85 protein-coding genes, 4 tRNA genes and 1 pseudogene (1 of these 90 running past the window's edge) are annotated in these 115,343 nt (G+C 37.6%); 28 read left to right on the top strand and 62 right to left on the bottom strand.

The window, feature by feature from the left end:
- A protein-coding gene (locus H4J70_RS13140) for a DUF2947 domain-containing protein (protein ID WP_182214246.1) crosses the window boundary here: on the top strand, positions 1-151 show its end. 323 nt of this gene lie to the left of the window's left edge; the window shows 151 of its 474 coding nt (coding positions 324-474); its start codon lies beyond the left edge, outside the window; it ends in the stop codon at positions 149-151.
- Between the two features lie 28 nt (positions 152-179).
- Here the strand turns inward: H4J70_RS13140 and H4J70_RS13135 are convergent, their stop codons facing one another.
- The 3 genes from H4J70_RS13135 to H4J70_RS13125 form a co-directional block, all read right to left on the bottom strand.
- The gene (locus tag H4J70_RS13135) at positions 180-1,229 is read right to left on the bottom strand and encodes an AI-2E family transporter (protein WP_070377248.1); all 1,050 of its coding nucleotides are present in this window, start codon (positions 1,227-1,229) and stop codon (positions 180-182) included.
- A 105-nt stretch (positions 1,230-1,334) separates the two neighbouring features.
- Positions 1,335-3,908, bottom strand: coding sequence for an ABC transporter permease (locus tag H4J70_RS13130; protein ID WP_182221723.1), 2,574 nt, complete (start codon positions 3,906-3,908; stop codon positions 1,335-1,337).
- Between the two features lie 2 nt (positions 3,909-3,910).
- The gene (locus H4J70_RS13125; RefSeq protein WP_182230382.1) at positions 3,911-4,645 is read right to left on the bottom strand and encodes an ABC transporter ATP-binding protein; all 735 of its coding nucleotides are present in this window, start codon (positions 4,643-4,645) and stop codon (positions 3,911-3,913) included.
- On the opposite strand from H4J70_RS13125, the gene H4J70_RS13120 reads away from it, so the two are divergent.
- Positions 4,644-5,282 (top strand): arylesterase, encoded by a 639-nt coding sequence (locus H4J70_RS13120; protein WP_182214241.1) that lies wholly within the window; start codon positions 4,644-4,646, stop codon positions 5,280-5,282. The two genes, H4J70_RS13125 and H4J70_RS13120, sit on opposite strands and share 2 nt — an antisense overlap.
- Position 5,283: 1 nt before the next feature.
- Positions 5,284-6,858, top strand: coding sequence for a cation:proton antiporter family protein (locus H4J70_RS13115; protein WP_182214239.1), 1,575 nt, complete (start codon positions 5,284-5,286; stop codon positions 6,856-6,858).
- A 423-nt stretch (positions 6,859-7,281) separates the two neighbouring features.
- Here H4J70_RS13115 and H4J70_RS13110 read toward each other — a convergent pair.
- The 4 genes from H4J70_RS13110 to H4J70_RS13095 form a co-directional block, all read right to left on the bottom strand.
- Positions 7,282-7,357: transfer RNA gene (locus H4J70_RS13110), tRNA-Glu, on the bottom strand.
- A 185-nt stretch (positions 7,358-7,542) separates the two neighbouring features.
- Positions 7,543-7,618 (bottom strand) — tRNA-Glu (locus tag H4J70_RS13105).
- A gap of 186 nt (positions 7,619-7,804) precedes the next feature.
- A tRNA-Glu gene (locus H4J70_RS13100) sits at positions 7,805-7,880 on the bottom strand.
- A gap of 105 nt (positions 7,881-7,985) precedes the next feature.
- Positions 7,986-8,061: transfer RNA gene (locus tag H4J70_RS13095), tRNA-Ala, on the bottom strand.
- A gap of 411 nt (positions 8,062-8,472) precedes the next feature.
- Here H4J70_RS13095 and yvcK point away from each other — a divergent pair.
- The gene (gene yvcK, locus H4J70_RS13090) at positions 8,473-9,381 is read left to right on the top strand and encodes a uridine diphosphate-N-acetylglucosamine-binding protein YvcK (RefSeq protein ID WP_182214237.1); all 909 of its coding nucleotides are present in this window, start codon (positions 8,473-8,475) and stop codon (positions 9,379-9,381) included.
- A 73-nt stretch (positions 9,382-9,454) separates the two neighbouring features.
- On the opposite strand, the gene dcd is transcribed toward yvcK, so the two are convergent.
- Together dcd and apbC are read right to left on the bottom strand one after the other, a co-directional pair.
- The gene (gene dcd, locus H4J70_RS13085; protein WP_070376602.1) at positions 9,455-10,051 is read right to left on the bottom strand and encodes a dCTP deaminase; all 597 of its coding nucleotides are present in this window, start codon (positions 10,049-10,051) and stop codon (positions 9,455-9,457) included.
- A gap of 51 nt (positions 10,052-10,102) precedes the next feature.
- The gene (gene apbC / locus H4J70_RS13080) at positions 10,103-11,200 is read right to left on the bottom strand and encodes an iron-sulfur cluster carrier protein ApbC (protein ID WP_182214235.1); all 1,098 of its coding nucleotides are present in this window, start codon (positions 11,198-11,200) and stop codon (positions 10,103-10,105) included.
- Between the two features lie 105 nt (positions 11,201-11,305).
- On the opposite strand from apbC, the gene metG reads away from it, so the two are divergent.
- The 4 genes from metG to tsaA all read left to right on the top strand — a co-directional run bounded on the left by metG (position 11,306) and on the right by tsaA (position 16,835).
- Complete coding sequence (gene metG, locus H4J70_RS13075; RefSeq protein ID WP_182214233.1) at positions 11,306-13,423, top strand: methionine--tRNA ligase; 2,118 nt, start codon at positions 11,306-11,308, stop codon at positions 13,421-13,423.
- A gap of 127 nt (positions 13,424-13,550) precedes the next feature.
- On the top strand, positions 13,551-15,677 hold the full coding sequence (locus H4J70_RS13070) for a cation:dicarboxylate symporter family transporter (RefSeq protein ID WP_182214231.1): 2,127 nt from the start codon (positions 13,551-13,553) through the stop codon (positions 15,675-15,677).
- Positions 15,678-15,690: 13 nt separating this feature from the next.
- The gene (gene rcsF / locus H4J70_RS13065) at positions 15,691-16,107 is read left to right on the top strand and encodes an Rcs stress response system protein RcsF (protein ID WP_182214230.1); all 417 of its coding nucleotides are present in this window, start codon (positions 15,691-15,693) and stop codon (positions 16,105-16,107) included.
- On the top strand, positions 16,107-16,835 hold the full coding sequence (tsaA, locus tag H4J70_RS13060) for a tRNA (N6-threonylcarbamoyladenosine(37)-N6)-methyltransferase TrmO (protein ID WP_182251252.1): 729 nt from the start codon (positions 16,107-16,109) through the stop codon (positions 16,833-16,835). The genes rcsF and tsaA overlap by 1 nt, the downstream gene beginning before the upstream one ends.
- Before the next feature lie 91 nt (positions 16,836-16,926).
- Here the strand turns inward: tsaA and H4J70_RS13055 are convergent, their stop codons facing one another.
- Both H4J70_RS13055 and H4J70_RS13050 read right to left on the bottom strand, forming a co-directional pair.
- Complete coding sequence (locus tag H4J70_RS13055; RefSeq protein WP_182170177.1) at positions 16,927-17,418, bottom strand: peptidylprolyl isomerase; 492 nt, start codon at positions 17,416-17,418, stop codon at positions 16,927-16,929.
- Between the two features lie 66 nt (positions 17,419-17,484).
- Positions 17,485-18,393 (bottom strand): DMT family transporter, encoded by a 909-nt coding sequence (locus tag H4J70_RS13050; RefSeq protein ID WP_259364617.1) that lies wholly within the window; start codon positions 18,391-18,393, stop codon positions 17,485-17,487.
- 130 nt (positions 18,394-18,523) lie between these two features.
- On the opposite strand from H4J70_RS13050, the gene H4J70_RS13045 reads away from it, so the two are divergent.
- Positions 18,524-18,937: a hypothetical protein gene (locus tag H4J70_RS13045; RefSeq protein WP_182241868.1), complete on the top strand. Its 414-nt coding sequence runs from the start codon at positions 18,524-18,526 to the stop codon at positions 18,935-18,937.
- Positions 18,938-18,977: 40 nt separating this feature from the next.
- Here H4J70_RS13045 and pyrD read toward each other — a convergent pair whose 3' ends face one another.
- From pyrD to H4J70_RS12945, 20 genes are all read right to left on the bottom strand, one after another.
- Positions 18,978-19,988, bottom strand: coding sequence for a quinone-dependent dihydroorotate dehydrogenase (gene pyrD / locus H4J70_RS13040; RefSeq protein ID WP_182214225.1), 1,011 nt, complete (start codon positions 19,986-19,988; stop codon positions 18,978-18,980).
- Between the two features lie 135 nt (positions 19,989-20,123).
- On the bottom strand, positions 20,124-24,974 hold the full coding sequence (locus H4J70_RS13035; RefSeq protein WP_182221719.1) for an NAD-glutamate dehydrogenase: 4,851 nt from the start codon (positions 24,972-24,974) through the stop codon (positions 20,124-20,126).
- 310 nt (positions 24,975-25,284) lie between these two features.
- Positions 25,285-27,594, bottom strand: coding sequence for an RND family transporter (locus H4J70_RS13030; RefSeq protein WP_182214221.1), 2,310 nt, complete (start codon positions 27,592-27,594; stop codon positions 25,285-25,287).
- Positions 27,595-27,652: 58 nt separating this feature from the next.
- Positions 27,653-28,663 carry a YCF48-related protein gene (locus H4J70_RS13025; protein ID WP_182214219.1) on the bottom strand — a complete coding sequence of 337 codons (1,011 nt, stop codon included), beginning with the start codon at positions 28,661-28,663 and terminating at the stop codon, positions 27,653-27,655.
- Between the two features lie 134 nt (positions 28,664-28,797).
- Complete coding sequence (locus H4J70_RS13020) at positions 28,798-30,174, bottom strand: DUF1329 domain-containing protein (protein ID WP_182214217.1); 1,377 nt, start codon at positions 30,172-30,174, stop codon at positions 28,798-28,800.
- 23 nt (positions 30,175-30,197) lie between these two features.
- Entirely contained in the window at positions 30,198-32,246 is a 2,049-nt protein-coding gene (locus H4J70_RS13015) for a DUF1302 domain-containing protein (RefSeq protein ID WP_182214216.1), read from the bottom strand.
- A 323-nt stretch (positions 32,247-32,569) separates the two neighbouring features.
- Positions 32,570-32,785, bottom strand: coding sequence for a DUF2835 family protein (locus H4J70_RS13010; protein ID WP_182170154.1), 216 nt, complete (start codon positions 32,783-32,785; stop codon positions 32,570-32,572).
- 7 nt (positions 32,786-32,792) lie between these two features.
- Positions 32,793-35,357, bottom strand: coding sequence for an aminopeptidase N (pepN, locus tag H4J70_RS13005; RefSeq protein ID WP_182214214.1), 2,565 nt, complete (start codon positions 35,355-35,357; stop codon positions 32,793-32,795).
- A gap of 112 nt (positions 35,358-35,469) precedes the next feature.
- A complete protein-coding gene (gene nhaC, locus H4J70_RS13000; protein ID WP_182214212.1) occupies positions 35,470-36,972 on the bottom strand; it encodes a Na+/H+ antiporter NhaC in 1,503 nt (500 codons plus the stop codon).
- Positions 36,973-37,209: 237 nt separating this feature from the next.
- Complete coding sequence (gene prc / locus H4J70_RS12995; RefSeq protein WP_182214210.1) at positions 37,210-39,246, bottom strand: carboxy terminal-processing peptidase; 2,037 nt, start codon at positions 39,244-39,246, stop codon at positions 37,210-37,212.
- 17 nt (positions 39,247-39,263) lie between these two features.
- Positions 39,264-40,067 (bottom strand): RNA chaperone ProQ, encoded by an 804-nt coding sequence (gene proQ, locus H4J70_RS12990; protein WP_259368053.1) that lies wholly within the window; start codon positions 40,065-40,067, stop codon positions 39,264-39,266.
- Positions 40,068-40,095: 28 nt separating this feature from the next.
- The gene (locus H4J70_RS12985) at positions 40,096-40,386 is read right to left on the bottom strand and encodes a hypothetical protein (RefSeq protein WP_070376584.1); all 291 of its coding nucleotides are present in this window, start codon (positions 40,384-40,386) and stop codon (positions 40,096-40,098) included.
- Positions 40,386-40,862 carry a GAF domain-containing protein gene (locus H4J70_RS12980; RefSeq protein WP_070376583.1) on the bottom strand — a complete coding sequence of 159 codons (477 nt, stop codon included), beginning with the start codon at positions 40,860-40,862 and terminating at the stop codon, positions 40,386-40,388. The genes H4J70_RS12985 and H4J70_RS12980 overlap by 1 nt, the downstream gene beginning before the upstream one ends.
- Positions 40,863-41,007: 145 nt before the next feature.
- Positions 41,008-41,796, bottom strand: a complete 789-nt coding sequence (locus tag H4J70_RS12975; protein WP_182251251.1) for an SIMPL domain-containing protein — start codon at positions 41,794-41,796, stop codon at positions 41,008-41,010.
- A 46-nt stretch (positions 41,797-41,842) separates the two neighbouring features.
- Positions 41,843-42,472: a DUF2057 family protein gene (locus tag H4J70_RS12970; protein ID WP_182251250.1), complete on the bottom strand. Its 630-nt coding sequence runs from the start codon at positions 42,470-42,472 to the stop codon at positions 41,843-41,845.
- A 111-nt stretch (positions 42,473-42,583) separates the two neighbouring features.
- On the bottom strand, positions 42,584-43,480 hold the full coding sequence (locus tag H4J70_RS12965) for an FAD:protein FMN transferase (RefSeq protein WP_259368052.1): 897 nt from the start codon (positions 43,478-43,480) through the stop codon (positions 42,584-42,586).
- A gap of 79 nt (positions 43,481-43,559) precedes the next feature.
- Entirely contained in the window at positions 43,560-44,885 is a 1,326-nt protein-coding gene (locus H4J70_RS12960; RefSeq protein ID WP_182214203.1) for a DUF3570 domain-containing protein, read from the bottom strand.
- Positions 44,876-45,100 carry a DUF4266 domain-containing protein gene (locus tag H4J70_RS12955; RefSeq protein ID WP_070376578.1) on the bottom strand — a complete coding sequence of 75 codons (225 nt, stop codon included), beginning with the start codon at positions 45,098-45,100 and terminating at the stop codon, positions 44,876-44,878. Before H4J70_RS12955 ends, H4J70_RS12960 begins: the two co-directional genes overlap by 10 nt.
- Before the next feature lie 32 nt (positions 45,101-45,132).
- Positions 45,133-45,660, bottom strand: a complete 528-nt coding sequence (locus tag H4J70_RS12950; protein ID WP_310740345.1) for a TlpA disulfide reductase family protein — start codon at positions 45,658-45,660, stop codon at positions 45,133-45,135.
- A 93-nt stretch (positions 45,661-45,753) separates the two neighbouring features.
- Positions 45,754-46,434 (bottom strand): glutathione S-transferase, encoded by a 681-nt coding sequence (locus tag H4J70_RS12945; RefSeq protein ID WP_182221712.1) that lies wholly within the window; start codon positions 46,432-46,434, stop codon positions 45,754-45,756.
- Positions 46,435-46,545: 111 nt separating this feature from the next.
- On the opposite strand from H4J70_RS12945, the gene H4J70_RS12940 reads away from it, so the two are divergent.
- A complete protein-coding gene (locus H4J70_RS12940; RefSeq protein ID WP_182251249.1) occupies positions 46,546-48,858 on the top strand; it encodes a peptidase U32 family protein in 2,313 nt (770 codons plus the stop codon).
- Between the two features lie 102 nt (positions 48,859-48,960).
- On the opposite strand, the gene H4J70_RS12935 is transcribed toward H4J70_RS12940, so the two are convergent.
- The 9 genes from H4J70_RS12935 to H4J70_RS12895 all read right to left on the bottom strand — a co-directional run bounded on the left by H4J70_RS12935 (position 48,961) and on the right by H4J70_RS12895 (position 58,483).
- The gene (locus H4J70_RS12935; protein WP_182251248.1) at positions 48,961-49,602 is read right to left on the bottom strand and encodes an RDD family protein; all 642 of its coding nucleotides are present in this window, start codon (positions 49,600-49,602) and stop codon (positions 48,961-48,963) included.
- Positions 49,603-49,620: 18 nt separating this feature from the next.
- Positions 49,621-50,160 carry a DUF924 family protein gene (locus H4J70_RS12930; RefSeq protein ID WP_182251247.1) on the bottom strand — a complete coding sequence of 180 codons (540 nt, stop codon included), beginning with the start codon at positions 50,158-50,160 and terminating at the stop codon, positions 49,621-49,623.
- A 45-nt stretch (positions 50,161-50,205) separates the two neighbouring features.
- Positions 50,206-50,457, bottom strand: a complete 252-nt coding sequence (locus tag H4J70_RS12925) for a hypothetical protein (RefSeq protein ID WP_182251246.1) — start codon at positions 50,455-50,457, stop codon at positions 50,206-50,208.
- A gap of 20 nt (positions 50,458-50,477) precedes the next feature.
- The gene (locus tag H4J70_RS12920) at positions 50,478-50,735 is read right to left on the bottom strand and encodes a DUF2999 family protein (RefSeq protein ID WP_182170121.1); all 258 of its coding nucleotides are present in this window, start codon (positions 50,733-50,735) and stop codon (positions 50,478-50,480) included.
- Positions 50,736-50,902: 167 nt separating this feature from the next.
- Entirely contained in the window at positions 50,903-51,817 is a 915-nt protein-coding gene (locus tag H4J70_RS12915) for a hypothetical protein (protein WP_182214193.1), read from the bottom strand.
- Between the two features lie 242 nt (positions 51,818-52,059).
- Entirely contained in the window at positions 52,060-52,521 is a 462-nt protein-coding gene (locus tag H4J70_RS12910) for a nuclear transport factor 2 family protein (RefSeq protein ID WP_182221707.1), read from the bottom strand.
- A gap of 180 nt (positions 52,522-52,701) precedes the next feature.
- Positions 52,702-55,257: an EAL domain-containing protein gene (locus tag H4J70_RS12905; RefSeq protein ID WP_182251245.1), complete on the bottom strand. Its 2,556-nt coding sequence runs from the start codon at positions 55,255-55,257 to the stop codon at positions 52,702-52,704.
- Between the two features lie 460 nt (positions 55,258-55,717).
- A complete protein-coding gene (locus H4J70_RS12900; protein ID WP_182251244.1) occupies positions 55,718-57,037 on the bottom strand; it encodes a DEAD/DEAH box helicase in 1,320 nt (439 codons plus the stop codon).
- Between the two features lie 171 nt (positions 57,038-57,208).
- Positions 57,209-58,483, bottom strand: coding sequence for a S8 family serine peptidase (locus tag H4J70_RS12895; protein WP_182214186.1), 1,275 nt, complete (start codon positions 58,481-58,483; stop codon positions 57,209-57,211).
- Between the two features lie 544 nt (positions 58,484-59,027).
- On the opposite strand from H4J70_RS12895, the gene H4J70_RS12890 reads away from it, so the two are divergent.
- From H4J70_RS12890 to H4J70_RS12875, 4 genes are all read left to right on the top strand, one after another.
- On the top strand, positions 59,028-59,894 hold the full coding sequence (locus H4J70_RS12890; protein WP_182251243.1) for a putative selenate ABC transporter substrate-binding protein: 867 nt from the start codon (positions 59,028-59,030) through the stop codon (positions 59,892-59,894).
- Complete coding sequence (locus H4J70_RS12885; RefSeq protein WP_182251242.1) at positions 59,894-60,592, top strand: ATP-binding cassette domain-containing protein; 699 nt, start codon at positions 59,894-59,896, stop codon at positions 60,590-60,592. The genes H4J70_RS12890 and H4J70_RS12885 overlap by 1 nt, the downstream gene beginning before the upstream one ends.
- 9 nt (positions 60,593-60,601) lie before the next feature.
- Complete coding sequence (locus tag H4J70_RS12880; protein WP_182251241.1) at positions 60,602-62,101, top strand: ABC transporter permease; 1,500 nt, start codon at positions 60,602-60,604, stop codon at positions 62,099-62,101.
- 350 nt (positions 62,102-62,451) lie between these two features.
- Positions 62,452-65,769, top strand: a complete 3,318-nt coding sequence (locus H4J70_RS12875) for a DEAD/DEAH box helicase (RefSeq protein ID WP_182251240.1) — start codon at positions 62,452-62,454, stop codon at positions 65,767-65,769.
- Between the two features lie 201 nt (positions 65,770-65,970).
- Here the strand turns inward: H4J70_RS12875 and H4J70_RS12870 are convergent, their stop codons facing one another.
- Together H4J70_RS12870 and H4J70_RS12865 are read right to left on the bottom strand one after the other, a co-directional pair.
- A complete protein-coding gene (locus H4J70_RS12870) occupies positions 65,971-67,101 on the bottom strand; it encodes a GGDEF domain-containing protein (protein WP_259368051.1) in 1,131 nt (376 codons plus the stop codon).
- A gap of 133 nt (positions 67,102-67,234) precedes the next feature.
- Complete coding sequence (locus tag H4J70_RS12865; RefSeq protein ID WP_182251239.1) at positions 67,235-68,644, bottom strand: CorA family divalent cation transporter; 1,410 nt, start codon at positions 68,642-68,644, stop codon at positions 67,235-67,237.
- A gap of 402 nt (positions 68,645-69,046) precedes the next feature.
- On the opposite strand from H4J70_RS12865, the gene H4J70_RS12860 reads away from it, so the two are divergent.
- Positions 69,047-73,417 carry a PAS domain S-box protein gene (locus H4J70_RS12860; protein ID WP_182251238.1) on the top strand — a complete coding sequence of 1,457 codons (4,371 nt, stop codon included), beginning with the start codon at positions 69,047-69,049 and terminating at the stop codon, positions 73,415-73,417.
- A gap of 174 nt (positions 73,418-73,591) precedes the next feature.
- Here the strand turns inward: H4J70_RS12860 and H4J70_RS12855 are convergent, their stop codons facing one another.
- The gene (locus H4J70_RS12855; RefSeq protein WP_182214172.1) at positions 73,592-74,830 is read right to left on the bottom strand and encodes a response regulator; all 1,239 of its coding nucleotides are present in this window, start codon (positions 74,828-74,830) and stop codon (positions 73,592-73,594) included.
- 248 nt (positions 74,831-75,078) lie between these two features.
- Positions 75,079-75,735 (bottom strand): PilZ domain-containing protein, encoded by a 657-nt coding sequence (locus H4J70_RS12850; protein WP_182251237.1) that lies wholly within the window; start codon positions 75,733-75,735, stop codon positions 75,079-75,081.
- 423 nt (positions 75,736-76,158) lie between these two features.
- Between H4J70_RS12850 and H4J70_RS12845 the strand changes: the two genes are divergently transcribed.
- The gene (locus H4J70_RS12845) at positions 76,159-77,739 is read left to right on the top strand and encodes an MCP four helix bundle domain-containing protein (protein ID WP_182251236.1); all 1,581 of its coding nucleotides are present in this window, start codon (positions 76,159-76,161) and stop codon (positions 77,737-77,739) included.
- 98 nt (positions 77,740-77,837) lie between these two features.
- Here the strand turns inward: H4J70_RS12845 and H4J70_RS12840 are convergent, their stop codons facing one another.
- From H4J70_RS12840 to H4J70_RS12815, 6 genes are all read right to left on the bottom strand, one after another.
- Positions 77,838-79,439, bottom strand: a complete 1,602-nt coding sequence (locus tag H4J70_RS12840; RefSeq protein ID WP_182214167.1) for a diguanylate cyclase domain-containing protein — start codon at positions 79,437-79,439, stop codon at positions 77,838-77,840.
- Complete coding sequence (locus H4J70_RS12835) at positions 79,429-79,860, bottom strand: hypothetical protein (RefSeq protein ID WP_259364614.1); 432 nt, start codon at positions 79,858-79,860, stop codon at positions 79,429-79,431. The genes H4J70_RS12840 and H4J70_RS12835 overlap by 11 nt, the downstream gene beginning before the upstream one ends.
- On the bottom strand, positions 79,860-81,119 hold the full coding sequence (locus tag H4J70_RS12830; RefSeq protein WP_220465255.1) for a hypothetical protein: 1,260 nt from the start codon (positions 81,117-81,119) through the stop codon (positions 79,860-79,862). The genes H4J70_RS12835 and H4J70_RS12830 overlap by 1 nt, the downstream gene beginning before the upstream one ends.
- Before the next feature lie 367 nt (positions 81,120-81,486).
- A complete protein-coding gene (fghA, locus tag H4J70_RS12825) occupies positions 81,487-82,338 on the bottom strand; it encodes an S-formylglutathione hydrolase (RefSeq protein ID WP_220467906.1) in 852 nt (283 codons plus the stop codon).
- Between the two features lie 110 nt (positions 82,339-82,448).
- A complete protein-coding gene (locus H4J70_RS12820; protein ID WP_220465253.1) occupies positions 82,449-83,579 on the bottom strand; it encodes an S-(hydroxymethyl)glutathione dehydrogenase/class III alcohol dehydrogenase in 1,131 nt (376 codons plus the stop codon).
- A 209-nt stretch (positions 83,580-83,788) separates the two neighbouring features.
- Positions 83,789-84,115 (bottom strand): multidrug efflux SMR transporter, encoded by a 327-nt coding sequence (locus H4J70_RS12815; protein ID WP_146797193.1) that lies wholly within the window; start codon positions 84,113-84,115, stop codon positions 83,789-83,791.
- Positions 84,116-84,286: 171 nt separating this feature from the next.
- Between H4J70_RS12815 and H4J70_RS12810 the strand changes: the two genes are divergently transcribed.
- Positions 84,287-85,153, top strand: coding sequence for a LysR family transcriptional regulator (locus tag H4J70_RS12810; RefSeq protein ID WP_182214163.1), 867 nt, complete (start codon positions 84,287-84,289; stop codon positions 85,151-85,153).
- Positions 85,154-85,335: 182 nt separating this feature from the next.
- Here H4J70_RS12810 and H4J70_RS12805 read toward each other — a convergent pair whose 3' ends face one another.
- Together H4J70_RS12805 and H4J70_RS12800 are read right to left on the bottom strand one after the other, a co-directional pair.
- Entirely contained in the window at positions 85,336-86,388 is a 1,053-nt protein-coding gene (locus H4J70_RS12805; RefSeq protein ID WP_182251235.1) for an NAD(P)/FAD-dependent oxidoreductase, read from the bottom strand.
- A gap of 221 nt (positions 86,389-86,609) precedes the next feature.
- Complete coding sequence (locus tag H4J70_RS12800; RefSeq protein WP_182251234.1) at positions 86,610-88,565, bottom strand: FTR1 family protein; 1,956 nt, start codon at positions 88,563-88,565, stop codon at positions 86,610-86,612.
- Between the two features lie 391 nt (positions 88,566-88,956).
- Between H4J70_RS12800 and H4J70_RS12795 the strand changes: the two genes are divergently transcribed.
- The gene (locus H4J70_RS12795) at positions 88,957-89,466 is read left to right on the top strand and encodes a regulatory protein RecX (RefSeq protein ID WP_182214158.1); all 510 of its coding nucleotides are present in this window, start codon (positions 88,957-88,959) and stop codon (positions 89,464-89,466) included.
- 121 nt (positions 89,467-89,587) lie between these two features.
- On the opposite strand, the gene H4J70_RS12790 is transcribed toward H4J70_RS12795, so the two are convergent.
- On the bottom strand, positions 89,588-90,355 hold the full coding sequence (locus H4J70_RS12790; RefSeq protein WP_182251233.1) for an ABC transporter substrate-binding protein: 768 nt from the start codon (positions 90,353-90,355) through the stop codon (positions 89,588-89,590).
- A 484-nt stretch (positions 90,356-90,839) separates the two neighbouring features.
- The gene (locus tag H4J70_RS12785) at positions 90,840-91,733 is read right to left on the bottom strand and encodes a LysR substrate-binding domain-containing protein (protein WP_310740343.1); all 894 of its coding nucleotides are present in this window, start codon (positions 91,731-91,733) and stop codon (positions 90,840-90,842) included.
- A gap of 236 nt (positions 91,734-91,969) precedes the next feature.
- Between H4J70_RS12785 and H4J70_RS12780 the strand changes: the two genes are divergently transcribed.
- Both H4J70_RS12780 and H4J70_RS12775 read left to right on the top strand, forming a co-directional pair.
- Complete coding sequence (locus tag H4J70_RS12780) at positions 91,970-92,665, top strand: SDR family oxidoreductase (protein ID WP_182214154.1); 696 nt, start codon at positions 91,970-91,972, stop codon at positions 92,663-92,665.
- Positions 92,666-92,812: 147 nt separating this feature from the next.
- Positions 92,813-93,796, top strand: a complete 984-nt coding sequence (locus H4J70_RS12775) for a Gfo/Idh/MocA family protein (RefSeq protein WP_182251232.1) — start codon at positions 92,813-92,815, stop codon at positions 93,794-93,796.
- Between the two features lie 157 nt (positions 93,797-93,953).
- Here H4J70_RS12775 and H4J70_RS12770 read toward each other — a convergent pair whose 3' ends face one another.
- Positions 93,954-94,622: an OmpA family protein gene (locus tag H4J70_RS12770; RefSeq protein ID WP_070376549.1), complete on the bottom strand. Its 669-nt coding sequence runs from the start codon at positions 94,620-94,622 to the stop codon at positions 93,954-93,956.
- 309 nt (positions 94,623-94,931) lie between these two features.
- On the opposite strand from H4J70_RS12770, the gene H4J70_RS12765 reads away from it, so the two are divergent.
- Positions 94,932-95,249, top strand: coding sequence for a hypothetical protein (locus tag H4J70_RS12765; RefSeq protein ID WP_182251231.1), 318 nt, complete (start codon positions 94,932-94,934; stop codon positions 95,247-95,249).
- A gap of 127 nt (positions 95,250-95,376) precedes the next feature.
- Here H4J70_RS12765 and H4J70_RS12760 read toward each other — a convergent pair whose 3' ends face one another.
- The 3 genes from H4J70_RS12760 to H4J70_RS12750 form a co-directional block, all read right to left on the bottom strand.
- A complete protein-coding gene (locus tag H4J70_RS12760) occupies positions 95,377-96,084 on the bottom strand; it encodes a pirin-like bicupin family protein (RefSeq protein ID WP_182221691.1) in 708 nt (235 codons plus the stop codon).
- Positions 96,085-96,148: 64 nt separating this feature from the next.
- Positions 96,149-97,099 (bottom strand): glutathione S-transferase family protein, encoded by a 951-nt coding sequence (locus H4J70_RS12755; protein WP_182251230.1) that lies wholly within the window; start codon positions 97,097-97,099, stop codon positions 96,149-96,151.
- Between the two features lie 71 nt (positions 97,100-97,170).
- The gene (locus H4J70_RS12750) at positions 97,171-97,629 is read right to left on the bottom strand and encodes a DoxX family protein (RefSeq protein ID WP_182251229.1); all 459 of its coding nucleotides are present in this window, start codon (positions 97,627-97,629) and stop codon (positions 97,171-97,173) included.
- Between the two features lie 129 nt (positions 97,630-97,758).
- Between H4J70_RS12750 and H4J70_RS12745 the strand changes: the two genes are divergently transcribed.
- On the top strand, positions 97,759-98,646 hold the full coding sequence (locus H4J70_RS12745; RefSeq protein WP_182251228.1) for a LysR substrate-binding domain-containing protein: 888 nt from the start codon (positions 97,759-97,761) through the stop codon (positions 98,644-98,646).
- 173 nt (positions 98,647-98,819) lie between these two features.
- Complete coding sequence (locus H4J70_RS12740) at positions 98,820-99,026, top strand: hypothetical protein (protein WP_182251227.1); 207 nt, start codon at positions 98,820-98,822, stop codon at positions 99,024-99,026.
- Between the two features lie 109 nt (positions 99,027-99,135).
- Here H4J70_RS12740 and H4J70_RS12735 read toward each other — a convergent pair whose 3' ends face one another.
- From H4J70_RS12735 to H4J70_RS12725, 3 genes are all read right to left on the bottom strand, one after another.
- The gene (locus H4J70_RS12735; RefSeq protein ID WP_182251226.1) at positions 99,136-100,005 is read right to left on the bottom strand and encodes a toll/interleukin-1 receptor domain-containing protein; all 870 of its coding nucleotides are present in this window, start codon (positions 100,003-100,005) and stop codon (positions 99,136-99,138) included.
- A gap of 66 nt (positions 100,006-100,071) precedes the next feature.
- Positions 100,072-102,444 carry a hypothetical protein gene (locus H4J70_RS12730; RefSeq protein WP_182244957.1) on the bottom strand — a complete coding sequence of 791 codons (2,373 nt, stop codon included), beginning with the start codon at positions 102,442-102,444 and terminating at the stop codon, positions 100,072-100,074.
- A gap of 39 nt (positions 102,445-102,483) precedes the next feature.
- Entirely contained in the window at positions 102,484-104,418 is a 1,935-nt protein-coding gene (locus H4J70_RS12725; RefSeq protein WP_182251225.1) for a hypothetical protein, read from the bottom strand.
- A gap of 482 nt (positions 104,419-104,900) precedes the next feature.
- Between H4J70_RS12725 and radA the strand changes: the two genes are divergently transcribed.
- Positions 104,901-106,277 carry a DNA repair protein RadA gene (gene radA, locus H4J70_RS12720; protein WP_070376542.1) on the top strand — a complete coding sequence of 459 codons (1,377 nt, stop codon included), beginning with the start codon at positions 104,901-104,903 and terminating at the stop codon, positions 106,275-106,277.
- Between the two features lie 347 nt (positions 106,278-106,624).
- On the opposite strand, the gene H4J70_RS12715 is transcribed toward radA, so the two are convergent.
- Positions 106,625-109,540 (bottom strand): UvrD-helicase domain-containing protein, encoded by a 2,916-nt coding sequence (locus H4J70_RS12715; protein ID WP_182251224.1) that lies wholly within the window; start codon positions 109,538-109,540, stop codon positions 106,625-106,627.
- A gap of 776 nt (positions 109,541-110,316) precedes the next feature.
- On the opposite strand from H4J70_RS12715, the gene H4J70_RS12710 reads away from it, so the two are divergent.
- The 4 genes and pseudogenes from H4J70_RS12710 to H4J70_RS20715 all read left to right on the top strand — a co-directional run.
- Positions 110,317-110,877, top strand: a complete 561-nt coding sequence (locus H4J70_RS12710; protein WP_182216409.1) for an RNA polymerase sigma factor — start codon at positions 110,317-110,319, stop codon at positions 110,875-110,877.
- A gap of 25 nt (positions 110,878-110,902) precedes the next feature.
- Complete coding sequence (locus H4J70_RS12705) at positions 110,903-111,964, top strand: FecR family protein (RefSeq protein ID WP_182216407.1); 1,062 nt, start codon at positions 110,903-110,905, stop codon at positions 111,962-111,964.
- 453 nt (positions 111,965-112,417) lie between these two features.
- On the top strand, positions 112,418-114,976 hold the full coding sequence (locus H4J70_RS12700) for a TonB-dependent siderophore receptor (RefSeq protein ID WP_259364999.1): 2,559 nt from the start codon (positions 112,418-112,420) through the stop codon (positions 114,974-114,976).
- 263 nt (positions 114,977-115,239) lie between these two features.
- A pseudogene (locus tag H4J70_RS20715) lies at positions 115,240-115,343 on the top strand (Type I secretion system protein TolC); the annotation flags it as partial.

The raw sequence follows: 115,343 nt of genomic DNA, 5'->3' as shown, positions 1-115,343 counted from the left end.
CAATGTTATTGAAACAACTTGGGCTGTTTTCCAGCGTTGTTGGAAGAACTTTCTTTTTATGGATGATGGACCACTTCTTATCGGCAAAAAGCGTAAAGAAGCGGTGCAATTTTTATCTAATGGTCAATGTAAGCTTGGTTTAAAAAAGTAAAGACAGATACAGCCAATTAAATTTAGGCTTAGCGCTTAACATGTTCAAGTTCGTTAATATCGTCTTCACCTGACAATAGCACAGCAAACCAACGACCTTCTTCTGCGTTCTCTAAGCCTATTTTAATGATCATGGTTAATGGCACCGAAAGTAACATCCCTACTGAGCCGAGTAACCATCCCCAAAAGATTAATGACAGAAAAATCACTAAGGTTGACAACCCTAAGCCTTTTCCTAAATAACGAGGTTCAACAATATTTCCCATCACCATATTAATAGTGATATAGCCTAAACCGATAAGACCGGCCTCAGGCAAACTCAATTGTAATACGGCCAGTGACATCGCCGGAACCGCTGCGATAATAGAGCCAATATTAGGAATATAATTAAGCAGAAAAGCAAGCACACCCCAAAGCAAGTAAAAGTCTAAACCAAACGCCCAGAGCATTATTGACACTATAATACCGGTAGCAATACTCACTAAGGTTTTAATCGCTAAATAGTTATTTACCGAGGTAAGAAAACGGTCTATTTGCTTTAAGCGCATTTCGGGATCCGCTAAAGCAAAATGTAACTTTTTAGGTAAAGACGAGGCTTCAAAAAGCATAAATATAACCGTGATGATAATAAGAAATAAATTGGCCATCACACTGCCTAATCCGCTAAGCATATCGGCTGCTAAGCCCATGGCTGCAGCGGGGTCAAAATATTCCATTAATAACGCTGACGATATAATAATATTTTTATCGGCTAACTGCTCAGTTATCCAAATAAACTGTACTCTTAATTGCTCGCGATATTCAGGTAATTTAAGGGATAGTTCGGTGAGTGATTTTCCAACTAACCCCGCAAGAGATAAAGCAACAATAACGAACAAGGCTATGACTAAAAGTACCGCTATTACTTTTGGTATTTTATAACGGCTAGCGCGGGCAATAAGCGGGTTACAAATAATAGCGATGAAAACAGAAAGTAAAAAAGGTACTAAAATATTAGCAGCCGTTTTTATCCCTGCAAAAACAATAAACAGTGCTGCGGTTACTACTAGCATTTTTACTGCACCGCCTGATTTTTCCATTAATCCCATAGTGTTAACTTTATCATTTAAAAAACCTTACTATACCCGAAACTTAAATCTAGTGTTAATAAACTTAAATTTCGATTGTTAACAAGCAAGCGCGGTTTACATTGTTCGACGGATCAAGGTCAAACTTGACATATTCAATAATCGCCAACAACTTAGCATGCCCATGATACCAACAAATCCAGCGCCAGCAGCGATACCCACTAACCAGTAATTGAAATGAAAGCTCGCCGACATTTCAAAGACTTGCGTTTGCAAGAAAAACACCGCTATTTCCATCGCAATACTCGCCATTAACCCCGCAACAGCGCCAAGTGCAACAAACTCAAACAATACGCTATTTCGCAGTAGTGAACCTTTCGCGCCTAAGGTACGCAATATCGCTAACTCTCGCTCACGCTCTTCCATACTTGCTTGCACTTGTGCAACCAACACTAAACTACCCGCTAAAATAACTAACACTAAAATAAGTTCAATCGCGATTGAAACTTGCTCTATCATGCTGGTCAGTTGTTTCATAATTGCACCAAAATCCATAATTGAGATGGTAGGATATTGGCTTAAAAAGCGATAAACTTCATTTTTTTGTTGATCTGATATCATCCACGCCGAAATAGAAGTGGACTCTATATCGATAACGGCAGCTTCATTGAAAATCATAATAAAATTTAACTGTCGACTCTTCCAGTTAACGTCGCGAATACTAGTAACCGGCACAGTGAATTCGTCAGTACCAATAGTAAAAGTGAGCTCATCGCCAAGTTTAACATCTAAACGTTCAGCCATACCTTTTTCCATAGAGACTTGTGGTAAAGTATCCTCTATTTGCCACCATTGCCCTTCGATAACTTCATTGGTCAAAGGTAATTGCTCTTGCCATGTTAAGCTTAATTCACGGCCAGCACCTTTTCGCTCTTTTGGCTTTTCTTTATCCTCTACCTTGGGTTTGTCTGTGTCGGTCGTTGCTGAATCTTTATTCTCATCCTCGTCAATTTTGACTGTTTTTTCACCATTAATCGCTGATAAACGTCCTCGAAAAATAGGATAAAACCCCTGATTATCGAGATTGAGCTGCTCGGTAAAAGCTTGCAGTGGTGCAACTTCTTCATTGGCAATATTAAGTAAATAATGATTAGGCGTGTTTTCCGGGAACTGTGCTTGCCACTCATCAATAATTGAACTTTTCATTACCGTTATTAGTAGTAATAACTGAATAGCGATAGTAAAACTGACTAATTGCACACTATTTTCATTGGCGCGGCGCTTTAAGTTTGCTAAAGCCAGATGCCAAGCTTTACCGGCTTTAGCACCAGCACTTCGCCCTGCCCCCATGATTAATCGCCCTAAAAGCAATAAAACACCAGAAACTAATATACCACCTAACAACAATGACAAACTCATAACGAGATCGCGACTAAATAACATCAGTAGCGCAAAGAGTGCCAGTAGTGGGATCACTTGATGCCAACCAAACCTTGGTAATTCATTTTTACTAAAACCGCGAATAACATCGAGTGGTTTCGTTGAAATTAATTCAGTAATAGGATGAATGGCAAAGGCAACCGCACAAAGCACTCCCGTTATTACAGCAGTGATAAATGGTTTAAACGTTAGTTGGCTTTCATCTAATGACAAGTAGCTTTCTATAGCACTCACACCGGCGAGCATCAGCATATAACCAACAACAAGCCCTACTATGATACTTATTAAGCTAAGTAAGCCCCAGTGCAGCATATACAATTTTTTTACATGAGACGTTGAAGCGCCTAACGCTTTAAATACTGCAACCATAGGTTGATGACGTTGCCCATACCGTCGACTGGCAACCGCAACAGCAACAGCAGCAAGCACAATACCTAACATACTGGCTAACGATAAAAACTTCTCTGAGCTGTCTAAGACCTTTGATAGACGGTTTTTTGCTGATTTAGCATCGTACCAATTTTGAGTTTCATTGAGTTGTGGCTTTATCCAGGTTTCAAATGTTTCAATATCGTCACGCTCCCCCGCAAACATATATTGATAATAAACGCGACTGCCGGGCTTTATCAACTGGGTTTTCTCAATATCTTTAATATTAAGAAATATAGTGGGTCCGGCAACAAACATACGGTATGAACGGTCAGGAATTTCTACAATAACACCGGCAACAGTCAGCGGGAGAACACCGACTTCTATTGTGCCACCGATTTTAACATCAAGACGGCTAAGAATACTTTCTTCTACATAAGCCGTTCCTTGTTGTGGCGCGCCAACCGAGCTGGGTATTTCTTGATCTAGCGACGTTTTAACAAGAAGCTCGCCGCGCAAAGGATATTTTTCTGAAACAACATCAAGTTCAGATAACAGCATGTTATCACCTGAAAAAACCATAGAATCGAGTAATATTTTCGAGGCGACATTGAGCGATAAACTATCACTTTTATCAAGGTATTCGGTCGGTATTACTCGGTTAGAGCCCAGCACCCGATCGGCTGCTATGGTGTTAGCGCTGTTGGTGATGATAGCTTGCTTAATTTGCTCTGAAAAACCCGTTAATGAAAATACTGTGCCGACTGCGAGAACAATCGCTAAAAATATAATGGTTAAGTCACCGCGGCGAAACTCATGATGTAACAGTCGTAATGATTGTTTAACCCAAGTCTTTGATGGTTTTACCCTTAATTCAGTCATCGTTAACCTACTTTCATATGAGCAGGAAGTTCATCTTGATTGGCGTTGTTGAGATTAACCTCTTGTAAAACGCCGCTGTCCATTTCAACTTGACGTTGACAGCGCTGGGCTAATTTTGGATCGTGAGTGACCAATATTAAGGTGGTGCCATGTTTTTCATTTAATTGAAAAAGTAAATCGGCGATATGAACGCCTGTTTTGGTATCTAAATTGCCGGTAGGTTCATCGGCGAATAATACGTCGGGCTTGGTAATAAAAGCGCGAGCAATAGCGACCCGTTGTTGTTCACCACCCGATAATTGTGACGGATAGTGTTCAGCACGTTCACCAAGGCCTACAGCATCAAGTAACGCCAGTCCTTGTTGTTTTGCATCAGGTAAATTTGCTAATTCAGCCGGCAACATAACATTTTCAAGTGCAGTTAAACTGCTAATTAATAAAAATTGCTGGAAGATAAATCCAACGTGATCTGCTCGTACTTGACTACGTTGCTCTTCATTAAACTGGTGCAATGGGTGGTTTTTAAGATAAACTTCACCTGACGTAGGTAAATCTAAGCCCGCTAAAATAGCTAACAAGGTTGTTTTTCCTGAGCCTGATGAACCTACTATTGCTAATGTTTCACCTGTATTGACCGTTAGGTCAACAGGTTGAAGTAGATCAAGAGTTTTCTCTTCTAACTGCACAGACTTAGTTAACGCACTTACTTTTAATATGGCTTCGGAATTTGACTTCATGAATAAACATCCCATTTATATTTTGTTTTTAAGCTTAATAGCTTTAATTTCTATATCTTTTTCGACATTGGCTAACCCTTCAGCCAAGCATTCTATTTTACTACTAGGTGATAGTGTTAGTGCAAGCTATGGAATGAAAGAAAACCAAGGCTGGGTTCACCTGCTAAATACACAATTAACTACGCAAAAAAGTCCTTATAAGATCACTAATGCTAGCATTAGTGGTGAGACTACAACAGGCGGTTTATCAAGGTTACCTGGGATATTAGCCAAAGAAAAAGTTGACCATTTAGTGATAGAACTTGGTGGCAATGATGGTCTTAGAGGCTACTCACCAAAGAAAATTAAAAATAATTTGTTACAAATGATAAAGCTCGCTCAAGATAAAAACATTCCAGTGTCACTCTATCAAATCAAAATCACCCCAAATTATGGGCCTCGTTATAATAAAATGTTCGAACAAGTATTTATTGATGTTGCCGCTGAAACTAACATTAACTTGTTACCTTTTTTTGTTGAGCCATTAGTCACCGACGCCAGTTTAATGCAAAAAGATGGCATTCACCCAAATGTTAAAGCTCAGCCAATTATTGCTGAATTTGTTGCTAGTCAGTTTACAGAAATCATGGAAGAATAATATGGATTTTATTTGGATTCTATTTGCCTTTGGTTGTGGGATGGCAGCAAAGTCATTTTCATTACCACCATCAATTGGTTATCTCTTTGCAGGGTTTTTACTAAATTTTCTCGGTTTTCAAGCCGACGACAGTATCAATACATTAGCAAACCTAGGCATCACCTTAATGTTATTTACTATTGGTTTAAAACTCAATGTTAAAGACTTATTAAAAAAAGAAGTTTGGTTAGGTAGTTTGTCTCATAGTGTCACTTGGGTGTTAATAGGTGCTTTGCTGCTAAAATTACTTGCCCTTGCTGCTATTAGTTACTTTGCTGACTTGTCTTTTTACACCTTAGGGTTAATTATTTTTGCCTTGAGCTTTAGTAGTACGGTTTGTGTCGTTAAGCTGATGGAAGATCACGGCGAAATGCGCACGCGCCACGGTAAATTAGCCGTGGGAATTTTAGTGATACAAGATATTGTCGCGGTAATATTTTTAGTGGTGGCGACCGGTAAGTCTCCAACATTATGGGCTTTACTGTTGTTGAGTGCCTTTTTTATAAAGCCGTTAATCAATAAACTTATTGACCAAGTAGGTCACGGTGAACTTATTCCGCTAACCGGATTTTTCTTAGCCTTTGGTGCCTATGAACTTTTCGAGTTAGTGAGCATTAAAGGTGATTTAGGCGCCCTGCTCGTCGGGATGTATTTGGCTTCGCACAGTAAAGCCAGTGAAATTAATAAATCATTGATGGGCTTTAAAGATCTCTTTTTAATTGGTTTTTTCTTATCTATTGGTTTTACCGCATTACCCACAGTAGAAATGCTTGCGATGGCAGGTCTACTAACTTTACTTATCCCTGTAAAATTTTTCTTATTCTTTTTCTTATTCACACAATTTAAATTACGTGGCAGAACCTCTTATTTAACAGCACTAGCATTAAGCAATTTTAGTGAGTTTGGTTTGATCATCGCTTCGCTATCAACAAAAAATGGCTGGTTAACAAATGATTGGTTGGTCATTTTGTCCTTGGCTGTTTCCTTATCGTTTATTATTACTAATATCACTTATAACTTTGCTCATCGGATTTTCACCCGACATAAATTGTTTATTTGTAAATACGAAAGAAAAAGTAAACTCAGTGAAGATAACTTTATACAACCTTGTGATGCACCGATTGTTGTAATTGGTATGGGTCGCGTTGGTATGGGCGCTTATAAAGCTTTAGACAGCCAGGCTACGGGTCAAGTATGGGGATTAGATGCCGACCAAGGTAAGATCGCTTGGTTGAATGATAATGACGTGCAAGCATTTTGTGGTGACGCGGAAAATATTGATTTTTGGGAAAATATAGAAATAGAGAAACTAGAGTTAATCTTGCTCGCCCTGCCAAAAATTCAAGATATTAAAAATATAACCTTACAATTAAGACATGCAAATTATCAAGGTCAAATAGCGGCTATTGCTCGGTTTGATGATGAGCGCCAAGAAATTGAAACCTTTGGCGTAGATAAAGTGTTTAACTTCTATACTGAGGCTGGCGTTGGTTTTGCTGAGGAAAGCTTAGCGATGATCAAACCGAATAAGCAGTAATATAATGACTTCAACCAGTACTCTGGCCACTAAAGATTGATTGCTAATAAGTAACAGATCATCCTGTTACTTTGCTTTTACTATCGCCTTTAGGCTGCTCAGTAAACTCATAAGACTGTCAGATGGTGAACCCAGCGACTAAAGATCACTGGGTTTGATCGACGATGTTCGATAAAATAGTGGTACCACGACGTAAAAGCTAAAGCATCTTAGCAGACAAACTCGAAAAAGGTGATCCTACGTCACTTTGTATGTTACAAGCTTAGCAATGTAACACAGGATTGCTTAAATGCTTAAAATAGACTTAAGGTAATATTCTTATTGAAACATCAAATTTCAGGCATAAAAAAACCGACAATAAGTCGGTTTTTTTATATCACTTATAGCACTGACTCTTTAGTAACTGGTTACATAAAAAATAAGTGGCATCCCTAAGGGGATTCGAACCCCTGTTACCGCCGTGAAAGGGCGGTGTCCTAGGCCTCTAGACGATAGGGACACTAAAACTATTGAGTAAGTAAACATTGAATAAACAAGGTTTAGCTACTTAGAAAAGCATCAAACAAGATTTTCATCTCGCTTTTATGATTGAAACATTCTTCAATCAAAGGAAACAACAAGACCTAGTTTGTTATACCCTTTTTACCTATTCATTAACTTCCAATAAAGGAAATAAAAAATAAGTGGCATCCCTAAGGGGATTCGAACCCCTGTTACCGCCGTGAAAGGGCGGTGTCCTAGGCCTCTAGACGATAGGGACACTAAAACTATTGAGTAACTGAATATTGAATAAACAATTTTCAATTACTTAGAAAAGCATCGGACAAGATTTACATCTTGTTTTTATCATTGAAAACATTCTTCAATCAAAGGAGATAACAAGACCTAGTTTGTTATACCCTGTTTACTTATTTAATTACGGCCAATATGGCGATAAAAAAATAAGTGGCATCCCTAAGGGGATTCGAACCCCTGTTACCGCCGTGAAAGGGCGGTGTCCTAGGCCTCTAGACGATAGGGACACAAATACTATCGTGAAAAGTAAACTTTTCTATTTTAAGTGATAAAAAACACTTAAAACCAATATTATTTAAATAAAGATTAACTTAATTAAATAACTTAAAACTTGGTGGAGCTATGCGGGATCGAACCGCAGACCTCTTCGCTGCCAGCGAAGCGCTCTCCCAGCTGAGCTATAGCCCCGCTACAAATTAATAACATGGCCTAATATGCTATAAATTCATTGCCTAACAAATGATTAATCACTCGTTGAAAGCGAGGCGCATTCTAAGCACCCGTCCTAAAACTGTCAACTATTATTTTAGATAAAAAGGTGTTTTTTGCAAAGTTTTTAGTTAAGTGTTTACTTAAACATCAACTTGACTATTTTTTGTTTAATCAGTGATTTATCAATATCAACTTTTCGAAAGCGCTTTTATTTATCTGCAATTAAGCGATGTCACTAATGTTAAACGATTATTTATCTACAAGGTGCTATTTTTTCCCAATTTCAAAAAATACATCTAGGCAAGCTCAATGAAATAAGGGTTTATAGTTTCTTTATGACAAAATTGGGGTTAAAGTTGTACTAAGATATAATAATAAGAATTTTTCATGCAGCTAGAAAAGCTAAATGTTGTCGCTATTGGTGGCGGACACGGTTTAGGTCGTGTGTTATCTACTCTCTCTTTTTTAAAAAAGCAGTTAACGGGTATAGTAACCACAACCGATAATGGAGGCTCTACTGGCCGTTTACGCAGGCGCAGTAGTTCTATTGCTTGGGGTGATTTACGTAATTGCTTAACATTGCTTGTTGATGAGGACTCTGTTGGCAGCCAGTTATTTGACTTTAGATTTGATGGGCAAGATGAACTCGGTGGTCACAATCTAGGTAATCTTATTTTATATGCCTTGGGGAAATTGCAATCTCGGCCACTTGATTCGATAAAACTTGTCAGACGTTTATTAGGGGTTAGAACGCCTTTATATCCGATGTCAGAGACACCAACCGATCTAATGGCCTTCTACCCTAAGGGACGTTGTAAAATAGGTGAACTCTCGGTTGATAAAATGCCGATAATGCCAGAAAAATTATTATTGGCCCCGTTGGTTAAAACCTTGCCTTTGTGTATTGAGTCAATAAGGTCTGCTGATTTGATTATTTTAGGCCCTGGGAGCTTTCTTACCAGCGTTATTCCACCCTTGTTAGTGCGAGATATTACTAAAGCGATTCAGGCAAGCTCAGCTCATTGTGTGTTTATTGAGAACTTAGCTCCAGAAGACAGTCCTGCCGCAGCATTATCATTAGATGAGAAACTTAATTGGATCAAAGAAAATATTGGCTGCTTACCTATTGATAGTGTTATTTGTCAAAATGAAACGGTTACATCTACCATTTTGCCCGTTATTCATTGCGACCTTTCTAATGGTTCAGACAGTCATAACCATGATAAAGAGAAACTGTTACAGGCATTAAAACTTTGCATAAGTGGTATTGATAAACAAAATAGTATTTCTGCCTAGTTTCTAGACTGCTGATAAAAAGCCGTAAAATGATCATTCATTTTACGGCTTTTTAGTTTTTAGTTTTTAGTTTTTAGTTTTTAGAAGCTTCGTCTTGACTAATACGGCTAGCAACAGCACCTGTTTGATTTTTATATTTTGCATCTTCACGTTTATTATAAGGACGTGCAGCGCTTGAAGACATAGTTTCAAAGTTTAGTGCCGCTATCTTCATTTTAGGGCGAAGTGCCAAGGGAAGCTTACCACTATTATAAAACTCTAAAACAATCTGCCCAGACCAACCAGGATCGATGCGATGTGCGGTAACATGGACCATTAAGCCCAAGCGCGCTAATGATGAACGACCATCCAACCAACCAACGATATTATCAGGTAGAGTGACCGACTCATAGGTAACCGCTAGCGCTAATTCACCTGGATGTAAAAAGAAAGCCTCACCATCAGCGATAACAATTTCATCACTCATCACTGAGTCCATCGCTTTTTGCATTTCAGCTTTGGGGCCACTTAAGTCGATATAAGGTGCGGTATGATCTTGAAAAACGCGAAATTCGTTACCTAAACGAATATCAACACTTACCCCTGAAATCATACTGCTATCGGGTGCAGGGGTAATAATAATTTCACCTCTTTCAAGCGATGTTTCTATGTCTTTGTCGGACAATCTCATGTTAGTTCTTCTTACGTTATTACTTTAAGGTTAGGGAATTAGCTATAAAGGCTAATCTTCAATCAATAGTTTTGCGGTATTTGGACTGCGTGAATCCAACTGCAGATATAACTGTGCAGCGATAGTTCGCGCTATCTTACGGTATTGCTCACTGATGTTACTAGTGTTATCTGTTAATAATGGCGAAACCCCTTGGTCTGCATCGCGACGAATACTGACATCAAGCGGCAGTTGTCCTAAAAGTTGCGTATCATATTTATTAGCAACCCGTTGACCTCCACCTTCACCAAACAAGTGTGATTGATGACCACAATTTTCGCATTGGTGATAACTCATATTTTCAATAATACCGAGCACAGGTACTTTTACTTGTTCAAACATCGCAATACCCTTTATCGCATCAGCCAGTGCTATATCTTGTGGTGTGGTAATAACCACAGAAGCTGCCACGGGTACTTGTTGTGATAACGTTAATTGAATATCACCGGTGCCTGGGGGCATATCAACAATTAAATAATCTATACCTTGCCAATCAGTTTCGTTAAGTAATTGACTAAAAGCTCTGCTTGCCATTGGACCTCGCCAAACAGTTGCATCATCTTCATCGACTAAAAAACCCAGCGACATTGCGCTTAAACCATTAGCATTTATTGGCGTGAGTAACTTACCATCATCAGAGCTAGGCTTTGCTCCTTTTAAACCCAGTAATGTAGGAACTGATGGGCCATAAATGTCAGCGTCTAAAATGCCAACCGAGGCTCCTTCTGCGATTAACGCATAGGCAAGATTAACAGCTGTCGTCGACTTCCCTACTCCACCTTTTCCTGAGGCAATAGCAATAATATTCTTTATACCTAAGAGTTCATGGCGGCGAACCGGCTTAACATTGTACTTAACATCAAAACGAACGGTCTGCTTAACTTCTTTAGTAAGCATTTCAGTTAATAATTGTATTTCACTATTGCAAGGGAAAGGTAAAGACAATTTAATGACAATATCATTACCTTTTTCTAAGGTAATTTCAGGGTCAATATCAGGATATAGAATTCCTTGAGGAAAATTTTCACTTCGATAACGATTTAAGCTATCAACAAGCGTTTGTTTAGCGTCACTGGGGAGTGTTTTTGACGAAAATATCTTTGAGAACATTTTAAAAGGCACTTTATCGCGTTTAGGCAATAATTATTAATGAAAAGTAATTACAAATTCTGTACCATTCCCCTCATAATTACCACCAATAAATGTAAACTTTATATGTCGTTATCAGAGTCATCATCAACTGCTAAAAATAAACGTAAAATTCTTGTAACTTGTGCGCTGCCTTATGCCAATGGCTCTATTCATTTAGGTCATTTACTCGAACATATTCAGACCGATATTTGGGTGCGTTTTCAACGTATGCGCGGCCATGAAACTTATTTTGTTTGTGCTGATGATGCCCATGGCACGCCTATTATGCTTAAAGCGCATGAGTTAGGGGTAACACCTGAAGAAATGATCAATGGTGTCCGTGAAGAGCATATGAGCGACTTTGCAGACTTTCATATTAGTTTCGATAACTATCATTCAACGCATAGTCCAGAGAATGAAGCGTTTGCTCACGAAATTTATAATCGTTTGCATGCTAAAGGTCATATTAAAACTAGAGTCATCTCTCAACTATACGATCCAGAAAAAGGGATGTTCTTACCTGACCGCTTTGTAAAGGGCACTTGTCCTAAGTGTCAGGCAGCCGATCAAAACGGCGATAGCTGTGACGAGTGTGGCGCGACGTATTCGCCCACTGAAGTGCTAAACCCGCGTTCAGTTGTTTCTGGCGCAACACCAGTATTAAAAGATTCAGAGCACTACTTCTTTGACTTGCCTGCTTTTAGTGAGATGTTGCAAGATTGGACACGAAGTGGCGCATTGCAAGATGAAATGGCTAATAAGTTAGCTGAATGGTTTGAGTCTGGTTTACAACAATGGGATATTAGCCGCGACGCTCCTTATTTTGGCTTTGAAATACCCAATGCTCCGGGCAAATACTTTTATGTCTGGCTAGACGCTCCTATTGGTTACATGGGCAGTTTCAAAAACTTATGTGATAAAACCGGTATCGATTTTGATGCATTTTGGGCGCTTGACTCGGAAGCTGAGCTCTACCATTTTATTGGTAAAGACATTATATATTTTCATAGTTTATTCTGGCCAGCTATGCTCGAAGGTGCAGGTTTTAGAAAACCAACGGCAGTGCATGCTCATGGTTTTGTTACTGTTAATGGCGCAAAAATGTCTAAGTCTAAAGGTACCTTTATTAAAGGTCGTACTTATTTAGATCATTTAAACCCTGAATATTTACGTTATTACTATGCCGCTAAATTAACCCATAAAATTGATGATTTAGACTTAAATCTTGAAGATTTTGCGCAACGAGTCAATTCAGACTTAGTGGGTAAAGTGGTTAATATTGCCTCACGTTGTGCCAGTTTTATCACTAAACGCTTTGATGGTATGTTGTCAGAAAACATTGACAACCCAGCTCTCGCTGAAGAGGTCATGGCGGCAGGTGACTCTATTGCCGCTCACTATGAAGCGCGTGATTTTGCCCGTGGTATGCGTGAAATAATGGCATTGGCCGACAAAGTTAACGAATATATAGCCGTAAAAGAACCATGGCAGTTAGTGAAAGATGAAACTAAGCAGCAAGAAGTGCAAGACATCTGTTCGCTAGGTATCAATATGTTTCGTACCTTAATGATTTATTTAAAGCCGGTATTACCCGTATTAGCTGATAGCACAGCGACGTTTTTAAATGATGAATTAACCTGGGAAGGACATAAAAAATTATTGACGAGCCACAAGATCAATAAATTTAAAGCCTTACTACAGCGTGTCGACATGGATAAAGTTAACGCAATGACAGATGCATCGAAAGACAATTTACTTGTTAAAGATGACGCTGAAAAACCGGTAAAAAAAGCGAAAAAAGAAAAAATCGTCGATAATAGTGCGGCTCTTAATGATCCATTAGGGTGTGATCCTATTAGCGAAGAAATTCAATTTGACGATTTTGCTAAAATTGATTTGCGTATAGTAAAAATCATTAATGCCGAGCATGTAGAAAAAGCTGATAAACTGTTACGTTTGACCCTTGCTCTTGATTCAAAAGAAGAAGGTGGTGAAACACGCCAAGTGTTTGCCGGTATTAAGTCAGCGTATCAACCAGAAGATTTAATTGGTAAACATACCGTGATGGTTGCTAATTTGGCGCCAAGAAAAATGCGTTTTGGTATGTCTGAAGGCATGGTGCTTGCGGCAGGCCCTGGTGGTAAAGATTTATGGATATTAAATCCTGACGACGGTGCACAACCGGGTATGCGGGTGAAATAACAACCCTCAGTCAGCTGTTAATACCAAAGAAATAAAAGCAGTGAACGTTCACTGCTTTTTTGTATTATAATTTTCAAATAGTTCGTTACTATCATTATGGCAAAATACTTATGAGTACAATATTTTAATGTTGTTTGTTAAACCACCGTTATTAGTACAAATTATCTTAGCGATGTTTCTTGGGTTGTTGATGGGGTATTACTTTTCAACCGAATATTCAGTGATTGATAACACCGCCAATGCTTTTGTTACTGCCCTGCAAATGACCGTACTGCCTTATATTGTGCTATCACTGGTTGTTGGTATAGGTGGGCTTACCCCGAGTAAAGCCAAAAAGGTCTCTAAACAAAGTTTATTGATTATCTTAATGATGATAGCGGTCGTACTATTTTTTATTTTTAGCACCCCTTTGTCCTTTCCTCAATGGCAACATGCCGAGTTTTATTCTAATAACACTATACAATCTGTGCCAGAATTTAGCTTGGTTGACTTATTTATCTCGGCAAACCCTTTTAATGCCTTAGCAAATACTTTAATCCCTGCGGTAGTTTTTTTTAGTATCTGCATGGGGCTTGGTTTAATGAAGATAAAATCTAAAAGACAAACCTTGTTAATGCTTTCAAACTTACAACAAGCAACCGCAAACATTAATGGTTTTATTATGAAATTTGCCCCCTTGGGTATATTTTGTATCGGTTGGCGTGCCGCTGTTACTCTTGATGCAAGCCAACTCGATGGTTTAGTTGTTTACATGCTTAGTGCAATAGTTTTGGTAACTCTGCTTTGTTTTGTGGTATTCCCCGCCATTGTTGCAACGGTCACCCCTTTTGGTTATCGAGAAATAGTTAGTGTCTCTCGCGAGCCAATGATCACTGCTTTCGCTACGGGCAGCTTCTTTTCAGTATTGCCCGTGATTGTTGAAAACACTAAAAAATTACTTAAGCAAAAATATCCTCAAGATAGCGATCTTGAAAAAATATCAGAGATTATTGTGCCAATATCTTTTAGTTTACCCGTCGGTGGTAAGCTACTTGCTTTACTTTTTGTGCTCTTTGCCGCTTGGTTCTCTGGTGCCCATATTTCTTTTACTGATCATATCAATCTAGTCGTTGCTGGCTTGCCACAGTTATTTGGTAGCACAACATTAGCGATGCAAAATTTACTAGAATTGTTTAATGTTTCCGGTGCTATGTTCGACTTTTATTTAGTGGCAGAGAACCTTATTGGTGCTCGGTTAAGTGCTATTTTTTCAGTGGTATTTTCTAGCTGTTTACCGCTATTAATTGCCACGGCAATGTTAAAGCGCTTTACTATAAAATGGCGTGTACTGCTGCGTAACTTAGCGATAATTCCGCTTGTTTCTGTATTGGCATTTATCTCCTTACGTTTCAGTTTTGACACTATAAGTCACCAGTATCAAGGCTATACCAAATTTATAGAGCGAGACTTTTTGTTCACTGGTGTTGAAAGCAACTACCTCGAAAACAGCCCTGCGAATGTTGTTACCAAACCTACATTTTCTCCTGTGCTAAAACGAATTCAACAACGTGGTTTTATTAGGGTTGGCTATTTCAGAGATGACTTACCTTACGCCTTTCATAACAATAACGGTAAGTTGGTCGGTTTTGATATTGAAATAATGAATCAACTCGCCATTGACCTCAACGTAAATGTTGAATTTGTAAAAATATTTCATCATCAAGCAGAAGCACTCTTACAATCAGGCTATTTGGATATCACGACAGGTATTCCAGTTATCCCAGATAATATGACTAAATTCACCCTTACGGTGCCTTATTCTCAGCAATCACTAGCCTTTATTGTAAAAGATGAAAGACGTGTAGAGTTTAAGCAATGGTCTAAAATTATTGAAAATAAAGCGCTGATTATCGGTATACCTGAAACTTTCTTTTACCAAACAGCTGTTGAACGCAACTTTATTCATAATAAGGCCTGGAAAATATCAACACCCAGATTATTCTTTAAAGAAAAGCACCAACATTTTGATGGTATGCTATTTGGTGCTGCAGCAGCTTCTGCCTGGACATTATTATATCCTGAGTACACAGTTATTGTGCCTAAACCTGTCTTAGCACCTATATCTATGGCATTCCCTATTAATCATAACGATCAAGCTTTTGAACTGTTTATGCGTAATTGGATAAATATGAAACAACAAAGTAACGTTATTGATAAATTATTTAATTATTGGATCAGTAATAAAGCCCCTGTTAAAGCAAATATAAGTAAGTAACCTAGTGATAAAAATGAAGACAATAAGTAAAACCAACAATAAATTAATACTAATGCTGACGTTAATCGGATTATCAGCATGCTCATCTCAATATACTGTTTCAACAAATTTGGACAAAGAAAATTTTCAAACATACTTTAGCCATGCACAGGTAAAAGTTTTTCAAGATGAAAGTGAATTTCCTGGCCGCTACAAACTTATTGGCTTAGTTGAGGGTGAAGATTGCCAGGCAAAAAGTCATCATGCCTTACCAGATAAAATAGCGGCAAGAACTGAAGCACGTAGACAAGCAGCTCAACAACAAGCGAATGCAATAATTTTTAGTGGTTGTGCGTTGATTGATGACGACCAAGCAAATAAGCAATGTATTGCAACGCTTGTCTGCTATGGTATGTCTTATCAAGTTGAACCGCTTAAAAAGATTAACTAATGACTGTATCACCTGAAAACCAGGTAACCTTCAACTATATTGGTCGCGTTAATTCTCCCTACAAAGAAAAATTCGCTATTCCTCGTCAACCGGGTCTAGTGAGTGCAGCACAAGGCTCAATTTTATTACTTGATGATGCCAATAACCAAGAGTTGCTTCGTGGCATTGAGCAATTTAGTCATCTGTGGGTATTGTTTATATTTCATGGGACGCAGCGCCAAGGTTGGAAACCGCTCGTGAGACCACCTCGCTTGGGAGGAAATAAAAAACTGGGGGTATTAGCCACTCGCTCTACATTCAGACCTAATCCGATTGGTATGTCGGTAGTAAAGTTAGAGGGGATTACGCAAAACAACAAACAAACTGTTATTAATATTTCTGGACTAGACCTGCTTGATCAAACGCCCGTTGTTGATATTAAACCTTATATTCCCTACTCTGATAGTATTGATGGTGCACAGGCCGGCTTTGCACAACAACCCTTGCACGCAGTAACCACCAAGTTTTCTCAGCAAGCACAAGATGATATGCAAAAGTATCAACGAGAGTATCCAGAGCTAGCACTTTTTATTGAACAAGTCTTAGCGCAGGACCCTAGGCCCGCTTATAAAAAGCGACAAGGCGATGATAAAATCTATGGCATGAAACTCTATAATTTAAATATATGCTGGCAAGCAAATTTAAATAATGAGATGTATGTGCTTTCAATAAATAAAGTTGATCATTAACTTTAAAGCACACTCAGCAACTCAATATAAAAAAGGTCAGCAGAGCTGACCTTTAACATTCAAAATAAATGACCACTTTAACTAAAAAAATTTAGTGGTGATGCCCGCCAGCGCCATGTGCGTGACCATGTTCAATTTCTTCATCTGTAGCAGCACGTACATCAATGACGTCTAAGTCAAAGGTTAATACCATACCAGCAAGGGGTGGGTTAATATCAACAGTGACCATAAACTTACCCGCTTTAACAATAGTCACTTGACGTTGACCTTGCTCGGTTTCAACAGAAGCTGTCATGCCAGCTTGCCATTTAGTGGTCCCTTGACCGTCTTGTAGATGTTTTGCTGGAACACGTTGGATCATATCTTCTTTACGCTCACCGTAAGTATCTTCTGGTTGTAGCGTGACTGAAAATTTGTTGCCTACTTCTTTACCCACTAAGGCATTTTCAACACCGACTAACATATTTTTATAGCCATGAAGATAGGCTAAAGGATCACCCGCGTATGATGATTCAATTTCATTGCCAGCTTCATCTTTTAAGGTGTAGTGAAATTGAACAACGGTTTTATCTGCAATTTTCATTTTAAATCCAATTTAATTAATACAATAATAATTTTCTGCGAGTGTAGCAAAAACAGACGCTAGCCACTATGCCCAAAGTAATAAAATAACCACACTAACAATAATTAATAACATACCTAGGTATTCAATTCGACTAATACGTTCCTTAAAAATTCGGTAAGTTAATAATAAAGTAATAAAAAACTCTACTTGTCCTAGTGCCTTCACATGGGCTGCATTTTGAAAACTAGCGGCAGTAAACCAACCAATTGAACCAATAACGCTGGTTATGCCAACAAATAAACACATACGCCAATGTTTTGCCATTAAGGTAAGTTGCTTTCTATCTTTTAAACTAAGATAAATAATTGATATGACGGACTGTACGCCAACCATAAACAACAAAGTAACAGCGGCACTAACCATTAAATCTGTGTTTAGGGCCAAGCTTGATTCTCTAATTAATAAGGTCGTAATAGCTAAGGCTAAGCCTGAAGATAAGCCAAAACCAGCGCCAGGGTTTTTAAAAATATCAGTAACCGTAAATTTTACTTTTGAGACAATTAACACGCCTATCACACCAATAAAAACAGATAACCACGCTAGCAATGATAAAGAAACTGAAAAGAACAAGGCTCCCACGACAGCAACTTGAATAGCTTCAGTTTTAGCTAAACTTGTCGCTACCGCAAAATTACGATATTTAAAGGCCGCAACCAAACAAAAAGTCCCAATAATCTGCATCAGACAAGCGATAAGCGCGTACATAAGAAAATGACTGTTAAGCACAGGTAAAGTCACTGCTCGCTGTTCGGTAATAAAGAGCAAATATATAAAAGCAAAAGGCAGTGCATAGATATAGCGCACACCTGTCGTCGCCATCGCACTTAAATGTCCCGATAGCTTCTTTTGTCCAGCGGTGCGAATAGCCTGCATAACAGCGGCAAGTAAAGTGAAATAAACCCAGAGGTCTAAAGAAAAGAAAGAAAAGTCCAAAATCAATCCTAATGATGAAAACGACCAGCAAAATAATGTTAGGCAAAGGCAATAAAAAGCCTTTTATGCTTTATGTTACTAATTAATATTGATAATGTTTAAATTTGAAATTCAAAGCAACCTTAAAACTATGACAGAACAGCTACCGATCGCTATTATGCCGGGTAACGATTTAATAGAAAAGTTTACTCAGATAAAGTCAGTGTGTAATAAGCTTGAAGCACAATTTAATTTTCAAACATTGACCGCAAATTGGTATGGTGATGAAAAAAATATTTTATTAATCAATCTCTATCTAGAAACTCAGCAATTTGTTGATGAAGAGATAACTAAAGATCATCAGGGAGAGATTAGCTATTTTGCTGATGATGTTTTCAGTGTTTACCAAAAAGAACATCAGCAGGTAAAATGTTTTATTGCGATAACGCCAGCTGAGTTAACTCTGTTAGCGCAAGAGAAAAAATTATTACCTCGCTATATTCAAGTAAAACTGCACAAGGTACTGAATTTAATTGCCAGTGAGTTAACGCTACCCCATATATAAACAAGTGTAATAAATAGCGTTAAACCATTGAAGTCGTCAGTTAAAGGCTATTCACTATGTCTTTAACCAGTTCAGGACCTTGGTATATAAAGCCAGTATAAACTTGTACTAATTTAGCACCCGCCGCTATTTTCTCTTGTGCATCACGGCCACTCGAAATACCGCCAACACCGATTATAGGTAATTTATTATCTAGGGCTATTGCCAATAAACGAATAACCTCGGTACTTTTGTCTTTTACTGGCTCACCACTGAGACCACCCTGCTCTTCTCCATGCTCTAAGCCAACCACACCTTCACGTGAAAGTGTGGTGTTAGTGGCAATAACGCCATCAATATTATTGCTGATCAAACATTGGGCAATCGATTCAATCTCTTCTTTGCTTAAATCTGGTGCTATTTTTACGGCTAACGGTACATATTTACTATGCAGTTCGGTCAGTACTTTTTGTTCCGCTTTAAGCGCGGCTAATAGCTCATTTAATGCATCACCATATTGTAATGAACGTAAACCTGGCGTATTTGGTGATGAGATATTTATGGTGATGTAGGTTGCGTAGTTATAAACTTTACGCATACAAATAAGATAATCGTCTTTAGCTTGATCATCTGGGGTATCTTTATTTTTACCAATATTAATGCCCAGCACGCCTTTAAAATTTGCTTTACGTACTTGATCAATTAAGTAATCAACGCCTTTGTTATTAAAGCCCATACGGTTTATAACTGCATTTGCTGTCGGTAAACGGAAAATACGCGGTTTTGGGTTACCCGGTTGTGGCTTAGGTGTCACAGTTCCTATCTCAACAAAGCCAAATCCCATGGCATCAAACGCGTTAATGCATTCGCCATTTTTGTCTAATCCAGCCGCTAACCCAACCGGATTAGGAAAGGTAATACCCATGGCTTCGACTGGTTTATCAGTAATGTTTTGTTTATAAAGTAAATTTAATGGTGTTGAACCCGAGGCTTTAAAGCCTTTTATTGTCAGCTCATGAATAGCTTCAGGATCAAACTTGAATAATACTTTACGAATTGCGGAATAAAACATATTGCCTCTGGACGGATAAGTTAACGCGAAAAAACTTTAATCAAAATCGACAACGACCTAAAAAAAATCCCCACTTAGTAGTGAGGATTTTATCAGTTAAATCAATCTCGTTAAAGCTTGATTAATGGCTTTGACTTATTTTGCTGGATCGCAATTTAAACTCAGTAACATTAACTCTCTTAGTGCAACAGAGAACTTTGCAAACTCATGCGTGCGACCAATTCTAAAGTCAGCTAAGATTTGGTTCCAACGTTCAAGTGGTTGAGCATTCGTCTCAATCCAGTTATTAAGTAAGGCTTCGACTTCAGGTTGTTCAACACCACAATCGCAGCGTAAAACGACTTGTGCTAATGAACGTTGCTGCCAATCAAGTTCCTCTCTAAATGAAGCTCTAGCAAGCGCTTGCCAGTGATTAGATACCGGTTGGCTAGTGATCTGATCTAAGAACCAATGCAAGTCTAAACGAACACCTAGCTTGAAGTATAAGTCAGCAACTAATTCAATTGGACGATTATCCGCTATTGAAATATCAGCAATATCCATTACTGGAAATAATGAACTTAACTGTGAAATACGTTTTGCGATTTTCACTGGAACGCCTGTTCCAACTAGATCTGTTTCAACACGTTGTAGTTGTTCAACTTCTGCGGTTACCAATAACTTATCTAAATTGTTGGCTAAATTTTCAAACGTTGGGCGATACATAGCGATTGTTTCAGCAATACCTAACGCTTTATTACGATGGCGTAAGAACCAACGTGTTGCTCGTCGTACCGTACGACGCATTTGAAATAACATTTCAGTTTGAATAGAAGTCGAAATTTTATTATCTAATTCGGTAATTTCGTTCCAAATGGTTGATAACTCAAAAACTTCACTGGCCATAACATAACAATTGGCGATTTCAGCAACCGTTGCACCTGTTTCTTCATGCATGCGATTAACAAAATTGAAACCCATATCGTTACCAATATCATTGGCTAATTTTGTCGCTATAATTTCAGCACGCAGTGGATGCAGTTGCATTTGTTCTTGATACTTAACCTGTAATTGTGGAGGGAAAGCTTCAAGTAATAAACGATTGTGATAAGGGTTGTCCGTGATACCTGGACAAACCAAATCTTCTTTTAAGACCATTTTACCATAGGCAAGTAGCACTGAAAGTTCTGGGCGAGTTAAGCCTTGACCTTTAGATAAACGCTCAGAAATTTCATCATCCGTTGGAATAAATTCTAAAGCACGATCTAATTTACCCGCTTTTTCTAAGCCATGGATAAAACGCTCTTGCTCTTTTAATTGTTTAACGCCACGCATTGCCGTAATAGACAATGAATGGGTTTGGCGATAACAATCTTCTATAACAATTTTACCGACATCATCAGTCATATCATAAAGTAACTGATTACGTTGTTTAACGGTTAAGTCACCATTTTGTACTAAACTGTTTAATAATATTTTAATGTTGACTTCATTATCAGAACAATCAACACCGCCGGCATTATCAACAGCATCAGTATTAATTCGTCCACCACGTAAACCAAACTCAACACGACCCAGTTGGGTGAAACCTAAGTTACCACCCTCGCCAACAACTTTGGCTTGTAATTCTTTGCCATTGATACGCAATGAGTCGTTCGCTCTGTCGCCAACGTCAAGATGGCTTTCTTTTGAACTTTTAACATACGTGCCAATACCGCCATTCCACAATAAATCCACTTTCATTTTCAAAATGGCTTGCATTAAATCAATCGGTGACATGGTTTGTTTTTGCGTACCGAGCATTCTCTTAATTTGTGGTGTTAACTTGATAGATTTCACATGACGGCTGAAAATCGCACCACCTTCAGAAATTAATTCTTTGTTGTAATCTTCCCAAGTACAGCCCGGCATATTAAATAAACGTTCACGCTCTACATAAGAGCTTGCTGCGTCGGGATTAGGGTCAATAAAAATATGCATATGGTTAAATGCAGCTTGTAAACGGATGTGCTTTGACAACAACATACCATTACCAAATACATCACCCGCCATATCACCAATAGCAATACAGGTGAAATCAGTTGTTTGACAATCAATATCCATTTCGCGGAAATGACGTTTAACAGACTCCCAAGCGCCTTTAGCCGTAATTCCCATCGCTTTATGGTCATAGCCAACACTACCACCAGAAGCGAACGCATCGCCCATCCAGAAGTTATATTCGTCGGAAATCGCATTAGCAGTATCTGAGAAGGTTGCTGTGCCTTTATCGGCAGCAACAACCAAATAAGCGTCATCGTCATCAAGACGAACAACATTCAGTGGTGGCACAATTACGCCATCAATAATGTTGTCGGTAAGATCTAACAAACCACGAATGAAGGTACGGTAACATTCTTTACCTGCTTCAAATATTTCTTGTCTAGTGCCGCCTACTGGGAGTTGTTTACAAACAAACCCCCCTTTAGCGCCAACAGGAACAATAACCGTATTTTTAACTTGTTGAGCTTTTACTAAGCCTAAAACCTCAGTACGGAAATCTTCTTGTCTGTCTGACCAACGTAAACCACCACGGGCGACTTTGCCACCGCGTAAATGAACACCTTCAAGTTGTGGTGAATAAACAAATATTTCAAATTCAGGAAGCGGTAGTGGTACGTCACTTATCTGGCGAGGTAAAATCTTAAATGAAATGTAAGATTTTTGACCTGTTATCGGATGAGGTTGAAAATAGTTAGTACGAATGGTGGCACTGATCATTTCAACAAAACGGCGGATAATACGGTCATCATCTAAGTTAGCGACATTATCGAGAGATTTTTCAATATCAGCACTGACTTTATTCAACGCTTTTTCTGAAATTTTCGTTGTTGGATCAAAGCGGAAAATAAAGAATTTAATCAATAACTCTGCAATATTAGGGTAACGAGCAAAAGTATCTTCGATATAACTTTGGCTAAAGGTACCACCGATTTGACGCTCATATCGTGCATAAGCACGGATAATAGAAACTTCGCGACCACCAAGCTCGGCACCTAAAATTAAACGGTTAAAACCATCATCTTCTAAATCACCCGCCCAAACTTTTGCAAAGGCGTCTTGGAACAAGTTTTGTACTATTTCAAGGGTGAACTTACCTTGTCCGGTCAGTAACATCGAAAAGTCTAAGATCCAACAATGTTCACCCGTTAATGTTTTAACTAAATAAGGGCTTTCACCAATAACACGTAAACCGAAGTTTTCAAGGATAGGTAAAATATCTGACAAGTGGATGGGATCGCCCGTATGGAACAATTTTAATTTTACGTGACGGCTGTTAGCACTTTCTTCTTGTGGTTGATAAAACAACATTTCCAGTGGGTTTTCTGCTGATAACGACTCAAGTTTTTCAATATCAACGATTGCCGTACCCGGTAACACTTCATCTTTGTAAGATTGTGGAAAACTACAGTATTTACGACTTAATGTTTTACCTTTAGCTTCACCTTTGTGAGAGTTCAGAGATGCTGCGAGTTTATCATCCCAGCTTCTTGCTGCTTCATTTAAGTTCTTTTCAATTTGTTTCACGTTGATATCTGCTTTAGTTGATTTAACACGAACAATATAGTGGGTACGCGCTTGTGCTGATTCAGAAAAGTAAGTGGTAAACTCGACTTCTTGACCGCTACCAAATGCTTCTTTGAGTAACTTTTGAGTATTAACACGTAATTCAGTGTTATAACGTTCTCTGGGTACATAGACCATACAAGAGTAGAAACGATCAAAGGCATCACGGCGAACAAAGAGTCCAGAGTAATCACGCTCTTGCATTTGGAAAATGCCTAAAACATTTTTTAATAATTCATCTGTGCTACTTTGTAATATTTCGTCACGTGGGTAGGTTTCTAAAATATTAATCATCGCTTTATATGCGTGAGTACCACGAGCAAAACCAGAGCTTTCACAAACGGTGGTTACTCTAGACTTTATTAACGGTAAATCTAAGGCACTATTGGTATAATAAGCAGAGCCAAATAAACCAACAAAGCGTTCCTCACCAATAACATTACCTTTAGCATCGAAACGTTTTACGCCAATATAATCTAGGTGGGCAGGACGATGTACGCGTGACCGAGAATTGGTTTTGGTCAAAATTAACGGGTTAACCCCTAAAGCAAGCTCACGAGCAGAACTAGATAATGTTGAAATTAAGCGTTCTACTGTGCCATCAGAGCGCTTCATTAATCCTAAACTTGATTCAACATTGGCCGAGAGTGCCATATCACCTGTTAACGTTTTAACATTGTATGAACGATAGCCTAATAAAGTGAAATTATCGTTTAACATCCACTTTAAGAACTCTAATGCGTCATCATGATCATTGATTGAACAAGGTAATTTTGCTTCGGCTGTTTCGGTGATCACTTCACCAAGACGTGCACGCATTGCTTGCCAATCGTCAACCGTTATCGCAATGTCATTAACCACTGAATGAAGCTCTTTGGTTATTTTATCAAGGACTTTTTGATCGGTTTGACGGTCAACTTCAATAAAGAAAACAGCGACAGCCGTTGCCGATTTTAACGATTTATTAGCGGCTGCCGATAAACGTGTAATTTGATTTTTGTCATCACGAATAATATTAATAGGACTATTTAACATTAAATGCGGTGATAAGCCTAAACGGTTAAGGGCAATTCGCAATGAATCAACAAGAAATGGCATATCGGCGATAATGACTTCGATAATAGTATGACTTGATTTCCAGCCATGCTTAGAAACTTGAGGATTAAAAACTTTAATCACCGGTGCATTATTTTGGTGACCATTTAACGAATTCCACAGACTTAACGTCGCACCGTACATATCACTATCGTTACGATGCTCTAAATCAAGCGTAGAAATATTGCTATAAAGGAGCTCTGCAAACTGCTCAACGAGCGGAGCTGTCTTAGCGGGAACTTTTTGCTGAATTAACTGTGCTACATTCGAGAGTATCACTGAGGGTAAACCGTCTACTAACGCCATGCCGTTTTCCTTTTTGGATAAAACGCTGTTGTACTGAATCATTTCAAAATTGATTATTTAAAACAATTAACAGGGTAATTTGTATAATTTTTTATATAAATATTTATTATTGTCTAAAAGAATAGACTATATATGCGATTTTATTAAGAATTTTAGGCTATTGCGAGGAATATTTTACTATTTATGGTGATTAATTATTTACAGCGGCTTGTCAAAATTACTGAGAGTAATTGTTTATTCACTTGTTATAAATAGAAAATGACCTTTCGGTCATTTTCTTGTTTATTTATGCAGGTTTAACGTATTAACCTTATTTCTTATTAGGCCATAAAAAAGCAGCAATAGCAGGTAGGACCAGTACTGCAGCGATCATATTCACCAAAAACATGAAGGTTAAGAGTATTCCCATATCGACTTGAAATTTCAAATCTGACCAAAACCAGGTTGAAACGCCAATCGCTAAAGTAACACCCGTTATTAAGACTGCACTGCCTCGCTCTTTCAAAGCGAGTAAATAAGCTTCTTGAACTTGGTAACCCTCACGTAATTTTATACTCATCGTTGATAAGATATAAATACCGTAATCAACACCAATACCAACACCTAAAGCAATAACCGGAAGTGTAGAAACCGTTAGGCCAATATCAAGTGCGGTCATTAACCATTGCGCTAACGTTGACACGACATAAAGCGGCACGATAACGACAATCGTGGCACGCACACTTCTAAAGCTAATGAAACACAATAAAGTTACCGCGCCGTAAACGTAAAGCATCATCGGCGTTTGTGCTTCAGCAACAGCTTCATTAGTCGCTGCCATAACACCAACAGGGCCAGAGGCAAGTTTAAACTTAACCTCGTCTGTTTCTAATGCCTGAGTAACAACTTTTACTTTATCAACAACTCGATTAATAGTTTCAGCTTTGTGATCTTCTAAGAAAAGAATCACGGGCATAACGCTACAATCACTGTTCAATAGACCACTTGTTGAAGGTATTCGGGCAATTGATTGCACTAATGTTTGTTGGTTGCGAGATAGAACACGCCATCTAGCATTACCTTCGTTATAACCAGCATTAACAATTTTAGCTACTGACGCTAAACTGATTGCTGATTGCACACCAACCGTATTTTCCATCTGCCATTGAAAGGTATCTATTAAATCCATTGTCTCGTAAAAAGTACATGAATCAGCAGGGCTTTCAACGATCACTGACATATAATCAACACTGATGGCATAACGGTCAGTAATTAAAAAAGTGTCTTGATTATAACGTGATGTCTCATGCAAAGATGGAGCGCCCGCATGAAGCTCTCCTATTTTCATGTCTTGTGAGTAATAGTATCCAGCAGCATATAAAACAGCGGTTATAACAAGTATAACTGTTGCAATTCGCTTGGTAGCAAACGAAGACATTACATCCCAAACAGTGACTTTGTTCTTATCTGCAATTTCAGGCTCAACTTTAGGGACATGAATAAAAGAAACCAATAAAGGGAGTAAAATTAAATTGGTTAAAATAATCATAGCAACACCCAGAGATGCAGTAATAGCCAATTCACGAATAATACCGATATCAATAGAAAGTAACGTTAAGAAACCGACCGTATCAGACAGCAAGGCGATACCGCCTGGTATCAACAACAAGCGAAAGCTCATTTGTGCGGCTTCTTTGGATGTTGCTCCCTTACTAACCAGTTTGGAGACCGAGTTAATCATTTGTACACCATGGCTGACACCAATGGCAAACACTAAAAACGGCACTAGAATCGACATCGGATCGAGTCCAAACCCTAAGGTAGATAACATACCTAACTGCCAAACAACGGCAACCAGCGAACATGCTATCGGTAAAAGGGTTAGAGAAATAGAACGACAAAACCAAAAAACCATCAGCGTGGTAATAACAATCGCAATGGCAAAGAAAGCAACAACGCCTTTCGCGCCCTCAGCAACATCGCCAACCATCTTACTAAAACCAATAATATGGATGCTGATATTATCTTTTTCGAATTTTCCTCTAATTTGTTGCTCAAGTTGCTCAGCAATAACAAGTGTATCTAAGCGTGCCCCTGTTTGTGGGTCTGTATCCATTAAGGACGCTTTAACCATGGCACAACTGTAATCGTCGGCAACAATACTACCAACGATACCTGCTTTCTCAATATTGGCTTTAACAACAGCTAAACCTTGTGAATCAGGCTGAAAATTTGCCGGGATAACCGGACCACCAGCAAAACCGTCTTCAACAATTTCAACAAAACGGGTGCTCGGTGAATATAATGATTTAACTTGAATACGGTCAACACCAGGAATGAAAAATAACTGATCATGAACACCTTTTAGCGCGCCAAAGAAAGATTCATTAAAAATATCTCCTTCTGTGTCACAAACTGAGATAAGCACGTTATTAGCGCCACCAAAGTTTTCTCGATATTCAAGATAGGTTTTCATGTAGGTATGATTAAGGGGAATGTGCTTTTCAAAAGCCGCATCAAGCTTTATTTGGCTCGCTTGAAAAACAAGAAAAATACTGGCTAGTACGAAAGCAACAAGCACCATGACTCTTTTACGGAACATAGTGGCTTCGATAACATTAATAAGGGATTCTATTTTCATTTAATTTACTTCATCTGCTTCAGTGGAATTGGCGGTAAGCGTATTTATCGATTTACTTTTATTTTAACTTAGTCAGTGCAATGACTTTAAGACCAACTTCAGAAACGATGACTAACTGGTTATTAAACCAAACACCGCTAATTAACGCTTTGCCGTCAGCTTGAATATTCAAAGAGAAGCTAGCGCCATCATCGTCACTTTTTAAAATAACACCATTATTTCCTAAGACAAAAATACTACCGTTATCACCGAGCACTATCGAATTTAATAAGGCTTGGGTATTGGAATTAATATGTTGCCAAGGCGTGCCACTTTTTAAACTGCGAAAAATATTACCGCGCAAACCAACAACTAATAAATTTCCTTGTTGAGTGCGAGCAATATCATTAAATGAACCTTGATATATTTTGTCAAACGGCAACCATTTTTCGGCAAAATCATTGCTTTTAGCAATTAAACCTACTTCACCCACCATATAAAGCGTACGACCGTCTTTAAAGATGCTATTGAAGTGAGCAAGTATACTGCCTTGTTCATCTAAATAAGCCTCTTCATCTTGTTCTTTTAATTCTTCTAAGTAAGCGAGGTCTTCAGGGAATAGAAACTCACCATGAAATTCAAATGTCCAATTTTCACCGCCATCACTGGTGCGGTATTGCTGACCGTATGCGCCTATCGCTATGCCTTCATTTTTATCTTTGAAAATAATATCGAGTAAAGGTTTTTGCTTAACGGGTAAGTATTGTTGTACTTGCCAATTTTCGCCGCCATCACTAGAAAACAATATAGTGGCGTCATGTCCAACAGCCCAACCATGAGTAGCATCAATAAAATATACTGCCGTTAGGGTTGAACGAACGGGAACGTTAGCTTGACGCCATGTAATTGCGTCGTTTGAAAGTAAAATATGACCACGTTCACCTACAGCGACAAGCTGCTTATCGTTGATTTTAAAAATATCAAGCATAAGTGATTTACTGGCTAAAGGTGCTTGCATAGCAGGAAGTTGCTGTGAAAAAGCATTAAGGAAGAATAAAGTGCTAAAAAGGAAAGCCAACAGACGTTGCATAAAGAAGAATTCTCATTCGTTAATAATTAAAGTGTTACTTTTATCATATCATCCATGACATTGTTAAAGTTTCTTATCTTTTAAAGTATAACGGCTGACAGTTGTCAGCCGTTATAAATGTTTAAACCTAGCGGTTATCTGCGCCCTTCACGTCTTAATGCAGAAGAAGTAAATGATATATCATCTAACTCAGCTGAAAAGTCATACATTTTAGCTTCATTATCTAAGCCCATTGCTATGTAGCGACGAGACTGTAAATCATGGAACACTTCAAGTGTAGACCATTGTGTAGGAACTTCGTAATAATTCAAACCATGGGCAACACCAACACGATATAACTCGTCACGGTTATCGTAAATATCGGTTACCGCAATTTGCCAGCTATCTTCATCAATAAAGAAAACACGTTTTTTGTAAGTATGGCGTGTATCTGATTTTAAGTTAGCTTCGACAACCCATACACGATGTTTTTCATAACGAACATGTTCTGGGTTAATGTGGCCTGGCATTAAAATATCCGCATATTTTAATGAGTCGCTGTGTAAACGATAATCATTGTAAGGGATCAATAATTCCTGTTTCCCTTTTAATGTCCAGTTGTAACGGTTTGGTGCGCCGTTAAACATGTCGAAATCATCTGTGGTACGTAATCCATCAGACGCTGTACCTGGCGTGTCATAAGCAACATTTGGTGCACGGCGAACACGACGTTGTCCGGTGTTGTATGTCCAAGCTTGGCGTGGTGTTTGTATTTGGTTCATTGTTTCATGAACTAATAATGCGGTACCCGCTAAACGTGCTGGTTCAGTTACTTTTTGCTTAAACTTAAACAAAATATTTGTTTCTTTAAGTTTATCTGCTGAAGCACCTTTAACCCCATATGGGATCATAAGCTGATCGTCAAAACCTAAATAAGTATAATCACCAGAAGCGGTCGGAGCTGCTTGACCCCCTTCTCGTGTTAAAGATTCACCACGATAACGTAAAATGTGATTCCAAATAGCTTCTAAGCCATCTTTTGGTACCGGAAATGGGATACCAACAGCCGCGTTAACAATACCATTACCGCCTTCAACTAATTCTGTACGTCCGGCATTATCAATACTTGCTTGATAAACATGCTCAGGGTAAGAAGCTGAACGTCTTGATTGGTAAACATTCATTTTATAAGTATCAGGATATGTTTCAAATAACTTGACCTGACCCGGCGTTAACATGGCTTTATATTCACCCACGTTAGCCGCAGTGATCGTGTATTTTACTTTGTCGGTAGAAAATGGGTCTATATGGTGATCACCAACGGTATAGCCAGCAGGAACAGAAGTAATACCACCGTTCCATGCAGGAATAGAACCGTCTTTATTGGCCGCACGCACTGCGCCAATCGGTGTTAGTTCTTTACTTAACTTTGCGACCTCAGTCGATGAAACTTTAGCTAAAGTTGCTGTTGACACAATAGCCAAACTTACTGCAACTGAGGCTAATGTTAATTTTTTTAGTGAATTTTTCATAATATTGCTCATTAACTTAGCCCTTATATAGAATATTTAATGCTGAATGAAATGTAATCGCGGTCTGCTATTTGATTGGTTGTACCTACGCCATCCCAAAAACCGTTATAGTTAATGTCTGCTGACCAGCGACTTTGGTAATTAAAGTTAATACCTAAGGCGACAGACTTACGTTTTTCAACAAATAAGAATAATGGATCTGGTGTGGTACCTTTAACATCATGAGAGAAAACCACACGTGGTGAAATGTTAATACCAGCGATAACGTTATTAAAGTCTAACTTAGCAATTGCACGGTAACCCCAAGCAAATGCGTCTGGGAACGGGTTAGTTTCAACACCGTCCTGAACTGCCATTTCTAAACCTTCTTTACCGGCAATGCCACCGTTACGTGCAGTACCTGGACCATTTAATCGTAATACGTCTTGGTCAGGCATGTCTTGCAGGTTAATACCACCCACTTCAACTAATGTTGTTAACTGGCTGGCGCCAAATGAAGGACCCCAAAGATGCGTTAGCGTTGTTTGTGCTTGTAAAGTATCTGATAGAACAAAACCATCAGCATGTTCGCCGCCCTGGAATATTGGCATTTGAGAAATACCATCAAGCTCAGTGCGACCTTGATCATTCGCTAGTTGCTGTGGCATCGCCGCAAACAATAACTCAACATCATCAATTTGCAACGGTTCATCTTGGCGGTAAGTAATTTCACCGGCAACAGAAGTTGTGCCTAAAACGGTGTTAAAGCTCATTGCATAAACTTTAATGTCTTCTACGTAATCAAGTTCTACACGAGAGAAGGCTTTCAAATTTGTATAATTTTCTTCAGTAATAGCGCCTGAAAGTAACATACCAATATCATGACCAATAGCTTCATTACTAAAATCAGCAGTAACACCAGCAAATATTGGGCGACGGCTATGGTAATTCATGTGGTAAAGACTGATTTCGGTGTCGTTGAATTCAGGTAAAAACCATGATAAACGAAGACCATACTGGCCACCATCTTCAGGTTCATTTTCTGCATCAGCTTGACGAAGTGTAACCTTCGTTGGAAAAGCGCCTAAATAAGCTGCGCCGATACTTTCAGCAGGAACAGCGCCAGCAGCAATAGCACCACTAAGGGTATTTAGACCTTCAATAAGATAATCTAAGTCCATATCAGGGTTACTACCAAAGCCTAACTGAACATTATTAAACTGACCACCGTCACCAGCAAAGTCATTAGTTGAGAAGTAGCTACCCGGTGCTGGTAACACTGTTTTTTCCCAGTTGTACTGGTAGAAGGCTTCAATATTGAAATTCTCAGAAACACCAAGTGAACCCCAAATTGCACCGAAAGGAATAAAGGCTTCTTTCAATTCTGAACCAGGAGCACGAAGACGAGCGATATCAACAGGGTTTAACTCACTAATACCGTGAGAGATTAAAGTACTTTCACCCCAGCTGATCACTTGTTGGCCGACACGAACAGAAAGCGGCATGTCACCTACAACGAAATCACCATAAACGAAAGCATCAAGTAATCTTACGTCATTACATATTTGATCACTTGCTTCACCGTCACGACAAGGATCGTTTCTAACCTCTGATAAAGGATTAGTCCACGCTCGGTCGCCGTCACTCATTTCAAAATCATAGAAATACATGCCACGAACGAACAAACCAAAGTTTTCATAACGAACTTCTAGTTCGTGTGAACCTTTGATTATCTGAGAAAAGCTATCACCGGCGTTATAGTTAAGGTTAGCGTTATCACCATTGGTTGAATAACCGCCTTTTCCATTCCATACCGTTGCAGGATCAGGATTTGGATTTAATGATGGATGATAATTACTAAAATCAAAACCATTATTTAAATTGTTTGACTTACCAACATTATCATTCCAGTTGCGATCTTCTACACGCCAACTTTGACCGTAACTAAACGTTGAATCAAAAGTAACGTCGAAGTTGCCTAATGTAAAATTCTCTGCTTGTGCTTGGCTTACTGTCGCTAAACAAACAAGCGCAGCGGTTATACTGGCAGCTAAAGGTTTTTTATAAAACCGATTGCGAGGGCTATATTTCATTTATTCTCTCCCCAGAGCGTGTAGATTATATTTTATTTTTATCATCGCTACTTACTATTTGAAATAAGTGGTCTAAAACAATAATTGCATCATTTTATCAATGGTGCAAGAGGTAAAAACAATTGATAATACCCTGTGTTTTAATGACTTCTAATCAATAAAAAGCGAATCAGACACTAGCGTTTTAAACAAGCGTTTAAAACAAAAAATTCTTCATATAGATTTTAACAAGTAGTTACTTGTATTAAGTGTTACAGCGAAACAGGCCAATAGCCTTCAAACACATCAAATGGTCCGACCACTGTTTAAAGCTAATACTCTAATCATGCCATTTTTGTCACAGATAAAAATTTATTATTTTCAGTTTCTAGACAAAAAAGCCCCTTAATACCTGTAGATAATAAATATTTTCGCATATGCATTGCCGGAAATTGTACCCGCACTCCTTGAGTTGTAGTAACAACCATCTGCTGAGCTTTACCTTCATAATAAGGGAAAAACTCAGCAGTGGTCATATTTATTGAAAAGAAATATTTCATAAAAGAGTTAGCTCGCTAAGGCCGCATCAAGTTTTTCTTTTAAGTCTTTTGATAAGTTTTTAAGTGTAGTCAACTTCTCTAATTCTGCGCGCATCAATTCCTGTCTAGATAAATCAAAAGATCTAAATTGAATTAAAGGCGTAATGAGCCTTGAAGCCACCTGTGGGTTTATTTCATTCAACAAAGCGATTTGCTCTGCGAGAAACTGATAACCCTGGCCTGACTGACAGTGAAAATAACGCGGATTATTAACGCTGAAGCTACCCACTAATGAACGTGCCCGATTTGGATTCTTTAAGCTAAATAACGGGTGAGTTAATAAGTTACCCAATGAAGTAAAAATATCTTCGCTACATTGTTGAGCCGCAAGACTAAACCACTTATCCATGACTAATGCTGTACTCTGCCATTTTTTTTCAAAATGCTGTAACTGCCCTGCTAAGTCAGCTGAGTTGTTTTCAGCTGAGCAGACTAATGCTGCCAAAGTATCAGTCATGTTATCTGACGATTGATATTGTTCTACTACCTTGCTCTTTTGATGCTCAAGTAAAGAGAGGTAAGACAAACAAACATTTTTTAGTGCGCGTTGGCCAACTTCTTCACCGTCATATTTATAGGCAAAAGATTTATTGGCAGTAAAGGCTTTCTCAAAACTAGCGGTTAAGCCGGTCACTAAAAATAACTTCACTGCGGCAATAGCATTAACTACTTTGATGGGATCAACCTGTGCTATTTCTGCGACAACTTCGTCAAAACTAGGCAGTGATAATTGTTCGGCTTTAAAGGAATTATCGGTATTTGCGTCAAAAATAGCTTGATAAGTCGTTAATAAACTCTGTGGCAGAACAAAGCTACTGTCATCGACTAACGCTTTAATATAATTCAACATCAATTGCTGACCAGCGTCCCAACGACAAAACTCATCATCGGCAAAAGCCATAATGGTTGCCAGCTCTTTATCTGTTTGCTTAATCGTAAGCTTCACCGGCGCTGAAAAATCTGCCAATATCGCTAGCACAGGTTTAACAGCAAGATTGTCAAAGGTCCATGTTTGCTGCTCAGTGGTTAACTCAAGTAACTCACGTCCGATCACCTTATTGTTTTCGATAAGCTCAATAGCAACAGGGATATGTAATGCTTTACCCTCGCTACCGTCTTTTTGATTTGGATTTTTCTGGGTCAAGGTTAATTGATACTGTCCCTTTGAAAAAATCTCATTTACAGATAATGTCGGCGTACCCGACTGATAGTACCAGCCTTTAAATAAATCAAGGTCAACACCCGAGGCATCTGACATCGCATTAATAAAGTCATCACAGGTCACGGCCATACCATCGAAGCGAGCAAAATATAAGTCCATGCCTTTTCTAAACTTAACTTCTCCTAACAAGGTGTTAATCATGCGGATGACTTCAGCACCTTTTTCATAAACGGTTAAGGTGTAAAAATTATTCATCTCTAGTACTTTTTCAGGACGAATAGGATGAGCCATAGGTCCGGCATCTTCAGCGAACTGTTTTGAACGCAGCAATCTCACATTTTTAATACGGTTTACTGCAGCACTGTGCATATCAGCGCTAAACTGCTGATCGCGAAATACTGTTAAACCTTCTTTTAGACTTAACTGGAACCAATCGCGGCAAGTTACCCGATTACCCGTCCAGTTGTGAAAGTATTCATGACCGATCACAGCTTCAATATTAAAGAAATCAGTATCGGTGGCACTCTCATTATCTGCTAAAACAAATTTCGAATTAAAAACATTTAAGCCTTTATTTTCCATCGCTCCCATATTGAAGAAGTCGACGGCTACAATCATGTAGATATCGAGGTCATAAACTAAACCAAAGGTTTCTTCATCCCAAAGCATCGATTTTTTTAGTGATGCCATCGCATGGTGAGCTTTAGGTAAGTTACCTTTATCAACAAATATTTCTATTGCCACATCGCGTTTATCTTGGGTGGTAAAGGTATCAACAAGTAAGTCAAAATCACCAGCAACCAGAGCAAATAAATAACAAGGTTTTGGATGAGGGTCATGCCAACAAGTAAAATGTTTCCCTTGCGGTAAATCACCCGCTGCAGTTTTATTGCCATTTGATAACAAATAAGGGTAACGCTTTTTATCAGCAATGACTTTGGTTGAAAAGGTCGACATCACATCAGGACGATCTAGGTAATAGGTTATACGTCTAAAACCCTCGGCCTCACATTGTGTACAAAAAGCGCCGCCCGACTTAAATAAGCCTTCGAGTGAGGTGTTATTAAGTGGGTCAATTTCAGTCACTATAGTTAGTGTAAATTCATCAGCACTAATATCTAGGGTTAACTGTGTGTCACTGACCTGATAATAACTTTCAGGCAAGTCTTGATGATCAATTTGCAATGAAATAAGTTTCAATTGCTCGCCATCAAGCACTAATTGCTTAGCCTCTTTATTTTCACGTTTAATCGCCATAGTGCTGGTTACTATGGTTGCCGTGTCAGCAAGTTCAAAGGTCAGATCGACGGTGGTAATAGAAAAATTTGAAACTTGGTAATCAGATAAATAGCGCGCTGTAAAGTCAGTCATGAGCGTTTCCTTTTTGAAAATATAAAGCCTGTAAAAACAGGCTTTATATTAAGTCGATATGAAGCGTAAATAAAGGATGAATATCCTCTTTTTATCGCAATGTTCTTTGATGTTAGCTCTTTATCGCTTCGTCACTGTTTGTTGCTAACATTTTAATTTTAAAACCGGTGTAACCATAAACGATGGCAAGCACCGGGTTAATTAAATTAAAAAAGCAATAAAAAATATAATCGTATGATGTTAATGCCAACGCGCCAAACATAAAGGCACCACAAGTGTTCCATGGAATTAACGGTGAAGTAATAGTGCCTGAATCTTCTAACGTACGACTTAATAGTGTTGGATGAAAACCTCGGCGTTTAAATTCAGCTTTAAACATACGACCAGGCATAACTATCGCCATATATTGATCGGCTGTTATTAAGTTAGTGCCAATACAAGTTGCAACAGTGCTGGCGATTAAGCTTCCCGTTGATTTAGCTGTTGAGAGAATGGCTTTAACAAATTTATTTAGCATACCTAAATGCTCTAACACGGCACCAAAACTTAAGGCACACATTACCAACCAAATCGTGTTTAGCATACTCGACATACCGCCACGACTAAGCAATTCATCAATTTGTTTGTTGCCAGTGTTAACCACTACGCCATCAAAAAATGCTGTCCAAACCACGGTTATATAAGCTTTAACGCCACTAACGCCTTCTGCAGCCATGTTTAAAATAAGCTCTTGCTGAAAAACTAACGCCCAAACAGCGCCAATTAAAGCACCAATCGCCACAGCAGGAAATGCTGGTACTTTTTTAAAGGCTAAATAAAGTAAGATAAAAAGTGGGATAAGATTAAGTATAGAAATATTATAAGTTGCATCTAGTGTGGTCAGCAAGGCATCAATACTTGTGGTGTCTCCAGTTACATTTGAAGAGTGATCAAAGCCAATAATAAGAAACAGCACCAAGGCGATGCTAATAGAAGGTATGGTGGTCCATAACATATATCGAATATGTTCAAATAATTCACTGCCTGCTACTGCAGGAGCAAGGTTAGTCGTTTCAGATAACGGCGATAATTTATCACCAAAATAAGCACCTGAAATAACAGCTCCCGCCGTAACCGCAGTCGACATTTCAAAACCGTTCGCAATGCCAATAAAGGCAACACCGACCGTTGCCGCTGTAGTCCAAGAACTGCCAATACTCATTGCGACAATACCACAAACTAAACAGGCAGCGGCGTAGAACCAACTAGGGTCAATAATTTGTAAGCCATAATAAACCATCGTAGGCACAGTACCAGACAGTAGCCAAGTTCCTATTAATGAGCCAACTGCTAACAGTATTAAAATTGCCCCCAAAGAAATAGAAATACCACCGACAATTGACTTCTCAATCGACTGCCACGTATAACCATTCTTGATACCAATAACAATCGCTATACCCATAGCGAGTAATAAAGCAATTTGATTTGGACCATAAGAGGAGTTGTCAGCAAAATACCAAACGGCTGTTGTTAACATAACAACTAATGCAAAAATAGGAATTAACGCATCTAGCATGCTCGGTTCTTTGTGGGTGTTGATTACTACGGGTTGATTGTCTTTTTCTGGCTCTGTCATGTGCGATGCCGACCTTAAGTTTTTTATAGTTATAATTTTTAATGTTTATATCGTTTTTATTAACGAGTTATCTTATTTTTCATTAGGAAAAATAGTACAACGCTAATCAAATTGATATTAATCACAAACCCCTAAAAGTCAGGGTAACGCATATAGGCTAATCTATAGAAGAAATTGAGTTTAGCTTTTTTCTTACATAAAAGCCGCAATTAAGCGGCTTTTTTGGGTGGGTAATCATTATTTTTTAGCGACTTTACCCAGCGAGATTAAATCAAAAGTTATCTTAGCCGTTTCATCTAAAAATGGATCCAATTCTTCTAACTCATCAGGTAAGTCTTCAAGTGATTTCACTTTTTCTTTACCCATAACAACTAATCGTTCATTAACACGAATAAGTTGCTTCGCTTTTCGTTCTTCGCGTTTTGCTTTACGTTCATCTAACTTAAGGGAAATAGTTTTATCGTCTTTCTCTTTTTGATAAACCGCAATATCATCAAGTAAGTAGTTAAACTCACGATTGCCTTTAACACGCTCACTATGCAGTGAAGTGAGGTACGTTAAGTCAGCCGATAAGTTACCTAAAGCTTGATATTTTGCCTTAGGGATTTGATCCCAAGGTAGTGCATTTTTCTCTCGACTTTCTCCCCAGTCTTCTGGGTCAACAGCCGTTGGAAAAGAAATATCGGGTAAAACACCTCTATGCTGAGTACTACCACCATTGATACGGTAAAACTTAGCGATGGTAAATTGAATACTACCTAATGGATTATCATAAAGGTCATAAACTCGCCCTAGTCCACGATGTTGCTGAACAGTACCTTTACCAAAGGTATGTTCGCCTACGATTACCCCACGACCATAATCTTGAATCGCTGCGGCAAAAATTTCAGAAGCAGAAGCACTGTATCTGTCAACCATCACGGTTAATGAGCCATCATAAGAACTGACTCCATCATCATCACTATTAACTTGTACTCGGTTTGCACCATCACGTATCTGGACAACGGGGCCTTTATCAATAAATAAACCCGTTAATAATGTTGCTTCACGTAATGAACCACCGCCATTACCACGTAAATCAATAATAATACCAGCGACTTGTTCGGCTTTAAGTTTATCGAGTTCTTTGTTCACATCGCGCGATAAATTATTATAAAAACTAGGTATAGTGATAATGCCTAATTTTTTAGACTTTTCATCACCTTTAGTTTCAAAATACACTTCAGACTTTGCCGCTCTGTCTTCAAGGACTATTTTATCACGAACAATCGTAACAACTTTAATAACGGCATCATCTTCCGCTTCCGCTGGCAAAATTTGCAAACGAACTTTGGTGCCCTTAGGTCCTTTAATGAGATCTACAACATCATCTAAACGCCAACCGATAACATCTTCAAATTTATCATCGTCTTGCGCAACACCGACGATTCGGTCTTTAGGTTTTACTTCGTTTGATTTGTCTGCCGGTCCACCGGGAACAACGCTATTGATAACCGTATAGTCTTCTTCAGCTCTAAGTACCGCACCAATCCCTTCAAGAGACAGATTCATGTCCATTTGAAATTTTTCAGCATTTCTTGGTGATAAATAAGAGGTGTGAGGTTCAACAACGCGAGCAAAGCTATTCATGACGACTTGAAAAACATCTTCACTTTCACTTTGTTTTAATCTTTTAATCGCATAACGATAGCGTTTGCCTAAAACTTCTTGCACTTTAGGCCATTCTTTACCCGCTAAGGTTAAATTTAGGGCGTCGTACTTAACTTTTAAGCGCCATAACTCATTTAATTCTGCACTATCTTTTGGCCAATCAGCTTCTTCACGGTCGAAGTTATAAACTTCGTTTACAGTAAAGTCGAAAGGTTCTTTTTCTAAAAGGCTTAATGCATATTCATAACGCTCGGCACGTCTTTGAAGGTTTAAGTTAAATATGTCATAGGCTATATCTAACTTACCACGAGCGATTATTTGATCAAATTCAAGACGATGCTTTTGAAAGTCTTCTATATCGGTCGCTAAAAAAACATTTCGAGCATAATCAAGTTGTTTTATATAACGGTCAAATATTTTTTCAGAGAGCGCATCATCCATGTCAACTTTCGAGTAATGGGCTCGAGTAAACTGCGCAGTAACGCGTTTACTCGATGCAGCATGCTGGCTTTCAGGAGCCAATATGGGTAGCGATTCTACCTTATCAAGATTTTCGACAGCAAAGATGTTCATTGCTGATAGCGACAAAGAAACGGCAATTGCGATACGACAAATTTTTAGCATGCCCAAAACACTCCAATTTATTCAGTAAATATATTTTTAATTTGTGTCTTAACAACCATTCCTGAATTTAATTGTACACTCACATCTTTACCAGCAACTTCAGTGATAACAGCGTTCATAGGCGAGTTGCCTAATTTAACTTTAACGCTTTTACCAACAACGACTGCGCTGTCTTCAACAGGAACAAGTTTAACTTCTGCTTTAGTATTTGTCGATTTAGTTGATTTTACCGACTTAAACTTAGCTTGTTTTTCTTGCTTTGCTTCTAGGTTGTGAGCAGACGGTTTTGCTTCAGTAGGATTGTCTGACTTATTAAGCTTAGATCCTTTATAAGGCTTTTTGCTTGCTTTGTCGTGTTTGTTTTTGTTACCAAATTTGTCTTGGCTTTCTTTTAGTGTCTTACTGGCATAGTCAGCTTGCTCTTGATCTATCTCAGCAGAGTCATTGCCATCGATATCAACACGAAAGTTACCCAACTTAACCGCTTTCAAATAACGCCAGCTGCTAGTGTAATGTCTTAATGCTTGGCGTAAGCGAGTTTTACTTACAGTGCCATCTTCCGCTAAATTTGCAGACAAATCTTGAAAGATGCCGATTTTAAGCGCTTTAGCTGGACCATCAACCGAGAAACACTTTGGAAATTTATCCGCTAAATAAGCAATAATTTCTTTTGTGCTTAACCGTTTAACTTCAGTTTCTTGCTCTGCTGCTACTGGTGTTTGTTGTGCAACGTCAGTATCAACTGCAACGTCAGTAGTTACTTCAGTTTCAGTATTACTCATTTCTGTTTTGCTCACTTCGTTTACTATTTTAGTGTCCATAAATACAACTTTTTAAAAATTCTTAAATCTAAGAGGTTAAATCTTGAAGGTACTGTTCACGGTTATCCAACAAATGTTGGCACCAGTCATAAATATCTTCACTATCTATGTCAGGTAGTGATTCTTGGCAAATCCAAGTGTCCCAAACCAAAGATAATAATTGCGCTAATATCTCTGGTTCAATATCTTCTTCGGCTAAATCATAAATCAGATGATAAATTTCATTTATTCGTTCGGCAACGAATTCTTCTTGGCCATCCCAGTCACCGACAATACTTTCGCTAACGAGATAATCATGAATAACGATAATTTCTTTCATTAGTTTAACACGCCATGCTTGATGATCATATTTTCAAATAAATTAATTATTGCTTCCAAACCTTGTTGATCAATTTCATCAAAATGATCATAGGCTGTGCTATCTATATCAAGGACAGCAATAATATTGTCACCGACTTTTACCGGAATAACAATTTCTGAATTACTACTTGCATCGCAAGCAATGTGACCATCAAAAGAATGAACATCGGCAATACGCTGTGTGGTGCTTTGGCTAACTGCTGTGCCACAGACCCCTGTGCCAACAGGAATACGAATACAAGCCACTTTACCCTGAAAAGGCCCTAAAACTAGTTCATTATCAATTAAACGATAAAATCCAACCCAGTTTACTTGTGACAAGTGCTCAAAAAGTAAGGCGCTGATATTTGCCATGTTAGCAATAATATCAGGTTCATCGCTGATTAAGGCATCAACTTGTTGGTAAAGTTCTTGATATAAATCATTTTTATTCATAAATACCGGTATTCTTATGTTTATCAAAGATAAGTGATGGTCAAAAAACGCATAACATAACCCGATAACCCGCGAAGTTAAAGCAATTATTACAGATTTTATGCACTTTTAACTTATATTGCTGCAAATTAGCTTAACTGCCGCTTTATTTCTCGGTTTTTATAGCAAAAGTAACATTCACTTGAGCAACAACATTACTTTCTGCTACTTGTGAATTAAAACCGCCGTTACTTCTACCTGCCACACCATAAGTGTTTGGTGTGTGATAAGCAGACTCAGTCAAATTTGAAATCTTACCTAAGGTAACGCCCATTTGCTTGGCAATAGTGATGGCTTTTTGGTGCGCATTTTTTAAGGCATTGATCAGCGCTTGTTGATACAAAGCTTCATCGTTTATTATTGAAGTTTGCAAAGCAGAAATGCGATTAACACCGATTTTTACAACATTATCGAGTAATTGGTCATAGCGCGAAAAATCGCTAAAAGTCACTTTTATGGTACGAGAGACTTCAAAGTAAACTTTTTCTTGCTGAGCCGCTGAGTTATCTGCTAATTGATGACTATTAATAAACGCTTTCGTGTTGCTTTTTTCGAACTCGCCTTGATTAGGCAACTTCTGATGAACGATTATCGCTGGCACATCAGCCGGTATTTCATAGCGGGGAATTAATTCTAATCGAGCGGATTCAATAGCAGACTCAGCAATGCCCATTGATAAATACATCTGGGTCACTAACTGGCTTTTGTGGTCAACCAAGGCTTTAGCTTTGCTGGCAACATTGCCGCGCTGGCTAACCGTCACCGTAAAAGTAAACTTGTCAGGCTTTGCACTAACCGACCCTTTACCAATGACTTCAATACCCTGATTCGTGTATTGCTCTGCCGTGATTGATAATGAAAATAAACTGATCATAATAACGAGTAGGTATTTCATCTTATCCCCAATAGTGAGTTGTTTGTAAAAAGGTACATTAACTATTTTACTTCTGTTGAATAGATTCAACAAATCGTTTTTGTTGTTCTTTATTTGCTTTATGCCACCAAAACTTTAATTTATTTAAAGCATCGTCTGATTTGTTAATATCGCTACTTTGTTTATTATTTTCAGGCGTTTTAGCCAGCTGTTTTTGATGTTCAGCTATTTTTTTAAAGGCTAAACCCGCTTCAAATTCAGTTAAACTTTGATTAAGCACAAATATAGCGTCTTGTTGAACTGAGTTTTCATTAAAAGACTTTATTTCAATGGTCGGGGATTGGGCAAATTCACGTGCGTTAAAGCTGTCAGATATAACGGGGGTGACCATAATGTACTTCTGGTGGACGGTTTCTTTTAAAGTAAATAAAATAACTTGGGGAGCAGACTTTATCGTTACGTGGTCGTCGTCATCATAATTTTCAAAAAGCTCGCTATATTGCACGATTAAAATATTTTCACCGCGCTTTATATCAACGACAGTATTTCGGCTAAAGAAATCACTACTTGCCTTTTCACCATTAACTTTTATCAATTTATAAACATCAGGCACCACCAATTGTGCAGCGACAACATCGTTGACATTTATAAAACAAAAAAATAAACAAGCTAATAAATTAAAAGACCAAGGTGTCATCAGTAAAACCTACACAAAAAGAATTAACGAAAGCTTAGCTTATCGTTAATTCTTACTATTTGCGATTTAACTTATGATAAATTCTGTTATTAATAAGCGTATTTGAAGTAACTAACGAATAGCCCAGTGCTTGATGTCTTGTTCGGTTAAAAACTGTTCTGCATTTTCGCCCTGCATTTGAGCTAACGTCGCCAATATACCCGCTTGAATGCATTGTGGTGCTGAAACAGTCATTGACCGCGGTGCATGCTCAATTGGCCAACCCGTTTTAGCATTTAGAATATGGCTGTAACGTTGACCGTTTTTCTCTAAAAAGCGCTTTGCATCGCCACTCGTTGCCAGTGCACCTTTAAATAATGAGACGACTATGGTTTTTTTGTCGACAAAACCAGGGTGCTCTACTCCAACTTGCCACGGTTGACCATTTTTTCTTGATGAATTTGTCGCTAAATCGCCACCTAAATTCACCAATACGGGTTGTTGTGTTAATAAATTTATTAAGACTATGGCGCGATCAACCGCATACTCTTTACCAATACCACCGAAATCAATTTCCATATTTATCGGTAAAGTCACTTGGCGATTATCGTATTTTATTTTATGCCAACCCACATTCTCCATGGCCTTTTTAACCGCCAGCGAAGTAGGAATATTGTCAGAGCAATCAAAACACCAGACTTTTCTTAGCACGCCTGAGGTTATATCAAATATCCCATCGCTAAGTTGGTAACAAGTATCGGCAAAGTTTAAGAAAGCAAAAGTCTCATCGTCAATAGCGATGGGCTTACCCTGACTTTGATTTATCTGGCTACAAAGGCTATCGGAGTTGTAACGGCTATACTTGTCTTCAATGCGCCAAACTTCTGTACTGACTTGTTCACCAAGCTGTTTGGCAAGCGCGGGGTCAGAGGTTTCAATAATCACCTCACATGGACTGGCCATAGCATCAAATTGAATACAGAATCCGTCTGAGCGTTTGGCCAGTTTTATTTCTCTAAGTTTATTCAATTGTCACCTTGGTAAAAAGATAAAGCCCTTATTTATGTGATTAAATAAGGGCTTGTATTATTTAGATTATTACTACACTTTAGAACGAATAGCTAACCTGCGCAATTATTGCATCAATGCTTTCATATATATCTATGTTAGCTAAAGCACTAGGCACCTTATGTCCGGCACTTTTTGGGTCTTGGCGATAATATTCAAGTCTAAAAGACAAATCATTACCATCTGCTAACTTCATACCATATTTTAAACCAACCGTATAAGCGGTCATTTCACCAATACGGTAATCGGCACTGGCAAACTCAGGTGTTGCATCATCTTCCATTAAGAAAGGTTGATAAAATTGGGCTGCGCCTTGTTGATAAAAACGTAAATGTGGCTCTAAATAACTACCGTTACCTAACGGAATATAAAAGCGAGTATCTACCGTATGAGACTTTATATCCCAGTCATCCCACATATACCGATATGACACATCTAAAATAGTTTCATCAAAGTGATATTTTGTTTGTGCAAAAACACTTTGTTTGGTCCGCTCATTAGGGCGATTCTCATATAAATAGTCTTGTGCAAGACCTTCGTTATTTAACAAACTTAAGACTTTAAAGGGATCCGTTAAATAGCCATCAACAACCGAATAGGAATAATTAAACTGTGTGACCATACGTCTATTAATGACTTGGGTAAAACCTACCATAATATCCGAGGTGGTTTTATCATCATCGCTGCCCATTCGAGTAGCATCATGAGCACTTTCGTCTTCGCTGTCATTATAAGCTGACGCCATAGAAGCAAAAGGTTTAGGTAAGCCCCCTTCTGGTGTAAAGGTGTCTTGAAAATGACTTAAACCAAAAGAAATAGTCGAGTTCTTCTTATTAAAGTCATAAGCAATATTGCCATTTACCCCTAAAGACAAGTAATCATATTCTTTTGAAAGATGCCCACCGACACTGCCTGTAAAATTAGGTGCGAGTGCTTGCGTCCACTGAGCATTCAGCTGTACACGCGTATCATGAAAAGTGTCATCAAGGGGTGTTTCACCTGCTTTAACTTGATAATCTCCTTTACCAGAGGGTCTGGTAAACGTTTGAACATCGGGCTGAGCAACGGCGCCATTGGCTGAAGCCCCGGTTAATGCATCAACCGTTAACTTCAAATTTAAAATACTATCGTCGCTGTAAGTTTTTTTAGCATTAAAAACAGCTTCTGCTGCTGAAACACGATCAGCCTCACTGTAATATAAAAACGCGGAGTCAAAAGACCAAGTATCTTTATCTGCTGCTACTGATGTTGGGGCAGCACTAACTTGAACACTGCCTAACAAAGCGGTAGTTGCTAAAGTTAACGCAGCCTTGAGGTTCTTTTTGTTGATAGTTTTTTTCGATTTACTCTCGTTAATTAATTGCATCCACAACCTCCGCCACCGAAGCTTTTACCGCCGCTTGATGCTTCTTTACTGAAATAAATATGATCATCAAGTGCTGAATCAATTGGTGAAGATGTTAAAGCCATTTGCTCTTTTGCTAACAAATCACGTTCCCAAGGTTCGACACCTAAACTTGAGCAACCTGATGCCAAAGTTACCGCAGCAAAAACCAGTGAATATTTAAATTTATTGTTCATTGAAAACCTCATTATTCTCTTTATATTATTCGTTAGAGAGCAAGTAACTGTTGAATTTCTTGTTCGTATTGTGAAACTTTGTTGGTAAAAAAACCACTATGTGCGTATTTAATCTCACCTAACTTGTTGATGATCAAACTACTGGGCATCCCCTGAATTTTAAAAAAGCGCGCAAGCTCTCCGTTAGGATCATAAATTACCGCAAAGTTTGCTGGGTTCTCTCGTAAAAATTCAGTGGCTAATCTTTGTTCCGTATCGAGATTGATACTGATAACAGTAAAGCCTTGTGCTTGATGCTCATTCTGCATTTTATTCATCCACGGGAATGATTTACGACAAGGACCGCACCAAGACGACCAAAAATCTACATAAATAACATCACCATGGTGTTGAGCTATTAGGGTATCTAATTGCATTTTAGCTGAACTTTCAGATAGATTATTCGCTTGGGCATGACTCAGTAATGCTAAAGACGTTAGCATCAAAAGGAAAAAAAATTGCAATCTTTTAATAGCCACTATTGCTGTTAGATAAGGATGTTGTGCGTTGAGTATGTTCACTGAAATACCATCAAGAAATATAATTGACGCTATCTTAGTTATGTTTTCTTAAGGAAAGCTTAAGAAAAATTAAACAAACTTAATAATGACTTTTTAACGGTCATCGCCAAAAGTTATCACCGCTTTATTTTCCAACCACAAGGGGTATTGGGTCATCACTTTACTGAACATCCGGCTTTGTAAATAGTTATTTAGCCATGCCCTAAGTTTCGGATACGGTGAATGTAAATACCATTGCCGCTCGACTTTTGAAAACTTACGAATAAAAGGCAATAAAGCGATATCGGCCAAACTGTTTTTGTCTGACATAAGAAATTCAGTGAGTTGTAGACGTTGCTCTAAATCGGCTATGTATTTTTCACACGCAGCTCTATCACTGGCCAGTGAAGTTTCATGATAACGTTTTGCACACTGATATTTATCAAAACATTGTTTAAATTCATCATCAAATGTTGAAATTAACGATAACATTTCTGGTAATAAATCAGGTGTATCACTATGCAGAAGGTTATCGGGATCGCTTTTATCTAATGCCCACAGCATAACCTCCAGACTCTCTTCAATAACCCGTGGCTCTCCCGTATCAAGTTCGGTGACTAAAACTGGGACCGTGCCTTTTGGAGATACCGCAATCATTTCATCAGGTTTATCGGTTAATACCAGGTCACGTAATGCAACTGTCTGTTTTGCATAATATATTGCGATTCTTGCGCGCATTGCATAAGGACAGTTTCTTAAGGAATAGAGTACAGGTAACGACGAGTTTGGCTTCATGGGCGTTTATTTATAGAAAATATAAAATAATAAGTTACTTTAACGGTATTCATTAAGGAAATATATCGGTAAAATCGCCACCTTTAAATTTAAGTGAAAATAAGTGACCCCATGGATCAAAAAATAGAGTTATTAGCACCCGGCGGTGATGTCGAAGCAATTAAAGCAGCGATTATTGCTGGAGCCGATGCCGTTTACTGTGGCCTAGATACTTTTAACGCCCGTAATCGTGCGACTAATATCTCCTTTGATCAACTTGTTGGCGTTATTCGTTTAGCTCATCAGTATCAATGTGAAATATTTTTAACCTTGAATGTGGTGATCTTAGAGCGTGAATTTGCTTCACTGGCTAAATTATTAACTAAACTTGCCAACACCACACTTGATGGTGTTATCGTGCAAGATATTGGCATGTTCTATCTGCTTACCCAGCATTTTCCAACCTTAGATATTCACGCATCAACGCAATTAACCACCCATAACGTGGGTCAAATACCTTTTTTGAAAAAACTCGGTGCATCACGAGTGAATTTATCAAGAGAGCTAGATTTACGTGAAATTACCGCAATGGCAGCAGCGGGTAAAGCGCACGATACCTTAACAGAAGTTTTTGTGCATGGTTCACTCTGTGTGGCTTTCTCTGGTCTTTGTTATTCAACATCAGCAAGTGTTGGCAATTCAGGAAATCGCGGTCGTTGTAGCCAAGCTTGTCGTGAAGAATATGAACCAACAGCAACCGGTAATAAATTCCCGTTAAATATAAAAGATAACTCGGCTTTTTTTGATTTACCTGCGCTTATCGAAGCCGGTGTGCATTCCTTTAAAATTGAAGGACGTATAAAAGGTGCCAGCTACGTTCATACTGTTGTTGATAGCTTTCGCAAACAAATTGATGGTTTCCTTAAAACAGGTGAATTACTCGAAGATGGTGAACGCCTTTATAAAGTTTTTAACCGCGACTTCTCCAACGCCTTTTTACGTGGTGATTTAAATCAGTCAATGTTTATTGAAAACCCACGGGATAATTCCAAATACCATGCTGTTGATAAAAGCAATGCGATATCAGTTGTACAAATTCAAGAAGTTGAACAAAAACTTAATGATGAAAAACAGCTAATCAATGCCTCTGTTGACGATAAAATAAAACATTTAACCATTGGCAAGATACCGCTAACACTGGCTATTTCAGGTACATTAGATCAACCACTTACCTTGACCGTAACGACAAAAGAACTTTCTCAACAGCAAGCTTTTGTTGATGCTAAAGACAGCGAGAAAGGGCTTGAGGTTAAAAGTTACGCGCTTAAGTCACAAAGCAACTTAGTAAAAAGTGGCAAACTGAGTATTGACAGAGAAACCCTTGAAAAGCGTTTTAAAAGCTTTAACAATGCCCATTTCGATTTGATTGAAATAATAACCGATGACTTAGAAGATGGCTTAAGCATTCCTTTTAAAGAATTAACGGTATTAAAAAATGAAGCCGCCTTTTTGTTGAATAACTCTAAAGTTGTGTTACCTGAGGTTCAATTACCTAAGTTAGCCAATCACCCTAAACATACCACGACTGGTGATGCAAAAGCCGAGCTATCAATTCTTATTTGTGATGAAAGTGATGTTGAATTAGCAAAATTAACTTCGGCAGATATTTACTTTAAATTACCCGATGCATATAAACGCGGTTGTACTAAGTATGTCGGTTTTCTTAAAGAAAACCCTCGCTTGATCCCTTGGTTTCCTTCAGTATTAATTGGCAAAGATTACGACGTCGCGGTCAATATTTTACAACAAGTAAAACCACAACTGATTGTAACCAATAACACGGGTATCGCTTATGAAGCGAACCGTTTGGGGATTCAGTGGATAGCAGGGCCTTTCTTAAATACGACTAACTCTTACGCTTTACTTGCAATGCAAGAAGGTTTTGATTGTAAAGGTGCGTTTATTTCTAACGAAATAAACCGTCAACAAATTAGAAATATTGCTCGTCCGGAAAACTTCAAACTTTTCTACAGTATTTACCACCCTATTTTATTGATGGCCAGCCGACAATGTTTCTTCCAACAAAGTGTTGGCTGTGAAAAACCACGCATTGATAACGGCTGTATGCTGTCGTGTGATAAATCTACCAGTATCACTAACTTGAAAGGTGTTTCGTTTGCTATCGATAAACAAAAAGCCGGCTATCCAAGTATTTATAATCAAGACCAGTTTTTAAATACTGAAATTATTGAAGACCTAAGTGATTTATTTGATGGCTTTATGATTGATCTGACTAACATTGGCTCAGGTGATAAAGAAACACCAGACAAAGCGTTATTGATTAGTCAATTTGAAGCATTACTTAACGGTAATATTAACGTACCTGAGACACTTAATATCATGGTACCTGAATCAACGAACAGCCAATATCATAACGGCTTATAAGATAATCGCGAGCAGATAATACCAAAACGATGCTTAGAAAATAACTGCATGTTTATCAACAGACTAAGTCAGTAAACATGCAGATTTTATCATTAAATAAGTTTAGTTGTTGGTATAACAGACTTTTGTTTTTGCGACATAATCATGCAGACAACGCTTTTCTTTACCAAAGATAAAGAGTGGATTAACCAGGCCTGAAATAATTTGACCACCAAAAGGAACAAGAGAAAGTAGTTGCATCGGTATCATCCGCTTAACGTAAATTGTCGTTAAACTTGCCTTACTGTCATCTAAATTTTCAATTCGAATAGACATGAAATTCTTGCCTATGGTTTGTCCATAATGGTAAAGCAGGTAACCATGTAAGACAAGGCCAGCAATAAGTCCATAAGCGAGTAACATCACTGTTAAAGAAAAAGTGGGTTCCGCTAATTTATCAAAACCGACAGTGATAAAAATAGGTACAGCAGCAAATATACCAATAAGACCATCAATTAATGCCGCATAAAAACGGTCTAAACGTGTTGCTTTTTCACCCACTCTTTTCACATTTTGTTCTATCTCCGGTTCAGCGACAGTTTGCTCGACTGTTACAGCTACATGTGCGGGTTCAACAACTGTTTTCTCAACTATTAACTTATTAATTTCTGCAGCTCGTTCTGGGTATTGCTCACTGTCGATTTGTTCTGCTGCTGAGTATAATTCTTCTAAGGTATATGACGTAAAATCGATTATTGGATCCATGTAGACTATGCTTCCTTTTTAAAAAGATGAATTGGCTTGTGTTAAGAACTCACGTTCTTCTTGACTAGACTTCCTGTTAAGGATTTTATTGCGATGCGGATAACGGCCAAATTTTTCAATGATTATTTTATGTTTATTTTCAAAATCGATACTTGAAGCAACGCCATTATCGACAAAGAGCTTAACAGCGATATCATGTATCATTAATGACTCACTATGCATAAACGGCATATACAAAAAATTTCTTTCTAAATGATTTAACTCTTGATCAGCGCCAACGGCTATCGCTTCTTGAGCAAGCGCTAAAGCTAAAGGGTCACAGGCAAAAGCACCTGGCGTATCACGATACATATTTCTAGAGAACTGATCTAGAATAATAATTTCAGCAAGTCGCCCTTTAGCTGTAAGTCGCCATTTGAATAACTCACCACTATTTGCCGCCAGATGCACAGCCGAAAACTTGCTAATAATACACTGATCAAACGCGAGGTCTTTTAGCCACCACTGTGATTGATCAATTTCTGTAAACCAAAAATTTAAAACGTCATCTGCATTCATTTACCCAACCTCCATCGCTGTAATCAATCTATCGGCTAAGAACTTTTATTTATACGTCACTTTGCCACCAATCATTTTAAAGACTGGCATACCCCGAATTAACGTCTCCCGAGCAAAGACACTGGCACAGCTTGGGCACACACAGGGTGTCATGGTAAAATTTTTAACTATCCGAGCTTTAAAACATTTAACTAATGCCCCTTTACCGCCTTTTTTGTATTTATACAGAGGTGCTCGACACTTACTGCAATAAATATCAACAGACTTTTCAGGGGCTTTTTTATTGGGCTTAGCCATCAATAACAGTTACTAAACTATTATTTATTTTCTTTAAGTTTAGCTTTAGCCGCTTCAACTTTAGCAAAATCTAAACCTAGCTCTTCTACCGCTTCTTTAATTAGTTCTGGGCTAGACATGACCATCATCATAATTGATTGCAACTTCTCCGGTGGTAAACCCAATGACTGAATATTCATCATCGCCATCATTGGGTTTTCGGTGAGTACTTGAAAAAGTTCTTTAATTTTTTCTTCACTTACATTTAATTCTTTTAGTGCCTGAATAATAGGATTCATTACCTTTCCTTAAAACATAAAACTTAGCTAAACAGCATTGTCGCTATTTCAACTGACATTTACCAATCTAATTTTCTCATTCATTGGCACTATTTTCAGTAAATGTTATTTACCTAGTGACTAGATGATTAAAAAATAGCAAGAATTGATAGCAATATTTAAATGGCTCACTCCTGGAGTGAGTGAACGGGAATTTTTCTTTGTTTATCAAGTTTAATTAAGTAAGCATTTCTGCCAATACCCATAAATTCTTCGTCCGTATAAACAACGGTATTATCATCAAAAAAAGTCACTGACTCTTTTTGGGTAATAGTCCCTAGATTAATTTCATAAGCATCGCCTGAAAAAAAGTCATCCCCTTGCCAATTTTCAAATAGCCACAACCTTTGTGAGTCTAATAACACCAGTTTCTTTTTATTGGGGCTTAACGCCGCAGAAGTTATCCAACAGAGTTTTTCATGATGCGTGCAAGTCGTGAAAGAGCTGAGCTTTGTCGCCTGATGATTAGCCGCATAAGCCCCTATTCGGTACAAATTAGTTTCACCGTCAAATGGCACGGATCTGTTCTTTGTAAACAAGTACAATTTCTTTTTGTAAAAAACAAAAGCTTCTAAATCATATTTTTTCTGATGTTCTTTTGGCGGATAACTATTTTGCTCTGGATACATAAATTTAATTATCTCAGCGCTAGTGCTATCGCCCTTAATATCAATGGGGTTTTCTATTTTATAGATGGTTAGCCATTTTCGCTTATTGTCGTTATTGCCAAAATCACCTAAAAAGAAATGGCCAAAATCGTCTTGGGTCATATCTTCCCAATCAATATTTTTAGCATTAGTGATCAACACCGTTTTACTTATTTTACCATCGGCTTCAACCCGGTATAAATTCGGCTTATCACCACCATCATTTATTGCCCAAAGTTTACCTTTTTTATCAAATTCAATACCCGAAACTTCCGTGAGCCTCTCATCCATTGAAACCAGTTTATTGTTATAATGATGTTTAATTGATGAACCCAGCGCAATAAAAATAAACAATGATAAAAATGTAGTTAACCAACGTAGGTTTTTCTTGAGCATAGGGTTTTTAATTTTCCGAAAATACTAATCAAGGAATTAAAATAAAGACTTATTTTAATTCAAGAAAAAATGGATAAAGTTTAAGGAGATCACTTTGAATGTTCAAGATCTGCTGCCAGTCGAATTTTTCGACGCTATTATAAACTGTTTTAGCGCTTTTAGGAAAAGACAGTTTGTCGCGACTGCAGGTCATTATTTTTCAATTTCAATACTTAGTCACATCTGAATCTGTTGAACGTAGGTTAATCAACATATTCAGACAATAAAATATCTTTAGGAATACTCTCAGCTTTTATTCGCGTTGAATGCAGCATTTGCATTTTCCATTGCCCCGCCACTTTCACCATGACGGCACTTTCTAACCAAGCTACAGTACTTTCTTCCTTGCCATTATTGAAAGTTGCTTTATTCCAATAACTCACCCATGCAACATCACTATAAACCCTTGTTTTAATGACACTAAAATAGTTTCTTCTTTTATACTCTGAGGGTTTAACAACGTTAATCAGGTCGGTTAAGCTCCAATCTTCGCCGGCTTCTAACAACTGAAAATCGTCAGTGACCACGGCTTTCATTTTAAGATGGTCTGCTGCTGACATCGCAGAAAATAGTGCTTCAACCGGTCTAAAAACGGCTTCATTGGCCAATGAATTAACGCTTACTGATAAAGTAAGAATAAGAATAAGTAAATTTTTATTGTTCATGGTTTTCCCTAGTAATCAGTTATTTTATAATTATGCCTAGCTAAATTGATAGACACTTTGTTAATAAACTTTATAGCAAAAACCTAAACTCTGATTATCTTTGAGTAATAGTTTTTAATAAAAATTAACCGTTACGTACCAAGATAAGTTTTTATTACCATTACCTTGCACGTTCGATTGCTAAATATTGTCGTTGAGATACGCAATAAAGGCGTGCTCTTCGAGTGGGCGACTAAAAAAATATCCTTGAATATAATCGCATTGATGCTTAGTTAGTAATTGGCACTGAGCAAGATCTTCAACCCCTTCGGCAACCACTTTTAAACCTAAACTTTTTGCCATCGACAAGATAGCGCAAGCCAAAGCTTCATCTTCAGCATTAAAGGTAATATCTTTAATAAAAGCGCGGTCTATTTTTAATATGCTAATAGGAAACCGCTTTAAGTAGCTAAGTGACGAATAACCGGTACCAAAGTCATCAATCGACAGTTCTATACCCATAGCTCTTATAGCTGATAACTGAATTAGGGTTTGATCATCTTCTTGAATTAATAAACTTTCAGTCATTTCAAGGATCAGTGAATCTGGAGCAAGTTGTGTTTTTGCTAAGATAGTTTCAAGTTTACTGATAAAATCCTGACGTTGGAACTGCACACTCGAGATATTAACTGATATCTTTGGCGCAAGGTCAAATTGGCTTTGCCAGCATTTAGCTTGTTTACAAGCTTCTTCTAAGACCCAATCTCCAATTTCAGTAATAAAACCAATATCTTCTGCCAATGCAATAAAGTCAGCCGGTGGAACCAAGCCTTTTATCGGGTGTAGCCATCTAACTAAGGCCTCAGCAGAAACAACTTTATTACTACTAACTTGATGGATAGGTTGATAATGTAAAATCAACTCCTTGTTGACAATAACCTTGCGTAGTTCAACTTCTAGATGCCTTCGTTGTTGGGCTTTAATATCCATTTCTTTGGTAAAAAATTGCACATTTTTTTTACCCTTTTCTTTGGCTTTATACATAGCGCTATCGGCTTTACTCAATAGCTCTTCATAGGTACTGCCATCATCTGGAAATATTGATATACCTATGCTTGCGGTAACATAAGCTTCTATTTCTATTAAATGAAATGGCTTAGCTATTTTATCAAGTATCTGGCTGGCAATTTTTTCAAAACTAAAGACATCATTGTCGCCCGACAAAATTATTGCAAATTCATCACCACTCAAACGACTGACCGTATCGGCCTTTCTTACCGACTCTTTGATACGCTCTGTGGTTAATTTTAACAGCATATCTCCCTTAGCGTGGCCAAAGGTATCATTAACATTCTTAAAGCCATCTAAATCAATAAAAAATATCGCAACTCTATTATTGTCCCGTTGGGCAAGTTCCAAAGTATGCTCAAATCTGTCGACAAACAGATTTCTATTGGCGAGTCCGGTCAATGAATCGTAATTAGCTTGGCGATAAATTTTATCTTCGGCCTTTTTACGTTTAGTAATATCACTAAATAATGAAACATAAGACTCTAATTGCCCAAACTCATCTCTCAAAGCAGTAACAGATAACCATTCATAAAACACCTCACCATTTTTACGTCGATTGCAGATTTCACCTTGCCACTGCCCCAAGCTTTCCAAATCTGCCGCCATGCGCTGATAAAATTCTGTGTCATGATGCCCAGAGCTTAATAATGTGGGATTTTTACCTAAGACTTCTTTTTCCTCATAGCCAGTAATTAATATAAACGCTTGATTAACCGCAACAATATTATTATCAATGTCGGTAACCATTACAGCCTCTGTTGCGGTTTTAAATACCGTTGAAGCGAGTCTTAACTGCTTTTCATCTTGCTTAATTTGAGTAATATCTTCTTTAATCCCTACATAACTGGTGATTCTATTTTTAGCATCTTTGAGGGGATATACATTGGCTTTCTCCCAAAAATTATCACCATTTTTTCGCTGATTATAAAACTCCCCGACCCAGTGTTTACCTGATGTAATTGTTGCCCATAAATTCTCATAGAGCGGAGATTGATGAAAACCAGATTTAAGAATATTTGTTTTTTGACCGATCACTTCTGTTGCTTGAAATCCAGAACTTTTAACAAATTCTTTATTAACATAAGTGATAATACCATCAAGGTCTGCGGTTTGAATTGAGACGGGGCTTTGCTCTACAATTTGAGCGATTAATGAACGCTGAGCTTCAGCTTCATTTTTTCGTTTTAACATAAAAAGTAAAAAAAGACTCAAGGTCGATAATAACAAGAGACCTATCACTAATAGTTGTATTAAGTTTTTTTTAGTTTTATCGATTTCATTAACTTGCTTGTCGACCAAGTTCTCTAAATTACTTTGATAATGCCAAAGCGCTTGCTGATATTCCCTTTCTGATGTCACATCTTGGATAATAGAAAAGAGCACAGCTTTATTATTATAAGTTATCGGAATGGAATGTGACGACACAGTTTTGATATCGCCATTACTGGTTTTATGTCTAAAAATAAAATAATTTCTATCTTCTGATTTAGCTAAGGCTCTTTCTGAAGCGACTTGCTCTACACTCAACAGGTTAATGTCTTGAATAGCCAGTGACTCAAGTTTTTTTTCTGCGAATCCATAGAAGTGTTGAGCGGCTGAATTTGCCTGAAGAATATTACCGGTTTTAGGCTCAATGATTAACATAACTGCGCTATGTTTTTCAAAAATAGCGCTAAAGTCACTCATTGAAAAAGTATCATTTGAAAATAATAACAGCAAAACAAAAGCGCAAAGATACCGATTTTTTTTGAACGAAGCCTTGATCGCCTTTAGCTGGCAGAAGCGCTTAACATTGAACATATGATCCTATTATACTTAACAATAAGGTTAAATTTCATTCAAGTAAAAACTGTATTAAGATAGTTCGTTAAATTAACTTAATTCCGTTTAATACTAAGATAGTAACATAGGGTGAGATTAATAACAGGAAGTCAAAAAGAGTATAGAAGATCAGAGGTGACACTTTATAATTTAGCGATTATTGACCGTCAATAAAAGTGCATTAGCACTTATTCTATTGGGCTAAATCTTGCTAAAACACCATAAAAAAAACACCAAGCCAATAAATGACTGATGTTTTTATTTGCTAAGTAAGATATTAGCTCATTAGGCTGAATATACATTCAGCCGCTTAGTTTAATCACTGTTATTCTGTGTCGCTATAACCGGCCCAAATATCAGCGTTTATGGTATTCACCGCCCCTTTCTTTTTACGCTTTTTCTTTCCTGTGCCTTCAGGCTTTGCCATGGGTTTCTCTGCAGCAGTAATTGAATCATTACTGACTTCATCGGCTTCAAAACCTTTGACTTGCTCACGTTCAAGACGAATTTTATTTTTCTTTTCGATGATACTAAAGTGATGAAAGTCTTCATGGTCAATCAATGATAAAGCTAAACCTACTTCACCAGCACGGCCACTTCGACCAATACGATGCATGTAGTCTGATGGACTTCTCGGTAAGTTGAAATTAATAACCACCGGCAGTTTTTCAATGTCTAGTCCGCGAGCGGCTATATCTGTTGCAATGAGCACGTCAATCTCGCCAGCTTTAAAGCCATCAAGTACTCTACTTCGTTCGCCTTGACCTTTATCACCATGAAACACTGCCGCGGTAATACCACGTTTAGCAAGTTTTTCAGCTAAATGCTCACAGTGGTGTTTAGCATTAACAAAGATGAGCGCTTGTCGCCATTCATTTTCTGCAATTAAATGTGCTAACACTGCTGTTTTTTCGCCTTTATTAACGCTAAAGACACGCTGGACTAGCGTACTTGCATCAGCACTTTGAACTTGTATCTCGATCGGGTTGTTAAGTAATTCTTGGGTTAGCGCTTTTACTTGTTCGGGAAAGGTTGCTGAAAATAATAATATTTGTTTTTTCTTCGGTAATAAGGCTAACAGCGCAGATAACTCTTCGGTAAAACCTAAGCTTAACATCCTATCGGCTTCATCAAGGACTAAGGTCTTAACCAAATCAAGCTTAATGGCATTACTTGAAATTAAATCGAGTAATCGACCCGGGGTTGCCACCAGAATATCGGCGCCACCTCGTAATGCCAACATTTGTGTATTCACAGATACACCACCAAAAACAGCAACCGTTTTTATCGCACCATTGAAATGCACGGCATAAGATTTAATGCTCTCTGCTACTTGTTTAGCAAGTTCACGCGTAGGTACTAAAATAAGCCCAGTAACATAATTCCCCTTGTTACTCTTGCCATTTGAGGCTGTATCAGCAGACAGTTGTAAAAAAATGTGCTGCAAAAGTGGTAATGCAAAGGTAGCTGTTTTACCTGAACCGGTATTTGCCCCTGCAATTAAGTCACGTCCTGCTAAAACACTTGGAATAGCTTGTGCCTGAATAGGCGTCGGCTGCAAATATTTGAGCTCAGTTAATCGAGCTAATAGGGGGGGAATAAGACCAAGTTCTGTAAACTGGGCTGGGGTTGAAATAGAGGTCATTAAGATAAAGGGCTCAAGGCTAAAATAAGTAAGTATATTTTAGCCTATTTTTGCCCCAGTAAGTTAATAAAATTGACTAACCCTAGCAGAAAGCCCTTAACGTGAATTAAATTCAAGTTAAGGGAACACCCTGACAAGATAGTTAAATTTTACTAATAACTCTTTACTTCTTTATTTAGAGATTTCGGCGTTAAGAAAATCTTCTTGGTGAGGCTGACCCGTTGTATTAGTTAAATTAGCATTAGACTCACTGTTGTAAAGTAACCAATCTCTTGCTGCGCCAAAAGCGCTGCCATCAGGGTTTAGTGATATAGACTCCAAGTAAAGCGCTAAAACACCCGCAACATGTGGAGCGGCCATTGATGTGCCGCTCATCGTTGTTGTGCCACCGCCACTTTTAGTCGATAAAATATTAGCTCCAGGGGCTGCAATAGCTACTGGCGCAGATTGATGACTAGTCCAGCTAGCTGAGCCATTGCCCCAGTTAGAAAAGCCAGCCCAATCATCATTTATATCGGTTGCACTAACGGTTATCACCGCATCGTCATAAGCTGCTGGCGTTGAACCATAAGCATCTGCGCTGTCATTTCCTGCCGCCACAGCAAAAATAACCCCTTGATTTTTCGCATTACAGATAGCGCGATGAAAGTTATCATTACCAATAAAACCGTCATTGGTACAGGTACCTGTTTTAGAACCATCACCGCCCAAGCTCATGTTAGCAACAACCGCTACGCCTAAAGATTCAGCCTGCTGTGTTACCCAATCAATACCAGCAATAACCCCAGAATTAGAGCCACTGCCAGCAGCATTTAATACTTTAACGGCATGTAAAGTAACGGCTGGTGCTACGCCAATAACATCAAGGTTATTATCTAATGCACCAATGGTGCCAGCAACATGGGTGCCATGGCCTTGATCATCATCCCAGTTATTTGAACAATCTAAACCAAGACACATTTCAACACTATAACCATTAGCGACATTACTAGCTAAATCTGGGTGATCAGAATCTATACCCGTATCAATAACATAAACATGAACCCCCTGACCGGTGTTTTCATCAGTATTTGCCCCTATGCGACTAATTCCCCAAGGAGTTTCTTGCTGGCTAGTCTGGCAACCAAATAAGAAACTGCAGGCTGCCACTTGATTGGAAGTACTTTTTGTTGCGTGAACTCTGCCATCTTTTGAAACACTCAAAACACGTTGATCTTGACTTAGCTGGGCAAGTACTTTTGACGGAACCGTCGCAGAAAAACCAGTAAAAACATGGCTGTAAGTATATTTACTTGCTATAGCGTAATCGTCGATAAAGTCTGCAACACTGGCGATTTGATTAGCATCTAGGCTAACGATAATATTGCTAAGTGCGTTGTCTTCTGCAGCAATAGCTGGCAGTGCAATACAAGATGAAATCATTAAGCTTATTAATTTCTTTTTCATTTTTGGCTCCACATAGTATTAAGTTTCTCAAGTTACTCTAGGATAGAGCACTTAATTATTGTTTTTGGTACACATCTAAAAGTAAACGTGTTGTTACCAATGTAGAGTCTTGATACTGGTATGACCATCAGGGGAAACCCCTACTTTAATAATATTAACCCCTCACTGGAGGCATTGTCTTGTTAACAAACAAGTTAATATCGAAAAAAAACCGAGCAAATAAACACGGTTGTTAAAACGCCGCTAATAGTAAATGTTTAAGATTTAGCTGATGAGCGTAAAAAGGTAGGATTTAATTATGATTTCAGTATTACTGATGTGTGTATTGAGTTTCAAGTAAACAGAAACAGCTAGATATTTTAAATAATAAATATGGCTAAACGGTATTTTATGCAGAGTATCGATTAAATTGCGCAAAAGCGTGTGAATCATTATTTTTTAAGTAATAATACGCCATCAAACTTCCATAATTTTCCTGCATCAATATAACATCGATTATCATCATATTGACGTTACTATTGGGTTAAAAATAACTAGAGATACCATGAAAATACTAACCACTTTAATCACATCATTAACGTTAATACTAAGCACCTTAGTAAGTGTCAACGCTATCGCCACAACCTTTACTTTTACCGCGATCCCTGATGAAGACGAATCTCAATTAAGAACTCGTTTCGAAAAAGTAGCCTTGTATTTAGAAAAGGAACTTGGCGTCAAGGTTAAATACGTACCGGTAAAGTCATACTCTGCCGCCGTAACAGCCTTTAGAAACAACCAAGTTCAACTCGCTTGGTTCGGTGGTTTATCTGGCGTACAAGCCCGACTTTTAGTGCCTGGATCACAAGCGATTGCTCAAGGCTATGAAGATCAGTTTTTTAAGAGCTATTTTATCGCTCACCACAGTACGGGGTTAACGATGAACGACAATTTCCCTGATATAAATGATAAAACCTTCACCTTCGGCTCAAAAGGCTCAACATCAGGTCGATTAATGCCACAATATTTTATTGAGCAACATTTAGCTAAAAAGCCACAGCAAGCATTTAAACGTGTTGGTTTTTCTGGTGACCATAGCCGCACTATTGCTCAAGTTCAAGCGGGCGCTTACCAAGTTGGTGCTGTTAATTATAAAGTATGGGAAAGTGCACTTAGCGCAGGAAAAATAGACACCAATAAAGTCGGTGTTATTTGGGAAACCCCTACCTACCCTGATTACCAATGGACGATACGCGCCAATGTTGATGCGGAATTTGGCAAAGGCTTTGCGAATAAAGTGCAGGCGGCACTTCTCAATATGAATAACCCAGAGCTACTTAGTAGCTTTCCACGTTCTTCTTTTGTTAATGCTGAAAATAAAGATTTTGAGCCAGTATTAACAGTGGCTAAAAAGATAGGACTTATCGATTAATGATAACCCTCGACAACCTAAACCTTTATCATCATAAAACAACCAGCAATAATACAGGTAAGCGTAAAGGGGCTGCTCAAGTCATCTTTGATCTAAGTCTGACGATAAATAAAGGTGAAAAAGTTGCGATTATTGGTCCCTCTGGTGCAGGAAAAACCTCGCTACTGCACCATGTATATCAGTGTTTACAAACCAGCGCAGCGCTTTGTTCTCAGCGCCAAGGCTTGGTCGATAACTTAAGTATCTTCCACAATATATTTATGGGTGCTTTAGCTCGCCACCATTGGTTATTTAATCTTATTAACTTAATGAGACCTTTTAAACAAGACTTACACAATATTGGCCTACTTTGTCAGCAGTTAGAACTAGATGAGCCCTTAGCCAAGTCAGTAGATAAACTTTCTGGTGGGCAAAGACAACGAGTCGCATTAGCAAGAGCTTTATATCAGCAGCAAGATATATTTCTTGGCGATGAACCTTTTTCAGCACTTGACCCATTAATGGCGTCAAGATTACTTGAAATAATATTAGCTCGCCACAAAACTGTCATTATGGTTGTACACGACCGTACATTGGCAATGAACGCTTTCGATCGTGTTATCGCCTTAGATAAAGGTCGGTTGGTACTCGACAGCAAAAAACAGTCCATTAACCAACAGCAGATCAGCAAACTTTATCAAACTGACGCAGTCGCGTAGGTTTATTTTATGGCGTTGCGACAAAATACAGTTTACCCATTAGGATATTGGCAAAAAGTCACCTTATCAATAGGATTTATCGCCTTAGTTATTATTCCTTTTGCTGATATAGAAATTGTTACTTTCGACCCTTTACTTGAGTTATCGCTTATGGCTCAAGGTTTTATTCACGCTGACTTTTTCGCCACTGAATACCTGTTTCAAGCGATAATTCAAACCCTTAACTTTGCCATTATTGGTGTATCTTTAGGACTGCTGCTCGGCGCTCCTCTCGCACTCATCTACCCACACCCTTTAGTATCTGGCTGCTGCGCTTTTTTACGCGCAATTCATGAGATCTTTTGGGCGCTGTTATTTTTACAAGTTTTTGGTCTTTCTCCAATAACAGGCATTTTAGCGATCACTATTCCCTTTGCCGCCACTTTTGCTCGGGTATTTCACGATATAATCAATCAATCGTCAGACAATCCATTAGAGAGTATTGACAGCAGAGCAGATATTATTAGCCGCTATACCTATGGCAAAATAGCTCAAGTTTTACCGCAACTTATCACCTACACACGCTACCGTTTTGAATGCGCGCTGCGCAGTAGCGCTGTACTAGGATTTATTGGTATGCCAACGCTGGGCTATTATTTAGAAAGCGCTTTTAAACAAGGAAACTATAGCGAAGGCGCAGCATTACTGATGATATTTATTGCGCTTATTGGCACGATTCGTTATTGGTGCCCTCCTAAGTTATTAGGGGTTTACCTTATTATTGCTTGTATAACATTGGTAGAAATTCCTACGCTAGATAGCAGTTTACTGATACGCTTTATTAGCCAAGATATTATTCCTCCTGCGTTAGTAAACACCTTAAGTTTTTCCGACGTGCAATGGTCATTACTTTATACTTGGTTTAGCGATATTGTCACGCTACAGGCTTTCCCCGGGGCGATATCGACCCTAATTTTAGCCTTATTAGCATTAGCGGCTAGCCACTTTGTTAGCTTAAATGCCCATGCCATTGCAAGTAAGCATCTATGGCCTGCCCCACTTGCGTATTTTGGTCAGTTCATTTTACTTATTGGTCGTTCAGTACCTGAATACATATTAGCGTTTATTTTTTTAATATTACTTGGCCCGTCGATGTTACCTGCTATTCTTGCCCTAGCCATACATAATGGTAGTGTTATCGCCTACTTAACGGTTCGACAAAGTAACGCCATAGCGCCCCCCCTGATGCAGATAAGCACGTTAAATAAGTTTAACTACTACATAATGCCAAGCATTTATCCCAATATGATGGCTTTATTGTTTTATCGATTCGAGATTATCGTCCGTGAAACTGCCGTGTTTGGTATTTTAGGTATTATGACATTAGGTTTTTATATCGACAGTAATTTCAGTGAAATACGCTACAGTAGTGCATTAATTCTTATCATCTGTACCGCTTTACTTAATGTCGCCATCGATCATATTTCAATGCGGCTACTTAACTCCCACAAACAATCGTTAACGACATAAGTTAAAACCAACACTTATCGATTTTGCCATTTTATTACAAATAATTAGCTATTCAATAGTCCTTAAAAAAAATGATACCTGTGTTTAAATTGAACCTTGGTGCTTAAGATGAGCTTCCATTAAAAATATTACCCTTTAATTACAAGTATTAAGACAAATTGAAGGTTTTAATTCTCAGTGATACTATTGAGATGATATAATAAATGATTAACGATTCGCAGTAAGTCCTGAAAGTGCTGTTGAATTAATGTATATTTATCATCCTCTTGATATTTTTATTCTATTGAGAAGTGATATCAAACTAATTTATCCATTCACAACCTATTTGAATTCTTAATAATTAAAAACTTATGGCTACAAACACTTTTACACCTGAATTACTTGAAAAACACTTTGCCAAAAATGAATGGAAAAAAGGAACGCGTATTTTTCAGGCGAATGGCATTAAAACCTGCGCCCTTGATGGTGAAATAATTCGTGGTGTCGTTTACAGTGAACGCTCTCGCCAAAGCACTTATTTGACTCGTTTAGTGCTAAATATTAAGAATGATGGTATTGCCAGTTATTGCGATTGTTATATTGGCCGAGATTGTAAGCATGGTGCAGCGTTAGCGCAGTGTTTTATTCACGAACATTTTGACCAAAACAGTATTGCAACTTCTGAAAAGGTTATTGATAAATGGCTTAGTCGCTTTCAAGCACAGCCCAGTAGATATCAGCCCAATAGCCAACAAAAATCGCTATTGTACTTTTTAAAGCCTAACAGTTATAACGAAGATGACTATTTCACTTTAGGTATAAAATCAGCTCGCCCCAAAAATAGTGGTGGATGGAGTAGTTCACTTGGCAGCGAGTTTTCTGCCAGCTCGTTAATAAATAGCGCTTATGCTAATAACGATGATGTTGCTGTACTTACCGAACTTATCCGTACTAATCAATATGGCGATAACATCAAGTATTTTGATTTGTTCGAACGTATTATCAAAACTAATCGCTGTTTTTGGCAAACAAGTTACGACTTAAATGAAGCGATCACTTTGGGTGATCCCATAGAAGCCCAGTGGCAGTGGTTAGCCCTTGATAACAAGTTACACACCTTAAAACTTGTTTTCATGGAACCTTCGACCAACATTCTTATCATCAAAGCACAACCGCTTTGTTATTATGATGAAAAGAATAATTGCTTTGGGAAAATTAATACCAATACACAATGTAATTTTGAGGCAGACTTACTCAATTCACCTATCTTCGAAGAAGACAAATTACCTTGGGTCATGAATAAGTTATCTATGTCGTTAGGTGATGCTGTGCAGCGTTTGCCTAAACCCAAAACAGAATACTCACAAGAGTTGACCAAACCAGAAGTACATTTGCACTTTTCAACCCCCCGTGAAGCAGATCCACAATCAGGTTTTGTAAAGGTTAACTTTTCCTACCAAGGAAATTTAGTCAACCCACATAATGAGAGTGTTACGGTTACCCCCAAAAACTCAAGTGAAAATGATAACGAAACTGAAACTGATAAAAAAATAAAACTGTATCGAGATTTAACGTTTGAACAAGCGGTTATCGATAAGTTGACGACGTTAAAATTTACCGTTCAGCCCAAAGCTAAGCGTTATACTTTCACCAATGAAGACTATTTAAATAAAGATAAAACGCCTAAATTTTCGATGCTAATGCAAGGGCGTTACCTTTGGCATCACTTTTTGCATCAAGAAGTACAACCACTTAAGAATTTAGGCTGGCACATAACTTTTACTGATGATTTTTATTATAAGGCGCTCGCTACCGACAGTATTTTTGATGCTGAAGTTATTCAAACCGATGACCATGACTTTTTCTCATTAGGGTTGAACTTAACCATTGATGGTAAAAAAATGCCGGCATTTCCTATTTTGCTTGGCGCGATTGAACAACTTCCTAAATCGGCGTTAGTTGACCGCGAAAAAGAAAAACTTATTTCGCCTGATTCACCTATTTACGTTGACTTAGATAATGGTGACTTCGTTGCCTTGCGTTATCAAAGCGTACAACCGATATTGAAACAGTTTATTGAGCTGTTTATGCCCAATGCTTTAAATAAAAATGGCACTATGGAGCTATCACGTTTTCAAGGACATCAAACATTATCAATGTTAGATGACCAAGGAATGATAGCCACGGGTACCAGTAAGTTAAGAAGCTTAGCTGACAAACTCAGAGACTTCCAACAAGTGACCACGGTTCCTGTGCCAGAAGGATTGAATGCGACCTTAAGAACATATCAGCATCAAGGGCTAAATTGGTTGCAGTTTTTACGCGAGTATCAATTAAATGGTATTTTGGCTGACGATATGGGTTTAGGTAAAACGATTCAAACCTTAGCGCACCTATTAATTGAAAAACAACAAGGCCGCCTTACTAAACCCGTGCTCATTGTGGCACCAACCAGTGTTATTTTTAACTGGGCAAATGAAATAGAGAAATTTACCCCACAACTTTCTTATCGCGTTTTACACGGCAGTAAACGCCAGCAGCACTTTGATTGTTTTGAAGGACTTGACAATCAAGTTGATATTATCATCACCAGCTATGCATTGATTACTAAAGATTTAGCGCTTTATAGCCAGCAAAAATTTTATTATCTAGTGCTCGATGAAGCTCACTATATAAAGAACACTAAAACAAAATTATACCAAGCCTTTTTGACCCTCAAAGCGCAACATAAATTATGCTTGACCGGTACACCGATGGAGAATCATTTAGGTGAGTTTTGGGCACAATTTAATTTCTTATTACCGGGCTTTCTTGGTGGCCAAAGACAATTTACTAAACTCTTTAGAACACCGATAGAAAAACATGGTGAGCAAGAGCGTAAGCAGTTATTAAACCAACGCATCAAGCCATTTATTTTACGCAGAACGAAAGATAAAATAGCCACTGAGTTGCCGCCAAAGACTGAAATCATTCAAAAATTGCGTATTGAAGGTCAGCAAGCTGAGCTTTATGAATCAGTGCGTTTAGCGATGGACAGTCGTTTAAAAGATATCATTGCTGACAAAGGCTTAAAGCGCAGTCAGATAGAAGTATTGGATGCATTATTAAAACTAAGACAGGTTTGTAATCACCCTAAATTATTATCGCTTGAAGGCGCTAAAAAAGTAAACCAATCAGCCAAGCTTGACTACTTAATGGAAACGCTACCTGAGCAAATTGCTGAAGGTCGCAAAATATTAATTTTTTCTCAGTTCACCAGTATGCTTGCTTTAATAGAAGATGAGTTGGTGGCAGAAGGTATTGATTTTGTTAAACTAACTGGTTCAACGACCAACAGACAGGCCGTGGTAGACAAATTCCAAGAAGGTGAAGTGCCGGTATTTTTGATTAGCTTACGTGCTGGTGGTGTTGGCTTAAACTTAACCGCTGCCGATACCGTGATTCATTTTGACCCTTGGTGGAATCCTGCCGTAGAGAATCAAGCAACTGACAGAGCGTATCGAATTGGACAAGACAAACCTGTTTTTGTTTATAAATATATTATAGAAAATTCAATAGAAGAGAAAATCCAAAAAATACAGCAAAATAAAGCAGAACTTGCTAAAGCTTTATTGTCTGAAGAAGTCAGTGATAATAAGCTGAGTTTAACAGATGATATTTTAGGCTCGTTGCTAGCACCGCTGAGCTAATTTGAAATAATAGCCATTACATTGCATAGAGTTGATGAGAATAAGTAGAGTCATCAACTCGCTTTTAATGACACGTCATTGCTTTGAATACCGCTAACTTGCTATCTTACTTATCGGGGTAAACTAATCTGTCTCTTGATATTACGGGTTTGGTTATATATTGATCAGGGGTTACTCAGGTATTAAAAAAACGCCTCAAAATTAAATATCATTAGACTGTCTGAGGGTAGCGTCTAATTCAATCACACTTGAAACTTGGTTTCTTCCTGCTTTTTTTACGCTATACATGGCTTTGTCAGCAGCTTCTAGTAGAATTATTCTATTAGATTGACTATCGGGAATAGTTGAAGCTAAACCAATACTTATCGTGACATTAAATGTATTACCCTCATAATCTAAAGGAGTACTTTCAATTGAAAGTCTCATTTTTTCTGCCAGTTCCTTGGCATCTTTAGCGCTATATCCTGAAAGTAATACCACAAACTCCTCACCTCCAAAGCGCGCAACGAGATCTGTCGACCGCTTAATATTTTCTTTAATCACTTTAGCCACATGTATTAAGCAAGCGTCTCCACATAAATGCCCATGGTTATCATTAAATACCTTAAAGTGATCAACATCTATTAGCATTAATGCTGTTGATATTTTATGTCGGCTACCCATTTGCCATTGGCGTTCAAATTCACTGTTAAAATATCCCCTATTATAAATATTAGTCAGTGAGTCAACTTTGTTGAGTTGCTCTAAGATTTTTTTCTGTCCATCCAGTTGAGTTTCAATTTCAAAAGAGCGGTTATATTCACCTGAAGAGCGAATGCCCATCAAACCAATGAAGGTTACATAGACGAGGATCATAATCGCATAAGGGAGTTTATCTTCAATAATAAAACCAGCCATTATTGATGGAACTAGAAGTACTCCTAAGTTCAATAAGGCTAAAGATATTCTTGGTGTCAGTGCGACAATGGCACTGCTGGCAATACCACCGATAGCCAACATAGTAACATGTAAAATAGGGGTGAAACGCGGGTCGTATATCGCTAAGCCAAAGAATAGGCTTAATACACTTGCCTGTAACAATGATAAAACAGTAAAGCAATTGCGCCAGACCTTAGGAGAATAATTATAAATAGCATCGCTAAAAAACCAGTGAGCAAAGCGTACTATACTAATTGCCAGCATGCTTAAAGCAAAAAACAAGGTCAAAGCAGGCTCTTTGGTGTGGAAATCAAATGGCCAAAAAACAGCTGGTAACATCACCGCATAAACGGCGATGCCCGTCATCGAACGACGTCTAAGATCCATATCAATACGTTGTTGAATGTCTGGCAATTTTTTGATGTTTAGCTCCTGTCGATAATCAGTTTTATATGTAATCGTCTACTAATAAAAATTAAATAGTGATTTTTTGTCAATAAATTTAAGTGTATACGCTAGGATAATAATGGTGAAAATTTTTTATCTTTTAACGAAACCATCCCTTACTGGCAAAAATATAAATACCACAAGACATCGCCACACCAACAAAGAAAGTCACTTCATATAAAGTAAAATCCCAAGGGCTGTCAATTAAATTCATTCCCATTAGACCACCAACCATGGTGGGGATTAAGGTTATGGTGGTGATAACAGCCAGTAATCGCATTACCTTATTCATTTGAAATGAAGACATATTAATGCGCAGTTCAACTAAGGCTGCCAGTGTTGTTACTAAGTCATCGGCACTATCAAATAATCCATCAACGTCATCGGCTAATACCGTCAGAATAGGTCGAGGCATAACTTCAAAACTTTTAATTGCAAGAGGCTTTTCTGCAAGTTGGTGAACCACTGACGCTAAATGCTTAAGGTTACCCCTAACATTGGTAATTTCATTACGCAGTCGAAAAGTTTGATCTAAGAAGCTTTTATCACCTAATTGTTTTTGATGCTTATCTAGGTATAAAAGCGTCTGTTCTAATGTGCCAATAACATCGGTGTATTGTGCGACAAGAACACGAATAAGCGCACTTGTCGCTTGCATCAGAGGCGGTGCAGGTATTCCTACCTCCATTAAATCAACTGTTATTTCATCTACTAACGATGATTCTGTCCCAGACAAGGTAATAATATTATTATTCGCGCCCAATAAAAGAATAGGACTTCGTTCTATGGTCGGTACACTATCATCGGACTGTTTTACCACCTTGGGACTCCAGAGAAAAATGGCGGTGTATTCATCCATTCGCTCTATTCTTGGGTACAACGAATGTTTAAAGAGCATACCTAAGGCAGACTTAGGGGCTTGAAGAATCTCCGCAACCTCTGTGAGTTGCTCAGAGTTGAGCCCTACAGCAAATAACCAGTCATTACTTGACGACTTTAATCGCTTTACAACATTACCCCAAGTTAATTCAGTGTAGCCACAAATATTTTTATCTACTAACGAATAGGCGCTAAAAGACTGTATTGATGGTGACGATACTGTCGAAACTTTATTGTTATCTAAGGACATAGCAAATTTCATTCGAACACCAAATAAAGCCATTCGGATGAATTTAAGCAGTCTTAAAGCAGGAATATTACGTAAATGTTCATTAGCCATAGGGATCAAAGATAACAAGCCCGTACTGATGATGAATAAATCTAAGATACGCCACGGATCCAGTAAAAACACACGGCGACTTGATGCTAAAACAAAGTTAACGCCGTATTCAACGATGAAAAGGGCCAGGATCCCCCATTCCAAAAAAACTTTCGCTTGAGAAAAGCGCTCATTAGTCGCAACGACTGTTGGCGCAAGAGCAATAAAAAGTGAAATAAGCGCTAAAAAGCCCATGACACGTTCATTGAGCAACAAGCGAATTTTTGATGTTATAAAGATACTCTCATCCACCTTAGAATTAATTAAGTGTTAATTGTATTATTAAGGCTAAAATGTGTAAACACATTTCAAAACAGAACAGTAAGTGCATTTCAAGTTCCCTCTTTTCGTTGTAATTTTTACAGCAAAGTTATCAGTAATAATTTAAATTATGGGCATCTATTTATCTTGAAATAACCTATAGTCATAGTCTTAAGGATAAAATAATGTTTATTAATTAATTGGTTAACATACATTAACCGTTTCATTAATAAATATATAACAACATCATAAGCAATTAACTAAACGATAAAGAGTGTTTAAAAGTTTTTCATCACAAAGTGATATAAACGCTAACAAAGCTCACTATTTAAAAGAAAGTATCACGGGTGAAAGACTGCCAAAATAAAGATTATAATAATGGATTAAGTAATTATGTCACGATACGCAAATTTATATAAATCTCCTCTATATCTAATCACTGCAGCCGTAGTGCTATTTTTAATTGGCTCAACAATAATAGCTTGGTATAGCCTTAACAAAGTTGAAAACACCCTAAAAACACAAGCAATAGAAATTTTAAAGGCCAGAGTGGATGTCAGTAATGACTTACTAGAGAATGGCTGGGTTAGGTCTCATTTTAACAAGGTAAAAGCTTGGTCAACCTCACCGATTGTTGTCAAACAAGTCAAACAGTTAGTTGCGGCCCAAGCAATTGGCGACTCTGCTGCGGTGACAAAAGCCACTGGTAATTTAACTGCTTTTTTAGAACCTTATCTTCTGGCTGAGGAAAATGAAGGGTTTTATGTTATTTCCCCTGACCATAATAACCTCACTGCCAATATTGCTGGCTTAATAGGGCAACCCAACATAATCGCTAAACAATACCCCAAAAGGCTTGCTGAAGTTTTCAATGGTCAGCTCGTTTTTATTCCTCCGCTTTTATCAGAAACCCCTTTAGTCAACATTCAGGGAAAACTACAGCAAAAATATCCAACAACTTTTATTATTGCGCCAATACTTAATAATGAACAACAAGTTATTGCAGCGCTTGCCATACGTTTAAATCCGTTTGGCGCTTTTTCTTCGACAGTACAGCAGCACAGTTTCTGGAAATCAGAGCAAACATACTTCTTTGACACCAAAGCTCGTTTATTAACCGCCAGTCAATTTGAGCCAGAACTTAGGTCCGAAGGAAGACTAACGAAAGAGCAATCTAGCGTCTTAGCGATAGCATTAACGCTTCCGTTGAAACCAACGACTAGTGAACAAACGCAAGCCCCCATTTATACAAAATTGGCTCAGTCGGCATTAGAAGGCAACACAGGTTACAGCGAAGAAAGCTATTTAGATTATCGTGGCCAGCCCGTATTAGGCGCTTGGTTGTGGAACAGTACTTTAGGCTTAGGTATCGGCGCAGAAGTCAGTGAAATGGATGTATTGCAATCTCAACAGAAAATAGTACATGGCTTTTTCTGGCAGCTATTGCAAACGGTGTTATTGAGTTTGTTTATTTTAGTTATTGCTTTTTATTGGCAAAAACGCAGCGCAGCTGCCATCTTCGATTCAGAGCAGTACCTTTATTCTATGCTTAATAACGCTCCTGATGCCATTATATCCTTTAACGCAAAAGGGGAAATAATACGCTTTAATAAAGTCGCTGGTTTACTGTTTTTGGTTGATAGGAAAGGCGCTGAATCGATGTTTTTCAATGATTTCTTTATGAAAAACGAACAAAAAAACTTACAGGAATGGATCAAAAATATCGTTAATGATAGCAGTGTATGTGACAGTTTCAGAATTATGCAAGCTAAGGCTAGTGACAGTCGTGAATTTTCAGCTCGTGTTGCGATAAGCAGCCATAAAACCACTCAAGATAATATTTTTACTGCCATTATTTCTGATTTAAGCACAATACAACAATTAGAAGGAAGACTGCTGGTACTCGAAAGTGCTGTTGAACAAAGTCATTCAGCGATATTGATAACCAATTTGATTGGTAAAATTGTCTACGTCAATAAAGCCTTTAGTGAAACTACCGGTTATTCAAAAACAGAAGTTTTAGGGAGAAATGCCAACCTGCTAGATTCTGGACACAAAAACACCGATAAATATCAGCAGCTTTGGCAAAAAATTATTGAAGGCCAGCATTGGAGTGGTCAATTATACAATAAGAAAAAAGACGGTAGCTGTTATTGGGGCACTACCGATATTACCCCCATTAGAGACCGTAATGGTAAAACAGATCATTTTCTTGCGATAAATCAAGATATAACAAGGCAAAAGGCCAATGAAGATAAGCTACTAAAACAGCAGCTTTTTTTAAAAGAGGCTGAACGTATTGCTCATTTGGGGTGTTGGGAGAAAGATCTTAAAAACGATATCATTTACTGGTCAGACGGCATGCACAGATTAATAGGTATTGAGAAAAATTCTACGCCTTTGACTGCAGAGCTTATAGTAAACCTTGTCCATCCAGAAGACCGTTATCAATTTAGAATACACCAACTAAAAGCCTTAAATAAGTTAGAAGTTTATAACTATGAATGCCGAATAATATTAGCCGATAAGCAATTAAGGTATATCAATACATCAACTGAGGTTACCCGTGATGAAAGTGGCGAACCATTAAGTATGCTAGGTATTGTCAGAGATATAACCAACATTAAACAGAATGAAATAGAGCGTGAAATACTTGATGCTGAAAAAGAACAATCTCGTCAAGCGACACTCAATGTGCTGCTTGATGTTAAATACCAACGTAACAGAACAGAAAAGACATTAGCTGACTTAAAAGAATCTCAGCAAGAATTAGAACAAGCACGTTTAACAGCAGAAGCGGCAAGCGACTCTAAGTCGCAGTTTTTAGCAACAATGAGCCATGAAATTAGAACACCGATGAATGGTGTTGTTGGTATGTTAGAGCTACTGCAGCAATCAGAACTAGATGATGATCAATACCATTTAGCCAATGTTGCCAAAGATTCAGCATGGGCGTTATTACAAATCATTAATGACGTGCTCGACTTTTCAAAAATAGAAGCGGGGAAAATGACTTTAGAGTCAATACCGTTCACCTGGACAGAGATTATTGAAGGCGCTGCAGAGTTACTATCGTCACAATTACAAAGCAAAAAATTATTGTTGGTTTGTTCATCTAATCATCATATGACTGAGTCAATGCTAGGCGATCCCATTAGGTTAAGGCAAATTGTACTTAATTTATTAGGTAATGCGATTAAATTTACTCACAACAATGAACAGCCACAAAGCCTTATTGAGGTTAAGCTTGATTATTTAGATAATAGCCAAAACAAAAAATTATTTCGATTAACGGTTAAAGATAATGGTATTGGTATTAGTGAGGATCAACAAGTTCATTTATTCGATGCTTTCACACAGGCAGACAGTAGCACCCATCGTAAATTTGGCGGCACAGGACTCGGCTTATCTATTTGCTCAAAGTTAACCACTATGATGGGAGGACAAATAAGTTGTCAAAGCGTGATAGGTGATGGTACAGAATTTCATGTCGATTTACCTTTAATAGCAACTGAAAATAAACAGACATCGACCCTGAGCGTAAAACTCTATCATTTAAATATTTTACTCATTGCTTACGATGGAATTACCGATAATATCTTGCACAAAGGTCTAACAGAGCTTGGCGCACATTGTCATTTAGCACCAAGTTCGCCAACAAAATTAAGCAAGCTTATTTCTGCTGAAAATTATGATCTTATTATTATTTCAGCAGAACAAGTTATTAGCCTTTGGCCAGAAGTTAAAATGCAGTTACCCAACAACAGTGATGAGGATATTAATATACTGATTCTTGAAAGGTGGCATGACTTCGACTTACCCCTTTACCCTGAACACGCGACAACTATTGCCAGTAATCCGTTTTTACCACAAAAAATATACTGGACCATTGCCCGTATTATGGATCAAAAAAATCCACTTATAAGTTGTCTAAAGCAAGATATTAAGACGTTATCTATACCCAGTGTTACTGAAGCACAAGCCAGTAATAAGCTAATTTTAATTGTTGAAGATAATGTCTTTAATCAACAGGTATTAGAGCGTCAGCTAAATCTATTTGGTTATGCTGTGATCATTGCCAACCATGGTGAAGAAGCCTTAACTAAAATGACGCAATATTCATTTTCCCTGATCATGACAGATTGTCAAATGCCGATCATGGATGGTTTCGAATTTGCCCAAAAGGTGCGAGAGAATGAACAAGGCGGCACAACACAGATACCTATTATAGCAATCACCGCTAACGCGATGCGAAATGAAGCCGAACACTGCATTAAACTTGGCATGAATGACTACGTGACTAAGCCAATGAAGCTAGATAGCTTAAAAGCTTTACTCAGTAAATGGTTAGTTGAAGAAGAACTCGAAGATGAATTTAAAATAGAATCACCACCTGAATTGACCGATGAACAAGTCACTAAAATGATAGCAAAACCGGCAATAAACATCTCAGCATTGGTTGAATGCTTTGGTGATGATAAAGAAGCGCAACAAAGCTTTTTACAATTTTATCAACAACATAGCAAACCATTATTCGCTGAATTAGCCGTGCACATTACCGATAAAGATTGGCAGAGTGTAATGGAACTGGCACACAAGCTTAAATCTTCAACCCGGGGCGCTGGAGCGATATTACTAGGTCATTATTGTGAGCAATTGGAACAATTCGCTAAAGAAGAAAATACACAAGAAATTATAACGTTAAGCCATAAACTTTATGCTGAGTTTATTCGAGTGTCTGACGAGATAGCGGCAAACTTTTAGGCCATGTTATGGCGTTTGTCAGTGATTATCTATAGCGGTGACTGAAAATATTGTTATAAACGTTTTCATCAATCACACGTCGCTACTGAATACTCTTATTATTTAGCGTATTAATTGCTGAAAACGTCGGCCACTTACCCACGGCACGAATAGTTAACTGAGGGTTGTGATTGTTTATCTTTTTTCAATTAAAGGAATGTTATTTTCCTTAAATAGCTTAGCAACAACGCCTTGCGTTAAAGGTTTAATGAGATAACCTTTTGCGCCTAGTTCAATAGCTTTTTTTACTATTTGTTTATTTTTATTACCGGTTAACATAATAAGTGGCGTATCAAAATTTTTGCCGTTGCCCTGTTTCATTTGTCCTAAAATATATAAACCATTGGTATCGGGTAGACTTACGTCGAGTAAAACGATATCAAAACGTATATTATTAAGACAAATTAAGGCCGTTCTACCGGTACTAGCGGTTTGAACGTTGAGTTTATACTTGTGCAACAGTGTATTGGTTAAATGTATGCTAATGGGATCATCTTCAACCAATAGAATATTAATAGCGGCTGATTTATTATCCCCTTGTATCTTATCTAATTCTTTTACCGCATCGGCGTTACTTGCATTATAAAGCTTATTAAAAGAAGTTGGTGGATGTACTTGCTCGCTTTTATCAGATTGAGCCGCTTCATTACTTTCTTGTGCTATATTTTCCACGTCACTGATTAATCCACTGAGCAAGTCTAATGCTTTACTTTGCAGTTCCACCAGCCTAGGTCGAATTTCGTTTGAACGTATCGACGCTAAAATATTCTTGACCACGTCAAGATTAATATTAACATTGTGTTTGAGTTTAATTTGCTCTGTTGCTTTACTGATAGAGTGTTCAACGTCGGTAATACTCTCTTCAAAAGACAACCTAAGTCTTTCTTTCAGCTCTAAGCCGTGCAGTACCGTTTCTCTAATTTCTTTTGCATATGACTCTTTGTTATAAATATAATCTAAGGCAGCATTTTTTTTGAGACCAATGCCCAGCTTAGTCAGTAAATTAGAACAAACAACAACTGCACGTTTTTTCTCATAAAGCGGATTGGTAATTATATAGTCATCAATAATATCGTTATCATAAGCTTCATAAGCTTCGTTTTCTTCCCTTGCAGAAACAACAGAAACAATAAAATGTTCGCACGTTTGTCCTACTAAAACTGATTTAAGCGAGCTGTAATAGATCATTAAAGATCGTTGAAAAGAGGTTGCGTCGATTAAAATTATTTTAGGCGTTTCATCTTTAAGCTGTTTCTCAAGCTCCGGCAAAGCAGTAACAACAAGTACTTTATCAAAATGTTCAATCAACACCTTAATTAACAGCTCGCTATCTTCACGTTCGGTCGTGTATAAAATAATATTATGATGCTGCACTATAACTCCTTGACTCAACTATCTAATGCTAACCTTGTAAGAGTGTAAAACTTGCTTAGCAATATTGGCCACTCGACTTTATCAAAGTATAAGTGAGTATGTAAATTTCCCTGCTCAGGTCAATACAATCTAACACTGTTGAGCATGCTTTGGATACATTTCATCTTATCAATTAGATTAATATATAAATAAGCTAAATCAAGGATATAAAAGAAGCAAAAGTGTGATTAACAGCTAAGGTGTACGGGTTAATTTGAAAACATCACTTTCATCAGCAAATTTTTAATAACATCATAAGATTCATCTTCAAATTTAACGCCAAAATAATCAATCGTCGGCGATGACTTAATATTGCAAACAACACCTTTTATTGATGTGATGTCACTTAAGGCCTTGTCAGTAATAGCGAAGGTAATGGTATCTTCTTTGGTGATAACAACATTTTCTTCCTTCTTGGCACTTAATAAACAGCCTTCTAATGAAAGATTAACCATAATACCTTTTAATAACGAATTATTGACCGAAGCTTCAATATTTAATTGTGTATCAATTCGCGTTTCTTTTCGTAGCGGTCGTACGGCCACCTGTTGCGGAATGTTCAAGACAATCATTTTTGCTGGAACAGTTATCGTGCGCTCTATACTGGTAACAAAAGCAACAACCGCGCCTTCATGCTTTTCTACGATACTTCTAACGGTGCAGGCTACCCCTTGATTAATATTGCCAGTAAGCTCAACATGACGATTTAAATCGGGTAATTGGATCAACATAAATTGCTTGGGTAAAAAACCAACAAAAACACTTTTAAATTTTATTTTTTTACTGGGGGGAATTGAGACTTCGACAATAATGGCAGAGCCAGGGGTTAGCATTGATAATGACTTTGTTACATCTTCTCGAATCATTGATAGTTCTCCTAGTAAGCCATGCCCTGTAGAGGTTTAAATTGATAAGTTAACTTATCAACTCATTCATTGCAGGTTATTAATTGTGTTAAAATTAAATATATCATCGATTTTCATACTATCAATATTTATTAGCCACAAAGCGATAAAGTTTTAATAATAATATAATTGACTGCAAGTTTTTAACGCTATTAAGCGCAGCAACACTTTATAAATAGGCTTTATAGCCTATTGTAACCGCTGGTAGCTTTTAAACTATCGGCAAAAGGTTATTTACTGATGTTTTTAACCTTCATATTAAGCTATTGTTAAAAGGTAATGAGCACGCCACTATCGGCTTTTAATAAGCTAATTAGTTAATATTTATTAGTATTTTTATTAGCTAAACCGTGAAACATGTAAATTTTATAAAGAGTCTTATTGATGATTGAACTTTTTCGCAACATGAAAATTTCACAAAAAATCCCATTATCTATTAGTGTTTTTATTATATTACCTTTAATCATCTCCCTTATTGCAATAAATTCAACGAACACCATTAACAAAAACGGTCAAGATATTTATGATAATTATTTTGTCAGTTTTGTTAATCTTACCGACGCTCGAAAATATTTATATGAAGAGTTTGTACTAATAAAAAGTCATATTATTTCTCCTGACGATAAGTCTATGAGAGACACTGAGCAAAAAATCAGTAATGCATCAGTCAACTTCCGTGCTTCACTGACTAAATTTGAACAAACATTAGACAGTGGCGAAGAAACCAAACTACTCTATAAATTCAAAACTCAATTAACAACGTTTGAGTTGTTAACCGAGCGAATTATCACTTTAAGTAAAAGCAACCAAGATATTGCTGCAGATAGACTAGCTAATGAAGAATATGGCGTGCTTTTTAATGACATGCAACTCAATATGGCAGGTATGCTAGAAACTAATATTGATGGAGCTCAAGCCCTATACAACAGTAATCATCAACATCATCAAACTACGCGTTCTCTTATTATTTTGGTTACCGCTATTATTATTGCCATTGGCTTATTTATTGGTTGGCTATTGATCAGCACAATATTAGAGCCACTGCTTAAAATACAGTGCCATATAGCAAGTCTTACTCATTCAGGTGATCTTCTCCTTCAACTCGACATTGAAGGTAAAGATGAAATTAGCGAATTAGCTGAGTCATTTAATACTATGCTTGAGTCATTATTTCATGCACACAACAAGCTCATCCAAACAGAGAAACTAACCTCTTTAGGTTCACTAGTTGCAGGAGTTTCTCATGAGATTAATACGCCATTAGGCATAGCTGTCACGATAGGCAGTACAATCAAAGATAACTTTCAAAAGTTTTCAATTCGTTTTAAAGAAAAAAAAGTAAAACGTTCTGACTTGGAAAGTTTCGAAATAGAAGTCAATGAATGCTTAGATATTTTACTGAATTCTTTAGACCGAGCTGTTGTTCTCATTCAGAGTTTTAAGCAAGTGGCTGTTGACCAAACGAGTGAGGCAAGACGTATATTTTTCTTATCTGATGTCGTGGACGAAGTGATCCGTATACATCACCATAAAATAAAACGCCTAGGGATAACCTTCGACTGCGTAATTGATAAAAATATAGAGATGGACAGTTTTCCAGGTCCTTTGGGGCAAGTGATGACTAATTTATTTAATAACGCCATTATTCATGGTTTTGAAAGTACAGACTCTGGCATTATCGCTATATCAGCTTATCTGAATAATTCAGTTGTCATTATCAAAGTAGAAGATAATGGTAAGGGCATCCCAAAAGCGTTTATTGACAAAGTTTTTGAACCTTTTTTTACCACTAGGCTTGGTGAAGGAGGTTCAGGTTTAGGCCTGAGCATCATATTTAATATTGTCGTCAGTTTACTCGGTGGTAAAATTAGAGTAGCCAGTACATTAGGAAAAAACACCTGCTTTACCTTAGAATTACCTTTGGTTTCGCCCCAAAAGATAACAAAAATTAATGATAAAGATTAACTGTACTCGCTATTATCTTAAACACGTTTAAAATAATCAGCTAATTTTTTCTCTATCTAAAACAAGTTAACCGCACAAGATTATCAATGGCACGCTTATTATGGCTTTTGATAAAATGCTACTTGGCCTCGTCCTGAAGCTTTAACTTGGTACATCATGTCGTCTGCCTTAACCATCAATTCGTGGAGTACCTTAGCGTCTTTAGGGGCAACAACAATACCAATACTTGCGCCTACCTGGCATTGCATATTATTTGAAATATGAATGGGCTGCTCTATCTCAACAAGAATATTATTGGCTTGTTCAAGCATTAACTCTTGGTCAAAGTTCGTCAACTGACGGGCAACAATAAATTCATCCCCTCCCCATCGAATACAGAGGTCTGTTGCCAAGTTAAAATGCGCTTTAAGACGTTTTGCTATTGCTATTAATACCTTATCCCCCGCTTCATGGCCATAAGTGTCGTTAACAGGTTTAAATTTGTCTAAATCAATCATCATCAACACTAAACTTTGTTGATTTTCTAAACAATAAAGTAAGGCATTATCTAATTTTTTGTCGCCGGAGCGTCGATTAAGTAGATGGGTTAAAGGGTCATGATCCGCTTCAAAACGTGTTTGAAATTCTCGTTCTGCTCGTTCAGTAACGTCATGTATTATCACTTCAACTAAATTACCTTGTTCACTTCTGCGCTCATTGCTGCGCTGTTCGGTTAATTTTGCGAATAAACAGTGCAGCCATAGCGTTTTATTGCCGATGCGGCATTCTATGTCTAGAGTGACTTGTGGACGATTCTTGTCGGCGCGAATACTCAATAACAACTCTTCGAGTTTGTCGACATTATTTAATAAAGTTGGAAAGTGTAAAGAGGCCAAGTCTGTCTGTCCTGCAACACTGAAGTATTGTAAAAATGCCGGGTTGAAAGTGGTAATGGTGTTTTTTTCATCGAGCAAACAAATTCCAGCACTCGCTTGTTCAAAAATAAGCCTGAATTTACGCTCTAACTCTTGAGTTTTTTCGCGCAATGCTCGCTCATTACTAATAGTAAGATGTAACTCATGCATTAAAGAGTTTATACCTTTTGTTAATTTACCAATTTCATTTTTGGCACCTTGCTTCACCAACAACATCCGCATTGTTTTAGGTATACTAGGGTTGATGGTAGTAAAGCTATCGGTTAACTTTTGAATAGGCTTAGTTAGCCATCTGTGCACGATCAGAGAGACAAAAAAAGCAATAATGATGGATTGTATTAGTATCAATGCCACTTCTTTTTTAAGTGAATTTTCTACCTGTTGTTGAATATAATTATTGTCTGGATAAACAGTAAGTGTGCCAACAAGGGTATCATCAATAAAAGGATGGATTAATTGGATAACTATGCCATCTTGTGGTTTGTTAAGAGCACCACTGGAAATGCTCATTTCGCCCTCGCCGGAGAGTCTAGCCCCTTGAACTAAATCATTACTCAACAAACCACTAATAATTTCCTGTCCGAGCTCGCGATCATTTAAATAGGCAGATATCGTCGCAGTTTTTGCCATCGTTTGGGCTAATTGTTTAACAAGCAAATAGTTAGTATCTTTCTTTTCTTGAAGGCCAGCATAATAGGACAACGTTGAAGAAACCAACGCAACTAGCACGGCAACAATAGCGATCGCCAATGGAACTCTGACATAAAGATTTTGACTAATTTTCATTAAATCGATAAACCACTTTTACAGCATCAGTGAGCTGGTCTTTAGGTATATAACCAATTGAATATGGTGAACTGTATAACTTGTTCAAAGCATCTTCAATTGAAATAGCCGCGATCGGCGGTTTAGCTCGCCCAGAGAACAGTAACCTTGCCCAGTAAGCGTTTATTTTTTGCTCATTTTTATTAACTAATTGCAGATAAAAGTCATTCTTCAATAGTGATTCAGAGGGCAAATCTAGTGGCTGTGCCATTTCACCGTCAGGAAAAGTTAAATAACGCCCCATATAAATGTCAATCACTTCGCGCTTAGATAATGAGTTAATCGCATTGTCTTTATTGACCACAACAACAAACTCGGTACTCACAGCATCAAAGTTGAAAATAGCCAATCCAATCATTAATAACAGGGGGTTTTTCATCATTAAAACACCATGTTCGCACTAACAGTAAACACATTAATTCTATGCTCTTTTTCAACATTTTCCGGATCACTTATCCCCCATAACCCACCACCAAAAGGTTGAACATCAAAGTGATCAATTTGCGCTTTAACGATCAAATTTTCTGACGCCTGCCATTTTACGCCAACATTAATTGAATGTTGGTGCACCACTAATCGGTCTACAGCCTCTTTTGAAGCAAGTGCTAACTGTTGTAATGGAAAGGTTACTTGTATTGGCGTACCAGGAAGAAATTGGGGCGCAGTAACTGTGGTTATCTTATGGCGGTTCTCTGAAATAGAAACACTGGAAAAAAGCGTCACTTTATCTAAACGATAACCGACACTCACATAGCCATTAATATTTGATGAAGCGACCAACCAAGGAGACTCTGAAATACCTATTTCAGATTGAATTAACCAATTATCACTATCGTAGGTTAATCCTAAAGCAGCATATTCAATACTATGGTTTTTTGTGTCAAAACTTGCTGATAGCGACGCTGCTTGTGGCCACACAGGAGCTGGCACAGAGTTTAATAAATCAATAAACTCATTTAATGCCTCGAACTTATAGTCTCCGACATCAGCTTGTGATACAGAAAATCGCATGGTCCAAGCATCAAGTACGTAGGTTGCGCTAAAAGTCATTAAATGGTCAAAATCAATAAGAAAGTCTTGGCCACTCGCTTTTAATTTTGCAGTCGTGTTACCCGCAGCTAATTTTAACCGTAAAAAACCATCATTAATTGATTGGCTGTATTCAATATCTACACCATCAAATTTCCCCGCTGTACTTGCAAAAGAGTAATACTCATGTGGCGGACGTACCCACAAATAAGCGTATCCCACGTGCGGGTATTCTGAAAGTAAATAAAGGTCACTGTTTAATCTGCCCGCACGAATAGCCCAATTACGAGAAGGACGGTAGCGCAAAAAAGCTAATTCGAGGTAGTTTTCAAAGTCTGTATTCGCGTGATCTTCTAGGACAAATTGCACAACAGAATCCCAGTTATTAGCCAAGGATATATTGGCTTGCCCCCCTAAAATTGAGTCACGGGTAGCTGACCAGCCTGTATCGTCAATATTCAAATAATTGGGACTAAAAGCAATATCAGGATCGTCACTATAACTAAGGGCTAAAGAGGCAAAACCACTAAATTCAACTTTTATGTCATCGGCATAGGCATTATAAGTAACGCCTGTGAAAATTAAAGCTGTGGCGAAAATAAATCGATACAAGGTAGCAGCCTTTTTTCGTTTGATAATATTGAAGATATTAATGATAACAGATAGCTCATTTATTTGCCTATTGTTCGACCATAAAATACCACGACTTCTTTAACGAGTGCTAGACTAACGTCTGTGTTTTGAATTAATAGACTTTTGAGGTTCGTCTCAGGAGGATAACGCATAAACCTGTGCTTAATCAGCAAAATAAATGGCGAATCTTGGACTGCGAAATAATGGCTTGGTATCGGCTTGGCTATTGGCTTGGCTAATGTTGGATAATATATTTAACAAACACTTGTCCTAGCAAGAACAACATTATTTTGGTCTGGTTAAGTGTAATCAACCGATTGCCCCTTAGGGCATTTTCCCTTAATACTTATCTTTCTAAGTGCTCGGCATGAAAACGCAAATGCGCTTCAATAAATGAAGAGATGAAATAGTAACTGTGATCATAGCCTTCATGAATAGTTAACTCTAATGGGTAACCACTCATTTTTGCTGCAGCCTCTAGCGTTTCTGGTTTTAATTGCTCTTTCAAAAAGTCATCTGCACCACCTTGATCAACTTTGGCAGGAATAAACTGTTTTGCTATACGCATTAATTCACTGGCATCATGCTGGTACCAACTTGCTTGGTCTTTCCCCAAGTAAGCGCTGAAAGCTTTTTTGCCCCAAGGCACCTTAATCGGGTTACAGATAGGACTAAAGGCTGACATTGAACGATAACGTTCAGCGTTTAACAAACCAATAGTTAGTGCCCCGTGTCCGCCCATGGAATGTCCACTAATAGCGCGCTTATCTGACACTGGAAATGTGGCTTCAATAATTGCTGGCAGTTCTTTAACCACATAATCATACATCTGATAGTGACGGCTCCAAGGTGCTTGGCTAGCATTAAGATAAAATCCTGCGCCCTGCCCCAAATCATAACTATCGTCATCAGCTACCTCTTCACCTCTTGGACTAGTATCAGGAGAAACAATAGCAATGCCTAACTCAGCAGCTATTCGCAGTGCGCCGGCTTTTTGCATAAAGTTTTCATCGGTACAGGTTAGACCTGAAAGCCAGTAAAGCACAGGCACTTTTTTGCCATTATTAGCCTGTGGAGGCAAAAAAATGGCAAAGCGCATGTTAGCGTTTACGGTTTTAGAATGGTGGCTATATTGCTTGTGCCAGCCACCAAAAATTTTATTTACACTGATACTTTCAATTAAAGGATCAATTGTCATAGGGTAACCTCAAGACGCTCCCCTGCTAATTACTGCAATAAAAGGGCAACGCCATATTATTAATGTGAGTGACTATCTTTCTAAAGACAGATGCTGGTTATTTATATCGCCTATTTATCAAAATGAATAACACTGCGAATACTTTCTCCTTTGTGCATTAACTCAAACGCTTCATTAATGTCTTCAAGACTCATGGTATGAGTAATAAAATCGCTCAAGTTGAATTCACCGGCTAAATAACGTTCAACATAATCTGGCAACTCAGTACGACCTTTAACACCGCCAAATGCAGAACCACGCCATACTCGACCCGTTACCAGTTGAAATGGACGGGTTGATATTTCTTGTCCGGCACCGGCAACACCAATGATCACTGATTCTCCCCATCCTTTATGACAACATTCTAAGGCAGAGCGCATTAGGTTAACGTTACCAATACATTCAAAAGAGTAGTCAACACCGCCATCGGTCATTTCGACAATCACATCTTGAATAGGCTTGTCGTAGTCTTTGGGGTTAATAAAATCGGTAGCACCCAATTTTTTCGCAAGTTCGAATTTACTTTCGTTAATATCGATAGCAATAATTCGACTAGCTTTCGCCATAGTCGCGCCAATCACTGCAGACAATCCAATACCGCCAAGGCCAAAGATAGCAACAGTTGCGCCCTCTTCAACTTTTGCTGTATTCATGACTGCGCCCATGCCGGTGGTAACACCACACCCTAGTAGACAAACCTCTTCTAATGGTGCTTCTTTATTAACTTTCGCTAATGAAATTTCTGGCAAGACTGTGTATTCAGAAAAAGTTGAACAGCCCATATAGTGAAAAATAGGCTGACCATCTTTGTAAAAGCGGGTCGTGCCATCTGGCATCAAACCCTTGCCTTGTGTCTCACGAATTTTTTGGCAAAGGTTGGTTTTACCCGATAAACAGAATTTACATTCACCACACTCTGGTGTGTATAATGGAATAACGTGATCGCCTACCTTAACACTGGTTACACCTTCACCTATTTGTTCAACAATACCACCGCCTTCGTGACCTAAAATAACGGGGAAAATTCCTTCTGGATCCTCTCCAGATAAGGTAAAGGCATCGGTATGACAAACACCAGAGGCAATAACCTTAACTAACACCTCTCCTTTGCGAGGTAGCATGACATCGACTTCTTCGATAGATAGTGGCTGATTAGGGCCCCAAGCAATAGCCGCTTTCGATTTTATAAATTTATCTGACATCGTTATTCTCACTTTTCAATTAATAGATATTTTGATGGGATTAGCATCTAGTCGAATTTGTTACAGTAACATTAGTTTACTCGACTTATTTAAAGATGATAATACGCCTAATACGTAATTAACTTTTACCCCTTGGTAACAATCTAAAGGACATAGTTACCAAAAAGTGAAAGCATTTTGGTTAAAAATTTTGATCTACATTATTCATCTTAATGACTGTGTCCTTGGGCAAGATTTATCATAGCAATACCAACAGCAACTAACCCCATGCCTAGCCATGTTGTTAAATCAAGATGCTGACGGTAAATCAAAGCAGACAATAAAGTCACGGTTATAATGGCAAGCCCGGCCCATAGCGCATGGACGATACCAACTGGCATGCCTTTCATTGCTTGACCTAAAAAAATGAATGCTGCTAAATGTCCAAGTAAAACTAAAGCACTTGGCAGTGGTTTACTAAAACCATCAGTCTCTTTTAATGCTACATGAGACATCGCCTCAGCAGCGACACCTAAAAAAAGGAATAACCAACTCATCTTTATTTCCTATAATGTTATACGAACGGTCACTGTCAAAGGTCTAAAGTAATTTTAAATAAGCTACTTTTGTGGCCACTAACAATGTCTTGTTGGTGGCTAGTATAGTTATTTCTATATAAATGATAATATGCTAAATTGGAAATTCACTTGTACATATAGGTAATAATCATGCAGTGGGATGGCATCAGCGAATTTGTTTACGTTGCGGAAAATGAAAGTTTTACCCTCGCCTCAAAGAAAATGGCGATATCTACCGCACAGGTGAGTCGACAGATAAGTGCATTAGAAAAACGCCTTAATATTAAGTTATTTTATCGAACAACTCGCAAAGTATCATTAACAGAAGAAGGCCGTGTTTTTTATCAGCATTGTCGCAGCGTTCTCGATGGTCTCGATGCTGCTGAGCGGGCCATCACAAATTTGCAGTCAAAACCCCAAGGCAAAATTAAATTAACAGCGCCTGTTGCCTATGGTGAAAAACAAATATTACCGCTAGTGAATAATTTCATAAAACAATATAGCGATGTTGAAGTGTCGGCTTATTTAAGCAACCGCCAAATAGACATTGTTGAAGAAGGCTATGACCTAGCAATTCGCCTTGGTAAGTTAAGTGACTCGACCATGATGGCAAAAAAACTTGGCAAAAGAACAAACTACCTTTGTGCATCACCACAATACTTAGAAAAACAGGGAGTACCCCATTCTATATCAGAGCTTAATAAACATAGTTGTTTGTTGGGTACATTAGACTACTGGCATTTTAGAGAGTCTGACCGAGAAAAAAGTATCCGCGTAACCGGTAGATTAAGATACAACAATGGCTACAGTCTGATGGACGCCGCACTAAAGGGCTTAGGGATAGTTCAGTTACCCGATTATTATGTTCAACAACGCATAGAAAGTGGTGAACTGGTGACCCTATTAGATAATTACCGTGCGCCTGATGAAGGAATATGGGCAATTTACCCTCAAAATCGCCATTTATCGCCTAAAATAAGACTGCTGGTTGATTACTTAGCTGAACAGTTACTTTAATCTTCAGCTTTATTAAATTACCGAACAAGGCTGTAAAGCTTAAGTCATAACATAAAATAGTAGCGGTTAGGTTTGCCGCTATTATCTTACATACACTCCACCTAGGCCTCCAAAGTCATGCCGCGCAGATAAAGAGACAGCAATAAAAGGAAAGTAGTAATGATCAATTGCCTGTTTTTCCGTTAATCATCCAATAGGCTTTCGAGTGAATGTGTAACGCCCATTCGTTGATGTACTACTGGACTTGTTGTGGTGTATAACGTTGGAATACGGTCTTTTTCTAAAACAGTTTCCGCAATCGAAAAGGCCGCTAAGGCAGTTTCGTGGAAGCCACTTAAAATCAACTTTCGTTTACCCGGGTAATAATTAATATCACCAACGGCATAGATACCCGGCACTGAGGTTTGAAAAGATTGTGTATCTACTTTTATCTGGTGTTGGTGCATGGCAAGTTGCCAATTTGCTATTGGGCCAATCTTGGGTGACATACCAAAGAATATAACAAGTTCATCAAGTTCCACTCTACGTTTGATGCCATCTTTTGAATTTACTGTTAGGCCAGTTAGCTTATTATCTTCTTGCTGAAAGTCGCTCACTTGACCACATAAAAATTGCATTTTTAGTTCTTCACACAAGGCGTACATTTCATTCACGCTACTTGTAGCGGCTTTAAATTTTGTACTACGATGAATAAGCAAGACACTATTAGCCGTTTTTTGTAGGCTTAAACTCCAATCAAGTGCGGCATCTCCGCCACCTAGCACAACGACATTTTTATCTTTAAAGTGTTCTATATTATTGATTCGATAGAACAGTTGTTTATCTTCAAATTTATCAATTAAGGGTATTTTTAATTTAACGGGTGAGAAGGCACCATTACCAGCAGCAATAATCACCGCGCGACAGTGAATGAGCGTATTCTTGTGCGTGGTAACTGAAAAAGAAACATCCGACAATTTATTAATGTCTTCGACCCGTTCGCCCAATAAAAAAGTTGCCTTAAAGGGAGCCGCTTGCTCATAGAGATTTTCTATAACTTGGCTTGCCTTCGCATTAGGCAAAGCAGGAATATCATAGATAGGCTTATCTGGATAGAGTTCAGTGCATTGGCCACCAACTTCTGGCAAGCTGTCAATAACAACCGATTTTAATCCTTGTAAACCAAGCTCAAATACTTGAAACAAACCAACAGGGCCTGCACCAATAATTACAACGTCTGTCGTTAAGGTTTTCATAAGTACCTCCTCAGTACCATTAGCTTATATTTATGGCAGATCTAGCGCCTTGAAATATCAGTCTATTGTCATTTTTATAATCAATATAAATCACTACGGTGCTTTATTGATTTACCCTTAGCAGGGTTAGCATTTAACGAGTTAAAAAATCACCTATCACCCATACTCAAAATGGTTCGCTACTGCGATTCTATAAATTTTTTTTCAAGTCGATGCTCAATTTATTCATCTACCCTGCTCGTCTTTTTTAACCAAGGTTTAAAGAATAACGCACTGGAAAAAAACAAGATAAAAGCTTGCGTCGTAATGCCTTGCCACGTTGAATTAATACCTAGCCACGCGAAATGAAAGTCAATAGGAAAGCGCGTAATACTAATAATAGCGGCTTCTTGCAGCGCTGTTATCGCTTTACCCGCGAGAATAAATGACAAGGCTAATAGTAAATACGTTGTTATTGAAAAGAATCGCGCTATTGGTAATTTAATAGAATATTTAATCATTAACCAGGCCACGACAACTAGCATAGCCGCTGCTGCCCCAAAGCCACTAAAAAGAACAAATTGCTGTGAGGGGTTTGTCTGGGTTAACAATGATTGATAAAACAGTACTGTCTCAAAAACCTCACGATAAACCGCAATAAACGCTAAGCCAGATATTCCCCATAAAGCACCTGATTTTAAACTTTTATTAATATTTTGTTGAACATAACGTTGCCATTGATCGGCTTGCGTTTTGCTGTGCATCCAAAAACCAACATAAAAGAGCACAATTGCAGCTAACAGCGCGGCAAACCCCTCCATAGTTTCACGGCTAGCACCGCTAATCGTTACTAATTTTTGTGCCACTAACCAAGTTAACCCACCCGCAATTAAGGCTGCTATCCAACCAAAATGAAGATATTTAATGGCTTCTTTTTTATTGGACCGTACCAGTATGGTAAAAAGCACCAGCACAACCAATAGCGCCTCTAAGCCCTCTCGTAACAAAATAATAAAACTGGCACTAAATAAAGCTGTGTCTGATATAGCTGAGTCATTGAGTAAAAATTCAGCTTGTTCTATTTGCAGCAAAATTGCAGAAACAGATACAGCAACGTCACCCGAGCCTTCCTCGTTGTTAATTTCATTGCGCAAGCCTAACAAGTTAAATTCAATCATTTTACGTAACGAACTATCATAAGCGTCGAGGTTATTTTCCACAAGCTCAAACCCATCTAAGTAGGCACTCACCGCAAATTGTTGGGCAAGTATAACGTCATTATTTTTGTAAGCGGCAAGTGCTTTTTTAAGTTGATCACGCGCGATTGTTAATGGCGCCTTAGTTGCAGAAAACAGTTCCTCAGGGTTAGATCTAAGCTGCTCAACAAAACCTTTTTCCAAGTCAGTTTTCGCCCTATACAATTCGTTAGGGCTATACTGAACAAGTTCGGCGAGTGAGAGTTCAAGTGTATTATTTTCTTGTCGTTTTTCATCAAAAACAAAAGCTAAACTACCCGTATAAAATGCTAACGACCAACGTTGTTTTGCCGTTAAGTTATTAAATGAAGACATAGCAGTGCCGTCAAGACCGCCGGTTACCACATCATATAATCCTAGAATAGAACGGTCTAAAGCACGTGTTCTTTCGTTAAAATTAGTAGGCTGTGGACTTAGTTGCCTTGCAAGCTTCCCGTCTCCTTTACCCGTTACACCATGACAACTGGCACAATTATTTTGAAATAATTGCTTTACCCTAGATGCTGAAAGTAAAGATGTTGGTAACGATAACTGCGGAGAGTTATTTATCAACAGGTTTTTTAATTCACTGGTCAGCATTTGTATTTCGACAAGTGTTTTTTTCGCTTGTACCGCAGAGAGAAGTGATTTCGATAACGTAATCATGGCTTGTTCACCCGGCTCTCTCACCGATCTTTCAGCAATAATGTTAGAAAAATCAAGCATTTCTTGATACTCACCTTGATCAATAACTTTGCCATTACTGATGGCAGAAGCATAATCAACACTAATATATTCAGTGAGTTGTAAAAGTTGACGTAATCCTTCTGTATCGCTGCTCGCCGATGTTTGCGTTGAGATAAGATAACCAATAACAAAAAAAACATGAATAAATTTGCGCTTTAATGAGCGCATTGAAAAAGTCATTAATTTTTGAAAATAACGAGAAAGATAATAAGTCATAAATAACCCTGCAACGCAATTGAGAATGATTCTCATTATACTACATAGAATAAGGATAATGTTAAATATTTATAAAAATAAAGTACTATAGTATCGGTTTAAGTTCTAACGGTTAACGTATGTCCCCTTAAATTAAATGTTCGCTTTTAATAAAGCACAATAATAGTTTATCGACTAATGAACCTCCCCCTTTATAGCCAATAATCTCCTCAAAGAGATAACAGTAAAGTTTGACCCTAAAGCAGGTCAGGCGTTACTATGATGAAGTTCTAGTAGGCTTTAGCTAAAATAGCTTTGCCAATTTACTCACCTAGTCGTAACATAAACATCCATATTTGAAATATTTACACCAACGCTGAACGGTTATACGTTCCTTAACAAAAGTGGCCGTATGTACAAAACTAAAAAAAGCACCAAACCCCAAGAAATTTCTTACAAACGTGTTCAATCATACATGATGTGGATGATCGAGAGATACGGTGATTACTCAGCAAAATCTTTATTGCAAAAAGCCAATTTATTATTCAAAGATGATACTCAATATAATCAAACTGCCTTAGATTATTTAATTGAACACGAAATTATAGATGATGCTCGTTATGCTAAAAGACTAACGCTTAGTCTGGCCGAAAGTAAAATAGGCCCAAATAAAATAAAAGAGAAACTTTATGCTAAGGGTTTTCAATCAACAACCATTAATGAGTGTGTCAATGAACTTGAAACGTCAGAAGATGACTATTTTGATAAAGCGTTGGCGTTAAAAATAAGAAAATTTGGTGAAGAGCCTATTACCGATATAAAGTTGAAGCAAAAAGCTTTACGCCATTTAACGGCAACCAAAGGATTTTCATATGCCATTGCCAATAAAGCGATTACTTATAACCCTGAACAAGAAGAATAGGTAGTTTGTCATTAAGGCTTTATTTTATAACAAACAATAAAATTAAGACCCTGTGCTTTATACAGCTTCACCACAAGAATAGTGCGCTAATATAAGATCAATATCTTCGCCAGCTTTATTGTTAGTAATCATCAAATACTTTTTTAAACTGACCATTTTTTTTCAATACAGAGATGGCTTGGTTGATTCGAGGAAGTAAATTTTCGTGTTCTTTTCTTAATCTAATAACGATATCACCTTTAGTATGTAAAGAAGCGAGTGCTATTGACGTTTGATGTTTTTCAGCCCAATATTGAGCCGCTCTTTCTTCTATAATGGCAACCTTAAAGCGCCCTTTTACCAGCCCTTTGACTAATTCACTTTCTGATAAAAAATCAGCGCGAGTAAACTTGTCATCATCAAAATAAGCATAGCCTGCTACGGTGCCGACTAACTGCCCATAAGCCATTTCTGCTTGATTGAACTCTACTGCAACATTGGGCAATGTAACAAAGTATTCTGTTACTTCAAATAAAGGAACACTGCTAACATAATCAACACCAATAATTTTATCTTTAAACCAATTTGGGCTAACAACATCGAAGTCAATTTGTCCTAATTCCAATGCGGTCACCGCTCTTTTTACCGGGAGATAGCTGGTTTCAGTAGAAATGGCTGCTTGCATCATAATAAGCTCAATTAACGCGATAATAATACCGGGTTTTTGTTGATTGCCACTATAACCAAACGGCACCCAAGCCTTGGTGCTGCCAAGATCATATTTTAAAGTACTAGTAACAGTTTCAGTCGCACTACAGACAAAAGATCCGAGCGTCATTGAAGTAGCGATTAAAAATATCGCTACATTAACTATACGTTTAATCTTTGGTATTATCACTTGAAAATTCACTATGTATACCCCCGAGAATACTTATTTTTTACTAAACAGAGTGTAAAAAAACTCAGCTACGTTTTTAAAATTAACAGTTAAAAAATCCAGTAGGCTAATCGCTGTAACCTCCATCGCTTTCCCAGCGCTAATAGAGTTACCTATAACATAGCGCGATTTACGGTCTATTTCGACTGTCTATTTACATAGTCAAACTATAACGATTATTCACAGAAACGCTTATCCAAGAGGCGTAATTAAATGTTAATAAAAATCTGAAATACGGTTAATAAGATGAGCTTATTAACATTAGTTTTAATGATTTTATCTCTTTATTAAATATTGTTAATTATCCAAATAAGTTAATAATATTTCAGACCATAACTTTAATTATTTTTAAATCTTAACGTAATGTTAGGCAGATAAAAATATGGTGTAAAGGTAAAGACTTCTTTTAGAATTTAGATTATTACCCATATAAATCAAGGTCCATAAACAGAATAATTTAGTTTATTAAAGCTATTTTATTAAAATACTCTTTAGTAAATTCAATAAAAGCGTTCAGTTTATTCGACTGGTGAATTAATTGTGGATAAATCATAAAAATGGTCTGCCCTGCTGGCATTTCACTTTCAAGTATAGCGACTAACGTTCCCTCTTTAATCTCTTGGTCGACTAAATAGTCAGGCACCCTAATAATACCTTCGCCATTTAATGCTAATGTTTTCAGCATATGGTTATCGTTTATTTTTAACCAACCATCTACAGGCACCTCAGCGTTTAAGAATGACCAAGTTAATTGCTCTTGTCCCCTTAAACATTGATGCGTTTTTAAATCGCTGGGCACCTTTGGTTTACTGTATTTATCTAAATATTCAGCAGAAGCACAACAGCAATGTTTATAGGGCAAAATAGCTTTTGCAACCATATTTAAAGGCGGGGAGTTTGTGGCACGAAAAGCCAAGTCAAAATCACTACGATTTAAATCAAAACGGGTGTAACTAGTATCGATAGAAAACTCAATGGCGGGATGTAAGGCGCTAAACTTAGAAAAAATGTCGAGTAAAAACCTTTTAGTAAAGAGGCTTGGTGCTGTAATTTTTATAACACCTTCAATAGCATTGCCTTTATGACCAGCATTTCGCTCTAGTTCTAAAACAGAATGACGAATTTTATTTACACCCGTTAAGACACTTTCACCTTCTGCGGTTAAGCGAACACTCCGTGTCGAGCGGATCAACAAAGCAAAACCCATCTCCTTTTCTAATCGACGAATTTGAGCAGATAGATGCCCTCTGGATATTTGTAAATGTTGTGCCGCGACCGTAAAGCTTAAATGGCAGGCAACTTCACTAAATAACATTAATCGCTCAAGTTTTTTATGCTCTTTATTCATCATCTTTTGCGCTTATTGTGTGTTATATAAAACAATGAATTTTATTTTGTTATATATTCATTTGCAAATTTTTAGTGAAAAATACCTAGTCTTGTTATTACTTGCTTTATGCTTGGCTGTAATTAATTTCACCAACAGACGCTAATGCAGTCACTAAAGTATTACGGCATAAAATAGTAAAACAAAAATCAACAAATCAATAACTTGATTAACAAATTTAAATAAAAATAGGCATAAGAATGTTAAATATAGAAAATAAATGGGCGCTAGTAACGGGAGCTAGTCGAGGGGTCGGTCTTCGTGTTGCGAAAGAGCTTGCTAAACAAGGCTGTAAACTCATCATTCATTCTCGACAATTAGCTGGTACTAGAGATTTGCTTAATGAATTAACCACAGCGGGTCATGAAGTTTATGCTGTAGCGGCTGAACTTAATTCAATCTCTCAAGTAGAGCATTTAATTACCGAGGTGAAAGCCTTGAGTAATAATCACCTAGATATACTGTATAATAATGCAGCAATCATGACAAAGTATCAGCCGCTCTTTGCCCCGACGGCAGAGGAATACCTACACAGTTTTATGGTTAATAGTATTACTCCGGCTAAATTATGTGATGCTTTTCTTCCAGGCATGCTAACGCGTAATTGGGGACGTATTGTTAATGTTTCTTCAGGTATTAGTAATCAACCTGAATTGATGGCATATAGTTGTTCAAAAGCCGCTCTTGAAAGGTATGTGCGCGACATGATGCCAACGCTATTAGGCACTAACGTCTTAATGAACTTACTCGACCCTGGTTGGTTAAAAACAGACCTTGGCGGCACATTTGCCCCTAACGATGTCGATTCAGTAATGCCCGGCGCACTTATTCCCATACTATTGGAAAAAGAGCAAGGGAGTGGTATTTTATTTTGCGCCCAAGATTATGTTGGTTAACATTATGCTTAGTATCAGGCTTAAGTATAGAGCTTAAGCATCGATGGGCTAATGACGCTTTATTAAAGATAGCTAGTCAGTGGAACAAAGAGCATTAGCTCGATGAAAAAATAATTTTTTTTGTACTTTTATCTTGAGTAATAGTTAATGAAATCACTAAAAAATAGAAACATACGGTGGGGAATTATCGGTTTAGGTAACATAGCCAATAAATTTGCAACAGACTTATTAACGCTGAAAGATGCTGAGCTATATGCCGTTGCTTCAAGAACACAGCAAAAAGCCAATGATTTTGCCGATAAATATCACGCTACTAAAGCTTACAGCAGTTATAAGGCGCTCGTAAATGATGAAAATGTTGACGCTATTTACATAGCAACACCACATTCAATGCATAAAGAAAATGCGCTGCTGTGCTTAGAGCAGGGTATCGCGGTGCTATGTGAAAAACCTTTTGCCATGAATACAGATGAAGTGCAATGCATGATTGATGCTGCAACGGCAAATAATACTCTGCTAATGGAGGGGCTCTGGACCTATTTTCTTCCCCATTATAATTTTGTTTTAAATAAACTGACTGATAAAACTTACGGCAATCTACGTAAAGTTGAAGCAGATTTCGGTTTCGCAAGAGAATTTAACCAAGAAGCTAGGCTGTTTAATAAATCATTAGGCGGAGGCAGTCTTTTAGATATTGGCATTTATCCTATTTTTGCAGCACTAACTACCCTTGGCGTGCCCGAGACCATGACCGCTGATGCAACATTTTTTGCTAATGGCGCAGATTCTTCCTGTTCCATGGTCTTTAACTATAAAAATAACGTGGTAGCCTTATTAAAATCGACACTCTTGGAGTCGACGCCGAGTGAAGCTGTGTTTTATTGTGAACAAGGCAATATTAAAATTAACAGTGGCTTTAACAGCCCTTCAACCGTCACTTTAATAACTGATACAAAAGAAGAAGTTATCTCTTTTAATGGCAAAACATTTGGCTATGATCACCAAATCAACCATTTCAATGAACTGTTACGTCAAGGGAGAAAGGAAAGCCATATCATGACCTTTAATTTTAGTCGCCAGCTTATCGAGACTTTAGATAGCGTTAGAAAACTTATTGATTTGAAATATTAATTGTAGATATTGATTGTAGATATTGATTTGAAATGTTGATGGTTAGCACTAATAAAGTCATGTTAATGGTATCGCCCTTTTAACGCCAAGCGTCTTAAGCAATAAGCCATTATCAATGCATATAACGCGGTGATAATGGCTTTATTTTATTGACGCTTTATGACTGTTCTATCGGTAACAAAGTTATTTCAACACGGCGATTAAGCTCGCGACCTGCAGCTGTTTTGTTAGTTACTGCCGGTTGTGTTTCGCCAAAGCCAACAGTTTCTAAACGATCACTAAGGATTTTTTGTCCACGAAGATAATTAGCGACTGAGCCAGCTCGGTCTTCAGACAATTTCTGGTTATGCTGGGCAGAGCCACTAGAGTCAGTGTGACCAGAAACAACAATAATGGTTTGGTTATATTCTTCAAGCACCAAAGAAACAGAATCTAATACGCTAGTAAAATTGCTGTTAATGTTTGAGCTGTTCGAAGCAAAAGTAATGTTGCCTGGCATAACAAGGTTAATTTTGTCGCCGTCACGCACAATACTCACGCCACTATCGCGTAATTGCTTACGCAATTTAGCTTCTTGAGTGTCCATATAGTAGCCAATACCACCGCCGATTGCGGCGCCACCTGATGCTGCTGCTAAAATACGTTTATTGCGTGTTCTGCTGTCTTTGTCTTTATTGTCTATAAAGGCAATGACTGCTGCTAAGCTTGCGCCTGCAGTTGCGCCTATAGCTGTTTTACTGGTTTTACTTTCACCTGTGTAGGGATCAAATGTTGTACAGGCTTGTAGCAATAATATCGCAGATGCGGTGGTGATTATTTTTTTCATGGTGAATTTCCTTTATTGGCCTTATTGCTTATTGTACAAAGCTTGGGCTATTAATAAATTACTGCAGGGGCAGTCTTGCCATTATTGCTTTTCGTCTATGTATTTTAAGGCACAAAAAAACCCGATGGAGACTCGGGCCTGAATATATAACGAAAATACACATATCTAAAACAGTACTAATTTTATACTTAATATTTATAACATTCAAGCTACCTAAATTAATTACTGATGTTATATTTACTGAGAAGTGTTGTACCAAGAGCGTTAACTACTATATCTTAGCGGCATGAGTATTCTATGGAAAAACCGATGACGTTAGCAGCAGATTTTAGACATTTTATTGACGACGAGGGCAACGTACTCGAACTTACTGACCAAGCAAAAGTAGTTTTTGTTTTTCTGAGTAAAATTGTATTAGCCCTTTCTGAAAATATTGAGCAACCGCTCGTTCACGTTAACTTAAAATGTAATACTCGTGCTAAGCAACTATCGTGTTCTGGAGAAATTAAAGCTAAATCAATAACCTTAGGGCTAATTGAATGGCATTGCGACACTTGCCAAGCTTGTGGAACGATTACTCATTGGCAAGGAAGTCGTTGGGACAAGCAGCAACGCGTTATACATTAGGTCTACTGTAGTAATAAAAGATTGCTAGATAATAAAAGATCGAATGCTAGACACGAACGCCAGCGCTTAAAATGTTCAGAACATACGATTTTAAGAGAACGTTCGTGGTTTACATTACTTGATTTAGCTAATTAATCGTGTCGATAATAATCACTTCACAGTCAATTAACGCCCTGAGTAAAATTGTCGTTGACTGAGTGACTTCAGCGCCATCTCCTGCGTTCATGGTGATAATTTTTGAGCTATCCTCTACTTTAAACATACCTGCTGAAGCTAATATATAAGCTTGATGGTCAATGTTATGCTCAATAACGGTTCCTTTCGCTAATTTCCCTCCATATATACGCGTTTCTTGGTTAATAAACAGCGCCTTATTTTTATCTGCTGGGTAGCCTGATACTAACAATGTCAGTGCTGATAGCTGCTCAGTAGGAAATCTCTTACTTTCCCAGCGAGGTGCCACATCGATTTTATTAGTTTCAATCCAAATTTGATAAAAAGTTAATGGGTTTTTAGTGCGATTATATTCTGAATGCACAAGACCTGTACCTGCACTCATCACTTGAACTTCACCCGCTTTCGTTGTGCCTTTATTGCCAGTACTGTCTTGATGAGTGAGCGCACCTGAACGAATAAAACTGATAATTTCCATATTACGGTGTGGGTGCGAAGGAAAGCCCATGCCCTGTTCAACCCAATCATCATTAACAACACGTAACTTTCCAAACCCCATCCGGCTTGGATTGTAATAATTAGCAAAGCTAAAATGATGTTTAGATTTAAGCCAGCCATGGTTAGCGCTACCTAAGCTTTTATAAAGATAATGTTTTATCATCAAATTTCCTCAGTATTTATTTATCTAACTTCATTTACCAGTCAAACCTTTAACCTATTAACCCTTAGTATTGACGATTACGGTCATGTGGCGCATCAAAGTGTTCCGCGGCGCCTAAAGGGACAATACCTGTTGGATTAATCGTTAAATGACTCGCGTAGTAATGAGTCTTAGTGTATTCCAAGTCAACCGTCTCTTTAATGCCAGGTACTTGATAAAGTTCATTAACATAGTTCTTAATATGATGAAATTCGCTGATTTTTTGGCGATTACACTTAAAGTGCCCATGATATACCGCATCAAAACGGATCAGTGTGGTGAACAAGCGCCAATCAGCTTCGGTTATTTTGTCAGCCACTAAATACCGCTGTTTTGATAAAAGTACGTCTAGCCAATCTAAGCTGTCAAATAAGCTGTGGTATGCGTCATTATAAGCCGCTTGTGTCGTCGCAAAACCTGCTTTATAAACACCATTATTAATAGTGTCATAAATACGCGTATTTACCGTTTCTATGGCTTCTTGTTGCTCAACGGGATAGTAATCATCAACATTACCTGTTAACTCGTTGAATGCTGAATTAAACATTCTACTGATTTCAATGGATTCATTATTAACAATCGTCTGAGTTTTTTTATCCCATAAAATAGGGACTGTCACGCGTCCTTCATAGCTAGGATCTGCTTTTAAATATAATTGGTAGGCATAATCTAACTGATAAAGTGGATCTCCCTTATCACCAAACGTCCAACCATTTTCCATCATTTTAGCTTCAACAACACTCACCGAAATAATTGTTTCAAGTTGTTTTAACTTTCTAAATATTAGTGTTCTGTGTGCCCAAGGGCACGCCAACGAAACATATAAATGGTAACGGCCCGCTTCTGGTTTAAATAGACTATTAACATCTGATGAAATTTGACTTCTAAAGCGGCTATCTTGACGAACAAACTGCCCTTTACTTTTATTGGTGTCATACCATTGGTCGACCCATTTACCGTTAACGATTAATCCCATAACAAACTCCTTAAATTTATTGATTTAGCCATTATTACTGTTACTGGCAGGTGATTTAGCTATTTTACATGTTAAGTATTTTTAATTAGCTTTCGGTATACGTGACGATCAATAGAGTACTTTCCGCCACCTTGCACAAATAGCGCAAGCGTTATCGCTAATAACGATAAAGCAAACTCATAACCGTTATTACTCATAAATAGACCATTATTGATATGAACACTAAAGATGGCCACTATCATGGTAATAGCCAAGACAAAACTGACAGGTCTAGTGAGAAAACCAATCAATAATAATATCCCGCCAAAAAACTCAGCACTACCCGCCATTAATGCCATAAAGAAACCCGGCTCAAGCCCTATAGATTGCATCCACTGTCCGGTTCCCTCTAATCCATAACCGCCAAACCAAGCAAATAACTTTTGCGCACCATGAGCGGCAAAAATCAACCCGGCAATTAATCGTAGCGGTAAGCTTGATAAAGATTGTTCAGTTTTAGTGATACTATTGATGGTATTTATAAATGACATTTTAATACTCTTTAATGACTAATGATTTAATATGTAGCTATTGTAAAGGTTGAGTTGATATCGAATAACCCCTATTATTTGTTTGTTATGTTCAAATAATTTGAACAATTAAATATCTGGATAATAGCCATGAAAACGCCACCTATTAGTATTGAAGCATTACTTGTATTAGATGCTATTGAAACGCGTGGCACTTATGCGGCCGCAGCAGAACAATTGAATAAAGTTCCTTCAGCGCTTTCTTATATCGTTCAAAAGCTAGAAGAACAGTTAAACGTGACACTCTTTCAACGACAAGGCCGTCGCGCCGTGCTAACGCCAGCAGGCAAGCATTTATTATCAGAGGGCCGTAAAGTACTAACAGCCATTAATACCCTTTCAGAACAAACTCAAACAATTGCTAATGGCTGGGAACCCAAGATCCGTATTGCTTGCGATTCCATTATTGATATAAAAACTATTTTTAAAGGCATAGAAGCATTTTTAATCGCCCATCAAAATATTGAAATTGATGTGCGAGAAGAAGTAATGAACGGCACGTGGGAGGCATTAATTGAAGATAAGGTCGACTTAGTTATTGGCGCTCCTTCACCTGTGCCCAATCAAAAAGGTATTAGGGCAATAAAAATTGCAGTGTCTGAAAATGTTTTAGTGGTTAACAAAGTACATCAATTAGCCCTTATTAAAGGGCCGCTTGAATCAGCACACTTATCAAAATATAGAAATGTCGTCGTTCATGACTCAGCTCAACATGAGATCCCCTGGTCAGTTAATATTATCCAGGGCAGTCAACATTTCTTTGTCAGCTCGATTGCGATAAAAATTGAAGCGATTATTGCAGGGATTGGCATCGGATACTTACCCAAAAACCTCATCCAACATCATATTGAATCAGGCCAACTGGTAGTTATTAAATTAGCAGAAGAGCGTCCACTGCAAGACTTATTTATGGCATGGAAAATAACCAACAAAGGTAAAGGATTAAAAAAATTAATCGCTATCTTATCAGTACAATAAAATAGCAATAATAGTTAACCTTAAGCCTTTAATTATTAATATAAATATCATTAATACAAGAGTAGACGTTTTTATCTATTTCATTTAAAGTCGCCCCACAATTTGTAGCTTAAAAGCTAATTTTTTTCTGCCGATAACTTTATTTACGGCATAAGTGTGTGAGAGACCTTTCGATGAATAATAACCTTTGGGAACAACTATTTTCTATCAGCGATACCTTAAATGAATCTGCAGAATCAAAAGAAGAAAAACTCAAAATATTAATCAAGCATTTAGCCTCTATTAATATCACCCATGAACGATCATTTGATCCAGCCGAAAATTTTGAAGCCTATGTCGCAGTCAATTTATGTGAAGCTATACATAAAACTTTAAAGTAAAACTAAAATGTAATGCAGTAATGTGACCTTGCAAATTATTATTAACTGAGCCTATTTGTTATTTAAGAACAATTAGGCTCATGTTGCTAATCTTTTGATATGAAAGTAACTATATTAACCATTCAACGGCAAACTGACTATCTGCTGGTAATAATTTATCTGCGACAAATCGATATTTAACATTTATTGGTTTACATGACTTCACTGAATTTTTTAAAGTAGCGAAGTCTTCAATATCATTTTTAAACCCCTTTGGCTGATAACAATATAGTTTCAATATCGCCAGCATATATGCTGAAGAAGATGCCATATGGGTATTACGTAATCGTTGGAATTCAGAAGTGAACTCGTCTGCTTCACTAATATTAAGGTTTTTTATACCTTTACGTAATAAGTTTGAAATTAACCTTATAAATTCTACTCGCGGAACATATTTATCTAAAAAGCTGTATTCACCCAGTGCTCGAACAGATTGCTCAAAGTCACCGATAATCAAATCGATTTCCGCTTTTTCTATGTACTGCATATCCAAACTTTTAGTTTCAATGTTATCCGCTGTTGCTATGATTTGCTCTACAATTGGAGCAAAGTCACCAGATTCTAATGAGACAACAACATCGATCCATTGCTTACGAATAAAGTGATAATTGTTTCCACCTGCAGCCCCTGAAACTATACTGTCATCTAACTTTAAAGGAATTTGTTTTAAGCCATGTTTTTTAGCGAGTTGTATTTCGTTACTAACTTCTTCTGAAGCTGCGACCTTTAATAATTTATTTCCAATAGAATGCTTTGAAGCTAATAGTACAAAAAGCTCGCACTGCTCGATACCCTCTTCAATATTTTCAGCATAATTCTCGCCACCTAAAATTTTATTGGGTGCAAACCAAACTTTATGACCTGCTGCTTTTAAGCCTTCTACAATCTTGGTTGCTGCGTCTGAATCTTTGGTGCTGTAACTTAAAAATATGTTTCTCATCTTTAATTTTCCGTATTTAAATTTTTAAAATGTTCCGATGCGGTTAACTTCATGTGTTGTAATAAATTAACTTAAGACGGCTTCAGACCTTTTATGACTTTCTATTTGTGTACGGATATTCTTATAAGCTAAATCAACTAAACTATCTTTAGATTGAGACTTTGCTATTGAGTCACCTGGATCATAGTTCTTGGCAATATCACATTGTTCTTCGATATAACTCATTAATTTTTGTTGAGTGATATCTAACAATTTCACTAACTCGCTCTTGTTTTCTTCTTTAGCACGAGCGATTTCTGCTTGGTAGTATACGGTTAACTCTTCTGATTCAACTTCAAGTCGTTCTTTAACAGCAGCAATTCCACCGGCGGTGTCTTGCTCGATACTATGTGCGTCATTCTCAGCTAAGGTTTCAGAAAACTCTCTAATACTCTCATCATTCATCAGTGTTAGACTAATTTTTGCCCCACTAGTGACTGAAAGTGTAATTTCACTTCCCGTTAATTCTTGACCAAAGCGATTACGATGAACGTCTTTACGTGTGACATTGCTGACATCTTTGTAGTAAAAAGAGTTTGACTCACGGCCAATGTATTTATCAGCAATAAAATCATAGTAGGTGGAGAAAACATCAACTTTTTCTTTAGTTAAGAAAATATATTGTATTGATCTTACCGCACAAACTAATTGCCCATTGCTATCAAAACGAACCGCTTGTTCATTTTGCTTATTAAGTCGAGGATGACTATTTTCTTGGATATACGACCAATCTTGCAGAACAATCGACTCACTTTTTTGACCATCACTTCGTTGATAAGTAATATCTGACTGATCGATATTACACTCTTGCATGGCCGCTTGCTGAATTTCATTTTCGATTTTTTGTTCAATAAGTTTATTTATTTTAACACCGCTAAATAACTCATTATCTTGATGACTAGGTAAATTATTGAGTATCTCAGAGCGGTGTGTCTTAATTGTTTCAATCAAGTTACCGTAGGTTGTTAACATCACTTCAATAAGCGAAAGGTTACCCACGTTTTTAAACTGCTTACTTTTCTGGCGTCGATTGCGAATAAACCAGAGCAAGGAAATGAACAGTAACGCCCCTGTACCTATAGCAAATATAATTTGTAAATCTAGTAGCTTGATATGTTTAAGTGTGTTCTTGGACTCAAGCATTTTATCTACTATTGGACTGATTGATTTGACAAGCATGTCAAAGTTATCAGTTAAAAACAGTGCTACCACACCAATTCCGCCAAGAGTAATGGCGAGAAAAAAGAAAAATAAAGCTGTAAATTTAGCAAATTTTCGCTTACTACGATGTTTTTCTATGCTTTTTTCGGTTTTAGATTTTTGTAGTGTTAACTCTTCTTCAGCTTGACGCGCCAAATCAATATTTTCTTTTAATGCCGTTTTTATATTTCTTTCTATTGGCCGGTAAAAGAAATCCCAAATGATGCGATTACCGCTACTTTTTTTGAACAACAATTCTTGGTTTTCAATCTCTTTTTTACCACTTTTTAAGTGGAAGTCTCCAAATTCAAAACTATTACATGTTAGTGGATAATCATCAGTACTGGCATGTGATTCAATCCAATTCTCGCTTTCTTTACTTGCGGTCACTAACTTATCGAAGTAATCTGTAATACCAACATCTTTAACATGTTTCTCTAACAATTCCCCATCTTTAGACCACAACTGAAGTATATTATGAGTATCTTTAATTAACAGTTGAAGATTATCTAATTCAAGTACATCGGTACGAGGAGAAAAAGAGAATTTATACTGATGAATCAATTCACCCTTAGCAGACCATTGACTTGGATTTTCATTTTCAGGTTTGACAATCCAAGTGTCTGATTTAAACCACTTGATGTACTCTACAGTTTTAGTAAATCCCGTTAATTCAGCGAGTAATTCACCCGTTAATCGCCAGATTTTTGTGTCCAACTTATTCTTAATAATAAGTGTTTTCGCATTAGCAAAATCAACATCATCTAAGCAGCTAACATCAGCCTCAATGGTTGCAATACATTTATAACTTCTCATGTCCCAATGCTTAATCGTTCCATCTAAGCTGACAGACAGTAAGTTACCATTAGGAAGTTCAATTAAACCAATAACTTTACCCGTATGACCATTAAGCCTTTTAACTAATCGACCATCTTTGTTGCTCGAAATTTGAATAGCATGCTCTAAATCAACAGTCAAAAAATGATCTTTATATTCTATATTTATTAGCGCCATGGTACCTATGATACGTTCATTGTGGCGAGCAATGGTTTGCTTTTCATCTTGTTCTTTACAAACCCAATTAAAGCTATTGTCTAAGCCCCACTCTATCTCATAGATACCCAAGTCTAATCGTCTAACTTCTTCTGTTTCTAGCTCTTTATCCGTAAGGGTTTTATAGCGCTGGTAACTATTGGCCATTGAATTAATATCCTATTTTATTCTTTATTAGTTAGTTAGTTAGTTACGATTTTTAATATCGTTATTCGATTCTGAACTAGACCAGTTAACATGTTCAAACATAGCCTCTCTCGCTAGGGCTAATAGCATTAATTCTTTTGCTGATGTCATATCTCCTTTTAATAAAGATTGAGCTCGAGCGTAAAGTTCTTCCATACTGCTGTAGCCACTGGCAGTGCTTTCATAACCAAATAATTCACTCCACAATGCAACAACACCACCTACCATAAGGCTATACTGCACAATCATCATCAGTATGTTATTAGCATCATTTAAGGTAGAAAAATTGAATATCTGCTGAGCTAACATAGAGCATAAAAGAATCGCGCCAAGACCAATCGCTACAATAAAGCACTTCTTTGAGAACGATGAGCATAGCAATGCCGCATAAAGTGGTCGTTTATAAAGAAGCTCAACTAAATTTTTAGCTCCTAGTTGTAATCGGCTTTGAAGAAAGCTTCGCTGATCGCCTATCCAAGTATCTCGAATCTCATCGAGGTTTTTATCAGCGGATGAGCGCCACCAATCGATTTCGGTTATAGCAATAGCATGATTAAATAATGGTAAGTGGCTCCGATAACGTCTTGGAATAATAGGCTCTCCCGATGGCGGGATATTAGACAAGTTTAAAAAACCCCTAATACGCATGGCTTCTGCGACACCTCGACTAAGCTGATACTTCCATTTCAATTCTTTTTTACCGGCGTAACGAATAACTCGCCAACAAGCGATAATAGACAATAAGGTCACTAGAATGACCCAACTTCCCTCTTCTGAATTAACTAAATTACCCGCTAATTCATAACAAGCAAATCCAACAATGGCAAACCAAAAAAACAATTTAATAAGTTTTCGATACTTTTGCTGTCCAATTAAGGCAAGATCATCGGCTAACGTAAAAATAGGGTTTGAAATTGAAAGGCCATTATCGACGTCTGGGGCAGTAAAGGTATTAGCAACGTCAATCGACTCTGATGCGCTATAACTATTATAAAATCGTAGCTCAGATAATAACTGAATAAACTCTGTAGAGATAAAGTCGGTCAATGCGTTTTCATTTCCAGCATAGCTATATGCATAGAGCTCGCCCACTTTGGGTGTTAAATGCGCTAATGCATCACTCTGGGGGAGATCAGTTAATAATAACGGAGATATATTATTAGTTACGCTAACTCTTTTGACAAAAAGGTGATGAACAAGGCCCGCAATTTGACCATCAAATTCAGAAACGGCTTTTAATGATAGATTTTCAGTATTATCAGGCCAATGAACTTCCATACCCAGTTTATATTTAACAATATCAGCGGTACCGCCACATCCATTTGCATCACATCCATCCCATAAAGCAACTAACACATTGGCATATTTTGCAATAAATAATCCCTGATTAAGGTACAGGCTATTCCTGAGATCGCCATAATCTAGATCCTCAATCGCGATTTGATAGTCACTATCAACCAACGAGTGTTTAATTTCGAGTAATTCATTACCATTTTTCTGGAGGGCTAAAACCATTTTTTTAAGCTGGTGGTAACTATTACTATTGGGTTGAAAGTCTTGTTCAAAATTTATCAGCGGCATAGGTAAACAGCCAATAATTTTTATCGCCTCACAACCTAATTCAACTTGTAATTCTAATGCCACTTCAATAGATAATAAATCTGCTCCTTCTGCTAGACCAGACATAAGCCAAATTGGCGTGACTATTTGCCTTTCGTTAACAGAAGTTTTATTAGGTTTAGCTACTGAGTTTAGCTGGTGATGCCAGTGAAGTAGCGTTGCACGAATGGTAGATTTAAGTTCCGCGCTATTGCCATTTACTGCGTCTGCATTATTAGTCAGTATGTCTCTATGACCAGTAATACCAATAATAAAGGGGAGTTTTGATGTTAAATGACTAGCAAGTAATTCCATTTTTTGAACTCGTACTTCCATTGTTATATGATTGTGATAATACCTATAAAATTAATAAAATCAAACGCTTTATAGGTATAACATGATCTAAAGCAAGGCTAAAATACTCTTTTTTAGTGTTTGTCTACGCGCGATATATTAATTGCAAATAATAAAAATCAACTTTAATAATATTTTTCATTTGAAATCAACAAGCAGATTTTTCACCAATAAATGAAATAACTTATGTTAAATTAAAGTTGTTTCATCATCTATTAACGACAATACATATTCCATATAATAGCATTAATGAAATAGCTATAACTTAGTCTGAAAAGGCTCCCAATGGGACATAGACTATATTTTTGCTTCTTCACCTGAGCTTATGGTTAAATGTGCGAGAGCGATATGAATATACTCAAAACTTGTCAGTCGATTAATTGTATTGATTCAAGTAACTGGCTAGTTAAACTAGTATGACTAGCACGATATAATAACCCCACAAATAAATTATTAAGAATATTATGGCAAAAGATAAAACAACTTATGTTTGCACCGAGTGTGGTGAAAATCATCCTCGATGGTTAGGTCAATGTTCAAGTTGTTCAGCTTGGAACAGCATCACAGAATTTAAAGAGTCCAAGGTAATAACCCAGCGCACACCAAGTAAAAACGCTCACCGAGGTTACTCTAAAGAAGATGCAAAGATAGATAAGTTGAGTGAAGTCTCTGATATGGACTTAACTCGATTTGACACCGGTAGCTCTGAATTCAATCGAGTGTTGGGCGGTGGTATCGTTGAAGGTTCTGTTATTCTTGTAGCGGGTGACCCTGGTGCGGGTAAAAGTACATTATTGTTAAAAACATGTGCTCATTTAAGTCAAATAGGTAAATCTTTATATACCTCAGGCGAAGAATCTAAAGGGCAAGTAAGAGACCGCGGTTTAAGGCTACAAGCCGACATTTCTAAAATTGACATAATGAACTCCGGTGACGTAGAGCTTATCTGTAATGTTATGGTCACCGATGGTTATAAATTCCTTGTTGTTGATTCTATCCAGACGGCATTTATTAGTTCACTGCCCAATTCTCCTGGCGGTGTTACTCAAGTCAAAGAATCCGCTGCTATGCTAAACCGACTAGCGAAAGAGCATGGCGTTACCGTAATATTAGTTTGTCATGTTTCTAAATCCGGAGATATGGCTGGGCCTAGAGTACTTGAGCACATCGGCGATTGTATGTGTAAAATAGAGCCAGAAGCTGACAGTAAATACCGAACGCTTAGAACCTCTAAAAACCGCTTTGGTGACACCACAGAAATAGCCACTTTTGCCATGACAGCCAAAGGTATGCAAGATGTTGTAAACCCATCGGCCATCTTTTTAGATAAAGATGGTGCTGAATCGAGTGGGAATATGGCCTATGCATCAAACGATACCGGAAGAACTTTATTAATCAATATTCAATCGCTGGTCACCGAATCTCAAGCTGAAAATCCTATTAGAGGTGGTGTTGGCTTTGATTATAAACGCATGCAAATGCTGTTAGCCATATTGCGAAGTCGTATGGGAGTCAATATTGGCGGTAATGATATTTACGTAAACGTGGTATCAGGTGTTAACTTAACCAAAGATGTTGGCTCAGATCTGCCTTTGATCCTCGCAATGATATCGTCATCAAGAGAGCATAAGTTTTCGGTCAATACTATTGCCTTTGGAGAAATAGGGTTAGACGGTAGTGTAAGACCCGTGCCTTCAGGTGAAGAACGCGTCAAAGAAGCAATTCGTAACGACTTTAAAGTTATTATATTACCCAAACGTAATTACAATAAACGTTTAGAAACTAAAGGGGTTACCTTGATACCCGTATCTCATGTTAAAGACGTGCTAGAAATTTTCTGACACTAGTCTTTGTACGTGAAAATACAGGTCAGCAACCTAGTTAACTAATAATTAAGTTTGTTGACCTCTATTTTTGTGATGAATAGTAAATGCTACATCTTATACAAACAAAGATGATGACAATGGCTGAAGTATGAAAATTTTTTTAATATTTCACCACGCTAATTATAATGGTGTATAACTTTTCAGATATCCTGGAACTAATAAAGTGTTAAATTAAAAAGGATTTTAATGAATCAAACTGGACTCTATGAACAGCTATTATCATTATTAAAAATATGATGGCTGACTAAATAGAGAATTCATTGGCTTTATCTGTATCCCATTTAATAACTATTTCGCATTATTTAACTCACCAATTCTGGCCATTTTATTTTGTCGGTATCAAGGCCATTTTTACAGCTCATTGGTTCATTACCTTTATAGTTTCTACATCCCCAAAACTCACCACTTTTACTTGAGCGTAACACCATTTCAGCATGACATTTTTCACACGTCGGTATGACGCTTTTACAGGCGTCATTCAAACAAAACTTAAAACCTGGGTGACGTTTTCGTGTCATCGGACTTTGGCAGCTAGTACAGGATTTCTCTTTATGCTCGCAGCGAGGAAAGTGTGAACATGAATAAAAATCGCCAAAACGCCCTGTTCGTTTCTTTAAGGTGCCTGTTTCACAAACCAAGCAGTTGATCTCATCTATAAATGATTGACTGGCTGTGCTGTCAAATTCATCAAGTTCGATGTTATGATCGCTAACAAGCTCTTTAACAAAACAGCTTGCTTCAGTCATATCGGCAATAACATAAACCCTATCTTTAGCCCTCGTTAGGGCAACATAAAATAATCGTCGTTCCTCGGCATAAGCAAAGGCTTCTTTTTTCGCGAGTAAGGCGTCGAGTAATGCTGGCGTTACTTTTTCTGAAGGGAAACCATGAGCACCTTTTTTGAGTCCAAGAATAATGACATAATCGGCTTCCTTTCCTTTAGAAGCATGAAAAGATTGAGATTCAATAGTTAATAGCGGATATTGATTATTTAACCGATTTAGATCGACTTTGTCTGGTAATTGAAACCAAAAACGCGCTAATAAATAAACACTCACCGGCTTACACGCTTTAGCTGAAATAGCCGCTAAAACATCATCGATTGCACCATTGGCCATTTCATCAACAATACCTTTTTTTGAAGAGTTTAATGCGCCATTCTCTCGTTTAAGTAATGAAACTGCAGGTGCTTTAACTTGTTTTAACGATTGTATTTTTTTCTTAATTTGAGCTGGATTTTGGCTAATAAAATCTGTTGCCACCTTGCCTATTTGATTATTAAATCGAAAGGTTTGGTCTAAAGCTGATTGAGTGGTAACACCAAAGTAATGAGCAAACCCTGTGGTTAAGGTAATGTCAGCGCCACTAAAGCGATATATCGCCTGCCAATCATCACCAACAGCAAAAACTGAACAGGCTTTATTATTGTCACGTAAGGCTTTAACTAACCGTGCTCTTGGCTCTGATATATCTTGAAATTCATCGACCATGATGTAACGCCATGGCGAATTAAATTTCCCCTCTTGCACATACCCTAATGCTTTATTAATCATATCTTCAAAATCAATTTCAGCGCGAGATGTTAAGTGTTCATCATAAGCGATTAAAATCGGTTTAAGTAACGTTAATGCTTTCGTGGTCTGTTTTGGATCAGAAGAATTGATGATCACATTATTTTCTAAAGAATGGTCTAAACACGCGGCTTTATAAAGTCCTACTAGCTGACAAAACATTTGGGCAAGTGTTGTTATCCGCCCACTTTCTTTTAAATTTTCGAGTATCACTTCATCAGGGAGTAATTCAAATTTAACTTGATGAGCATTAAAAAATGATTCTAAAGCGCTAATTAATTGCCCTTTTTTATGCTGAGCATAGGTAAATTCAAGACAATGAGTGTTAAATTTCTTATGGGTGTCTCGTTTCCACTGAATAGATGTGTGATATTCACTTTTATTGATGTAAGATGCTGTATTCCCGTTTTCATCTACCCCGTAATATTCAATATAAACATTAAGTTCAGGTAGAAAAAAGTCTGGTTGGTATTGTCTGCGCTCGATTGTTTCTACATCATGAACGTAGCTAGCTTCATACTGGTATTCTATTCCGTGGTTAAATAACCAATTGGCAATATAAAGCTCACCAAAACTTTTAACCTTCTCTCCTTTTAAACTACGAATATCATTATCGTTTAAATATTGGTAATACTCACCTAGGCTTTCAAAGTCAGAATCATTACGTTCAACGTAATAGTATTTACTGAAATACTCTATGATAAGTTGACGATATTGGGCTTGCTCATTAATCAAGGTTTCAAAACACCTTTGGATCCACTTAGCTTTTGCTTTTTCATCTTCGGCGAATACCGATAAACTAGGCTTTTTTCCCTCAACTTGAGCAATAATATTAAGGCCTAAACGATGAAAGGTCATTGCACTAATTTTATTAGTCAATAATTTTTCTTTTATTCTTATATCCATTTCATCAGCCGCTTTTCGGCCATAAGCTAATAATAAAATGTCACTATGCTGCGCTTGTTGGCTGTTAAGTAAATAACCGGCTCGGCCAACCATCACACTGGTTTTACCTGTTCCTGCGCCAGCTAACAACAAGTTATTATCATTGTCGATAATACAGGCGCGCTGTTGACATAACGTTAAAGGATTAGACTCGACACGATCAAAGAAAGCTTGGTGGGCTTGAAGCTGTTGCTTAATATAACGTTCACGACAATCCTCTATAGCTTGCTCTTGCCAGTGATGGTAATTCGACAGCTGCTGCAGCTGCTTAGCAACCATCGGCAGTGTTTTGCTGGTGTTAATCCAAGGAAACCAACGTTTGAGTTCTTGATTGACTAATGACTGAATAACATCAATATTTGACTGACGTAAATAGCGAGTGGTGATAATTTTTTTGATGGTCGTTAATAAGGCATTAACTGGCTTAATGTTGGCTAACGCCCAAAGTTTCTCACACTGGCTCTTATGTTCGCGTTTAGCATTGAAGGCAAGCATACTATAAGCATAACTTTTATCTGCTGTTTGCAATGTCATTATGTGCCCAAAAAAGCTGATATGAAACATTGGCGGTTTTATAAGTTCTTGCCATTTAATTTGGCTTAAGGTGTTTTCAACATCAATAGATAAGCCGATTTCAGTAATATTAATTTTCGTAGTTTTACCAATAAAGCGCCCAAAAACACTTGAAGATATACATTTCATTTACAGCACAAACCTAGATATAGAAAAATTCGACTTACCCTAAGCTGCAATTCTACCACTAGTCTAAAGGTAATTCTGTGTTAAGCAGACCAAATTTCATATACGCTCAACAAATACTCGCATTTAAATTTTATAAGATAATTAACAATTAACAAGACACTCATCCTAAACTGAAGTAGCTTGAAGCTTATTTTCATTATCAAAAACAAAAAACGACACACTTACTTTTAAGCTCAAACCTTAATTGGCTTAACTTTCTAGGTAAGACATGTTTAATATCATAGTACTCAACCACAAACAATTAACAAGACACTCATTCTAAAATGAAGTAGTTTGAAGCTTCTTTTCATTATCAAAAACAAAAAAACGACTTGCTTAACTTTAATTTCAAACCTTAGTTGGCTTAACTTTCTAGGTAAGACATGTTTAATTTCATAGAGACAATTAACAAGACACTCATTCTAAACTGAAGTAGCTTGAAGCTTATTTTCATTATCAAAAACAAAAAACGACACACTTACCTTTAAGCTCAAACCTTAATTGGCATAACTTTCTAGGTAAGACATGTTTAATATCATAGTACTCAACCTCTGCCGTTCATGTAAGGTATTCAAAATTGCCCCAGTTTTTTCTGTAAATAGATCAAGGTGTTCAACAAGAGTTACAAATTTGTCATCACTTAATCTACAAACTAAATCTTATTTAATGTCATTGTAATTCTTTGCTTCCCGCCCTACACTCGGTTTCACAATAAAATAAGAATAACAAGAACAACAATGGCTCAGAATAATAAATTCACTACGCTGTTTGTTAATTACACGGCTAATATTAAGCGCTATATCAATAAAATCGCCAGTCCTGATGACATTGATGATATTATACAAGAGACGTTTATTCGAACTTATGAAGCCGATCTCAAAGAAGAAATAAAATACGCTCGTAGTTTTATTCTTAAAACAGCTAAAAATCTTGCGCTAAATCACGTAAATAAGTGGGATAATAAATACAGTGATTCATTAGATGATTCTGCTGACGCTTTGACTGGATTAACCTCACTGAAATTTGAAGAACAATTTGAGAGTAAGGAACGTTTCTTATTATTTTGCCGAGCGACAGAGCAATTATCTATCGTAGTCCGCAAAACATTTATATTAAAAAAAGTTTACGGTTTCAGCCAAAAGGAAATAGCTAACTATTTAAACCTTAGTGAAAGTACGGTTGAGAAACATGTCGCTAAGGGCTTATTAAAGTGCGCTGAATATATGGAAAGGATTGAGCAAAATAGTACACCAAAAGCTTCAACCTTAAAAAATAACGCACGTTCAATTATAAAATAAAATATAAATTAAAAAAGAATATTGTATGACAACAGTTAAACCATTCACCAGTAAAGCCGACATCAAAGCACAAGCAAGTCTTTGGGTAAGCAAAATTGATCGGGGTCTTTCCAATAAGGATAAACTCGATTTTCAACTATGGGTGAATCAAAGTGATTTTCATCGTAAAACCTTATTTTCTTTAGCTGCACTTTGGGATGATTTAAGTGTACTCAATGAGTTAAGTGCACTATTTACATTAGAAAAACCGATTCAAAAAAAGCATAATGTTATCGCTAAATATGCCGTTGCAGCAGGCATTGCCTTTATTCTGTTATTTGCGGGTAACTTCTTTGTTAACATCACACCTTTTATTGATGACAATATCGAAAAAAGATTTGTTGAAGTAAGAACGTTGCAAACAGAGATAGGACAGCAAACCCGGTTTTCACTGTCAGATGGCTCCAGAATTAAACTTAATACCAATAGTTTAGTTGAAGTCAGTTATTCAAAAAACAATCGCTTATTAACATTGATTAAAGGCGAAGCAAACTTTGATGTTGCCAAAGATAAAAGTAGACCCTTTACCGTAACAGTTGGCGAAAAATCATTTACCGCGTTAGGCACAATCTTTAATGTAAAAAGAAAATCTAATGAAAACATGGAGCTTGTTGTCACCGAAGGTCAAGTATTAATGACCAAGTCGAACCAACCATTAAATAAAATAGCAAAGATGTTATCTACTTTACCTAAAGAAAAATTACCTGGTTTATTGATAACATCTGGTGAAATTGCCACCATCGAAAATAATATTCAAACATCAAATAAAAAAACTTCATTTGAGCAAATTCAACGAGAACTTGCTTGGCAACAAGGTATGTTAGTTTTTAATGGCAAACCACTCGATGAAGCATTAGCCGAAATCAGTCGTTATACCACTACAACCTTTGAAATTAAGGATGTTGAACTCAATAAAATAAAAGTGGCCGGTTACTTTAAGGCGAATGATATTGATGGACTCCTTAAATCGTTAAGTAGTAACTTCAATATTCAATTTGAAAAAGTAAATGAAAACTCAATTCATTTGAGCTTAAATACTACGAAATAACTTTAAATACTCCCTATCTTTTAACTCAATATATTTTTTATAAAATATTATAGAGGAATTTTCCTTCTGAACTGTTTATTAACACTGCAAGGTTGGCAAAAGTTATTTTGTCGTTTTCAACTTTCTGTATTTCGGCCGTTAACAAGCGCTACATTTTTTATATGTACCTGTCTTATATTCACGTCTGGAGCATTTGCCGAAAGCTTGATCAACTTTACAGTAAAGGAACAGCGTGCTGATAAAGCGCTCATTTCATTTGCATTACAGGCAAATAAAACGATTTTATTTTCCTATGACTTAACAAAAGAACATTATGCAAATGAGTTAAAGGGCAAATATTCGGTTAAAGACGGTTTACAACAACTTTTAAAAAACACCAACTTAACCGCTGTTATAGATAACGCTGGTCAACTGAGCATAAAACTACATAAACATCTCAGGAGTAATATAACAATGAATAAAAGCACAATGCTCAAAGCAGCTTTAGTTCCACTAATGCTAAGCGCAGCAAGTCAAACAGCACTTGCCCAAGAGCCTGCTCAAGTCAGTGAGCAAGAAGTAGAAAAAATTTCGGTTATAGGAAGCCGTGTTGCTGGTCGTTCTGCAGAAGATTTACCTGTTCCCGTAGATATTTTGTCTGCTGAAGCTTTGCTTAACACTGGGCAAACAGAAGTCGGTAGAATGTTACAAGCCATAGCCCCATCATTTAACTTTTCAAGCTCATCGATTAGTGATGGAACTGATGCATTGCGCCCTGCAACCTTGCGTGGCTTAGGTCCTGATCAAACATTAGTGTTAATCAACGGCAAACGCCGCCATCAAGCGAGTTTAATTCACATTAACACCTCAGTTGGACGTGGTACTGCTGGTACAGATATGAATGCTATTCCTGCCGCATCTATTAAGCGTATTGAAGTATTACGTGACGGCGCCGCTGCGCAATATGGTTCAGATGCAATTGCCGGTGTAATTAATATTATTCTTAAAGATCAGAGTGAAGGTGGAAGCGTCGGTGTTTCTTATGGCGAGAACTCAGCTGGCGATGGTGAAACTACGAATATCGATATTTCTAAGGGTTTTGCACTTGGCGATAATGGCTTCCTTAATACCACGTTAAATATACGTGATAGAGGCTACTCTGACAGAGCAGGCTTACATGGCTCATGTCAATTTTCAGGTTGTACCCAGCTTGATAATGGCGATTTTTTATTAGGCGATCCGCGTGAAGCTACCGCGACTCGTGAAACATTTCGTATTGGCGACGCAGACTCCGAGCAAATAGGACTAACGATAAATACTGGCTACGATTTAGCTGATGGTCATTTGTATGGTTTTGTTACTTATTCAAGCCGTGATAACGAATCTGCAGCTTTCTTTCGCCATAATGCGAACGGCGGAGGTAACGCACAGCTTCAAGATGGTGATGCAACTATTCCTGCTGGATTTTTACCTAAAATCAATACTGAAATAAAAGATATTTCATACAACTTTGGTTATAAAACTGAATTTAGTAATGATTCATCATTAGATTTATCATATACCTATGGTGAAAATAATATTGATTACACGACTCGGGATACAATAAATTCATCTTATGCTAATTCACTCATCTACACCTCAGCACTATCCGCTAATGAGATTCGTAGCTCAATTCCTCGCGAAGCGTTTGCTTACGGCTTAGAACTCACCTTACAAACAATTAATATGGATTACACTCAAAATTTTGATTGGTTTTCTTTAGCTATGGGTACCGAGTTTCGCACGGATGAATTCAGAGTAAAAGCAGGTGATGAATATTCATACAGAGACTATGATACCGATGAACTCGGTAATAGCATATATGAGACAGATCGCAGTGCAGGAACACAAGGATTTGGTGGTACAGCCCCACTACAATCTGTTGATGAATCTCGTGATGTAATTTCTTTTTACATTGACACAGAAGCAGAAGTCACTGACAACCTAATTATTAGCACAGCGGTTCGCTATGATGATTACGACGGCTTTGGTGATAGCACTAATTTCAAACTTGCTGCTAATTGGTCAATTACTGATGATGTATCATTGCGTGGCGCCACAAGTACTGGCTTTAGAGCTCCGTCAATGCAACAACTTTATACTGATAATATTAGTACTCAATTCCAGACAAATCCTAATGGTGGGGACCAAATTGCAGTACAAATTGGTACTTTCCGAAATGACAGTATTCTAGCGCAAGCTATTGGTATTCCTGAGCTAAAAGAAGAAGTATCAACCAACTTTAGTATTGGCTCTGTTGTAAGAGTTACCGATGATATTAATTTAACTGTTGACTTTTATTCTATCAAAATTGAAGACCGCATTGTGTTGAGTAATTCATTAGGTAACGGTTTATCGTCAGCGCTTGATGCGGCATTAGCTTCTTCTGGAGCAGGTGCAGGGCAATTCTTTTTAAATGGTGCTGACACTAAAACAACAGGTGTTGATATTATAGCAACATGGAATACAGAAGTAATGTCTGGCACATTAGACTTAACATTTGCCGCAAACTTTTCAGAAACAGAAGTTACCGATACTTATACTCCAGCAGGCAGTGCATTAGGTGGAATTTCACCTGAGGATGTTTTTTCAGAGCAGGCGATTTCTATTATTGAAGAATGGCAACCTCAAGACCGCATAAGTTTAAGTGGCTTATATAAAATTGGCGATTTCACAGTTAACTTAGCCTTTAATCGTTACGGTGAATACACGGTTCTTGATGGTGAAAGACAAACATATGGCGCTGAAGTATTAACAGATTTACGCGTGAATTATCAATTTAACGATGAGCTATCATTTAACTTCGGTGGAAATAACATTTTTGATGTGTACCCTGATAAAAATGAAATAGGAAATTCTCGCTCTGGCACTATTGTTGACGCCAATGGCAATGTTGTTGTCAGTAGTCCTGGTGTGTTTACTTATTCACGCCGTTCAGCACCTTTTGGTTTTAATGGTGCTTATTTCTACGCCGGTGCTGAATACCGTTTCTAGTTGTATACTTAAACCATATACATATACTGGTTTCAAATAATTTAGCTATAAGTAAATTATTACAATCAAAAAAGCAAAGTGATCACACTTTGCTTTTTTTAATTTATTTAATACACAAACGAAACAACTTAAAACAAATACAAATAACCTCCCCAATCGCTGTTTCTTTAAATATCAAATTAACAGGACACTCATCCTAAATTGAACAAGTTTTCCCTTTGTACTACGCTAAAGTAATCAAGCTACTTTATCTTAGGTGAGTTATGGCCACGCCAAGGAAGCAACAAATCAGTTTAGTAGACACACCTTATTACCATTGTGTGGCGCGTTGTGTTCGACGCGCTTTCTTATGTGGTGAAGATACCTT

Origin of the sequence: Colwellia sp. BRX8-9 (assembly GCF_014077245.1) — a bacterium.
Classification (GTDB): Bacteria; Pseudomonadota; Gammaproteobacteria; order Enterobacterales; family Alteromonadaceae; genus Colwellia_A.
This window is presented reverse-complemented; position numbering and strand designations above follow the sequence as displayed.

What these genes read in the sequence shown, in the direction of transcription:
- H4J70_RS12815 (WP_146797193.1), bottom strand. Translation starts at nt 84,115, where the DNA reads ATGAGTTGGTTATTCCTTTTTTTAGGTGTCGCTGCTGAGGCGATGTCT.
- H4J70_RS12945 (WP_182221712.1), bottom strand. Translation starts at nt 46,434, where the DNA reads ATGAAGCCAAACTCGTCGTTACCTGTACTCTATTCCTTAAGAAACTGT.
- pepN (WP_182214214.1), bottom strand. Translation starts at nt 35,357, where the DNA reads ATGACTGACTTTACAGCGCGCTATTTATCTGATTACCAAGTTTCAAAT.
- H4J70_RS12980 (WP_070376583.1), bottom strand. Translation starts at nt 40,862, where the DNA reads ATGAATAAAAATGATTTATATCAAGAACTTTACCAACAAGTTGATGCC.
- H4J70_RS12730 (WP_182244957.1), bottom strand. Translation starts at nt 102,444, where the DNA reads ATGGCCAATAGTTACCAGCGCTATAAAACCCTTACGGATAAAGAGCTA.
- H4J70_RS13045 (WP_182241868.1), top strand. Translation starts at nt 18,524, where the DNA reads ATGACAGAACAGCTACCGATCGCTATTATGCCGGGTAACGATTTAATA.
- proQ (WP_259368053.1), bottom strand. Translation starts at nt 40,067, where the DNA reads ATGGACACTAAAATAGTAAACGAAGTGAGCAAAACAGAAATGAGTAAT.
- prc (WP_182214210.1), bottom strand. Translation starts at nt 39,246, where the DNA reads ATGCTAAAAATTTGTCGTATCGCAATTGCCGTTTCTTTGTCGCTATCA.
- H4J70_RS13055 (WP_182170177.1), bottom strand. Translation starts at nt 17,418, where the DNA reads ATGAAAATTGCAGATAAAACCGTTGTTCAATTTCACTACACCTTAAAA.
- H4J70_RS12915 (WP_182214193.1), bottom strand. Translation starts at nt 51,817, where the DNA reads ATGCTCAAGAAAAACCTACGTTGGTTAACTACATTTTTATCATTGTTT.
- H4J70_RS13025 (WP_182214219.1), bottom strand. Translation starts at nt 28,663, where the DNA reads ATGCAACGTCTGTTGGCTTTCCTTTTTAGCACTTTATTCTTCCTTAAT.
- metG (WP_182214233.1), top strand. Translation starts at nt 11,306, where the DNA reads ATGTCGTTATCAGAGTCATCATCAACTGCTAAAAATAAACGTAAAATT.
- H4J70_RS12750 (WP_182251229.1), bottom strand. Translation starts at nt 97,629, where the DNA reads ATGTCATTTATAAATACCATCAATAGTATCACTAAAACTGAACAATCT.
- H4J70_RS12960 (WP_182214203.1), bottom strand. Translation starts at nt 44,885, where the DNA reads ATGCAATTAATTAACGAGAGTAAATCGAAAAAAACTATCAACAAAAAG.
- H4J70_RS12810 (WP_182214163.1), top strand. Translation starts at nt 84,287, where the DNA reads ATGCAGTGGGATGGCATCAGCGAATTTGTTTACGTTGCGGAAAATGAA.
- H4J70_RS12910 (WP_182221707.1), bottom strand. Translation starts at nt 52,521, where the DNA reads ATGAACAATAAAAATTTACTTATTCTTATTCTTACTTTATCAGTAAGC.
- apbC (WP_182214235.1), bottom strand. Translation starts at nt 11,200, where the DNA reads ATGTTCTCAAAGATATTTTCGTCAAAAACACTCCCCAGTGACGCTAAA.
- H4J70_RS12755 (WP_182251230.1), bottom strand. Translation starts at nt 97,099, where the DNA reads ATGGGATTAATCGTTAACGGTAAATGGGTCGACCAATGGTATGACACC.
- H4J70_RS12925 (WP_182251246.1), bottom strand. Translation starts at nt 50,457, where the DNA reads ATGGCTAAGCCCAATAAAAAAGCCCCTGAAAAGTCTGTTGATATTTAT.
- H4J70_RS12920 (WP_182170121.1), bottom strand. Translation starts at nt 50,735, where the DNA reads ATGAATCCTATTATTCAGGCACTAAAAGAATTAAATGTAAGTGAAGAA.
- H4J70_RS12745 (WP_182251228.1), top strand. Translation starts at nt 97,759, where the DNA reads ATGAAAACGCCACCTATTAGTATTGAAGCATTACTTGTATTAGATGCT.
- H4J70_RS12840 (WP_182214167.1), bottom strand. Translation starts at nt 79,439, where the DNA reads ATGAAAATTAGTCAAAATCTTTATGTCAGAGTTCCATTGGCGATCGCT.
- H4J70_RS12800 (WP_182251234.1), bottom strand. Translation starts at nt 88,565, where the DNA reads ATGACTTATTATCTTTCTCGTTATTTTCAAAAATTAATGACTTTTTCA.
- H4J70_RS12765 (WP_182251231.1), top strand. Translation starts at nt 94,932, where the DNA reads ATGACGTTAGCAGCAGATTTTAGACATTTTATTGACGACGAGGGCAAC.
- H4J70_RS13015 (WP_182214216.1), bottom strand. Translation starts at nt 32,246, where the DNA reads ATGAAATATAGCCCTCGCAATCGGTTTTATAAAAAACCTTTAGCTGCC.
- H4J70_RS12930 (WP_182251247.1), bottom strand. Translation starts at nt 50,160, where the DNA reads ATGAATGCAGATGACGTTTTAAATTTTTGGTTTACAGAAATTGATCAA.
- H4J70_RS12780 (WP_182214154.1), top strand. Translation starts at nt 91,970, where the DNA reads ATGTTAAATATAGAAAATAAATGGGCGCTAGTAACGGGAGCTAGTCGA.
- radA (WP_070376542.1), top strand. Translation starts at nt 104,901, where the DNA reads ATGGCAAAAGATAAAACAACTTATGTTTGCACCGAGTGTGGTGAAAAT.
- H4J70_RS12770 (WP_070376549.1), bottom strand. Translation starts at nt 94,622, where the DNA reads ATGAAAAAAATAATCACCACCGCATCTGCGATATTATTGCTACAAGCC.
- H4J70_RS12740 (WP_182251227.1), top strand. Translation starts at nt 98,820, where the DNA reads ATGAATAATAACCTTTGGGAACAACTATTTTCTATCAGCGATACCTTA.
- pyrD (WP_182214225.1), bottom strand. Translation starts at nt 19,988, where the DNA reads ATGTTTTATTCCGCAATTCGTAAAGTATTATTCAAGTTTGATCCTGAA.
- tsaA (WP_182251252.1), top strand. Translation starts at nt 16,107, where the DNA reads ATGACTGTATCACCTGAAAACCAGGTAACCTTCAACTATATTGGTCGC.
- H4J70_RS12705 (WP_182216407.1), top strand. Translation starts at nt 110,903, where the DNA reads ATGACAACAGTTAAACCATTCACCAGTAAAGCCGACATCAAAGCACAA.
- H4J70_RS12880 (WP_182251241.1), top strand. Translation starts at nt 60,602, where the DNA reads ATGGCGTTGCGACAAAATACAGTTTACCCATTAGGATATTGGCAAAAA.
- rcsF (WP_182214230.1), top strand. Translation starts at nt 15,691, where the DNA reads ATGAAGACAATAAGTAAAACCAACAATAAATTAATACTAATGCTGACG.
- H4J70_RS12860 (WP_182251238.1), top strand. Translation starts at nt 69,047, where the DNA reads ATGTCACGATACGCAAATTTATATAAATCTCCTCTATATCTAATCACT.
- H4J70_RS13020 (WP_182214217.1), bottom strand. Translation starts at nt 30,174, where the DNA reads ATGAAAAATTCACTAAAAAAATTAACATTAGCCTCAGTTGCAGTAAGT.
- H4J70_RS12985 (WP_070376584.1), bottom strand. Translation starts at nt 40,386, where the DNA reads ATGAAAGAAATTATCGTTATTCATGATTATCTCGTTAGCGAAAGTATT.
- H4J70_RS12955 (WP_070376578.1), bottom strand. Translation starts at nt 45,100, where the DNA reads ATGAACAATAAATTTAAATATTCACTGGTTTTTGCTGCGGTAACTTTG.
- yvcK (WP_182214237.1), top strand. Translation starts at nt 8,473, where the DNA reads ATGCAGCTAGAAAAGCTAAATGTTGTCGCTATTGGTGGCGGACACGGT.
- H4J70_RS12805 (WP_182251235.1), bottom strand. Translation starts at nt 86,388, where the DNA reads ATGAAAACCTTAACGACAGACGTTGTAATTATTGGTGCAGGCCCTGTT.
- H4J70_RS12900 (WP_182251244.1), bottom strand. Translation starts at nt 57,037, where the DNA reads ATGACCTCTATTTCAACCCCAGCCCAGTTTACAGAACTTGGTCTTATT.
- H4J70_RS13030 (WP_182214221.1), bottom strand. Translation starts at nt 27,594, where the DNA reads ATGAAAATAGAATCCCTTATTAATGTTATCGAAGCCACTATGTTCCGT.
- H4J70_RS12890 (WP_182251243.1), top strand. Translation starts at nt 59,028, where the DNA reads ATGAAAATACTAACCACTTTAATCACATCATTAACGTTAATACTAAGC.
- H4J70_RS12845 (WP_182251236.1), top strand. Translation starts at nt 76,159, where the DNA reads ATGATTGAACTTTTTCGCAACATGAAAATTTCACAAAAAATCCCATTA.
- dcd (WP_070376602.1), bottom strand. Translation starts at nt 10,051, where the DNA reads ATGAGATTGTCCGACAAAGACATAGAAACATCGCTTGAAAGAGGTGAA.
- H4J70_RS13125 (WP_182230382.1), bottom strand. Translation starts at nt 4,645, where the DNA reads ATGAAGTCAAATTCCGAAGCCATATTAAAAGTAAGTGCGTTAACTAAG.
- H4J70_RS12785 (WP_310740343.1), bottom strand. Translation starts at nt 91,733, where the DNA reads ATGATGAATAAAGAGCATAAAAAACTTGAGCGATTAATGTTATTTAGT.
- H4J70_RS13135 (WP_070377248.1), bottom strand. Translation starts at nt 1,229, where the DNA reads ATGGAAAAATCAGGCGGTGCAGTAAAAATGCTAGTAGTAACCGCAGCA.
- H4J70_RS13130 (WP_182221723.1), bottom strand. Translation starts at nt 3,908, where the DNA reads ATGACTGAATTAAGGGTAAAACCATCAAAGACTTGGGTTAAACAATCA.
- H4J70_RS12975 (WP_182251251.1), bottom strand. Translation starts at nt 41,796, where the DNA reads ATGAAATACCTACTCGTTATTATGATCAGTTTATTTTCATTATCAATC.
- H4J70_RS12940 (WP_182251249.1), top strand. Translation starts at nt 46,546, where the DNA reads ATGGATCAAAAAATAGAGTTATTAGCACCCGGCGGTGATGTCGAAGCA.
- H4J70_RS12700 (WP_259364999.1), top strand. Translation starts at nt 112,418, where the DNA reads ATGAATAAAAGCACAATGCTCAAAGCAGCTTTAGTTCCACTAATGCTA.
- H4J70_RS12710 (WP_182216409.1), top strand. Translation starts at nt 110,317, where the DNA reads ATGGCTCAGAATAATAAATTCACTACGCTGTTTGTTAATTACACGGCT.
- H4J70_RS12760 (WP_182221691.1), bottom strand. Translation starts at nt 96,084, where the DNA reads ATGATAAAACATTATCTTTATAAAAGCTTAGGTAGCGCTAACCATGGC.
- H4J70_RS12795 (WP_182214158.1), top strand. Translation starts at nt 88,957, where the DNA reads ATGTACAAAACTAAAAAAAGCACCAAACCCCAAGAAATTTCTTACAAA.
- H4J70_RS12850 (WP_182251237.1), bottom strand. Translation starts at nt 75,735, where the DNA reads ATGATTCGAGAAGATGTAACAAAGTCATTATCAATGCTAACCCCTGGC.
- H4J70_RS12820 (WP_220465253.1), bottom strand. Translation starts at nt 83,579, where the DNA reads ATGTCAGATAAATTTATAAAATCGAAAGCGGCTATTGCTTGGGGCCCT.
- H4J70_RS13120 (WP_182214241.1), top strand. Translation starts at nt 4,644, where the DNA reads ATGAATAAACATCCCATTTATATTTTGTTTTTAAGCTTAATAGCTTTA.
- H4J70_RS12895 (WP_182214186.1), bottom strand. Translation starts at nt 58,483, where the DNA reads ATGAAAAAGAAATTAATAAGCTTAATGATTTCATCTTGTATTGCACTG.
- H4J70_RS12885 (WP_182251242.1), top strand. Translation starts at nt 59,894, where the DNA reads ATGATAACCCTCGACAACCTAAACCTTTATCATCATAAAACAACCAGC.
- H4J70_RS12935 (WP_182251248.1), bottom strand. Translation starts at nt 49,602, where the DNA reads ATGGATCCAATAATCGATTTTACGTCATATACCTTAGAAGAATTATAC.
- H4J70_RS13035 (WP_182221719.1), bottom strand. Translation starts at nt 24,974, where the DNA reads ATGGCGTTAGTAGACGGTTTACCCTCAGTGATACTCTCGAATGTAGCA.
- H4J70_RS12970 (WP_182251250.1), bottom strand. Translation starts at nt 42,472, where the DNA reads ATGACACCTTGGTCTTTTAATTTATTAGCTTGTTTATTTTTTTGTTTT.
- H4J70_RS12725 (WP_182251225.1), bottom strand. Translation starts at nt 104,418, where the DNA reads ATGGAAGTACGAGTTCAAAAAATGGAATTACTTGCTAGTCATTTAACA.
- H4J70_RS12905 (WP_182251245.1), bottom strand. Translation starts at nt 55,257, where the DNA reads ATGAGTGACTTTAGCGCTATTTTTGAAAAACATAGCGCAGTTATGTTA.
- H4J70_RS12835 (WP_259364614.1), bottom strand. Translation starts at nt 79,860, where the DNA reads ATGATGAAAAACCCCCTGTTATTAATGATTGGATTGGCTATTTTCAAC.
- H4J70_RS12715 (WP_182251224.1), bottom strand. Translation starts at nt 109,540, where the DNA reads ATGAAATGTATATCTTCAAGTGTTTTTGGGCGCTTTATTGGTAAAACT.
- H4J70_RS12735 (WP_182251226.1), bottom strand. Translation starts at nt 100,005, where the DNA reads ATGAGAAACATATTTTTAAGTTACAGCACCAAAGATTCAGACGCAGCA.
- H4J70_RS13115 (WP_182214239.1), top strand. Translation starts at nt 5,284, where the DNA reads ATGGATTTTATTTGGATTCTATTTGCCTTTGGTTGTGGGATGGCAGCA.
- H4J70_RS13070 (WP_182214231.1), top strand. Translation starts at nt 13,551, where the DNA reads ATGTTGTTTGTTAAACCACCGTTATTAGTACAAATTATCTTAGCGATG.
- fghA (WP_220467906.1), bottom strand. Translation starts at nt 82,338, where the DNA reads ATGACAATTGATCCTTTAATTGAAAGTATCAGTGTAAATAAAATTTTT.
- nhaC (WP_182214212.1), bottom strand. Translation starts at nt 36,972, where the DNA reads ATGACAGAGCCAGAAAAAGACAATCAACCCGTAGTAATCAACACCCAC.
- H4J70_RS12875 (WP_182251240.1), top strand. Translation starts at nt 62,452, where the DNA reads ATGGCTACAAACACTTTTACACCTGAATTACTTGAAAAACACTTTGCC.
- H4J70_RS13010 (WP_182170154.1), bottom strand. Translation starts at nt 32,785, where the DNA reads ATGAAATATTTCTTTTCAATAAATATGACCACTGCTGAGTTTTTCCCT.
- H4J70_RS12775 (WP_182251232.1), top strand. Translation starts at nt 92,813, where the DNA reads ATGAAATCACTAAAAAATAGAAACATACGGTGGGGAATTATCGGTTTA.